Below are 115,343 nucleotides of genomic sequence, written 5' to 3'. Positions count from 1 at the left end.
TCGGCCGCGCACAACGATGCCCACGCCTGCTGTCGGAGCGGCGCCGGCGCCTTCGTCAGGATCTCCAGGGTGGCGCGTTTTTCCGGCAGATAGGTCTTCGCAAAGCCTAGGTTGTGCTTCGATATCGTCGACGTGTTGCTGATCAGATCCGCGCACTTGATGCCCTGGGTCTCAGGTCCGGCGAGCTCGAGTCGAATCCGGTCGGCGCGCTTCCGCCGCTCACGGTTCATGCCCGGTGTTGGTGGGGTATCGGTCAGGTCGAGCACCATCAAGGCGACGGCGGAGCCGAACTTCGCGCAGACCTCAGGTAGAATGGCGTCGGTGTCCTCGACGGTGTCATGCAGCCAAGCTGCCGCGATCGCGGTCTCCGAAAGGCCGGCGCGTTCCACGATGCCGGCGACTTCCTCGAGGTGAACGAAATGCGGTTCGCCGGTATAGTTCTGTTTCTGCTGCGCGTGCTTCTCCCGCGCGGATGCGCGGGCCTTTTAGATCAAGTTCATTTTCCCTGCGATGCCCGTGCAGCCAGATATTCGCGGGCCCAAGACCTGGACGCTTCGTCGCCAGGCAACTCTCCCATGTCAATCATACGGTTTCGCCAGCCGTGCCAATGAGCGGCCGCGGTTCGCGACGGTGCCGACCGGCGGGAACTTCATCTGAGGCCGCCGCACGATTGCGCAACCGCATGGAGCGCTTTCGTGCGTTCTCCGCGGCGCGGGTGGCGTGCCTGAAACCGGCCGCAAGCATCCGCACGCGGAAGGTGCGGGGCGTTGGCGGAAGGATGGCCCTGAGTAGGAGCGCCTCACCATCATGGCGTCGTTCCCGGAACGATCCAGACGCAATCCGACGGCCCAATTTGATCAGGCTCGAATCGGAACACATCGCGTGGCACGTAAACCGTGCCACGCCAATAGTATTGAACCATGCACGGCCATCGCTCCCGCGGTGTGAGCTCGAGGATCAGCGTCGGTACGGCGACGGCGCGCGCAACGCGTCGGCGATTGCCTTTGGGTCGATATCGCGCAGCGACGTGATGTCCTTCATGGCGCGCTCATGGCACGTCACCGACGTCCACACAATCACTACGGCGAATGCCGGCGGAATGATCAACCAGACCAGCGTGTAGAAAAGCCAATTCGGCAGCGGTTTAGTGGTGGGGCGATGCAAGAAATATCCCGGCGTGACGTTGATGCCGCGTTTAGTCGTGGTCCTGGTCCCCCTTCATCTCGAAAATGGTCGTGAAGGCGTACCCGACAGCGCCGCCCAATGCCGGAATGCCAACCGTCAGGACCACGATGACGATGAGCACCGCGCCGACGGTCGCCAAGATGCCAGCTGGCTGCAACCACGTCTTGGCGAGGCAGAATGCGGCGATGACTAGAAGGGCGACGCCGGCCCAGAGGAGCGGATTGTTCATGTGCCCGGCTCCTGCATGAGTTCTTCGCAGATCCACGCCATCGCGGCTATCACGCTGCGGAAGTTCATCTCACAAGGCTGAGGCCGGTTCGGATTCCAGCGCTCGTCGCAGACAACGACATTCCCGGGCGCGCCGCGGATGCTGAATGCCCGTTCGCGATCGCCGTCGTTGGCGCTGGTAGACCCTTCGGGATGCGCGGCTTGCCATGCCGACGCGTAGCCGGGGCACTGCTTCGCGTCGATGTCCCAATGGCCGGGGTTGCGGTAACCGATCGAGAATCCGAGCGGGAAGAACGGCGGGGCTTGGTCGAAGAAGTGCTTCTCCGCCGTCTGCTGCCGCGCCCGCGTCTCGGCGCCGTTCATTTTCTCCTCAAGCGTGAGCGTCATGTCGAACCTTTCTGTTGGCGATGGCCTTGAAGAGCGCGATCGCGATCCGACCGCGTTCCGTGATTTCGAAGCGAAGGGGTTTGCGGCCGCACTGCGCCACGGCGCCGGCGATCAGGAGCGGCCGGATCAGTGACGAGCCGAGCTCGGCCGATGTCCGCGAATTGCCGTTGGGGTAAAGGCCGGAGTCGCGGCCGATCTCGAGCGCCGTCACCTCGCGGTCGGCGGCCAGGAGCCCGGCCAGTACCGCGGCCTCCCGCGGGTTCAGCGTCTGTCCGGCCGCCTCACCGCCCCAACTCCTCCGGCGACCGGCCGACCCCGGACCCGGATCCAGTCCCGGCGCAGCGCCGCGACCGGCTGGACGAACGGGTGGCGCTCAAGCCGGGGCGATCCTCGCAGAGCGAAAACGCATCAAGCGCGACAGCATCGCAAACCGCCGCTTGCAGCATCAACTGCAGGCTGCTCAAACTCTACCCCCTGATGAGCCAGAGCCTCCCTTCTCGAAACGCGTGATCAGTTTCAAATCATCTGACGACGGACAATACGACATGCCGGTCACGAGCAATCCGGAAGACTCAGAAGATTGTCGGGAAGAAAATGATTACTCTCGGTCTTTAGGTACTCGCGACCATCGTGTTTTTTGACGATCACCTTGACTGTCTTGCCCTGCTCAGTAGCATCGTAAGCGCTTTTGTCGTGTTTGACGTTTGCAATGGCTGTTTCTTCCGAATCTCGCCATGCTGAACCACCGACTGCTTGAATACGCCGATGGCGGTCTTGATGGTTAGGCAGCTTGGTAATGCAGGTGATACGGCGCGTCATGGCTCACTCCTATTTCGTGAGCCAAGGCTTTGACCGTTAGCAGAACGGACTCATTATCCGGTTGCTTGGAAACGTTCAGAGCCCCGCCTCACGGGTTGAAAATTTGAATAAGTGGTCAGTGCGGGCGGGGTGCATTCACCCGGGCTTCCTCAGCTCGTATCTGCATCGTTGATTATGCCAGCGCGGATACACCAACTGGCCAGCCTTGCCGCACGACGTGCGTCATTATTGTCCAGACCAGCAGGACGGCGCTTAGACCGCAATGCCAATACAGATGCGAGCTGCGGTTGAATAGGAACGGAAGGGTGGTTGTCTGAACATGCGGCTTCTTCTCTTGTCCCTTGACGCGAGCGGCGTACCCCTAATTCCATCGCGCGAGTTCTTTCTTTAGGCGTGCAAGCTTGGCGAACCGGTTCCGGATCGCGGCCTCACACTGCGCTTTAGCTCTCTCACGATTTCTCTCGTAGCTCGCCCGGCCTCGAGCTATCGCCAAATTTTGGTGACGGCGCGGCCGGTCAGGCGGCGGCGGTTATGGGCTGACGGTCAGTCGGTTTGGCGATGACCTCGATCCCATCGTTGAATGTCACACCGAGAACGAGTTTTGGCAACTGGTTGTGGCCATCGAGACGACGCCAGCTTTTCTGCGCGGCCTCAAGCAGTTTGAAGACCATCGCGAGCGCCGTTCTGTTGGACAGGCAGCCCTTCGATCGGATCGTGCGGTGGCGCACGGTAGCGAAGGTGCTTTCAATGGGATTGGTGGTCCGCAGGTGTTTCCAGTGTTCGGCCGGGAAGTCGTAGAACGCCAGTAGCGTGTCCCGATCCTTGCTCAGGCAGTCGGCCGCCTTCTCGTATTTGGGCGTGTAGCTCTCGATGAAGGCGTCGAACGCCAGCTCGGCGGCGGCCTTGGTTTCGGCCATCCAGATCTCCTGCAACGCGCGTTTGGCTTTAGGCTGCTGGCTCTTCGGCAACTTGGCGATCACGTTGGCGGTCTTGTGTACCCAGCAGCGCTGCTCGCGCGTTTTCGGCCAGACCTCGCCGGCGGCCTTCCAGAACCCGAGCGCGCCGTCGGCGATGGTGAGCCGCGGTGGCACGCCGAGCCCGCGCCGCTTCAGGTCGAGCAGCAGATCGCGCCAGTCCTGCGCGCTCTCGCGGGCGCCATCGGTGAAGCCGACCAGTTCCTTGCGGCCTTCCGGCGTCGCGCCGATCAGCACCAGGATGCACTGCTTTTCGTCTTCGAGGCGTGCTTGGAGATGGATGCCATCGGCCCAGATGTAGACGTAGCGCTTCGCCGACAGATCGCGCCTCTGCCACGCGGTGTGTTCGTCAAGCCAACCGTCCTTCAGACGGCCGATGGCGGATGCCGACAACCCGGCAGCATCCTTGCCGAGCAGCGCCGCCAGAGCCTCGGAGAAGTCGCCGGTGGAGATACCCTTCAGGTAAAGGATCGGCAGCAGCGTCTCGATCGATTTCGAGCGGCGCATGTAGGGCGGCAGGATCGACGGAGAGAACCGGATGCGGTCGGGATCGGTAGCCTCCGCCTCGCGATCGCGTACACGCGGCTGGCGGACGCCGACCGGACCGATACCGGTCATAACCTCGCGTTCCGGCAGGTGACCGTGGCGCACGACGCGCTGGTGGCCGTCCGCAGTCTTCAAATCGGCATGCTTGCCGAGAAAGTCCGCGACCTCGGCCTCGACCGCCTGGGCCAACAGAGCACGCGCCCCATTGCGCAAGATTTCGGTGAGTTGATCGTCGACGTTTCCTGGCTGAATCAACTTGATGATGTTATCTTTGGCCACGGCATATCGCTCCTTCGGTGGAGAAGTGGAGGCGTCAAGCACCCCCACGATATGCCGCCTTCCCGATTCCCGCCGTCACCAACTTTCAGCGATAGCTCCCCGGCTTCCCCAGTTCGGCGTCGGCGCTTTGCGTGCAGGCTCGCGAACTCTTACGCGACAAGGTCTCGTCTGAGAATGCTGACCCGTTTGTTCAGTGCTCGGCGCAACGCATTGCGCTCACATGTCGTCATCCTGCCAGCAGACCGCTCGGACACACAATCCATCATGACCCGTTGAATCTGGACTAGTGTCATACTTTCGATCTGGGCAATGCGTTTCTTAACTTCGGCGCGCAAGTTGGCAGTCTTTCAGACATCGTCAGATCCTGATGCTCCACGGAGTCCAGCCCGAAAGGCTACCGACGTTTGACGGTACAGCATCAACATTGGATCGGGCTCCTACCTACTCTGGGGGGCGACCGGATCAAGTCAGAGGGACAGGCAAGAGCTCTATCGCGCCGAGCAGGATGAAACCGACGCGACGGCTTACGCCATTCAAGGCTGCCGACCTCCAAGAGATAAATCGAAAGCACGACCTTCTGTTAGCCCGGCATTCAGGGCGCCGCATCCCACGCGGCCCACGACGGAACGATCATGACAAGTCGCTCTAATGAGCGTTGGTGCGTAACGGAGAATCCAAGGGGCGCTGCCAATTCAGAGACTGGCATTAACTCGACATTGCGTTTACAGCGGTAGCCTTGGTTTTCTCAAAAGTCTCACTCCCAAGGCGGCAAGAGTAACCGACAAGCAGCGCTCGTTTTCCAGCCGAACCTGTATGCCCATTAGGCGGAGTGCCGGACTTCTTCCATACTTCACTTGATCTGCTTTCCGGTTTCGTCGGCCACTTTGAGCGACAGGTCGGCGATCCGACGGCTACCTTCCAGAGCAATTTCCACAGACTTCCGCACAATATCACTTTGTGCGGCTACAAATTCCTGAGGGGTCCGGCAGGTCCACAGCTCGCTGATGTAGTCCATGTTCTTCCCGACTTGATGCCGAACCATCTGGCTGTACTCTTGAGAAATTCCATTCATCACTTTGGCAGCAGCATTACTGGTGTGAAGGATCTTTTGCACGTTGCGCGCCGACCGTTCCGTTGCGTCTTTTGCCTGTTGCACCCCTTCTCCTGAGACCCCGAGCGTGCGACCAAGTTGCTCGGTAGAGCGTCCCACGGCTAAGGTCGTCGCTTCCAGGCCGATCCGCCATGCGTTCTGCACCGTCTCAACGTTCTGCTTAAGAAAGTTGGAAGTTGATCGGGCCGTTTCTTCTCCGGCTTGAGCGGCACCTTGCCCGACATGCGCAGTCTGATCAGCTGCAGCTTGTCCGGTACGGCTGGTCTGCTCGGCAGCCCGCTCGCCGGCACGGCGAGCTGCATCATCTGTCCCTGGTGTAGACTTGTCGTCCTGGCGTAAGTTTGCCATGCTTGTTCTCCATTTTCTGCGAGTTCCTGACTTGCGTAGCACCGTCAATTGCACTTTTCAGGTCCTTCTGGCCTTATGTTCAGGACAGGTTTCTTCCAAAACGGCTCTACTTACTTAGCTGAGAACTGAGAACAGCGAACCTACTAATTCTAGCACACAGTGATTATGGCTTTGGAAGTGGGCGGATAGACGCGGCCCTGACCCCGGTCGCGGCCACCAGCACGAGATCGTCGCCGGGATGCAACCCGTCGATTTGGACCACCAGAAGGTCGAGCGCGGACAGATCCGCAGCCATGAAGTCCCAGCATCAGTTCATCGCCCAGCGACCGAGCCGTTCCTCATGCGCGGCCGTTTCCCAGCTCGGGATCGTGACCTCGCGGCCCTTCGCCCCTGACCCGCGGGCGCGCGCGCGAGAAGTTGCCGAAGATCGAGGCTCTTTTCGCGGGTGCCGAAAGGGCCGGAGAGCGGGCTCGCGGCGGAAGCGGCGCTGAGACGTGTGAAGGAGCGTTTTGACGCAACTTGGTCGGCAAGATCCCTCAAATTGAGATGCGGTTCTTAATGCCGGATCAATGGTCGCGCCATCTGTTTCTCCTTGTGCCGGCGTTATGGCATGAAGCCCTATCGCTATTATCGACAGCGGCGCAACACGGTCATGGTTCGCGCACGCAACCGGATCCTCGATCAAGTTCTGTGGCCGGAGTTCTCCGAGCTTGACCAGGCCCTGCAGGCCTATCTTCATCAAGTGACGTTGCGCGTGATCCGCGATGAGGTCTTTGCCGACGCGAGTGAGGCGCAGTAGATTCCGGAGGCGCTACCACCGAACTGATGGATGCGGTTAGGGCGGAAGGCTTGCTTTGCTTTTATCCAAGCCCGCGATTCGTCGATCGTCGCCATCAGCCGAGCTGAGGCCGTTCAAGCTTTGAAGTTCCACTGCATGAGCTGGTCGATGACGACATTGCCGATGCAATAGGCGTCTCAAGATTAATACTGAATTGTAAGGCACCAAAAGTTAGTTGCGTTTCGATTTTGACTCGCGCGTTCAGCGCATCCTGTCAAGATGTTGGCTGGAGATAGTCCTCGCCGCGAAAGCCGGCCGTACGCCTCACCGATGAGAAGCAGTATTTTGTCTCTGAATCTTCGGTCTATCGGCTGTTGACGGCGAAGCGCGCAGGCACATGCACCATGCTGTCTTGGCCCTCTTTATTCCCAGGATGCTCCCCTTGTTTTGGGGCTTGAGAAGGCCCTCATCAAGGGCGGGGCCGCCGAAGGCACCGCCAAGGACTATGTACGTACTCTTCTCAGCTTTGGCCACTGGCTCTTCGCAAATAACAAAAAGGCCATTTTTGCTCGGCTTGACGACGAAGAGCCACTGACTGAAGATGCGCGCGAGTTCATCGGAAAGGGTAATCCCTGGAAACTTCTTACGGCAATAGTTCATCTCCGAACCTCGCAGTCGACGGGCGGAGTCGTTCCGATCGCAGGCCGCGCTGAGCTAAATCCTCATCCCCAGGACGCGGCACTCATCAAAGAGTACAAAAACGAAGTAGCGGCAGATACCGGCACGAGGGATGCAACTGCTCTTCGCAGTTTCAGTGACTACCTGCATGAAAACAACAAGAAGGGCATTGCTGGTCGGCTTTCAGGCAAGGCGTTGGATGGAGATGTCAAGAGCTATAAGAAGGACGCCGGTGGTAACCGGGGGATCGGTGCCGCACTGGCTCATCTCCGGAAATCGTCGGCCGGCGCTAAGGCGATGGAACTCGAGCGCCATATTGATCCCGAAGACGCGGCCCTGAAGGAGTCGAGGCAGGTCGGCGACGCCGCTGCGCAGCACAGTGCGACCCAGAAAGCTGGCAGTTGGCCAGAGGAGTTGCTTCCAGCGGAAGGCCATGATCAGGATTTGCTTTTGGGGCTGATGGACGAACCCGGCCCGTCGTCCTCGGCGCCGCAACCGGCTCAGTCAACTGGGATTGCGATACGGCACGACAAGCGGCGTCTTCATTCCGAGGATGCTCCCATTATTTTGGGGCTTGAGAAGGCCCTCATCAAGGGCGGGTTCACCAAACCCGTCGCCAAGCAGTACGTAAGTTCTCCTCTTAGCTTTAGCCGTTGGCTTTTCGCAAAAGAAAAACCGAGCATTCTTGCTCGGTTCGACAATAAGTCGCTGGCCGATGGCGGTGAGGTGCTCGAGTTCACCGGACAGGGTAATCCAAAGAGACTCCTTCAGGCAATCGACCATCTCCGGACCTTCCGGTCGACGGGCGGAGTGCCGATCTCACGACGCGCTAAGCTGAATCCTCACCCCCAGAACGTGGCCCCATCAATCCCGAAGACGCGGTACTGATGGATCCGAGGCGCGTCGACGCCGCCGCTGCGCAGCACAGCGCGTCGCAGGAAACTGGCAGTCGGCCAGAGGAGCTTCCCGCGGAAGGCCGCGATCAGGATTTGCTTTTGGGACTGATGGACGAACCCGGCCCGTCGTCATCTCTCGAGCCAGCCGCGCGCCACGACCAGGCACCGGATCCCGGAGAGCCCGACCGCCAGCACTCCTCGGACAAGTTGAGGGGTGCACTTGCGAGGAGCAACTTCCTGCCAAGCGAGGAGGTCCTCATCAACGATGAGCATGACACAGCTGAGTTGAGGCCAGCGAAGAGGCCGAGGACTTTAGACAATCTGCACGGCCTTCCAGCGAGCGGCAGCTGAGCGAGATCGCCAATTCAGGCGGTCGCCTGCTGACGTCGGTGGCCCCCACCCATCAACAGGGTGCATCGCCATGGCAGGCGCAGCCGATGATGCAGGCGAGCGGCTACGAAGATGCCACGGCGCCGCATGCGGTCGCGACGTACGCCGAGGACGCCGCTGCGCAGCACAGCGCGCCGCAGGGAGCTGTCAGTCGGCCATTGGTCCTCCCGGAAGGTTACGATCACGATCTGCGTTTGATGGTGGGAGATGTCCCACCGTGGCCCGGGGTGTAACCAGCAAGCCCAACGGAGGCTAGCCCGTCCTATTCGTGAGAGTGCGTTTTTTTAGTCCGATTGATGTGGCCGCACATCTGCTCTGACGAGGCGCGCGGGATTGCCTTCGGCTTTTCACCGCCTGACGACCCGTACTTTGCAACGCGCTTGAGGGATGGGTTGGGCGAACGGGGGGCGGACGCCCCGCCGGTCAAGGACCGAGCGGCAGCAGCGCGCCTGGCAAGCCGCGGATCAGGTCGGCTTCGGGACATGCCGCGGCAAACGCAAGGCGAATGCGGCTCGTGGTCACGACGACACGGGCAGCGAGTTTCAAGAGACGAAGACGCAGCGTCGCGAACTCGGCTGTGGCCAATTCCCGGGCTTTGGGAATCGCGTCGCGCACGGTCAGCATCAGCCAATAAGCGGCGGTGTGGAGAACGAGGCGGACTTGATTGGCGAGCGCCGAACGGCAGCTGGTGCGATCGGAGGCGAGCTGTGTCTTATGCAGCTTGATCAGATTCTCGGCTTGGCCGCGCGCGCAATACAGGCTGTCGTAGATCCACTCGGCCGAGCCGACATCGAGGCTGGTGACGACGAAACGGATGTCGAGGCCGAGCATCGTCGCCTCAATACGGGCGACGGTACGCCGTTCGCGATCCCAGGACTTGGCCTTGTGGCGCGTCTCGGTATAGCCACGCAGAACCGGCAGGTTCTCGATGGCGCGTCGCGTGCGGATGTCGTCGGCGGCCTCGTCGACTTTTCTGGCGAGCGGCTTGGTGCCGGACAGACCGAAGATGTAGTCGATGCCGTTGGTCTCGCACCACGTCATGGCCTCCGGCCGGGCATAGTGCCCGTCGCCACGGAACGTAATTCGCGTGTTGTGCCACCGCGTCCGGATATGCCGTATCAGGCGGCGCAGATGGGCACGCACCTCGACGCCGCCCGGCGTCTTGCCGGGCCGCAGCACGACCGCCACGGGCCGGCTCTTCTCCGTGTCGTAGACGTGGATCGGCAGGAAGCAGCGTTCGTCATAATGAGCGTTGAACAGCGAGAGCTGCTGATGGCCGTGGACGACATCGCAGGTATCATCGATGTCGAGCGTGACGGATGCCGGCTCGCGCGGGTAGCTATCCATCCATGCGTCGACCAAAGTGTAGGTCAGTCGGATCACGTCGCGCAGGCGCGGAGCATTCTCCAGCCGCGACAGCGTCGGTTGGGAACACAGATCGCGACCCGTGTCCGGCAGCCGTCCGCAGGCCAGCTTGAATGCGGGATCGGACCGCAGATGATCGAGGTCGTCGGCGTCCTCGTAGCCGCAGCAGATCGCGAACATGCGCGCGCGGAACATATCGACAAGGCTGTGCACGACCCGCGTCGGATCGCGCCGATCCGGGAACACCCGGGCCAAATTGTCGGCCAAGCCGAGACGCCGCTCGGCCATCGCCAGAAGCATCACGCCCCCGTTCGAGGTCAGCCGACCGCCATCGAAGGCAGCTGTGACTTTCTTGGCGTGAACGGCTGGAAACGAGAAGGGCAGAATCGTATCATCGGTCATGGCGGGCCTGGTGTTCGCGGCTGAAGGTGATGGGGTTGGCTTTGCAACCGAATCCTACGCCGCATCAGCGCTTTACACCACGCTCGCCAGCCTCTCAGGCGCACTCTGACGAATAAGACGGGCTAGCCATGTTTGCGATGGACGTAATGAAACTTCAGTATGTGTGGTCGACGAAGTGGGTCAGATCTTGTTCGAAGGAAAGGCAAAGTCCGACCCAGGGGCACTCGCGGCATTGCTTCGCAAGCGGGCGCCACAAGCGGAGCGCATCGGATTTGAGACTGGGGCGATGGCGAGCTGGCTATGGCACGAACTTCGTAGGATCGATTTCCCGGTGGTTTGCATCGACGCGCGGCATGCCCACGCGGCTTTGTCCGTACGCATGAACAAAAGCGATCAGAATGATGCTCGAGGTCTGGCCGAACTGGTTCGGGTTGGCTGGTATCGAGAAGTCAAAGTCAAGAGCGAGGAAAGTCAGAAGATCCGCGCGATACTCGTCGCGAGATCCCGGCTCGTCGCCATCCGTCGTGATATCGAGAACCAGGTCCGCAGTCTGATCAAAGAATACGGCTTGCTGTTCCCACGCGCGATCGGACTGCAGTTCCGCAATCAGGTCCGTGAGCTATTGCGCGAAGATCATCAGCTCCTCGGTGTGATCGCGCCGCTTCTGTCGATCCATGAGCAGATCTGTAAGCAACAAAGCAAGTTCGACAACGAGGTCCGCGAGTTGGCGAAGTCGGATGAGACGACGCTTCGTCTGATGACGGTTCCTGGTGTCGGCGTGGTGACGGCTTTGACGTTCCGCCATACGATCGATGACCCGTCCCGCTTCCGATCGGCATCGACTGTTGGCGCCTATCTGGGTCTTACACCTCGGCGCAACCAGTCTGGCGAAACGGACATCAATGGCAAGATATCTCGATGGGGCGACCGGCTCCTCCGAACCTACTTGTTCGAGGCCGCTACCGTACTTCTTTATCGGACAAAGAAGTGGTCTTCCCTCAAGGCCTGGGGCATGAAGCTCGCCAAGCGGATCGGCATGAGGAAGGCAAAGGTCGCCATCGCCCGAAAGATCGCAGTCATCCTTCACTGCATCTGGGTCGATGGCACATCCTTCGACTGGGGGCAGCCGCAGCCGGTCTGATATTTGCTCAAAAGTTCCTGGTCCGGTCTGCCGGACTGGCGATGTCCCGCTGGGACGGTGTTGAGGCGACCTCGTTCATTCGGCTGGTGGCGGCTCGATCGTACTCCGCTGCAAACGTTGAGGCGTCCGACCCGGACATCATCATGAGGCGCTACGCGACCTCGGAAAGGACCATGACCCCAGCGAAGACATCAACCAGTCAGGGCGATCCAATGCCTGGCCGGCAAAGTACGTATCAGCCGCGCTCGCGCCGTCTCCGCAACCCTGACCTCCGACGGCGCGAGCACTACCACCGTGCGATGGACGAATTCAGAAATGTAAAGCGTGACAACAATCCGCAATTAAAGGGCCGAATGACAATCGGGACAGGCGTGACGTGGACGATCTCCAGGCTCAGCTCTGGGAACGAGCACGAAGCATCATCATGGTTGCCGCAGAGATCGTACTGTCTGTTGGGCTGATAACACTGCTGCTTGCCCGGGCGGCCCATGGCTCGAAGTTGCTTGCCCATCTTCTGCCTCACCGCGTGAGCTTGGCACGTCTTTATCTCCGTGGACAAACAACCTTGAACGATCGCTTTCTTGGGACGTCTAGAGCCCAGCGGCGATCGCTATCCGCATCAGTTCCGACATGCTGCGCACATTGGTCTTGGCCATCAGGTTAGCCCGGTAAACCTCGACTGTTCGCGGGCTGATGCCAAGGTCGTGGGCGATCACCTTGTTGATCTTGCCCGCCACGAGCCCCCGCAGGACGTCGCGCTCGCGCGGCGAGAGGTCCACCAGGCGAGCTTCGGCGTCGCGCTTGACCGTTCCGTCGGCCGGAGCTGCCGACTGTGCTCGCAGGGCTTCGCGGATCGCACGCAACAGAGCTTCGTCCACAAACGGCTTCTCGATGAAGTCAACTGCGCCGGCCTTCATCGCCTCGACGGCGAGTGCGACGTCACCATGGCCGGTCATCAGAATGACGGGGCATGCCGCTGCGTCAGCCTTGAGTTTGCGGACGAGCTCGAGGCCGCTCATGCCGGGCATGCGTATGTCGGATACGATGCAGTCGACCGTGCTATTGGCGAAATGATCGAGAAATTCGGTTGCCGTCTCATAGGTTGTGACGGCAAAGCCGTTGACATCGAGCAGGAAGGCCAGTGAGTCCCGCATCGCCGGATCGTCGTCGATGACAAGAATTGTACGCCGCGTCGTCATGCTTCTTCTCCGTCCTCCGCGAACGGGAGGATGAACTGAAAAACCGTGCCGCCTCCAGAGTTTGGCATCACATCCATGCGCCCACCATGGGATTCGATGATGGTCCGGCAGATCGAGAGGCCGACGCCCATGCCATGCTCCTTTGTCGTGATAAAGGGCTGAAACAGGCGGTCGGCGATGTCAGGGCTGATGCCTGGACCGGTATCGGCGATGGTGAACGTCGCAACACCGTTAGTCTTGGTGACGCCGACGGTCAATTCGCGGCGCTGGCTGGAGGCCATCGCCTCGATCGCATTACGAACCAGGTTGAGCACGACCTGTTGAATCTGGATCTTGTCGACGATGATCGAGGGCATGTCCCGGTCGCTGCGGATCGCCACCCGGACGCCCTGCTCCTTGGCGCCGAGCAGCGCGAGCGCGACGGCCTCTTCGAGCAGGGTGGCGGGGCTCTCCAGGGAGTGTTGCGTTTCGCCCTTGGCAACAAATTCACGCAGGCGCTTGATGATGTCGCCGGCCCGCAACGCTTGTTGCGCGGCCCGCTCGAGTGCGTCGCGAATTCGCGTAGTGTCCGGTGCCTCCGACGCCAGCAGCGCTCTTGCGCCGCGCATGTAGTTTGTGATGGCTGATAGTGGCTGATTGATTTCATGAGCGATCGAGGACGCCATTTCGCCCATTGCGGTCAACCGAGACACGTGTACCAGCTCGGACTGCAGCTCCTGAAGCCGTCGCTCCTGAGCGCGACGCTCGGTGAGATCCCGGATAAAGCCCGTAAAGAAGCGCTCGCCGCGGACCTTGGCCTCGCCGACGGCAAGCTCCATCGGAAAGGTTGAACCGTCACTCCGCTCTCCGACCACGATCCGGCCGATCCCGATGATACGCCGTTCGCCGGTCGTAAGGTAACGGTCGAGGTACCAATCGTGCTCGCCGCGATACGGCTGGGGCATCAGGCTCGAAACGTTCTTTCCGACGACCTCGTCGGTTTTTCGGGCAAACAGGCGCTCGGCGGCCGCGCTGAAGGAGCGAATGATGCCATGATCATCGATCACGATCATGGCGTCAGGGACCGTGTCCAGGATGGATTGCAGATGGGCTTGGCGATTTCGCGCCTGATCGCTTTCCCTAAGTAGCCGGTCGCCCATGAAGCCAAGGATGGGGCCGAGGACCGCAAAACATGCAAGATCGATCAGATTCGCAGGTTCGGTGACCAGACTTTTGCCGAGGAATTTAGCGCTGACGGCGAGGCAGAGTAGGGTAGTGAGAATCGCCGGACCACGGCCGCCGGCGAAGGCGGCGAACAGCACCGCCGGAACGTATATGATCGTGAAGGTCCGGTCTTCGAAATAGTTATCGAGTCCCGCGCGCACCGCGAAAACGAGCGCGGTCGCTGCCGCGGCAGTGCCATAGCGGTACCAGATGCGGTCGGACATATTCCCCCAGGCAATGCCCTCAGACCGTGAGATATTACACCGTTCGGACGCCTGAAGCCACTGGCTGCTCTATCCAGGGCAGGGCTCGCGACCTGGCAGGTTTCTGAGTTGCCTCGTCGGCACCGCCCGTCTGCCGAGCAAATAAGTTCAGCTCGATGGTGCCCAACGAACGCGCGGTCTCGATCGCGTACGTCGCGTCTTCTGCGCTTCGCGCAGCTCTGGATGGCGTCGGCAATGGAACGGGAATCGCTAAGATCTGTCATGTTCAACATCCTTCGTTGAGGGAAGTTGCTATTTCCCCATGTCGGCGCGGGCGTGTTGATATGTGTCAACCGGACCGCTACTGGCCTCCTCCGGAGCACGATCTGCTCAAGCCGGCCTGGGACCGATGACTTTCCCTGTCCTCAGGTTGAAGAAATGGATGCCGTCGCACGCGGCGCAGGAGATTGAGTGCAGATCGTCAGCCGCTGGCTCGGACGTGTCGTCGGGAAGCAGGCCTTCGCCGGTAGTTGGACACGAAAAGATAATGGGGCGCCAAGCCCTTCTGTCTGCCATTTGCACGATCCTGACGGACGGACAATCTGAAGCGGCGGCACTCGCTCCGCATTGATGAAGGTCAAATTTCGGACAGGCGGGTTAGGACAGGTGAGAGCGCTCTAGAACGGCCGCCGGGACGAAGCGTTTGGAGCGTCTTTGACCTGGCCAGCTGCTCTTGCGGGGGGGGGGGCGCCTTGCCTGGAAGGTCATCCGGGCAAAAGTCACGATAATGATCGCGAGTACTCCGATTGAAGCAAGCAGGTTCTGCAGCATGATCTTCTTCTCCTGACAACGTGACATGTATGTCCGATCAAGTCGCTACGCCTTGATCCCCGTCAAACGAGGCCGTTGAGGGAGATCAACACAGACAAGCCGATTTGATGCGAACGTGTCTGGCGAGAAAGGGAAACTGGCAATGCGCGCACATCAGATCATGGCAAGACATGTCATCACCGTCGGAACCGAGACGTCCATTATGGACGCCGCCAAACTGATGATGGATCACCATGTCAGCGGCCTCCCGGTGGTCGATGCGGCCGGACGATTGGTTGGCATCCTGTCGGAAGGTGACTTTCTGCGGCGGAGCGAGATCGGGACGCAACGCCGGCGCGCCCGCTGGCTTCAGTTCCTTCTCGGCTCCGGCCATGCGGCCACGGACTTTGCCCATGAACGCGGGCGTAAGGTCGGAGAGATCATGTCCTATGATCCGGTCACCGTCACGGAAGAAACGCCTCTGCCGGATTTAGTCGAGCTCATGGAGAAGAAGGGAGTCAAGCGGCTGCCGGTGATGCGCGACGGGCGTCTCGTCGGCATCGTCACACGCGCCGATCTGCTACGGGCAGTTGCGTCTATCGCTCACCAGATTCCGGACCCCACGGCGGATGACAAGCATATCCACGACCGCATCGTGCGGGCGCTCGTCGCCGCAAACTGGTGTCCGCTTGGTCTGCAGGTTTCGGTGCGCAATGGCGTGGTGCACCTCCGAGGGATCATCATGGACGAGCAGGCGAGGCAAGCGGCTATCGTTGCCGTGGAAAATACCTCCGGCGTCAGGGAATTGCACGATCATCTGTGCTATGTCCACACCTATTCCGGCTTCTACATCCAATCCGCGGAAGACGAACGAGCGGCTGCCGCCAAAATTGCGCAGGAGACGGCAGGGTGATCGCTCGCCTCGCAATCCTGCTGATCCCGTTGATCGTGACCGCTGTGGTCAGCGCAGATGTCCTGGGATTCGCGGCAACGCTGCTTACGATCTGCGCGATCGTTGGCTTCGCGATCGCCGCCTCCGGATGGACCGTCAGCAGCAAGACGACGTCAATACCGGCAGTCCGGCCGTCATCCTCAGACTGGAAATCTCACCACGAATAGTACCTCGTCCGATCGCAGTTGCGGATCATGCGAGCCGCACGTCGCGAAAAGCGTGCCGCTCGTGGTCCTCGTGGTCGCTCAAAGCTCTGCTCGGTTTCTATATCCTCCGCAATACGACGGCTGCACCTCAGAGCATTCAATTGCGACAGATCAATACGGGCCTCTTGCATCAATGGCAACGTGGACATCAAGGAATCAACCCACGTGAGGGTGCTATGCCATCATTTGACGTTCGTTTCATCAAGACCGTTTGCGACGACACCGGCCATGAACATCGCGCCTGTCAGGCCGCATTCAAGGTCGATGCCGCTTCGCTGTCCGTGGCCGCACAGCTCGCGGAAGCCGACTTCTGCAGACAGAAGGGCATTCGCGATTGGACGATCTTTGCCGATTCGATGGAGCTTCGAATGCCGTCGTCTTTGCCGTCCGCATGGGGTAGCTAGTGGCCTTGAGTGGCGATCACATTTGATCGCCGCGACATTGCGCATTTGACGAAGATCAAATCGGCAATCGCGACCGTCCGCTAGAGGTTACGGAAAGCAAAAAGGGGTGTGGGCGATGACCGATCGATCAGCTGGCAATAACTCGCCGCAATTCGAGAACCTTCTCGCCCGCCTCCGAGCATTTCTTGCTCGCCGGCACGAATTCGATCTGATGACTCCTCGGGAGGTCGATGAGATCGCCCACGAGCTCAATCTTTCCACATCGGACCTTCGAACGCTGGCTCGCGGCCGGGGTTCGCCTGAATTGCTGAGTAAGCGTCTCAAACATGCAGGTTTGTCGGCAGAGGCGCTCGCTACGTCTCACAGTGATGTGCTGCGTGATCTGCGGCGGGTGTGTGGCCTGTGCCAAGAGAAGAAGCGCTGCACTACCGACCTCGCGCGGGATAAGCGAGCCAGTCCGGCCAGGTACTGTCCGAACGAATTGACACTCACCGCGCTGAGCCGCGGTGCCAGGGGCGCGCGACCTGGCGCAGGAATTGATGCCGATCAAGCGGCTGTCAGCGAGATCGTGGTTTCCATGACGTCATCGCATCCAGGGAAAGCTTCCACATGACAAGTCCATCCTCCGTTTCAAAGTCGATGACGATGGGCGAAGCCGGCCTGGCGTCCGCGCTCGCGGTATTTGCCTTCGTTTGCTTTCTCGGCGCAGCGATGGGGCACGATCCGGCATTCAGTTTTCACGCGGCGCTTGCTTGCGCGGCCAGCCTGATCTCCGTGGTCGTGATCGGCAATCGCTATCTGGACCGCCCGGCTGCATTGCCTCCGGCAGAGATCGGTGGGCGCCCCAATTACAATCTCGGCCCGATCAAGTTCGCTTCGGCGATGGCAATGTTCTGGGGTATTGCGGGCTTCACCGTGGGTCTGATCATCGCCATGCAGCTGGCCTGGCCCGCGCTCAACTTCGATCTGCCCTGGACGACATTCGGCCGTCTGCGGCCGCTGCATACGTCTGCGGTAATTTTTGCATTCGGCGGCAATGTCCTGATCGCGACCTCGTTCTATGTCGTGCAGAAGACCTGCCGCACGCGCCTTGCGGGCGACCTCGCGCCCTGGTTCGTCGTGGTCGGCTACAACTTCTTCATTCTGATCGCCGGCACCGGCTATCTGTTGGGCGTCACCCAGTCGAAGGAATACGCCGAACCGGAGTGGTATGCCGACTTCTGGCTGACGATTGTCTGGGTGACGTATCTGCTCGTGTTCCTGATGACGCTGGTGAAGCGCAAGGAGCCGCACATCTTCGTCGCCAACTGGTTCTATCTGGCGTTCATCGTCACGATCGCGGTGCTCCATCTCGGCAATAACGCCGCGCTTCCGGTCTCCTTCCTCGGCTCGAAGTCCTACGTTGCCTGGGGCGGTGTGCAGGATGCCATGTTCCAGTGGTGGTATGGCCACAACGCTGTCGGCTTCTTCCTGACTGCCGGCTTCCTAGCGATCATGTACTACTTCATTCCGAAGCGGGCGGAGCGTCCGGTCTATTCTTACCGGCTTTCGATCATCCATTTCTGGGCGCTGATCTTCCTCTACATCTGGGCTGGCCCGCATCACTTGCACTACACGGCGCTGCCGGACTGGGCGCAAACCCTTGGTATGACATTCTCGATCATGCTCTGGATGCCTTCCTGGGGAGGCATGATCAACGGCCTGATGACGCTGTCGGGAGCCTGGGACAAGCTGCGCACCGATCCCGTGCTGCGCATGATGGTGGTGTCGGTCGCCTTCTACGGCATGTCGACCTTCGAAGGCCCGATGATGTCGATCAAGGTGGTCAATTCGCTGAGCCACTACACTGACTGGACCATCGGTCACGTGCATTCCGGAGCGCTGGGATGGGTCGGCTTCGTCTCCTTCGGCGCGCTTTACTGCCTCGTCCCGTGGCTCTGGAATCGCCAGCTCTATAGCCTGAAGCTCGTCAACTGGCACTTCTGGATATCGACTATCGGCATTGTGCTCTACATTTCCGCAATGTGGGTGTCGGGGATCCTGCAAGGCTTGATGTGGCGTGCCTACACTTCGCTCGGCTTCTTCGAATACTCCTTCATCGAGTCGGTCGAGGCCATGCATCCCTTCTACATCATCCGCGCGGCTGGCGGCGCGCTGTTTCTGGTCGGCGCCCTGATCATGGCCTTCAATCTCTGGATGACGGTCAATGCTGGCCGAGCCAGCGAAACCGAGGGCGCCGGTGCTCTCCAGCCTGCCGAATAGGTTGAGATATGTCTCTCTGGAATCGACACAAGATCGTTGAGAAGAACTCGATCATCCTGATCGCCGGCATTCTCGTGGTCATTGCCATCGGCGGACTGGTCGAGATCACGCCGCTGTTCTACCTGAAGAGCACGATCGAGGCGGTCGACGGCGTGCGGCCTTATACGCCGCTCGAGCTCGCCGGCCGCAACATCTATGTCCGCGAGGGCTGTTACCTCTGCCACTCGCAGATGATCCGGCCGCTGCGCGACGAGGTTGAGCGCTACGGCCACTATTCGCTGGCCGCCGAGAGCATGTATGACCACCCGTTCCAGTGGGGTTCCAAGCGCACCGGACCGGACCTAGCGCGCGTCGGCGGCAAGTACTCCGACGACTGGCACGTCACGCACCTGATCAATCCACGCTCAATCGTCCCGCAATCGGTGATGCCCGGATACCCGGCGCTCGCCAGGACGGAGCTCGATCCGTCCGACGCCATGGCTCATCTGCGGACCAACCGCGCGGTCGGCGTGCCCTATACCGACGAGCAGATCGCCAACGCGGCCGCCGATCTGAAAGCACAGGTCGACCCCGACAGCCCCGGCTCCGACGCGCTCCAGAAGCGCTATCCGAAGGCGGTGGTCCGTAACTTCGACAGCAAGGCCGGTAATCCGACCGAGCTCGACGCGCTGATCGCCTACCTGCAGATGCTCGGCACGCTCGTCGACTTCAAGCTCTACAACGAAAAAGCCAATCTGCGCTGAGGGCACGAGCATGAAAGCGATCATTCAAGTCGAGAATTTCGCGTCGAGCCTGGTCGGCTCACTCTGGACGCCCATCTTCGTCGGAATATTCGTTGCCATCGTGGTCTACGCGCTGTGGCCCCGCAACAAATCTCTCTTCGATGCTGCAGCCCGAATGCCGCTGCGGGAGGACTGACCGATCATGAGCGACCACAACGAAATCGACCGCGTTTCCGGCCGCAGCACGACTGGTCACGAGTGGGACGGCATCAAGGAGCTGAATACGCCGCTGCCGCGGTGGTGGGTCCTGACATTCTACGCAACGATTATCTGGGCGATCGGTTACTGGGTCGTCTACCCGGCCTGGCCGCTGGTCTCCGGCTACACCACCGGTCTGTTCCAGTATTCCACCCGCGCCGGTGTCGCGACCGACCTTGCGGATATCGAGAAGCTGCGCGGCGAGAAGATGGCGGTGCTCGGCAACGCGTTGCTTTCCGACATCGAGAAAGATCCGGCCCTGCTGGCGCTAGCTCGTGCTCGTGGCAAGACCGTATTCGCCGACAATTGCGCGCCGTGCCACGGCAGCGGCGGCGCGGGTGCAAAGGGCTATCCGAACCTGAACGACGACGACTGGCTGTGGGGCGGTTCGCTTGACCAGATCATGCAGACAATCCAGTTCGGTGCACGTTCCGGACACGCAAAGACTCACGAAGGGCAGATGCTGGCATTCGGCCGCGACGGCGTCCTCAAGAAGGACGAGATCGTGACCGTCGCCAACTATGTGCGCTCGCTTTCCGGCCTTTCCACCGCGCCGAGGTTCGACGCCGTCGCAGGGAAGAAGCTGTTCACCGAAAACTGCGCCAGCTGCCATGGCGACAACGCCAAGGGCAACCCTGAGCTCGGCGCGCCGAACCTGACCGACCAGATCTGGCTTTATGGCTCCGACGAGGAGACGCTGGTCGAGACCATCACCAATGGCCGCGCCGGCGTCATGCCGGCCTGGGTCGGCCGCCTCGACCCGGTCACAGTCAAGGCGTTGGCGGTCTATGTGCACTCGCTCGGCGGCGGCAAGTAGCCGCCACCGCGAGGGGACCGGGATCATTGACCGAGGTCAAACCCGGACATGTTGCGGGGATGTAGGTTTCAACCGAGCCTCACTTGAGCAACCCATGAACAAGCCCGTGTCGCCTGATGAACTCATAACCGACGAAGACGGGCCGCTCTACGCGCCCCGCAAGAAGGTATATCCGCAGAGCGTCTCAGGCCGATTCCGCTCGATCAAATGGCGGTTGATGGCCGTCTGTCTCGGCGTCTACTATCTGCTGCCGTTCGTGCGCTGGCATCGGGGCCTCGGCGCGCCTGACCAGGCGGTCCTGATCGATTTTCCAAACCGACGCTTCTATTTCTTCTTCATCGAGCTGTGGCCGCAAGAAATCTACTATTTCACTGGCCTTTTGGTGCTGGCGGCGCTCGCCTTGTTCCTGATGAACGCGCTGGGTGGGCGGATCTGGTGCGGCTATCTCTGCCCGCAGACGGTCTGGACGGATCTGTTCTATGCGGTCGAGCGGCTAGTCGAAGGTGATCGCCGCGCGCAAATGAAGGCCGACGCTGGCCCAATGACCGTAAAGCGAGCCGGTCGCCGTGCGTTGAAGCACGCGATCTGGCTCATGATCGCGTGGTGGACTGGTGGCGCCTGGGTGCTCTACTTCGCCGATGCGCCGACGCTGGTGCGCGACCTTGCGACTTTTCAGGCCCCAGTGATCGCCTATGTCTGGATCGCGATGCTGACCGCGTCGACCTATCTGCTGGCCGGCTATATGCGCGAGCAGGTCTGCGTCTATATGTGCCCGTGGCCGCGGATACAGGCCGCGCTGACCGACGAGTGGGCCCTCATCGTCACATACAAATACGATCGCGGCGAACCGCGTTGCTCGGTCAAGAAGGCGTTCGACATTCGGTCGCTCGGCGAGAAGGCCGGCGATTGCATCGATTGCAACCAGTGCGTTGCCGTGTGCCCGACTGGGATCGACATTCGCGATGGCGCGCAGCTTGGCTGCATCCAGTGCGGCCTGTGCATTGATGCCTGTGATGCTGTCATGACCAAGATCAGTCGCAAGACGGGTCTGATCGGATACGACAACGATATCAACGTTCGGCGCCGCGTTGCCGGCAAGCAGGAGATTTTCAAGCCTGTTCGCGCCCGTACCGTTGTCTACGCCAGCCTGATCACCGTCGTCTGTGCTGTGATGCTTTACGCGTTGATGTCGCGAACCCTGCTCGACGTCAACGTGCTGCACGACCGCAATCCGATTGCGGTGCGTCTTAGTGACGGCGCGATCCGCAATGGATACACACTGCGTTTCCTCAACAAGCGCGGCTTTGATCGCGTGATCGCGATCGATGTCGAAGGGCCAGCCAACGCGAAGCTGCACGTCATCGGTGCGGACTCCGTGACGCCAGACCGGCCGATGATCGTCCTTGGCCGCGACACCACCACCGAGCTTCGCGTGCTGGTGACGGCGGCGTTCGATGAAAAGGCGGAAAAGTCGGTGCCGGTCACGTTCCGCGTCACTGATATCGGTCTCGGAGAGGTCGCCTCCGCGACCGACCACTTCGTCCTTCCCTAACCACGGACATCCCGCCATGCCAGCCTCTCGTCCAGCCGCGCGACCCGTCACCGGACGTTTCGTCTTGGTCACGACGATCGCATTCTTCGCCGTCGTCATCAGCGTGACTATGGTCATGATGCGCCTTGCCATTTCGACTCTTCCGGGCACAGAGGTCGACAGCGCCTACAGTGCCAGTCTCGCTTATCAACGCGAGATCGATTCGGCCAGGCAGCAGAACGAGCGCGACTGGCGGGTCCAGGCCCATATCGATCGGCGGCCTGACGGCAGCGCTGCAATTGCACTCGAGGCGCGCGACCACGCCGGCGCGCCGCTCACGGGGATGAGTTTCCTCGCCCGGCTCGAACGGCCGATCGATCGTCGCGCCGACCGGGCAATCGAGATTGGCGAGGCCGGGGGTGGGAGCTATAGCGGCCGCGCCGAAGGCGTCGCGGCAGGGCAGTGGGACCTCGTAATCGAGGCCGACGCCGATGGCCGGCGCATGTTCCTGTCGAAGAACCGAATCCTGCTGAACTGAAGGTGCATCCTATGCAGGCGGATATCGATTTCTCTCACTATCTGAAGAGCGCGGGCACCGGGCTCATCCATCTCGATCTCGCAGTCGAGGGCATCAATTGCGCGGGCTGCATGGCCAAGATCGAGCGCAATCTGTCAGCCATACCGGACGTCACCTCGGCCCGCGTGAACTTGACGGACAGTCGCCTTGCGCTGGAATGGAAGGCGGGTGCTCTTGAACCGGCGCTGTTCGTAAGTCGGCTCGCGGAGCTCGGCTACAAGGCCTATCCCTTCGAGCGCGATGATGCCGAAACCCTGGAGGCTCGACGTGCGCAAGGCCTGTTGCGCCGGCTGGGCGTCGCGGCCTTTGCCGCCATGAACGTCATGATGCTGTCGGTCCCGGTATGGTCCGGCAACGTCTCCGACATGCTGCCGGAGCAGCGTGATTTCTTCCACTGGCTGTCGGCGCTGATCGTGCTGCCGGCCGCAGCCTATTCGGCGCAGCCTTTCTTCTCGTCGGCGTTGTCAGCCCTGCGAGCGCGCGGCGTCAACATGGACGTTCCGATCAGTATCGGCATCATCCTGGCGCTTGCAACCTCGGTTATCGAGACCGTAAACCACGCCGAACATGCCTATTTCGATGCCGCGATCATGCTGATCGCTTTCCTGCTCGCTGGCCGCTACCTCGACCAGAACATGCGGCGGCGTACCCGTGCCTTTGCCGGCAACCTGTACGCCCTCAAGGCGGAGACCGCGACGAAGTTCATCAGTCCGACCGAGATCAGAACGGTCCCGGTAGCTGCGATCCGGCCCGGCGACATCGTGCTGCTGCGGCCCGGCGAGCGCTGTTCGGTCGATGGCGAAGTGATCGAGGGCCGCTCGGAGGTCGACCAGAGCCTGATCACGGGCGAAACCTTGCCGGCGATGGTGACGCCTGGCAGCGCTATATTCGCGGGCACACTGATCCGTTCCGGAACATTGCGCGTCCGTGTGTCGGCCGCCTCGGGTGGTACGCTGCTGGATGAGATATCTCAGCTGCTCGATCGCGCGCTCCAGGCGCGCTCGCGCTATCTTCGACTTGCGGAGCGTGCATCAAGGCTCTATGCCCCGGTGGTGCACGCGACCGCGTTGACCACGATGCTGGGCTGGCTGGCATATGGCGCGAGCTTTCATGATTCGATCGTGACAGCGATTGCAGTCCTGATCATCACCTGTCCCTGCGCATTGGGGCTTGCCATTCCTGCCGTGCAGACGATTGCATCCGGTGCGCTGTTTGGCTCTGGCGTGCTGCTCAACGCTGGCGACGCGATCGAGCGTATCGCCGAGATCGACCGGGTGATCTTCGACAAGACGGGCACGTTGACGCTACCCGAGCTTGATGTCGTCAATCTCGCGGAAATCCCGGACGATGTCGTGAAGCTGGCAGGCCGTTTGGCACTCTCGAGCCGTCATCCGGTCGCTGCCGCGGTCGCGCGCAAGGCGGGTGCGGCCGCACCCCTGCCGGACATCCAGGAAGAACCAGGCCAGGGCGTCCACGGTTTTCACGAAGGTCGTCCGATCCGGCTGGGCCGGCCGTCATTCTGCGGCGCGAACGACCTCGCCAACGAGCTTCTGTGCCGCGATCCCGAGGCGTCCGTCGTCGCATTCAGGTCTGGCGAGTGCAGATATGCCTTCGCGGTTCGGCAGCGGTTGCGGCCGGACGCGGCTGAGGTGGTGGCAGCGCTGGCGCGCCTGGGCATCGTCGTCGAGATCGTGTCTGGGGATCGCGAACCTGCGGTCCGGCTGGCAGCCGAGGTGCTCGGCGTGCACGAATGGCGCGCCGAGGTGTCTCCGGTCGACAAGATCGACCGGATCGACGAACTGGTGCGCCAGGGCTGCAAGGTACTGATGGTCGGCGACGGCCTGAACGATGCGCCAGCGCTGGCTGCCGCGCACGCCTCGATGTCGCCCGTTACGGCGACCCACATGAGCCAGGCTGTCGCCGATGCGGTCTTTCTCGGCGAACGTCTCGCGCCAGTGCTGACAGCTGTCAAGGTGTCCCGCAAGGCGCTGCGGTTGATGCGCCAAAATCTCTGGCTCGCCGTGATCTACAACGTGCTGGCCGTGCCGATCGCGATCGTCGGTCTGGTCACGCCACTGATTGCCGCGGCGGCGATGTCGGGCTCCTCGGTGATCGTGATGCTGAACGCGCTGAGGGCACGAACGACGGAGACGGTCTGATGGAAATTCTGGTCTTTCTGGTGCCGCTGGCTCTCGCACTTGGCTTTGCCGGCCTGCTCGGCTTCCTCTGGTCACTCAAAAGCGGCCAGTACGACGATCTCGACGGTGCAGCCTGGCGCGCCATCGCCGACGATGAGCCCGCGAACGGTCAAGGCCGATCCAAATAATGAAAAATATACAAATGAAACCCCCGCGGCGATGGTCATTGCCGTTGAGGCTAGGGCCTGTTTGGATTCATCTTGAATTTATCACAGCGGCGGTGAGATTGATCATGGCTTCGAAGCTGATATCTGTTTTGTCGGCTCGCATGGCGATCCGCTTGAATTCCTTGAGCTTGCAGAAGAAATTTTCGATCAGATGTCGCCATTTGTAGATTTCCGCGTCGATGGCGAGAGGTTTTGCGCGCCGCGGGTGCTGGGAGATGACGACCTTGGCGCCGCGTGCGTCGAGGTCGGCAATGATGGCGTTGCTGTCGAACGCCTTGTCGGCGATCATCGCATCGAAGGTCAGCCCTTCGATCAACGGCGGGACGCCGACCGTGTCGAAGCGCTGTCCTGGCAGCAGCACGAAACGCAGGAGATTGCCGAGCGCGTCGGTCAGTGCCAGGATTTTGGTGGTCATTCCGCCTTTCGAGCGGCCGATCGCCTGGTTTTGCGTCCCCCTTTTGCGCCCTGTCCGTGGCGGTGGACTTTGACGATGGTGGCATCAACCATGACGTACTCCATGTCCGGCTCGTCCGAGACCGCATCAAACATGCGCTTCCAGACGCCCGCCTTGGCCCAGTCGCGGAAGCGCGTGTACACGGTTATCCAGTTGCCGAAGGCGCGCGGCAGATCGCGCCACGGACTGCCCGTGCGCGCAATCCACAGCACGGCTTCGACAAACAGCCGGTTGTTATTGCCGCTCCGGCCGGGATCACCCGGCTTGCCAAGACAAAGCGGCTCCATCTTCGCCCATTGGGCATCAGTCAAAACGAATCGGTCCATCCCAAGCTTGAATCACAACCAAGCCAGGATGAGAATCCGGAATCCAAACAGGCCCTAGCCCGTCCTATTCGTGAGAGTGCTTTTTTTAGTCCGATTGATGTGGCCGCACATCTGCTCTGACGAGGCGCGCGGGATTGCCTTCGGCTTTTCACCGCCTGACGACCGGTACTTTGCAACGCGCTTGAGGTGTAGGTTGGGCGAACGGGGGGCGGACGCCCCGCCGGTCAAGGACCGAGCGGCAGCAGCGCGCCTGGCAAGCCGCGGATCAGGTCGGCTTCGGGACAGGCCGCGGCAAACGCAAGGCGAATGCGGCTCGTGGTCTCGACGACACGGGCAGCGAGTTTCAAGAGACGAAGACGCAGCGTCGCGAACTCGGCTGTGGCCAATTCCCGGGCTTTGGGAATCGCGTCGCGCACGGTCAGCATCAGCCAATAAGCGGCGGTGTGGAGAACGAGGCGGACTTGATTGGCGAGCGCCGAACGGCAGCTGGTGCGATCGGAGGCGAGCTGTGTCTTATGCAGCTTGATCAGATTCTCGGCTTGGCCGCGCGCGCAATACAGGCTGTCGTAGATCCACTCGGCCGAGCCGACATCGAGGCTGGTGACGACGAAACGGATGTCGAGGCCGAGCATCGTCGCCTCAATACGGCGACGGTACGCCGTTCGCGATCCCAGGACTTGGCCTTGTGGCGCGTCTCGGTATAGCCACGCAGAACCGGCAGGTTCTCGATGGCGCGTCGCGTGCGGATGTCGTCGGCGGCCTCGTCGAGTTTTCTGGCGAGCGGCTTGGTGCCGGACAGACCGAAGATGTAGTCGATGCCGTTGGTCTCGCACCACGCCATTGCCTCCGGCCGGGCATAGTGCCCGTCGCCACGGAACGTGATTCGCGTGTTGTGCCACCGCGTCCGGATATGCCGTATCAGGCGGCGCAGATGGGCACGCACCTCGACGCCGCCCGGCGTCTTGCCGGGCCGCAGCACGACCGCCACGGGCCGGCTCTTCTCCGTGTCGTAGACGTGGATCGGCAGGAAGCAGCGTTCGTCATAATGAGCGTTGAACAGCGAGAGCTGCTGATGGCCGTGGACGACATCGCAGGTATCATCGATGTCGAGCGTGACGGATGCCGGCTCGCGCGGGTAGCTATCCATCCATGCGTCGACCAAAGTGTAGGTCAGTCGGATCACGTCGCGCAGGCGCGGAGCATTCTCCAGCCGCGACAGCGTCGGTTGGGAACACAGATCGCGACCCGTGTCCGGCAGCCGTCCGCAGGCCAGCTTGAATGCGGGATCGGACCGCAGATGATCGAGGTCGTCGGCGTCCTCGTAGCCGCAGCAGATCGCGAACATGCGCGCGCGGAACATATCGACAAGGCTGTGCACGACCCGCGTCGGATCGCGCCGATCCGGGAACACCCGGGCCAGATTGTCGGCCAAGCCGAGACGCCGCTCGGCCATCGCCAGAAGCATCACGCCCCCGTTCGAGGTCAGCCGACCGCCATCGAAGGCAGCTGTGACTTTCTTGGCGTGAACGGCTGGAAACGAGAAGGGCAGAATCGTATCGTCGGTCATGGCGGGCGTGGCGTTCGCGGTTGAGGTGATGGGGTTGGCTTTGCAACCGAATCCTACGCCGCATCAGCGCTTTACACCACGCTCGCCAGCCTCTCAGGCGCACTCTGACGAATAAGACGGGCTAGGTAGCGCCAGCACCAATGTCCAGTCCGGCCGCCGCGATTGCGGCACCCGAGACCGCAGGAGCAGGACCGAGACCAGCCGGTTGATAGCACCAAACCGCGCCATCGTCAGCAGCAGCACATCGGTGGCACGTCGGGCCGCAAATAGCGCCAATGTGTCGGCAACGCCGTGACGGGTTGCATCGTGATGGCGTCGAGCCATCCGTGGGCGAGCCTGACGCAGGGGAAGCCTAGCGGATGTTGCTGGTCATCGATCACGGCGAACTCGACCGCGCAGCCGAACGGCGCTGACGCGATGGGTGAACCGGCGAAACCATGAGGTGAATGCTCGGCGCATGCGATGCGGATCGTTCGGTTAGCGATGGCCTGATCGTCCCACATTGTGAAATCGGCACATTGATGTCGCTCAAACTTGCGGCCGCCATCGCATACCATTGGCTGGTAGCCGGGACCGTGGGTTCCACTTGCTGAACTGAACAGCAGCCTGTCCATCAGGTTGACTGACACTCTCTCCGCCACTCAAATTAGATAAGCCTTTGATATCAATTAGTATATTTTCTGCCGTGTCTCTACGGTCCCCAGTTGGGTCCCCAAAGCTGCACGAGAATGACTTAGCATCGGATTGAACGGGGCTTCGATGAAATGAGAGACGCCGATCCCGAGGTGCTCAAGGCCGCCTACCTTGCCCTCGTCAAAAAGTACCACCCCGACCGCACCGGAAATGATCCGACGCGGACAAAAAGGTTTCTCGAAATAAGGGCCGCTTGGGAACTGCTGACGGACCAACAGGGACGCGCGTTCTACGATCAACAGTCTGCTGCCGAGGCCGCTGCGACCAAATCACAATCCTCAAACTCTGACTTGAATCGTAACGAGCCGAGGCAAACAGCTGGTAGTTTCACTAAATCAAAACCTTCTATTTTCGAAAGGCTGCAGTATGGAGCTGCAGCCTCCCTAGTTTTTGGAGTCGGCGGATTTGTAGGCGTGCTTATCCTCTTGCTTGTCGGCATTTTCGCAGTCGATGGCTTCAGGCAGTCTTCAAGTGGTAACGGCTTGACCAAGGAGACGAACGATTTTCTTCGCGAGCTGGCCAAAAAGCCGACGAGCAGATAGACCTCTAATTACCAACAAGCTTGGTTCTTTAACCCGTTGATAAAAATCAGATTGTTCGTCTTTTGACGCGCTTCCCTTTGGACGGGTTAATGCGCGGACACGGGTTCAAGAAAGCTAAACAGATCGGGAGCGGTGATGGGTTCAATTTCAATTTGGCACTGGGTGCTTGTGATTGTGGTGTTTGCTAGCCCGGTCATGGGAATCCTGCGAGGCGTGCAAAATGGCGCGCCGCTCCATGCAGTTCTTTCAGCTTTCATACCGATCTACGGCCTGGTCTATTTTTTCGCGGCCAACAAGCAATCTGTCGGCGCGCCGACGAAATTGCCCACCAGCCGTTCTCTTGAGCCGTCTGCTCTTTGAAGCGAACTGGCCGGGCGCATTATGTGCCAAGTAGCGTTGTGCGGAGGCGATTTGCGAGCTTTCGAGAGACTGGATCGTGACCTCGGAGCACGTTTGCGAGGTGCCCTTGCGAACAGCCGATAAGGTTGGCGAGGCGCTCTTGTGAGAGGCCACGTCGCCGAAACTCTATCTCGGACGACACGGCCGGAGGCACTAAGCCTCCTCCGAAAAGGCGCAATCGCGCAACGGGCCGGGAGAATTCGGGGAAAAGAAGCATTTGGCCGGACGGCATAGGGGCTCTTTTGCTTGCAAGGCGCTGCTGCCGGCGCGGCTTGCGCTCACTCGCTCGCTTTGCGTTCGTGCGACGCCAGGGCAAGATCAGACCAGCGGCGATAGCATCCCGCTCGAGGTCGCGAGAAATGCGGACGCGATCGCCACCGCCCTCAATGCGGTGCGAGCCGCGGAGACGCCCGCCAAGGTCAGAGCGGCGGTACCCGCCTGCGGCGTCCGCTCCTTTGCGAGGTATTTTTTCGTAAGTCCGTCGGCGTCCGTCACCCTAGCAATGTGGCAACCGCGGCAGACGGCTGAACGGTTCAGATCGGCGGCGACGCTCGAATTTCCTACGAAGATCGCATGGACATGAAATGCGGGCCGCGTCTCGAAAACCGAGGTCGCATACTTAGGCAAGCCTTGATCGCTTTGTAGTCGGGATATTCGTTTCAGAACCGCAGCGATTCCGTCGCGAGTCGATCCTTTGGGAGCGGATACCCACCAAAGCTCGCCACCGGTCTTCCTCATCTGGTGGACTGCGCCACTCAGGCGTCGCAGCTCTGCTCCGGTGATGCCGTGCGGTGCGACCGTGCGTTTCAATCGGCCGGCTTCGAGTTTATCAACAGTACTAGCCCGTCTTATTCGTCAGAGTGCGCCTGAGAGGCTGGCGAGCGTGGTGTAAAGCGCTGATGCGGCGTAGGATTCGGTTGCAAAGCCAACCCCATCACCTCAACCGCGAACGCCAGCCCGCCATGACCGATGATACGATTCTGCCCTTCTCGTTTCCAGCCGTTCACGCCAAGAAAGTCACAGCTGCCTTCGATGGCGGTCGGCTGACCTCGAACGGGGGCGTGATGCTTCTGGCGATGGCCGAGCGGCGTCTCGGCTTGGCCGACAATTTGGCCCGGGTGTTCCCGGATCGGCGCGATCCGACGCGGGTCGTGCACAGCCTTGTCGATATGTTCCGCGCGCGCATGTTCGCGATCTGCTGCGGCTACGAGGACGCCGACGACCTCGATCATCTGCGGTCCGATCCCGCATTCAAGCTGGCCTGCGGACGGCTGCCGGACACGGGTCGCGATCTGTGTTCCCAACCGACGCTGTCGCGGCTGGAGAATGCTCCGCGCCTGCGCGACGTGATCCGACTGACCTACACTTTGGTCGACGCATGGATGGATAGCTACCCGCGCGAGCCGGCATCCGTCACGCTCGACATCGATGATACCTGCGATGTCGTCCACGGCCATCAGCAGCTCTCGCTGTTCAACGCTCATTATGACGAACGCTGCTTCCTGCCGATCCACGTCTACGACACGGAGAAGAGCCGGCCCGTGGCGGTCGTGTTGCGGCCCGGCAAGACGCCGGGCGGCGTCGAGGTGCGTGCCCATCTGCGCCGCCTGATACGGCATATCCGGACGCGGTGGCACAACACGCGAATTACGTTCCGTGGCGACGGGCACTATGCCCGGCCGGAGGCAATGGCGTGGTGCGAGACCAACGGCATCGACTACATCTTCGGTCTGTCCGGCACCAAGCCGCTCGCCAGAAAACTCGACGAGGCCGCCGACGACATCCGCACGCGACGCGCCATCGAGAACCTGCCGGTTCTGCGTGGCTATACCGAGACGCGCCACAAGGCCAAGTCCTGGGATCGCGAACGGCGTACCGTCGCCCGTATTGAGGCGACGATGCTCGGCCTCGACATCCGTTTCGTCGTCACCAGCCTCGATGTCGGCTCGGCCGAGTGGATCTACGACAGCCTGTATTGCGCGCGCGGCCAAGCCGAGAATCTGATCAAGCTGCATAAGACACAGCTCGCCTCCGATCGCACCAGCTGCCGTTCGGCGCTCGCCAATCAAGTCCGCCTCGTTCTCCACACCGCCGCTTATTGGCTGATGCTGACCGTGCGCGACGCGATTCCCAAAGCCCGGGAATTGGCCACAGCCGAGTTCGCGACGCTGCGTCTTCGTCTCTTGAAACTCGCTGCCCGTGTCGTCGAGACCACGAGCCGCATTCGCCTTGCGTTTGCCGCGGCATGTCCCGAAGCCGACCTGATCCGCGGCTTGCCAGGCGCGCTGCTGCCTCTCGGTCCTTGACCGGCGGGGCGTCCGCCCCCCGTTCGCCCAACCTACACCTCAAGCGCGTTGCAAAGTACGGGTCGGTCAGGCGGTGAAAAGCCGAAGGCAATCCCGCGCGCCTCGTCAGAGCAGATGTGCGGCCACATCAATCGGACTAAAAAAAGCACTCTCACGAATAGGACGGGCTAGAGCGGTGCGATATCACAACGTTGGTCCTTTGCATTCAAGCTGTTGAAGGCACGTCCAAATCCAGCTCTTGCCCGGTTGCCTGTTCAGAACCATAATTCTTTGCCGGCAGGTCTCACGCGATGGCCGTTTGGGGGGCGCCGACCTTTTTTTTGAGGATTAAATAGAGGGCAAGGATTCGAGAAATGCTGCTAGGTCGCCGCGCAGGACGATCGTTCGCCGACCGATCTTTTTTGCCTTCAGCTGGCCCACCGCAATCGCCTGATAAAGTTTTGTGCGGCCGAGGCCGACCACCTTCCCGACTTCATCGATCGACAGTGCTTCGCGGCGTAATTCTTCGTGGGATTCGCTCATCCGCCATTCTCCATCGACATCCGCCCAGTTGCGGGGACGTTCAGGAGTATTCAGACTCTGAAGAGAAATAACAGTCGGGGACAGGTTTCTTCCCGACTAATAGTACCCGGAATCAGAGCTGAGTGATACGGCGGCCTTTGAAGCGTCGTTGTCGGACCTTTTTCTTGGTCCAGACGAAGGGCTCAGCTTTGTCATTGTACGCGTTGACGTAGGCATTGATGTGTTCCTGCAGCTGCTTGAGGCTTGTGAAGGAAGCACTGCTGATTCCGCTCGATGTCGCCCACCGTTCCGGAATGATCTCGCCCACCGTTCCGATTTGATGTCGCCCACCATTCCGAGATGATCTCGCCCACCATTCCGGGATGATGTCGCCCGGGGTGACGAGGCCTCTTCTGGCTCCGATACGGTCCCGCCTTTCGGCTTTGCGAAGGGGGACCTGGATGCCGACGGAGAGGCTTGCGATGCGCCATGTGCGCGAAGTGATCAGATTGAAGTCGGCTGGGATGCCGACCCGCGAGATTGCGCGGCGGTTGGGGACGGCGCCTTCGACGGTGCGGTTGACGATCCGCCGTTTTGAGGCGGCGGGGCTGAGCTGGCCGTTGTCTGACGACATCACCGACACTGATCTGGAGGCCCGGCTGTTCGCCAGCGCCGGTGCGGGTTCCGGCACGCGGCGGGGCCATCGCCGGCAGGCGGAGCCGGACTGGGCGGCGGTGCACCGCGAACTCCGGCGCGAGCATGTGACGCTGTCGATCCTGTGGGAGGAGTACATCGCAAGCGAGCCCGGCGGGTATCGCTATTCGCGTTTCTGCGAGCTCTACCGCGCCTGGGAAGGCCGGCTGTCGGTGACGATGCGCCAGTCGCATGCGGCCGGCGACAAGCTGTTCGTCGATTATGCCGGTGACGGCGTGCCGGTCGTGATCGACCGGCTCAGCGGCGAGCGGCGCGCCGCGCAGATCTTCGTCGCGGTGCTCGGCGCTTCCAGCTTCACCTACGCGCAGGCGACCTGGACGCAGGGGGTCGCCGATTGGATCAACGGCCACGTCGGCGCCTTCGAGGCGATCAACGGCGTGCCGGCGCTGCTGGTGCCGGACAACACCAAAGTCGCGGTGATCAAGGCCTGCCTCTACGATCCACAGATCAACCGCAGCTACGCCGACATGGCGGCGCATTACGGCTCGGCCATTCTGCCGGCCAGGCCGCGACGACCACGAGACAAGGCGAAGGTCGAGCAGGCGGTCCTCATGGTCGAGCGCTGGCTGCTCGGGCGGCTGCGCCACCGCACCTTCCACAGCCTCGCCGAGGTCAATGCGGCGATCGCCGAGTTGCTCACCCGGCTCAACGAGGAGCGGCCGATCCGGCGGCTCGGCGTCACCCGCCGCAAGCTATTGGAGGAGATCGACCGGCCGGCGCTCAAGGCCTTGCCGGAGAACCCTTACGTGTTCGCCGAGTGGCGGATCTGCCGGGTCAGCATCGATTATCACGTCGAGGTCGAGGCGCATTATTACAGCGTTCCGCATCGCTTCGTCCGCGCCGAGGTGGAGGTGCGCTTCACGGCTCGCACCGTCGAGATCTTCCACAAGGGTGAGCGGATCGCCGCGCATCAGCGCATGAGCGGCAACCACAAGCACACGACCGTGCCGGAGCACATGGCGTCCAGTCATCGGCGCTACGCTGGCTGGACCATCGAGCGCATCCGTAAGGACGCAGCCTCGATCGGGCCGGCCACCGCGGCGCTGTGTGACCTGATCCTCGACGAGCGCGCGCATCCAGAACAGGGCTTCCGCGCCTGTCTCGGCATCATCCGGCTCGCCCGATCCTACGGGCACGAGCGGCTCGATGCCGCCGCCATGCGGGCGATCGATATCGGCGCGCGCACCTACGGCTCGGTCAAGTCGATTCTCGCCAACAATCTCGATCGGCGTCCTTCACCCAAGCGCTCCGCGGACGACGCGCCGATCCTTCATCCCAACATCCGCGGGCCGCGCTACTACAATTAGGAGATCACGTCTTGCTCACGCATCCGACCCTCGATCAACTCTACGCGCTCGGCCTTCACGGCATGGCCAAGGCCTTCGCCGACATCGAAGCCGGCGGCGAGGCCGCAAGCCTCGGCCACGCCGAATGGCTTGCGCTGCGGCTCGAACGCGAAGCGTCATTGCGACGCGACAAGCGGCTGTCGAAGCGGCTGCAATACGCCAAGCTGCGCCAGGAGGCCTGCGTCGAAGACATCGACTACCGCACCCCACGCGGCCTCGACCGCAGCCTGCTGACGATGCTGGTCGAAGGCCGCTGGATCGATGACCACGCCAACCTGCTGATCTGCGGGCCCTCCGGCGTCGGCAAAAGCTGGCTCGCCTCAGCGCTCGGCAACAAGGCCTGCCGCGACAATCGCTCCGTGCTCTACCAGCGCGTCCCGCGGCTGTTCACCGATCTCGCTTTGGCGCGCGGCGACGGCCGCCACTCCCGCCTGCTGCGCGCGCTTGGCCGCGTCGATCTCCTCATCTTCGACGACTGGGGCCTCGAGCCGCTTGACGCCGCGGCCCGCCACGACCTCCTGGAGATCCTCGAGGACCGCTACGGCCGCCGCTCCACCATCGTCACCAGCCAGCTCCCGGTCGATCAATGGCACGCGCTGATCGGCGAGCCGATGACTTCATGATGCCTCCTTCTTCGAATGCTTGGTGCGTCGTACCCGATTGCGCAGCTGACTGATTTGTTCGTCTGAGAGCTCGATCTGCCATGGCTGACCTTTGGCTAACTGACGACCTGCCAGCAATCCGCGCGCAAGATAATCGAAAACTGTTTGCGGGGTTAATCCAAGCTCAGCCGCTGCCCCCTGAATCGAGAAGCTGCCGTCGGGCCAGCGCCTGGGATTCTTGTCCACGCCGTTGATCTTGACGGTGGGAATGCCCCAGCGGGTGCGCAACAGCCAGACATTCTCGCCTTTGAAGGCGCAGCCTCGGGCCGCGACGAAGCCTTCTTGATTGAGTATTGCCGCGATCTCGGCATCCATTTTTTGTTCAGCATTCAGCTCGACGATCCGTTGCCGCAACCGATCAATGTCGATGTAATTGCGGTAGGTGTGAACGCGCCGTTGCACGTGATGCTCGCTGGTTGCACCGGTCTGCCAGACGATCTTGAGCCACACCTGACCTCGGGTCCGCTTCTGATCAAGAACGACTTCGCGGATCACAAATCGCAGAATGCGCTTGCGATCGGCTGCCGACGTGGTGGCCGCGTTCCAAATCCGCGGCAGGTTCTCGCCGAGCGCTTGTAGCCCTGCGCATTCCGCCGGGCCAATCAGAAGCGGCTCTTGCCCGCGCCAACGCGCATGCTCCTGCTCGACCGCCTCTGCGACACGCAGCCTCTCTTCCCAAGCCCGCTCAAGTGAGCGCGCCACAAGACGGTTCTCGGGCTCTACGGCGTCATACTGGCGCCGAGCGCGCTCGGCCTCGTAGCGGGCGCGCTCCACGCGAAGCGCCCACTGGCGCTCGAGCTGACGGCTCTCCTGCTCCAGTTGGCCCGCGGCTGCGAGTGCGATCTCAATCTGATCCGGCACCAGGGCGTCGAGGACTACCCGTTGGACCAAGGCATCAACCGCTAAGGCCCGGACTTCCTGGCACAGTGCACTGCCTTCCTGATCCCGATCCGACCGGCAGCAATAGACCGGATAGTCGGCATTCGGGCCCGTGTAGCGCATGCTCATGCGCCGTCCACAACGACCGCAGACCGCAATTCCTTGTAACAGGGCTGCCCCCTTGCGTGGCACGCCAGCGTGTCCTGCCTCAAAGTGGGCGACGTTATCTGCCAGTCGCCGCTGGTTGGCCATGAACTCCTCCCAGCTGATATAACCCGGGTGAGCAGAGCGGAGGCAAACCGCCCAGTCGGCGATCGCCACCTTGACCGTTCCCGTCAGCGATCCCGGCCGGCATCGGCTCGGATCCTTTTGCCGTCGGCCATAAACGTACGCCCCAGCATAGGCCGGATTTTGAAGGACGCTAAGGACGCGTGCACTATCTGGCGCCCGCCAGACGATCTCATGTGGAGATGGTCCAAGCAGCGGTCGAACCGGCAAGGACAGTCCGTTCCTGTCCAAGTAACGCATCACACGGCGGGCGCTTTGCAATTCCTGGAATTTGGCAAAAACGAGATGAAGACGGGCCTGCACCTCCTCATCAGGATTGAGAATAATTGTGCCGGCGCGATCATAGGCGAGCCCGGCTGGCAGGGGCAGCCGCAGTTCGCCCCGCGCCGCCTTCTGGCGTTCCCCTTGGTGAAGGCGCATCCGAAGCTGATGCAACTCCGCCTCGCTCATGATGCCGGACAAGCCCAACAGCAGGCGGTCGTGGTAGGCGCGCGGATCGTAAAGCCGCTCGCCATCCGCAATGAGCACACCGAACACCGAGCACAGTTCGAGCAACTGATGCCAGTCCCGGTTGTTGCGGGCCAAGCGCGAAGCGTCGAGGCTCACCACAAGACCGGCGTTGCCAAGGCCGATCTCGGCAATGAGCTTCTGGAAGCCATGACGATCCACACCGCCAGCACCGGATTTGCCCAGATCCTCGTCAATGACCTGGACGCGCTCCGGCGGCCAGCCCAGACCGATGGCGCGATCGACGAGGCGGTACTGCAGCTCCGTGCTCTCCTGATGCTGGCGCACCTGGTTCACGGATGACTGCCGTACGTAGACATAGGCCAACTTGGCTCGGTGCGCAGTCGTGAGCCGCTCGTCAGCGACGTTCAAGCTGATCAGCACGACCCAGTCCCCTTCCGGGCGTGCCGGGAACCGCTTGCATCCGCCGGAGCAGCGTGGCGAGGATTTGAGCGATCTGGGTTTGCGTCGCGGTCGACAGATTCGGCCACAGGCGCGGAATGTCGTCCGTCGGACGGCCGGGTGGATTTGCCAACGTCGGCATGGGTCGATACGCAACGCGACCTGGAAGCGGTCGGTGGGTCATCGCGAATCACCTTCTCGTCAAGAAGGCTCAGACTCGCGCTCAAATGTTGCATCAATGGGATCAGCGTACGTGCGCTGATGCGCGGCAGATCGGCGGCGTTCGGACCAGAAGTTATTGTCTCGGCAAGATCGGTCGACGCGATGCGAACCGCCCGCGGCCGGCCGTCCGGCAGCGCGACAACGACATAGGCGGGACCGCGCCCCGACCGCTCCTTCAGCACCTCAACCCGGTGCCCAAAAAGAAAATGATGCGGGTCAGTGATCGTAACGTGAGACACGACCCGCTCGAGAATAGGGGTACTTCGACGTGTGTCAATCGGCCTGCAAATTTGACCCCTCGTATTGCCTCAGGAAGTAATGTTACCCGGGATGAAGGTCTACGAACTGCCCCAGACCGGTCTCGAGCCGCGGCCAGCTCGGTGGAGAGGCTGTGGGCGGGGCGGAGTGCTCATCACACGCAGCGCCGTCCACAGCCTCGGGCCGTATTTCATCCACGGGCATGGATACGATGGCTGTCTCCGCCACCTTCCGCCGGAGGGACCGAAGCAGGCGCTGAACGATCGAATGCTGCTTGTCGCTGAACATCGAAGGATCGATCGTGGCGAGCCTGCCCACGATGGCCAGTGCAGTGAGCTGTGGCTCGACGGCGAGCCAGTTCTCGATGATCGCGAGATGGGGATCGAGCTTCGAGGGCATGCGAATACGCTTTTTGTATCGCCGTTTCGGCCGGCGGTGCGTGGCCCGCACTTCGGCGGTGTTTGCCGCCGTGCCGAGCGATCGGGCAAACGAGAGCGGATCAGCCGGCGATACGGTGGGAACCTTCGCAAGACCGCGCTTGCCGATCCGTTCGCCGAGCTCTTCCTGCGCCGTGCGGATCGTGGCAAGCAATTGTATGGGATCGAGAGTCCGATACGTCTGGCGCAGACGGCGCTTGACCGCTGATGGGAGTTTCGGGTGCCCCAGTGCACGTTCGTATGGTGTGGCAGGCGGATGATAGCGTTTGATGATCTTGGCACCCTCGCGGCGCTTCTCTTTGAGCTTGAATGACGGCTGGAAGAAGTTCACCAGCAGGCGCGCCGCCGCGTAGAGACGTGCCATCACGCGGGCCGTCTCGACCCCGTCGAAGCGCCCGTATCCGACGAGCCGCCGGACCACCGCACCGTTCTTCTGCTCCACGAAAGCCTGATCGTTCTTTTTGTAGGCACGTGACCGCGTTACCTCGATCTTCTGTGCTCGGCACCATGGAACGACGACGTCGTTCATGAACGCGCTGTCGTTATCGAAGTCGGCGCCACAGATCACCCACGGGAACAGGCCCTGTGCTCGCGTCATCGCTTCCACGACGAGGCTGCCATCGCGTGTCACCAGGGGCAGGCATTCCGTCCATCCTGTTGCGATGTCCACCATGGTCAAAGTCTGGATAAACGAGCCGGCGACGCTGGTCCCACCGTGCGCGACCATGTCGATCTCGCAAAAGCCTGGCGGCGGGTTTGCCCAGTCATTGAAAGTGCGGATCGGCACCTCGCGTCGAATCGCCGAGTAGAATCCGACTCGCCGCCGGCGCCCCCCAGCAGCCGCAATTTTAACGTCGATCAACATCCGATCGATCGTCGCCGCGCTCAGAGTTGTCAGCAGCGCACGCTCTGCGCTCGTTGGCTTCAGCCGGCCATGCCGCTCGAGTGCGGGCAACAGCACTGGGATCATCGATACGAGGCGCTTACCGCAGACGCGATCGGAGGCTTCCCACAGCGCGATCAGCGCGTCGCGCACGCTGGCGTATTTGCGTCGCCGACTTGTCGCTGGTTCGGTTGGGCTCGTTGCCCCTTCGTCCAGTGGTGGTCTGGGCCTGTCCCTTCCGGCAACCGACAGTGCTCGCACCGCGTGCTTGCGGTGCCAACCCGTCGTTGCTGTCAACTCGTCAAGGATCCGTCCCTTCTCAACTCGTCCAGCCGCACGGTAGCGCCTCGCCACCACGGCCAACACCTCGCGCCTTGCGCCCATGCTGATCCCGCTCGCCATTGGCGCCACCGACCTGATTCGGTAACGCCGCCCCAGTCATCAGCGGAATTGTTCGGTAACATTTTCGATGAGGCAATGCGCCCCTCATCGGCGTCCAATTTTGACCCCTTCGTGCGGCGGGCTTTGCTGGTAGCGCTCGTCTCGTCGGAGCTGGCCGGGATAGCGGAGGCGAGACGAGCGCGGGTGGCGTGATCGTCGTCTCGGCTCTTGAACCGCCAGCTATCGTTGCCGGTCTCGACAATGTCGCAGTGATGGGTCAATCGGTCGAGCAGCGCTGTGGTCATTTTGGCGTCGCCGAACACGCTCGGCCATTCGCCGAAGGCGAGATTGGTCGTCACGATGACGGAGGCGCGCTCATAGAGCCGGCTGACGAGGTGGAAGAGGAGCTGGCCACCGGACTGGGCGAAGGGCAAATAGCCGAGTTCATCCAGCACGATGAAGTCCATCCGGGTCAGATGCTCGGCGAGCCGTCCTTGCCGTCCGTTGCGGGTCTCGGTCTCGAGGCGATTGACGAGGTCGACTACGTTGAAGAAGCGGCCGCGGGCACCGGATCGGATGCAGCTTCTGGCGATGGCAATGGCCAGGTGGGTCTTGCCTGTGCCGGTGCCGCCAACCAGCACGACATTGCGTTGCTGGGCGATGAAGCCGCCGCTGGCGAGATCATTGACGAGAGTCTGATTGATCGGCGTGCCGTCGAACTGGAAGTCGGCGATGTCCTTGGCAAGCGGCAGCTTGGCAATGGTCAGCTGGTATTTGATCGAGCGGGCCTGCTTCTCGTTGATCTCGGCGTTAAGCAGGTCGCCGACAATGCGCTGAGGTTCGTGCTGGCGCTTGACGGCAGTTGCCATGATCTCGTCGAAGGCAGCCTTCATGCCGTAGAGCTTGAGCTCGCCCATGAGGTCGAAGATTTGGGTTCGTTCCATCAGATGGTCCTCCGGAGGTTGTCGTAGCGGGCACAATCGGCGATCGGTGCATGACGGAGCGTCAGTGCGGCCGGCGTCATGATGTTGGCCGGTGGGGCGGGTTCACGTTGACGGGCCAGGATGTTGAGCACGACATCGGCGGAATGGACGCCATGACCGAGCGCTTCGGCACAGGCCGCTTCCACCGCGGACAGACCGTCAGTCAGCACCGCGGTGAGGATGTCGACCATCTGCCGATTGCCATCGTCGGTGCTGGCAAGCTTGCGCCGGATCCGCTCGATCGCGGCCGGCAGCACCCAGTCTTTGAAGGGAGCGCCGTTGCGCAAGGCACCGGGTTTGCGAGCCAGCACCGGCACATAGTGCCAGGGATCATAGGTCGTCTCGCCGCGGCCAAAGGATCGCGGGTGCTCGGCAACGATGCGTCCATCCTGACGGATCACGATGCGGTCGGCATAAGCCTGGACTTCGACCGGCCGTCCGACTGCGCTGGCTGCGACCGAGTACTTGTTGTTGTCGAAGCGCACCAGGCAGGTCTTCGAGACCGATGCCGTCACCGCATGGAAGCCGTCGAAGCGGCCGGCATAGGGAACGAGCTTGGGACGCTCGGCTTCGAACACTTCCCAGATCGTCTGATCGACCAGCTCCGGGTGGCGATGAGCCTTGGCGTAGGCGATGCATTTGTCGAGCAGCCAGGCGTTTAACTCGTCGAGGTTTTTGAACCGCAGCCGCGGCGTGAAGAAGCGCTCCCGGACCAGCCCGACCTGGTTCTCGACCTGCCCCTTCTCCCAGCCCGACGCCGGCGTGCAGGCGACCGGATCGACCAGATAGTGGCTGCACATCTGCAGGAAGCGGCGATTGTAGAGACGCCCTTTACCGACGAAGATCGTCTCTACGGCGGTCTTCATGTTGTCGTAGATGCCGCGGGTGCAGGTGCCTTTGAACAGAGCGAACGCCCGGTCGTGGGCGTCGAACACCATCTCCTGCGTCTCCCGCGGATAGGCCCGCACGAACAGCATGCGGCTGTGACAGAGCCGGACATGGGCGGCCTTCACCATCACCGTGGTCCCGCTCAGCAAGACCACCTCGTGGCTCCAGTCGAACTGGTAGGCTTCGCCTGGGGCAAAGCTCAGCGGGACATAAGCCGCCGCGGTCGATTGCCCGCGTTCTTTGCTCCACCGCCTGGCGTAACGCCGCACGGCATCGTAACCGCCGTCGTAGCCGCGGCCGCGCAGCTCTTCGAAGATCCGGATCAACGTCAGCTGTTCACGAGCCGATTTGGCCGCGTTCGCCGCCAGCAATCCGTCAAGCTCTACTGCCCATCGTCCCAGCTTTGGCCGCGGCTGCACCTGCCGCTCGTACTCGAAGGAGGTCTCTCCCGACCTCAGCACCTTCCGGACCGTGTTCCGCGACACCTTCAGGTCACGGGCGATCTCCTTGATCGTCTTGCCCTTGATGAAGTGCTCGCGCCGGATCCGGGCAATTGTCTCCACGATCAGCATCCCCCACCACCTGCTTCGTTCCAAAGCAGGCAGCGCAACAGATCAATCTGTAGGGGGTCAATTTTGGACGCCGATCCCCCGGCTTAGGGGGTCAATATTGCAGGCCGAATGACAGACGTGTTCGGTGATCCCACCTACGCCGACGCCGTCCTCGACCGCCTGGTCCATAACGCCCACCGGATCGATCTGAACGGCGAAAGCATGCGGCGAACCCGCAAACCCGACCGAAAGGCCTGAGCCTGTGGCGCTGTGGACATGCCGCTACGCTTGGACAACGCAAGAGCGTTGCCCACATGCCCACAGGAGGAGCAACAGAAAAAACCAACCCGTCGAACCGCGATTCAAGATTGACCACGCGGCTTCGCCGATGCCAGAAACCAGACAGCCAGAACGCCTCGCGCCCCGGGCGACATCAAATCGGAATGGTGGGCGAGATCATCTCGGAATCCTGGGCGAGATCAAATCGGTACACCCGGGCGAGATCATCGGAATCCGCAATGCACCGCTGAGCGACTGCCCCTGCAAGATCGAGAACCATATCTCGACCTGATTGAGCCAGGACGCGCTTGTCGGCGTGAAATGAAATTGCACATTGGGGTGGGCCTTGAGCCAGGGCTCGTTCTTCTTGTGGGTGTTGAGGTTGTCGAGGATGACGTGAAGCTGGCGGTCCGGGAAAAGCAGCGGTGACGCTGTCCATGAAGTCGAGGAACTCGACACGCCGCCGCCGTTTTGAATGCGTCGCGATGATCTTTCCGGTGGCAACCTCGAGTGCCGCAAACAGCGTTGTCGTGCCATGCCGCTTGTAGTCGTGGCTCTGACCGGTCAAGGCGCGGCCATTGGGCAACTTCAGATAGCCCTGCGCTCGCTCCAAAGCCTGGATCGAAGGCTTTTCGTCCACATCGAGGTCCTCGTTGATCCGAAACTCCTGCCGGAGCTAATCTGACCGCCGAACCCAACCTGTCGAAATCACTGTGCAGAGCCACTAGGAGGGGGACTGAAGATCACAATGCTCCGATGCGAGCGGCCAGAAGTGCCGCGAGGCGTTCCTCGATCTCTGGAGTCCAAGGGGCGCCCGCCTCCTCATATCGCCGTTTCATGCGTGGCTCTATGGTCCGTAGGAGGTCTCTAATTGTCCCGTTATGCTTGGGTGAACGAGCCTTCTGAAGCGCCTTTTTGAGACCGTCCCTGCCTGCCTTGTTGAAATAAGCTCGGTTGGATTTCTTCGCGACGAATGCACAAGCTTCTTCGTCTCCGCTGATATCCTGTCTTTTTTTTGCGTCATGCACTTCTTTGAGTAGCTCGCAATATCGTTTGGAGTTCCACTCTGCCGGGCGGCCTCCGCGATCGACATGCGGGAACAAAACGTACGCCATTTGAGAGGCAAGCTCACGCCACTGGCGGGGATCCTCCGGGTTCAGTTTCAATTCTGTGAAAGCCCTTTGCAGGTGAGGGTCCGAGCTTATCGAATTCGCGCGAAGCGCCGACTGAGCGTAAGCGACCCAAGTGTTAGAATCCGGTGGACTGCTGGCCGCTGAAAGCGCCCCAACTTTCGCTGGAAAAAAGAAGTCGACCGTGGGACTCGAACCGAGCTGCTTCCCAAGCTGCTTCAGGAGTCGGAATCTCTTTGAGAAAGTGTCCTGTTTCACGCGATGCACTCCGCGCTGCACCTAAGGAAGCGCGGAAACCAGTGTGCTGCTGGCTTGTCGGATGGCCGTCCTATCCGCGCGCGTTCTGTACTTACGACGCCCGGTCTAAATGTCCAGCCCGCTAGCTAGGTGGCGCGAGGTCGCGACATAGAACGCACTACGCGCACCTACACGGCAAATCGAGGCCACGGTACTGAATCACGGAAGGCTATCACAGTTAGTAGGCTCTTTGTTTGCGCTTGTCAGGTATCTGCGGCCGGTTTGGAAGTTTAGTGACGGGAGGCCATACGCCGCCATCCCCTTTCGGGGCGCTGCGGCGCGCCTTGTGGCATTGAGTGGAAACGTCACGGGGGGACAGTATGGACTTCGCAGTCGCACTCGCCTCAGCATCGCAGGCGCTCACCATCGTCAAGCAGCTTCGCGAAATCGAGAAGGGAGTTAGCGAGGGCGAACTCAAGTCCGCTATGGCGGACCTCTACGGCAAGGTCGCCGAGCTCAGGATGGCGCTCACCGATGCCCGCGAAGAAATCCATGAGAAGGACAAGCAGATCAAGGCGTTGAAGGACCAAATCGCTGCCCACACGTCAGGTCACGCTTGCCCGATCTGCGGCGAAGGCCGAATGAAAGTGATCGCGTCAACGAAGGATCCGGTATTTGGGCGCGTGGCCGGCGTTCAGCTCCGCACATTAAAGTGCGATAAATGCGGTCACAGTGAGCAGCATCAGCATGACCCCCAAGCTAACTAGCCCGTCTTATTCGTCAGAGTGCGCCTGAGAGGCTGGCGAGCGTGGTGTAAAGCGCTGATGCGGCGTAGGATTCGGTTGCAAAGCCAACCCCATCACCTCAACCGCGAACGCCACGCCCGCCATGACCGACGATACGATTCTGCCCTTCTCGTTTCCAGCCGTTCACGCCAAGAAAGTCACAGCTGCCTTCGATGGCGGTCGGCTGACCTCGAACGGGGGCGTGATGCTTCTGGCGATGGCCGAGCGGCGTCTCGGCTTGGCCGACAATCTGGCCCGGGTGTTCCCGGATCGGCGCGATCCGACGCGGGTCGTGCACAGCCTTGTCGATATGTTCCGCGCGCGCATGTTCGCGATCTGCTGCGGCTACGAGGACGCCGACGACCTCGATCATCTGCGGTCCGATCCCGCATTCAAGCTGGCCTGCGGACGGCTGCCGGACACGGGTCGCGATCTGTGTTCCCAACCGACGCTGTCGCGGCTGGAGAATGCTCCGCGCCTGCGCGACGTGATCCGACTGACCTACACTTTGGTCGACGCATGGATGGATAGCTACCCGCGCGAGCCGGCATCCGTCACGCTCGACATCGATGATACCTGCGATGTCGTCCACGGCCATCAGCAGCTCTCGCTGTTCAACGCTCATTATGACGAACGCTGCTTCCTGCCGATCCACGTCTACGACACGGAGAAGAGCCGGCCCGTGGCGGTCGTGTTGCGGCCCGGCAAGACGCCGGGCGGCGTCGAGGTGCGTGCCCATCTGCGCCGCCTGATACGGCATATCCGGACGCGGTGGCACAACACGCGAATTACGTTCCGTGGCGACGGGCACTATGCCCGGCCGGAGGCAATGGCGTGGTGCGAGACCAACGGCATCGACTACATCTTCGGTCTGTCCGGCACCAAGCCGCTCGCCAGAAAACTCGACGAGGCCGCCGACGACATCCGCACGCGACGCGCCATCGAGAACCTGCCGGTTCTGCGCGGCTATACCGAGACGCGCCACAAGGCCAAGTCCTGGGATCGCGAACGGCGTACCGTCGCCCGTATTGAGGCGACGATGCTCGGCCTCGACATCCGTTTCGTCGTCACCAGCCTCGATGTCGGCTCGGCCGAGTGGATCTACGACAGCCTGTATTGCGCACGCGGCCAAGCCGAGAATCTGATCAAGCTGCATAAGACACAGCTCGCCTCCGATCGCACCAGCTGCCGTTCGGCGCTCGCCAATCAAGTCCGCCTCGTTCTCCACACCGCCGCTTATTGGCTGATGCTGACCGTGCGCGACGCGATTCCCAAAGCCCGGGAATTGGCCACAGCCGAGTTCGCGACGCTGCGTCTTCGTCTCTTGAAACTCGCTGCCCGTGTCGTCGAGACCACGAGCCGCATTCGCCTTGCGTTTGCCGCGGCATGTCCCGAAGCCGACCTGATCCGCGGCTTGCCAGGCGCGCTGCTGCCGCTCGGTCCTTGACCGGCGGGGCGTCCGCCCCCCCGTTCGCCCAACCCATCCCTCAAGCGCGTTGCAAAGTACCGGTCGTCAGGCGGTGAAAAGCCGAAGGCAATCCTGTGCGCCTCGTCAGAGCAGATGTGCGGCCACATCAATCGGACTAAAAAAAAGCACTCTCACGAATAGGACGGGCTAGCGCCGAGTCGGCCGAGTTCGGCCACAAGTCCTCGGTGCGGAAGGCTACGTCGTAGGTCGGCTCGTCCGCGGCTTCTACCCCGTGGGCGTGCGCATCGGGGAACGGATATCGCGGAGATTCGCTGACCACGATGCCGGGCTTTCCTCGGATATAGCCAGGCATCCGGACATGTCCGGCGAAAAAGTCGTTCTTGACGCGGACGCGGTCGCCCCGCTGAAAGGTCTCGCGGTCGGGCAGGTTGGTGCGGCCGGGTGCGCTGGGCTCGGAAAGAGGCACAGCTCCCTGAGCCAGGTGCTCCAGCTCCTCGCGGCTTACGATGCCCTTCTCGACGCATAGGGTCAGCAGGCTGGTCAGCGATCGCTCATAGTAGCTGGCCGAAAGATAATAGCGCGCCGGCATGCGCTCGATCGCATGACGGTACTCGTCCATGTTGAAGATACCGCGCCGGACGGCCATGCCGTACAGCGCGTTAACTCGCTTTTCCCACGCGGCGTGGAACGCCGGGGCGCCGGGCGCGTAGCGTATCGTTCCGAAACCCTGGCGGCCGCCGAGATCGTGAATGCCGTCCATCGTTCACCTCATTTCGCAGGGGACATTACAGCCGCGCGACGCCAATCATGGATTCCTTCGTCACGATCTCGATCAGCTTGTCTTCCGGCCAGCCGATCGTCTCCGGCGGTTGGACCGGAATGACCATGTAGCGGGTATCGGCCGTCGTATCCCAGACGCGAATCTCGATTTCGGGCGGCAAGTCGAGCCCCATTTCACGCAGCACCGTGCGTGACTCGCGGACTGCGCGGGCGCGGTAGTCGAGATCCTTGTACCAGTCCGGCGGCAGGCCAATGATGGTGAAGGCCGTGCAAGAACACAGCGTGCAGACGATGACGTTGTGGACGGTGTCAGAGTTCTCAAGCGCGACCAGATGCCGATGGTGCGCCGGCATGCTCAGACCCAGTTCGGCGACGGCATCCTTGCCGTTGGCAAACAGACGCTGACGGAAGGCGGGATCCGTCCACGCTTTGGCGACGACCCGGCCGCCATTTCGCGGTACCCATTCTTCTTCGGCCGCATGGGTCATGGTCTCAATGAAAGGCTTGGGCTCCATGCCCCGCTGTTCGAAGACGGCTTCGATTGCGGCGCCCCGGTTCTCGACGGGGGCAACTTGCGACGGGCGGGACTGGGTATTCATGGGGCTTGCCTCCGACTAACGTCCGAAACGACGACCAAGATTGACACAATGGACACGCCCTTACCAGCCTCGGGACAGGGAAGCCGGCGGGCAAACTAACGCGGGTTTCCGCAATCGCGTAGAAGTGTTCGCAACTCGCGTATCGGTGGAAAGACCTCCTGATTCCAGTCGGCACCTTGTTCGTCGAACGCGGCCTGCTCCATTTCGACGATCTCGCAATCCTCGGCGAAGACGCGATCGGTGAACCAGGCGAGGACCGGCCACGCCAGATCGAGCACTCCGGGAATTTTGGGCTTACGCACCGACAGCACGATAAAGGTCCGGTTGCGGCGCTGTTTGGCATCGACGGGCGTGTACCCCAGCCACACGCTCAAAACTGGCTTGTCATCGCGGGTCCACATGCGGAGCGTTTGGTAGGGATAGTCCGTCCGCACCGTCATGAGGTCACGCGCTGTGCGGGCGCTGCCGCGCAGGCTCCCGACAATCACGGTCTCGCCGAGCGGCGGCTTCTGATCCGGACGAGCGAAGCTGTAGTCGACCTCCATCCAACCGTCGCCCTTACGGCTGGCAAGATAGCGAGGCGTCACCTTTCCCGTGGTGCGGCGGTGCAGGAACTGATGGTTCATATCCATCAGGTTCTCGTGCATGAAGGTGTAGTGGCAGCGGACGATCTTGCCGAACCGACGGCTCCTGTATCCCGGCTCGGCAGCGTGCCCGATTTGTGCGAGCGGATCGGCCGCCGGCGCGGTGCCCGGCCAGACAAAAATGATGCCATTGCTCTCGAAGCAAGGATAGGACCTAACGCCATTTGGCAGCTTGCCCTTGCCGAGATAGGGCACGTCGACGCATTGGCCCGAGCCGTCGTAGCGCCAGCCGTGATAGCAGCAGCGCACGGTGCAGCCATCAACGGTACCTTTCGAGAGCGGAACCTGGCGATGTGCGCATCGGTCTTCCAGCGCAAACACATCGCCTTTGACGGGGCGAACCAGCACGATGGGCTCGCCTGCAAAATGCCCCGCGAAAGTCTTGCCGGGCTTTAGTTCATGCGACCACGCGATCGGGTACCAATAATCCGGATGGGATCCGACCTTTCGGAGGTCGGAATGCGAGCCGGTTGCCTCAACGTTGAGATTTCCAACTGTCATTGCCTGATCAAGCGGCTCCTGTCGGTCCCAGATGCATGGTCATGATCTGTTCGGGTGTCTCGGTGACTTCGACACGCTCGGCATCGCCGCCGACGAAGGCGAGGATGGTTCGCTCGCCGTCGCGCCACATGCTGCCGACCAGGGCGATGTTGATGTGGACGGGGTTGTTCGTTTTGTGCCGCGTACATTCGATCCAGAAGCGCATCGGTGACCTCAATGAGATGATGGAGCGCGCGATGTATCCGCGCGCTCCGGGAGCATGCCTCAGGAGGCGTGCCGCATTTCACGCGCGGCCGCCACCATGTTGACGAGGGCAGGGCGCACCTCTTCCCATTTGCGGGTCTTCAGGCCGCAATCCGGATTGATCCAGAGCTGGGAGTCGGTCAGCCGCTTGCGCGCGAGCGCGAGCAGTTCGGCCATTTCGCGGACCTCCGGAACGCGCGGCGAGTGGATGTCGTAGACACCCGGACCGATCTCGTTCGGGTATTTGTAGGTCTTGAAGGCGTCCAGCAATTCCATCTTGGAGCGCGACGTTTCTATCGAGATCACGTCCGCATCCATGGCACCGATCGCGTCAATGATGTCATTGACCTCCGAGTAGCACATGTGTGTGTGGATCTGGGTCTCGTCGGTCACGCCGGTTGAGCAGATTCGGAAGCTTTCGACGGCCCAGTCGAGATAGGTCTTCCATTCCGACTTCCGCAGCGGCAGGCCCTCGCGCAGGGCCGCTTCGTCGATCTGGATCATTTTGGCGCCGGCCTTTTCGAGGTCGGTCACTTCGTCCCGGATCGCGAGCGCGATCTGACGGCACGCCTCGCTGCGCGGGACGTCGTCGCGGACGAACGACCAGTTCAGGATGGTGACCGGTCCGGTGAGCATCGCCTTCATCGGCTTCTGGGTCAGTGACTGCGCGTAACGCCACCATTCGACCGTCATCGGCTTGGGGCGAGAAACATCCCCGAACAGGATCGGCGGGCGGACATAGCGCGAGCCGTACGACTGGACCCAGCCGTGCTTGGTGAAGGTGAAGCCCGAAAGCTGCTCACCGAAGTATTGCACCATGTCATTGCGCTCGAATTCGCCATGCACCAGCACGTCGAGGCCGATTTCCTCCTGCCAGCGAACGGCGCGGGCGGTTTCTTCCTTGAGGAATTGCTCATACTGCGCGTCGCTCATCGCACCCTTGCCATGGGCGGCCCGCGCATTGCGGACTTCCGTGGTCTGCGGGAACGAGCCGATCGTCGTGGTCGGGAACGCTGGCAGCCCGAACCGTGCGCGCTGCAAACCGGCGCGCTTCGTGAAGACGTTCTGGCGCCGGCGCATGGCATCGTCGATCGCCGCCATCCGCTTCGCCACGTCGGCATTGTGAATTTTCGACGACGTCTCGCGCGAGCGAGCCGCGGCGTCCGATGTTGCCAGCGCATCGGCGACCTTGTCACGGCCACCGGCGAGCGCCGTGCCCAGGGTGGCCAGTTCGGCGATCTTCTGCACCGAGAAGGCAAGCCAGCTCTTCACGTCCGGGTCGAGGCTGGTTTCCTGTCCGAGGTCGATCGGGACATGCAGCAGCGAACAGGAGGGGGCGATCTGCACCCGGTCCTGGCCGAGCTTGGCGACCGCCGGTTCCAGCCGCTTCAGCAAGGCGGAAAGATTGGAGCGCCAGATATTGCGACCGTCGATCGCACCGAGCGACAGGGTCATTACCTTCGGTGCGGCGCTGACGATCTTGTCGAGTTGCTCCGGCGCGCGCACAAGGTCGATGTGAAGTCCGGCGACCGGCAGCGATAGCGCGGTATCGGCGTTGTCGCCCAGGCTGCCGAAATAGCTGGCGAGCATGATCTTCAGGCCCGGCACCATTTCCGCCAAGAGCGCGTAAGTCATTTGAAGCGCGCCTTGGGTTTCGCGGTCTGCGTCTAGCACCAGGCACGGTTCGTCGATCTGCACCCATTCGCAGCCTTCGGCGACGAGTTGCTGCAAAAGCTTGACGTAAACCGGCAGCAGGACTGGCAGCAGAGACAGCGGGTTGAGTGCCGCATCCTTGCTCTTGCCAAGCCTAAGGAACGTCACCGGTCCGAGCAGGACGGGCCGGGTCTTGTAACCCAGCGCCTTGGCTTCCCGATATTCGTCGACCGCCTTGGAGGAGGACACCTTGAAGATCTGGCCGGCGCTGAATTCGGGCACCATGTAGTGGTAGTTGGTGTCGAACCACTTCGTCATTTCCTGCGCTGGCACGCCATGCGACGCGCCGTGCGCGTGATGCGAGTGGCCGCAACTGGCATCGTGATCGGAGCCTTGCGCGCCGCGGGCCATCGCAAAATAGGTTGCCAGCGACACATCGCCGCCTTTCCAACCGTACACTTCCGGAATGGCGCCGACCATCACGCTGGTGTCGAGCACCTGATCGTAGAACGAGAAATCGTTTGAGGGGATGACGCTGACGCCGAGCGACTTTTGGCGGGCCCAGTTGGCGGCGCGCAGGCCGACCGCCGTTTCACGCAGGGCTTGTTCGCTGGATTTGCCGGACCAGAAGCTTTCCAGCGCCATCTTGAGTTCGCGGCGCGGTCCGATACGCGGCGTTCCGAGTGTTGCGACGGGAAGTGAAGAAATAGACATGGCTTACCCCGATGTTGGGGGCGCAGGCCACGTGACACGCCTGGACTCCGGGCGAAAGGTGGCGCGAGGAGTCGCAATCGCACCACCGAGACACCCCGCCCGAGTACGTTCTGTTGTCGAGGCAGGTCTCCTGGCTCACGGGTCAGTGCTGTTGTCCGGCCTTCCCGAAGCCCTTTCGGGCCTCAGTGGTTTTGTTGGACAACAACTCGCCGCTTACAGTTGCGGGGGCAGCGCCGGCATTGAACCGGCTTCCCTCTTAGCTCCGGGCCAAACGAGCCCGCAGAACCACGACAGCACAGGAGTTAAGGTCAAGTCCGACCGCAGTCAATGACCGTGATCAAAAACACCCTGGTATTGCTCAATCACCCGTTACCGGCGGCTTGTCCTCAAACTCGTAGAATTGGGTACCGATTTCGATCGGTTCGCGGCCTTGGCGGCGGCGGTGTTGGTTGGTGTCCCGGAGCGAATAGACGCACCCGCAATATTCCTGCTGGTAGAACGCCTCGCGCTTGCTGATCTCGATCATACGGCTGGAGCCGCCGCCCTTGCGCCAGGTATTGTCCCTGACGACAATCCCTCGTAAGGCACGACGGCCCGTTGGCCGCTGTCGCTGATCTTCGCCATGTTCTTCCAGCGCGAGATACCAAGCGAACTCGTCATGACACTAAAGCCGTGTTCTTGCGCATATAGCGCGGTGCGCTCGAAACGCTTGTCAAAGCACATGGAGCACCTGCGCCCGCGCTCCGGATCCCACTCCATGCCCTTGGCGCGGGCGAACCAGTTGTCCTTGTCGTAGTCAGCATCGACGAACAGCACGCCGTGTTTCTCCGCAAAGCGCACGTTCTCATCTTTGCGCAGCAGATACTCGCGTTCGGGATGGATGTTCGGGTTGTAGAAGAAAATCGTGTAGTCGATCCCCGAGGCCAGCATCGCCTCCATGACTTCGCCAGAGCAGGGTGCGCAGCACGAATGCAGCAACACTTTCTTGTGCCCATGCGGCGGCGTGAGGACCGCTCTGACGAAATCGTTCATGGCTTCCGGCTACGCCCGTATAGCGTCTCAGAAACAAGGTCTATTTCGAGCCCATAGCCCGCTGCGGCATCCCTTCGGGAATGATGGTCTGTACGATCGACGCATCCAATGCCTCGTAGTCGTACAATCCAATGGTGGCATACAGCTCAGCGCGAGTTTGCATGTGGTCGACCACCTTATGGGTGCCGCCATCGCGTGCGATCGCTGCGTAAAGCTGCTGTTGCGCCTTGTTGGCAACCCGCAGCGACGAGACCGGCCAGATCACCATCGAATAACCCATCTCCTCGAACTCGGACGCGGTGAAAAAGGGCGTCTTGCCGAACTCAGTCATGTTCGCGAGCAGGGGAACGCCGGGCATCCGCTCGGCGAACGCGCGGAACATCTCGGCGGTGTTGAGCGCTTCCGGGAAAATCGCGTCCGCGCCGGCCTCGATATAGAGCTTGGCTCGCGCGACGGCACCATCGAGCCCTTCGCTGGCGGCGGCGTCGGTTCGGGCAACAATGACGAGATCACGGCGCGCCTTCGCGGCCGCGGCCACCTTGGCCGCCATGTCGTGAGCGTCGGCCAGCTTCTTGTCGTTGAGGTGACCGCATTTCTTCGGGAGAAGCTGATCCTCGATATGAACGGCGCCAGCGCCGGCTTCCTCGAAGGTCCGCACCATGTGCATGACGTTGAGGGCCTCGCCATAGCCAGTATCACCGTCTACCAGAAGCGGCAGCCCCGAGGCGCGGACGATCTGGCGGACGAAGAATGCGACCTCGTCAACGGTAATGATGCCAAGATCGGGCAAGCCCATCGACGCCGTCATGGCGGCTCCGGAGAGGTAAAGACCAGTAAAGCCCGCTTCGCGTGCCTGGATCGCCGACATGCCGTTATGGGCGCCGGGCAGGCGCAGAATGCCCGGACGCTGCAACAACGCGCGAAAGCGATGACCGGCCGTTTCCCTCGGCAGCTCCGATGCGACGAGATATGGCACTGGCGTCTCCTTATGCCGCCCGCACGGTCGAAGCCGGTGCATCCCGAGCTTCAAGCGCTACGTAGGTGCGGTTCTCTGGGCCGACATAATTAGCAGCCGGCCGGATGATCTTGTTGTCGAGCCGCTGCTCGATCACATGTGCGGCCCAACCCGATGTTCTGGAAATCACGAAAAGCGGCGTGAACATCGCGGTCGGAACGCCCATCGCATGGTAGGACACGGCGCTGAACCAGTCCAGATTGGCGAACATGCGCTTCGTGTCGGCCATCACGGCCTCAATGCGATCGGCAATCTCGAACATGCGCATGCTGCCGGCCTCGGTACTGAGCTCGCGCGCCACCTGCTTGATCACCTTGTTGCGAGGATCGGAGATCGTATAGACGGGATGGCCGAACCCGATCACGACTTCCTTGGCCTCGATCCGGCGGCGGATATCCGCCTCGGCTTCGTCGGGGGTCGCGTAGCGCTTCTGAACCTCGAAGGCGACTTCGTTGGCGCCGCCATGCTTAGGACCGCGTAGCGCACCGATCGCGCCGGTCACCGCCGAATACAAGTCAGCACCGGTGCCGGCGATCGAGCGCGCCGTGAAGGTAGAAGCGTTGAACTCATGCTCGGCATAGAGGTTGAGCGAGGTATGCATCGCGCGTTCATGAGAAGCCGAGGGCCGCTTTCCATGCAGCAGATGCAGGAAATGGGCACCAATCGAGTCGTCGTCGGTCTCGACTTCGATCCGGCGGCCGTTGTGGGCGTAGTGGTGCCAGTACAGCAGCATCGATCCGAGCGAGGCCATCAGGCGGTCGGCGATGTCGCGTGCGCCGGGCATGTTGTGGTCATGGCTCTCCGGGAGCACGCAACCAAGCGCCGAGACGCCGGAGCGCATGACGTCCATCGGATGGGCTGCGGCTGGCAATTGCTCCAGCGTGTTGAGCACCGCGCGCGGCAGGCCGCGCAGTGCTTTCAGCTTGGCCTTGTAATTGGCAAGTTCTGCGCGGGTCGGCAGGCTGCTGTGCACCAGCAGATGGGCGATCTCCTCGAATTCACAGACGCCGGCGACATCCAGGATGTCGTAGCCGCGATAATGCAGGTCATTACCGCTGCGGCCGACGCTGCAAAGCGCCGTATTGCCGGCGACGACGCCGGAGAGGGCAACGGATTTCTTGGGTGCGGGTTTCACTTCAGTCATGGTGTCCTCCTATGATCCTGCCGCGCGTCGCGCCGCGGTCTGTGTGTCCGGTTTCCAGTCGAAGATTCCGTGGCTGGCAGGCGCGCCGAGCCGTGAGGCGTCGACGGAGAATGTCAGTTCCGACAATTCACCGGCGCGCAGCGACGGCAGCCGTTCCACGGCGGCGAGGAAGCGATCCTGTTCGGCGGTTGCGATCACGCCTTCGGCGAGGGTGCGGAACTTGCGGATATAGTCCGGCCGCTTAAACGGACGCGCGCCCAGCGGATGCGCGTCAGCAACCGCGAGTTCGTCGCTGATGGTCGAGCCGCCCTTCAGCTTGATGATAACGCGCCCGCCGAAAGCCTTCTCCTTGGGATCGTGGCTGTGATAGCGCCGGGTCCACTCGGGATCCTCGACGGTCGAAATCTTGTGCCAGAGTTCGACGGTCGACGGACGGGCCGCGCGTTCGGGCGCGTAGGATTTTTCGTGGTGCCAGCCGCCGTCTTCGAGCGCGACCGCGAAGATGTACATGATGGAATGGTCGAGGGTTTCGCGGCTGGCTTTCGGGTCCATCTTCTGCGGATCGTTCGCGCCGGTGCCGATCACGTAATGGGTGTGATGGCTGGTGTGGATGACGATGCTTTCGATGGCGGCGAGATCGCCGATCTTGGGGCCCATCCGCCGAGCCAGATCGATCAGCGCCTGGCTCTGATACTCCGCCGAATACTCTTTGGTGTAGGTGTCGAGGATAGCGCGCTTCAGTTCGCCCTGCTGCGGTAGCGGCACGATGTATTCGGCCTTCGGGCCTGAGAGCAGCCAGGCAATGAAGCCGTCTTCGCCTTCCCATGCCGCCGAGGGGGCGCCTTCGCCGCGCATGACGCGGTCGACCGCCTCGATCGCCATCTTTCCGGCGAACGCTGGGGCAAAGGCTTTCCAGCTCGAAATCTCACCCTTGCGCGACTGACGGGTGGTGGTGGTGACGTGCAGCGCCTGCTGCACGGCCTGATAGATTGTCTCGGTCGGCAGCCCGAGCAGCGCGCCGATACCGACGGCTGCCGACGGACCGAGATGGGCGATATGATCGATCTTGTGCTCGTGCAGGCAGATGCCCTTCACCAGATCGACCTGGGTTTCATAACCCGCAGCCAACCCGCGCAGCAGGTCCTCGCCTGAAGCGTCGCAATGCTGGCCGACGGCGAGTACCGGCGGGATATTGTCGCCGGGATGCGAATAGTCGGCCGCGAGAAACGTGTCGTGGAAATCCAGTTCGCGGACGGCGACGCCGTTTGCCCACGCTGCCCATTCCGGCGAATACTTCTGGCTGCTCGGCAAGCCAAAGATGGTTGTGCCCGGCTGTCGCGGGTGCGCTTCGGCCTGGGCGCGGGCGCTGACGACCGGGTGCCGCGCGATCGAAGCGGCCGCGACGGCGGCGTTGTCGATAATGCGGTTGCCGATCATGTCGACGACGGGGTCTTCGATTCGGACCGGATCGGAGGCAACGGACGCGATTTTCCACGCCAGTTGATCGGCGCGGTCGAGATGTTCTGCGGACTTGTAGGTACGGACCTTGTGGTGCTTCACGAAACGGCTTCCTTTGGCGTGCGGTGGCTTATTGGTTCGATAGCGGCGGGACGCCCGTCGGCGTCAACGGCAACCATCTCGAACGTTCCTCGAATGACGGATTGGCGCTGACCGCTCATCAGGTTCTCGCGCACCATCTCGACGGCAACCGTCATCGAACTTCTGCCGACGCGGTCGACGCGGGCAATCAGCTCAATCAATTCGCCAACCCGGATCGGCTCGTGGAATTCGATCTTGTCAGATGTGGCCATGACGACGTTCCGGCGGGCGCGACGGGTGGCGGCAACAAAGGCGGCCTTGCCCATCAGGCTCAACGCATTGCCGCCGAACAGCGTGTTGTAGTGATTGGCGAGGTCGGGAAACACGATTTCGACAAATCGTGTTTCACCGGAGGGACTGGTCTTGAGAGCATGTGCCGGCATGGGAATGTCCAAAGGGCTTGCTATTCAGCAGAGACTTCGCAATATCTGCAAAGTCCATCGCTCGAAAGGGCTGAAAAAGCGTAGTTTTGCGTAAGGTTTCTCCTCGATTTGCAAAGTTTGCAAAGGCGCCGGCATGAAAAAGACCTTCATGGGTGTACGGCTGAAGCGCCTCCGGGAGGAGCGCCGGCTCACCCAGGCTGCCCTCGCAGACAAGCTCGGCATCTCGCTAAGCTACCTGAACCAGATGGAGAATAATCAGCGGCCGCTGACGCTGCCGGTCTTGCTTGCGCTGAACTCGGCCTTCGGTCTCGATCTACAGATGTTTGCCGAAGGCGACGAGGCGCGGTTGATGTCCGACCTCAAGGAAGTGCTCTCCGACCCATCCCTCGGAGAGACCATCGCCACCGCCGAAGTGCGGGAAATAGCGCTCAACATGCCAGCGGTCGGTCGCGCGCTGGTGGGGCTGCATCGCAGGTCGCGACAGGCGGTAGAGCAGGCTGCCGTGCTGGCGACGCGACTTGGGGAAGACAGGCAAGCGGATGCGGCCATGCTGCCCTCGACGGCATTTGAGGAGGTCCGCGACTTCTTCTACGCCAATCACAACTACATCGCCGAACTGGACGAGGCCGCCGAGCAGATTGCCCTCAAGATCAATCTGAAAGCAGGGCAGGCGGCATCGACGCTCGCTTCCCATCTCGAAACTGACTTCGGTGTGCGCATCGTGATCGATGGCGTCGACGATATCGCTGCGGGGCCCCAGAGACGGTTCGACGCTGAAGCAAGGACGCTGCATCTGTCGTCACGTCTGCGGCCCGGACAACGCGCGTTCCAACTGGGCACACAGATCGCTATGCTGTCGTTCGATCGCGAGCTGCAGGCACTGGTCGATAAGGCCGGTCTTACCAGCAAGGAGGCGCGGGGCCTTGCCCGCATCGGCCTCGCCAACTATTTCGCCGGCGCGCTGGTGCTCCCGTATGCGTTTTTTCTCGAACAGGCCGAGCGAAGGCGCTACGACGTCGAACTTCTGACTCAACAATTTGACGTCGGATTTGAGACCATCTGTCACCGGTTGAGCACCTTGCAGCGTCCAAACGAGCGCGGCGTTCCGTTTTTCTTCATTCGGGTCGATCGCGCCGGTAACATCTCAAAGCGTCAGTCTGCGACCGATTTCCACTTCTCCCGCGTGGGTGGAACGTGCCCGCTCTGGAATGTCTACGAAGCGTTTGCCAACCCAGGCAGAATACTTACCCAACTCGCGCGAATGCCGGACGAGCGAACATACCTCTGGATCGCGCGAACCGTTTCGCATGGTCGAGGCGGATATCTGGCGCCCGCGAAAACATTCGCCGTGGCCCTAGTACCTACTGTTCTTAAAGCGTGAGTCGTGATTCAAGGTCGGGATGATACCCGAAGCAAGAGAAGTCCACCTTTCGAGGAAAGATCGCAAGGTGCTTGAGGCGTGTTGCCGCTCCCCGGTGACGTTGCAGCGCGATTTGAAGCGGGCGCGGATAGTTCTGTTGGCGGCGGATGGACGCAGCACTCGGTCGATCGCCAAGGAAGTTGGGGTCCAGCCGCGGATTGTCAGCCTTTGGCGGCATCGCTATGCCGACCAAGGCCTTGAAGGGCTGCAAGACAAGCCGCGACCGGGCAAGCAGCCAATCTATACGAAGGCCACCGACAAGCGGATTCTGAAGCTGCTGGACAAGCCGCCGCCGGACGGGTTCGCACGCTGGACCGGGCCCCTGCTGGCCGGGGCGCTGGGCGATGTTGACGTCCAATATGTCTGGCGGTTCCTGCGCAGCCACAAGATTGACCTCGCGGCTCGTAAGTCCTGGTGTGAGAGCAACGACCCGAACTTTACGGCCAAAGCCGCCGATGTTGTCGGCCTCTATGTCGCCCCGCCCGCGAAGGCCATTGTGCTGTGCGTGGACGAGAAGCCCTCGATCCAGGCTTTGGAGCGAGCGCAGGGTTATCTGAAGTTGCCCAATGGCCGCGCCTTGACCGGCCAGAGCCACGATTACAAGCGGCATGGCACCACAACATTGTTTGCGGCGCTCGAAGTCGCCACCGGAAAGATCATCGCGGCGCATTCAAAACGCCGACGCCGCGTCGAGTTTCTCGACTTCATGAACAGCGTCACCGCGGCTTTTCCGAACCGGAAGCTTCACGTCATCCTCGACAACCTCAACACCCACAAGAAGAACGAGCATTGGCTCAAGGCCCACCCCAACGTGCAATTTCATTTCACGCCGACAAGTGCGTCTTGGCTCAATCAGGTCGAGGTATGGTTTTCGATCTTGCAGGGGCAGTCGCTCAGCGGCACCTCCTTCACAAGCCTCACGCAGCTTCAGGAGCACATCGATGCCTACGTCAACGCATACAACGACAGAGCCGAGCCCTTCGTCTGGACCAAGAAAAAGGTCCGTCAACGCCGTTTCAAAGGCCGCCGTATCACTCAGCTCTGATTCTGGGTACTAGGATGCGACATCCGCCACGCGGGAAGCGTCGTCTATTCGCAGGGGCTCGACCTGACTGATCCATCGGTGCCGACGCCGATCGGGATGGGCTGCAAGGTCTGCGAACGTCCGGAATGCGCGCAGCGGGCATTTCCCCCGATTGGCCGCGCACTTCAGATCGATGAAACACGGTCTCGTTTCGCGCCGTACGCGACGTCGTGAACCGCGGTCTTGTTTGGACTTGAGGCGGGGTACGTCGCTGGGCGAAGTGAAGCGGATTACCGGGTCGATCGCAGTCATGAGTTCTCGCTACACGAGGAAGCGATGTCGCTAGTGACAGATTCGATATCAAATGAGCCAAGAGTTTGCTAACCCGTCTTATTCGTCAGAGTGCGCCTGAGAGGCTGGCGAGCGTGGTGTAAAGCGCTGATGCGGCGTAGGATTCGGTTGCAAAGCCAACCCCATCACCTTCAGCCGCGAACACCAGGCCCGCCATGACCGATGATACGATTCTGCCCTTCTCGTTTCCAGCCGCTCACGCCAAGAAAGTCACAGCTGCCTTCGATGGCGGTCGGCTGACCTCGAACGGGGGCGTGATGCTTCTGGCGATGGCCGAGCGGCGTCTCGGCTTGGCCGACAATTTGGCCCGGGTGTTCCCGGATCGGCGCGATCCGACGCGGGTCGTGCACAGCCTTGTCGATATGTTCCGCGCGCGCATGTTCGCGATCTGCTGCGGCTACGAGGACGCCGACGACCTCGATCATCTGCGGTCCGATCCGGCATTCAAGCTGGCCTGCGGACGGCTGCCGGACACGGGTCGCGATCTGTGTTCCCAACCGACGCTGTCGCGGCTGGAGAATGCTCCGCGCCTGCGCGACGTGATCCGACTGACCTACACTTTGGTCGACGCATGGATGGATAGCTACCCGCGCGAGCCGGCATCCGTCACGCTCGACATCGATGATACCTGCGATGTCGTCCACGGCCATCAGCAGCTCTCGCTGTTCAACGCTCATTATGACGAACGCTGCTTCCTGCCGATCCACGTCTACGACACGGAGAAGAGCCGGCCCGTGGCGGTCGTGCTGCGGCCCGGCAAGACGCCGGGCGGCGTCGAGGTGCGTGCCCACCTGCGCCGCCTGATACGGCATATCCGGACGCGGTGGCACAACACGCGAATTACGTTCCGTGGCGACGGGCACTATGCCCGGCCGGAGGCAATGGCGTGGTGCGAGACCAACGGCATCGACTACATCTTCGGTCTGTCCGGCACCAAGCCGCTCGCCAGAAAACTCGACGAGGCCGCCGACGACATCCGCACGCGACGCGCCATCGAGAACCTGCCGGTTCTGCGCGGCTATACCGAGACGCGCCACAAGGCAAAGTCCTGGGATCGCGAACGGCGTACCGTCGCCCGTATTGAGGCGACGATGCTCGGCCTCGACATCCGTTTCGTCGTCACCAGCCTCGATGTCGGCTCGGCCGAGTGGATCTACGACAGCCTGTATTGCGCACGCGGCCAAGCCGAGAATCTGATCAAGCTGCATAAGACACAGCTCGCCTCCGATCGCACCAGCTGCCGTTCGGCGCTCGCCAATCAAGTCCGCCTCGTTCTCCACACCGCCGCTTATTGGCTGATGCTGACCGTGCGCGACGCGATTCCCAAAGCCCGGGAATTGGCCACAGCCGAGTTCGCGACGCTGCGTCTTCGTCTCTTGAAACTCGCTGCCCGTGTCGTCGAGACCACGAGCCGCATTCGCCTTGCGTTTGCCGCGGCATGTCCCGAAGCCGACCTGATCCGCGGCTTGCCAGGCGCGCTGCTGCCGCTCGGTCCTTGACCGGCGGGGCGTCCGCCCCCCGTTCGCCCAACCCATCCCTCAAGCGCGTTGCAAAGTACCGGTCGTCAGGCGGCGAAAAGCCGAAGGCGATCCTGTGCGCCTCGTCAGACAAAATGTGCGGCCGCATCAATCGGGCCCAAAAGCCGCACTCTCACGAATAGGGCGGGCACTAAAGCTCAAAGGATCACACCGGCCCCACGCAGAAGTAGCCCGATGATCGCCCGCCCCGTGTGGCCTCCGATTGGCTGTCTTGCGCATACGCCGTATTTTATCGGGATTACATTAGGCGTGGAAAACTCTAGGTTGGGTTCGCCGGGGCTGACATTTCAGTACGAGTAAGATTGCAACCGGCAAGGGGTCGCAGAGATGCGGCCCCTTTTCTTCAAGCCCGCCCCGCAAGGCTTTGTGGGCGGAGCCAAGACAGCGCGTCGCATCTCTGGGTGCCGCGCAAATTTCGCTGACGCCTCTGACCCCGCGACTGGAAGCAGCGCCAGCGCGACTCAGCGTCGACGAATTGCTGTAAATTCGCTTGCAATAATGACCCCCTGAGGGGCGGTTTTCGCGTCCAATAAAGACCCCCCTTTGACGTTGTGTGTCAGCGTCCTTCCCTTTGGCCTCAGTCAGCCGGGAAGGGCTGATGGGGATGATTGGCGTGGACAAGATCGGCGAGATACGGCGCGCCTATTTCGAGCAGGACCGCTCCATCAAGGAGATAGTGCGCACGCTTTTGGTATCGCGCGCGACGGTGCGCAAGGTCATTCGGGGCCACAAGACCGAGTTCAAATACGCGCGGGGCGTTCAGCCGACGCCTAAGCTTGGCGACTGGGTCGAGGCTCTGACGGAGATCCTTGGAACCGAAGCTAATCTGCCGAAGCGGGAACGCCGCTCGACGCAGCGGCTGTTTGAGGAATTACGTGGGCGCGGATATGACGGCGCGCACGACAGCGTGCATCGCTTCGTCAAGTCCTGGCGCGACGAACGCGCCCGGGTTCCGGCTCATGCCTATGTGCCGATGAGCTTTGCGCCTGGGGAAGCCTACCAGTTTGACTGGAGCCACGAGACGATCACGCTCCAGGGCTTGCCGCTGACGGTCAAGGCGGCGCACATGAAGCTGTCGCACAGCCGCATGCCGTTTGTGCGCGTCTACTTCCGCGAGACTCAGGAGTTGGTGTTCGACGCGCATGACAAGGCGTTCCGGTTCTATGGCGGGGTTTGCCGGCGCGGCATCTACGACAACATGAAGACGGCGGTCGAGGCGATCTTCGTTGGCAAGGCGCGCCGGTATAACCGCCGTTTTTTTTGCAAATGTGCTCGCACCATCTGATCGACCCGGTGGCCTGCACACCCGCCTCGGGATGGGAGAAAGGTCAGGTCGAGAACCAGGTTGGCAACTTGCGTGACCAGATGTTCCGGCCGAAGCCTCGGGTCAAGAGTCTCGCCGAGCTGAATGCGTGGCTGGAAGATCAGTGCATCGCCTACGCCAAACGAACCAGGCATCCGGAGTTCAAGGATCGGCCGATCTGGGACGTGTTCCAGGAAGAACGCGCGAGCCTGATGGAGCTTCGCGGCCCCTTCGACGGGTTCGTCGAGAAGGCCGTTAGGGCCAGCACCACTTGCCTGATCATGGCCGATCACAATCGCTACAGCGTCGATGCGCGCGCCGCCGGCCGGATGGTTCTGGTGCGCTCCCATGCCGAACGGATTGTCGTCTTGCTGGGCGACGAGGTGGTCGCCGACCATCCGCGCCACTTCCGGCGTGACCAGATCATCTACGATCCCTGGCATTATCTGCCGGTACTAACTAGTACGCGCGACACTTCGATGCGCGACCGGCAGAGAGCATGAAGCCCACGGCGAGGATGCTTACTTCTGCGCAAAGGTCCGAGAAGCACATCCGGCCGAATTCGCTGAACTTTGCACAGCGTGGCAACGTCAGTTCGTTTGATGACAGATACGGCTAATCGCCCGCGAATAACGGCTGCACTGCCGTCGTAAGCTGACAATAGAGACGCGCCTGATCATGTCGGCTCAGGGCCCAGGCCGTGTGAAAACTCCGTCTCTGCTATTATTCTCCAATGAATCGGTGGGGACGGGCGATGGCGGGATTCGTGGAGGGGGTTGATCGCGGGCAGAGCACGTTGTTTCCCGCACTGCTCGACGACTACGTGGCCGAGGACAATCCGGTGCGTGCGGTTGATGTGTTCGTCGAGGGGCTCGATCTGGATAAGCTCGGCTTCGTTGGCGTCCAGCCACTCGACATGGGGCGACCCGGCTACCATCCCGGCATGATGCTCAAGCTCTACATCTACGGCTACCTCAATCGCGTGCCGTCGAGCCGACGCCTGGAGCGGGAATGCCAGCGCAATATCGAGATGATCTGGCTGACCGGGCAGTTGGCGCCGGACTTCAAGACTATCGCGGATTTCCGCAAGGACAATGGCAAGGCCATTCGTGAGGTCTGCCGCGAGTTCGTCGCGCTGTGCCGCAAGCTTGATCTGCTTGTTGGAGCGAGCGTCGCCATCGATGGATCGAAGTTCAAGGCTGTCAATGCGCGAGACAAGAACTTCACCGAGGCGAAGATGAAGCGGCGCCTCGAGCGGATCGACGAGAGCATCGCCCGCTATCTCTCGCAGCTCGAGACCGCCGATCGGCATGGCGATACAGTGCCAGAGGCGAAAGTTGCGAGGTTGAAGGGCAAGATCGAGAAGCTCAAGGAGGAGACCGGTCGGCTCAATGCGATCAATGCGGAGATGATGAAGAAAGAGGACAAGCAGATCTCGCTGACCGATCCTGACGCGCGCTCGATGGCGACCAGTGGCAAGGACACCGGGATTGTTGGCTATAACGTGCAGATTGCAGTTGATACGCAACATCATCTCATCGTGGCTCACGAGGTGACCAACGTGGGCACCGATCGCCACCAACTCGCCAAAATGGCCGGGCAGGCACGCGACGAGATGGCTGTCGAAACCCTCGAAGTCGTGGCAGACCGCGGCTATTACGATGGAGAGGAGATCAGGGCCTGCGAGGAAGCCGACATAACGGTGACGTTGCCGAAGCCGATGACTTCGGGCGCCAAAGCTGCTGGCCGCTTCGGCAAACAGGACTTCGTCTATGTCGCCGCCGAAGATGTTTATCGCTGTCCCGCCGGCGAGCAACTAACTTATCACTATACGAACGTAGAGGATGGAAAGACACTGCGTCGCTATTGGACAAGCACCTGCAAAACCTGCGCGCTAAAAGCTCAGTGCACGACAGGGCCCGAGCGCCGCATCTCACGCTGGGAGCACGAGGCCGTTCTGGAGAAAGTTCAGGATCGGCTCGACCACAGCGCCAATGCAATGGGTGTCCGCCGCCGGACAGTGGAGCATCCGTTCGGCACGTTGAAGTGTTGGATGGGAGCAACGCACTTTCTCACGAAAAAGCTGCCAAAGGTGGCCGCCGAGATGGCGCTCAACGTGCTCGCCTACAACATGAAACGCGTGATGATGATCCTGGGCGTAGGCGGATTGCTGGAGGCGATGCGGGCGTGAGGCCGACCTCCGCGCGACCAAGTCCGCGCCTACATGAAGTTCCTGGTTGCCACTGGGCTCGCTTCCACCGAATTAGAAGCTCGGCGGCCGCGAAATGCACCAGTGCGCCGCAAGTTACACGATTTTCACACGGCCTGGGCCACCAGCGGCCACATTGAACAGAATTGTGCAAATCTCATTTTTCAGTCGAACTTATGGGTGTCTGGAGGGATAGATAGGACACGGAGCATATTTGTGAACGTCGGCGCCAATTTTCGCCTAAGGTATCGTCCAGAGAGCCCCCAATGACCTTGTACCATTACACCACCGCCGCTGGCCTGCAGGGCATAATAGCGAGCAAATCGCTTTGGACCTCCAACTACCAGTTTCTGAATGACACTTCGGAGTTCCGGTACGGTTGGAAAATCGTGGTGGATGCGTTCGACCGTCGCGAAGCGGAAATCAAGGACCGCTCATCATTCGCCTGGCAGACGTATGAGCTTTTTATGCGAAATCGCGACAAGGCGTACGTGTTTGTCGGTTCACTGACGTCGCAGGGGGATCTTCTTTCGCAATGGCGCGGCTACAATCGCGGACAAGGCTTTGCGATTGGCTTTAACGAGGACTGGCTCGAACAAAACGCCGTTGTACAAAAATTCGACATAAGTCGTGTACTCTACGACGCTGACGAGCAGCGAGCGGCCGCTGACACAACGGTAGACCTCCTCATCCAGCAGTTGGTTGAACCAACAACTGTTCTTGAAAGAATCAACACATGGCAGGTACAGGCAGTGAAGACCGCTCTCCGCTTGAAGGATCGTCACTTTTCGGAAGAGAAAGAATTCCGCCTTGTCTGGGCTGGTCACAGTTGGCCGGTGCGCCTGAAAACGCGAATTTCATCGACTGGACTTATTCCATACCAAGCGTTTCAGTTTGACTTGGCAACAACGAAAAGTGCACTTCCTCATCCCAATAACTTTGGCGTCGAAGAGATAATCGTAGGTCCTGCACTCGGACAACAGCAGGTCATCGCCGTTGAAGCGTTACTGGCTTCCCAAAGCATGCGACTGGCAATCCGTCGATCCTCGATTCCCTATGTCGCGGATTAGCCCGTCTTATTCGTCAGAGTGCGCCTGAGAGGCTGGCGAGCGTGGTGTAAAGCGCTGATGCGGCGTAGGATTCGGTTGCAAAGCCAACCCCATCACCTTCAGCCGCGAACACCAGGCCCGCCATGACCGATGATACGATTCTGCCCTTCTCGTTTCCAGCCGTTCACGCCAAGAAAGTCACAGCTGCCTTCGATGGCGGTCGGCTGACCTCGAACGGGGGCGTGATGCTTCTGGCGATGGCCGAGCGGCGTCTCGGCTTGGCCGACAATTTGGCCCGGGTGTTCCCGGATCGGCGCGATCCGACGCGGGTCGCGCACAGCCTTGTCGATATGTTCCGCGCGCGCATGTTCGCGATCTGCTGCGGCTACGAGGACGCCGACGACCTCGATCATCTGCGGTCCGATCCGGCATTCAAGCTGGCCTGCGGACGGCTGCCGGACACGGGTCGCGATCTGTGTTCCCAACCGACGCTGTCGCGGCTGGAGAATGCTCCGCGCCTGCGCGACGTGATCCGACTGACCTACACTTTGGTCGACGCATGGATGGATAGCTACCCGCGCGAGCCGGCATCCGTCACGCTCGACATCGATGATACCTGCGATGTCGTCCACGGCCATCAGCAGCTCTCGCTGTTCAACGCTCATTATGACGAACGCTGCTTCCTGCCGATCCACGTCTACGACACGGAGAAGAGCCGGCCCGTGGCGGTCGTGCTGCGGCCCGGCAAGACGCCGGGCGGCGTCGAGGTGCGTGCCCATCTGCGCCGCCTAATACGGCATATCCGGACGCGGTGGCACAACACGCGAATTACGTTCCGTGGCGACGGGCACTATGCTCGGCCGGAGGCCATGACGTGGTGCGAGACCAACGGCATCGACTACATCTTCGGTCTGTCCGGCACCAAGCCGCTCGCCAGAAAAGTCGACGAGGCCGCCGACGACATCCGCACGCGACGCGCCATCGAGAACCTGCCGGTTCTGCGTGGCTATACCGAGACGCGCCACAAGGCCAAGTCCTGGGATCGCGAACGGCGTACCGTCGCCCGTATTGAGGCGACGATGCTCGGCCTCGACATCCGTTTCGTCGTCACCAGCCTCGATGTCGGCTCGGCCGAGTGGATCTACGACAGCCTGTATTGCGCGCGCGGCCAAGCCGAGAATCTGATCAAGCTGCATAAGACACAGCTCGCCTCCGATCGCACCAGCTGCCGTTCGGCGCTCGCCAATCAAGTCCGCCTCGTTCTCCACACCGCCGCTTATTGGCTGATGCTGACCGTGCGCGACGCGATTCCCAAAGCCCGGGAATTGGCCACAGCCGAGTTCGCGACGCTGCGTCTTCGTCTCTTGAAACTCGCTGCCCGTGTCGTCGAGACCACGAGCCGCATTCGCCTTGCGTTTGCCGCGGCATGTCCCGAAGCCGACCTGATCCGCGGCTTGCCAGGCGCGCTGCTGCCGCTCGGTCCTTGACCGGCGGGGCGTCCGCCCCCCGTTCGCCCAACCCATCCCTCAAGCGCGTTGCAAAGTACGGGTCGTCAGGCGGTGAAAAGCCGAAGGCAATCCCGCGCGCCTCGTCAGAGCAGATGTGCGGCCACATCAATCGGACTAAAAAAAGCACTCTCACGAATAGGACGGGCTAGCTAGATCAAGTGTTTCGGACCTTTCGTGGCTACTTTCGAAGAAGAAATTACAGCCCCGGAGACAAAGATGGCCATTAGAGACGTTTTGCTCACGCTCACCAGCTATCCGGATCCGACACCAGTTTCAGTGATTGATAGCGCCGTGTCGCTGGCCTCAGCTCTCGGCGCCCACATCGCGGCGATCTCATATGAAGCTCACGTGCAGATACCGGGCAGCTTCCTGGGCGGCGCTGGCAATATCGGGTCGATCGTGGCCAGCGAGGCGCACAGAAGCAGAAAGAACGCGCAGGACCTGCTGGCCGCGTTTGAGGCGGCCGCTCAGAAATCCGACGTGCTGCATGAGATTATTCTCGAGCGTTGTCTGACGTCTGAAGTACCGGACCTGCTGGTGGAATATGCGCGGTTGCGCGACCTCACCATCGTGCCGGTGCCAGAATCCTACGATCAATGGTATGCCGAAGCCATCATCTTCGGCTCCGGGCGACCAACCCTGGTGGTCCCGGAAGCCCCGTCGTCCAAGGCGGTCGCCCTGAATAGGGTGCTCGTCGCGTGGGACTTCAGCCGCGCTGCTGCTCGCGCGGTCTCCGATGCCATCCCGATCCTGGAGAAGGCGCGTGAGGTGTGCATTCTTACGGTGACCAACGAGAAAGCGATTTCAAGCCGCCGCTCATCATCCGAGCTCGCCAAGAACCTGTCGAGGCATGGAATCGATGTGATCGTCGAGGAGGTGAATGCCGCCAAACGGACCATCGGCGACGTCCTCGCAGCACAGATCGAGTCCAGCAGAGCGGATCTCCTCGTCATGGGCGCCTATGGCCACTCGCGTTTCCGTGAGTTCATATTGGGAGGCGCAACCCGAAGCATCCTGACGAAACCACCGATTCCCGTGCTGTTTTCCCACTGAACGGCAGGAGACTGACAACCGGCTAGGCCGGATGCGCCGCGTCAAAGGTTGTCCTTAAGCCCATGGGCGTCAATTCATCGAAAGTGGCTCCTATGAAAGCTCCGGTGTTCCATGCAGGGGCCTTTCCAAAACCTATTGTATGAGAGACATCGACGTGCAGGTGCGCGAGCGACGTCTAGATGCGGGGACGAACGACTTGAACAAGGATCCTCGCACGAATGCGATCCCGTCGCTTATCTTGATGGCGATCGTCGTGACTTGCGTCTCGACGCCTGTCGCGGGCTCGCACTCTGGTTCATTTTCATCGACCACATTCCCGGCAACGGGTTCGACTGGTTGACCATTCGCAACTACGGATTGTCCGACACTTCAGAGAGATTTTTGTCTTCATCTCTGGCTATACTTGCATGCTTGCCTACGGCGGCGCATTGCGTTGGCAGGGATGGCCAACCGTCATCGTCCGCAGCCTGCGGCGAAGCTTGGAAATCTGGGCTGCATTTCTGCTGCTGGTGATCGCCTATCTCGCCCTGGTCTGGGTCGCGGGAAGTAGCGTCTATCGCGACGAGACCAACACCAGCGTCTTTTTTGACAATCCGGGAATTGCCCTCATCCATCTCTTGGCGCTGCAATACACGCCTGTGAATACAGACATCTTGCCGCTGTTCGTCATGCTGCATTTCGGGTTTCCGCTCGTGCTATGGCTTATGATTCGCAATGCAGCGATCGCGCTCACCGCGTCCTTTCTGCTCTACATGATGGTGCAGCTCTATAGCTGGAATTTGCCGGCGTGGCCGGCCCGTGAAGCATACTTCAATCCGTTGGCTTGGCAGATATTGTTTGTGATCGGCGCTTACTCCGCAGCTCCGGGGGCCGCCCTGCTCGCAGCTATCTCGCGGTCGCCAGTCACGGTTCCGCTTGCCACGAGTCTCGTCTTATTCAGCCTTGTCGTCACCCTTGATCGTCATGCGATCGTGGTGAGCTTGAAGGGCCGCACGCAGAACCGACAATTGCTTATGCGCCTTCAATCGTCGAAAGCCCTTGTTGGCCTCGATCATGCCGGCCGCGACCCATCGCAAGGCCATACCGGCATTCCGGCAGCGTTTGACGTTGCGCGTGACGCGGCGAATGGTGCCCATCATGTTCTCGGCGATGTTGGTACAGGCGAGCGATCGACGAAGCTCCTTCGGCAGCTTCAACCGGACGACAGTCAGGATTTCGTCGAGGCCTTCGAGGATGCTCGCCGCTACGCGGGCCACTCGCCGATCTTCCGGACTGCGTGCGGAAAAGTCGGCTGGGTCAATACTCGGCTCGACCGGGGCGAGGTCATTAATTTCACCAAGGAGATTGGCTGAACCTTGCGTTCGCTCTTGGGTTGTGGTCTGATGCGGACTCTTGGAGCTTTTTTCATGACGTCTGGGAAAGATGAAGAGTTCTACAAGCGCGTCGGGGGTGACCGAATTGGCTCCAGGCAGATCGACGAGTTGATCGGCATTGCGCGCGGCCTCGTGGCAGACGACCAGATCAACGTCGCGGAAGTGGAATTTCTGCAGAAGTGGCTTGCTGCCAACCTCCACATTAGCGATCAGCCGGTTGTGCGGGTGCTCTACAAGCGCATCACTGAAATGCTCGGTGACGGAGTAGTCGATGACAACGAGAAGGCGGAGTTGCTCGACACTTTAAATCAATTTTCAGATCGCGACATCGGCGGCCTAGGAGAGATCCTCAAATCGACCTCGCTACCTTTGAACGATCCTGTGCCGGCGCTGACGTTCCCCGGCCGGCGATATTGCTTCACAGGGACCTTCAATTTTGGTCGCCGGAAAGAATGTGAGCACGCGGTCGAAAGCCTGGGTGCGGAGGTCGGCATCCTGACGCAAAAGACAAACGTTCTTGTAGTCGGCATCTATGCGACCGACTCCTGGAAGCACTCATCCTTCGGGAACAAGATAATGAAGGCTTGCGAATGGCGCGACAGCGGATTGCCGATTAGCATCGTCTCAGAGGCTCACTGGAAGGGTTACCTTCCGCGGACATGATCGCGCCACTTTTTGTAGTTGCGAAGGAGACGCTTATGTGGATGCATCGTCATCCGAGAGCGCTCTGCAAGACCACATGGCGCTGCTTGCGCGCGTGGTCGCCAGATTTGTGTCGAGCGGCTTGATAACACGCAATATCGATACTCGGCTTGTCGAGGTCGATCGCAAGCAGCCAGGAATAGTTCTTGTCTGAACTTCATCGCGAAAGCCGCCCCATGATTTTGTACCACTACACCTCCGCCGCGGGTCTCTACGGCATCGTTGCCAGCAAATCCCTGTGGACGTCGCACTACCGTTTTCTCAACGACACGTCCGAGTTTCGGCACGGCTGGGATATTGTGCTCGCGGCCATCGAGCGCCGCGGCACGAAGATCAAGCAGATATCGTCGCTCGCCTGGGAAAGGATAACGCGGTTTCGGGAACACAGCGAAAGCGTCCATGCGTTCGTCGGGTCCCTCACCTCGAACGGCGATCTGCTGTCGCAATGGCGCGGCTACAATCGCGGACAGGGTTTCTCGATCGGCTTCGACGCCGACTGGCTGCGGCAGAACGCCGAGGAGCAACGCTTCGACATCACGCCCGTGATCTACGACACCGAACAGCAGCACGCGGCCGCCGACGAGGCTGTCGCCCAGCTCGTCGCACGTCTGTTGGAAGGCACCGACGAGCCGGAAGGCGCCCGCGCCCAGGTTAAGAGATGGTGGCCGCATGCGCTGAAAACAGCGCTCGCGCTCAAGAACGAGCATTTCCGTGAAGAGTGCGAATCCCGTTTGGTCTGGGCCGATGTATCCTGGCCGCCCGGGCTGAAAACGCGCGTCGCGCCTGCCGGGCTTGTTCCCTACCGGTCATGTCAGTTCGGTCAGTTCAATAAAATCATCATCCCCAATTCGACCTCGCATCCCAACAACTGTGGCATCGAGGAAATCATCCTCGGTCCGGCCCTCGCGCCGCAGCAGGTCTGGGCGGTGGAGGCACTCCTGGCCACCCATCAGATGCGCCTTGCAATCAAACAATCGGCGATACCGTATGTCGCGGACTGAAGGCCGTTGCGCCTGATATGCTTGCCTGTCGAGTGACCGGCTATCTTTAAGAGCTCGGCACCATGGCAAAACACCGGATCTACACAACGAGCTTCGCCAGCGTTTACCCGCTCTACGTTGCCAAGGCCGAGAAAAAGGGGCGGACAAAGGCCGAGGTCGATCAGATCATCGCGTGGCTGACGGGCTATGGTCAAAAGGACTTTGAGGCTCAGCTCGAACGGAAAACCGATTTCGAGACGTTCTTTGCAGAGGCGCCTCGGCTCAATCCGTCGCGCGCGCAGATCAAGGGCGTGATTTGCGGCGTGCGCGTCGAAGACATCAAAGAGCCGACGATGCAAGAGAGCCGCTACCTGGACAAGTTGATCGACGAACTGGCGCGTGGAAAGGCCATGGAGAAAATTCTCAGACAATGACGTTGTCTTGGGGCCAAGCATTGTCGTCACTGGCCTGAACTCGTTTCCTTGCCCAATCAATTATTTTGCCCCAATCATTCGTTGGATAGCTCGATGTTATCCTCCACACGCGCTGTAGCACAATCGTCCTATGCGGCTGTGGAGCGCGCTCGGATGTGGCTCGGCGCGTGCTAGGATTGCTGCTCCTTCCACCGACGATGCTTCTCACGAAGCGCGGCCTCAGTTGCGGCAAGCTGGCGATCGTAACCCAGTCCGCCGAGGCGTTTGGCGGCCACTTGTGCAGAAAGGATAAGGATCCGCCACGCCGCGTACTCGTGAAATGGGTTGATCTCAGCCTCAACATTGAACAGACTTGTAGCAGCGGACCGCGAAAACCCTTGCAGGCCGGGATTTGTCAACAAATTTTGCGGCGCTGATACAACCAAGCTGAGAAAGCCCACGACAAAAAAAACAGATGTGACGCAAACGACGGAACCTAAGTCATGAAGTGCGCAGTCATCACGGCCGTTTTAGCTTCCACACTCGTCGCCACACCGGCGCGCGCCAGCGCTGATACCGAGTTCGCCTCCAAGTTGGCTTTTGCAGTCGTTATCAAGACGCTCTGCAGCGGCTACGAGCTGGCAGAGGGGTCCGGCGCCAACCACCCCAAGGTGGTGAGAGCGGTGCGAGAAGCCATCAAAGAACAGTTCGGCGCCTCGTATCGCGCGGGTGACCTTATCCCAGAGATTTCTAAGGTGACTAAGGTCGCCGCGGAACTGACGATAATGAAGGTGGCCCAGGACAAGGACGGCACCTGTAAGGACCTCGGCGCCGAACTGGTTCGCGCTGGCCTTCTGGAGAGGAAGTGACTTCGACATGGCAAAGCCGAGGCTAAAGCCTCGCCAGCCCACCACCCTTGAGACCCCGGCTGCCACCTCGGCGCCGGAGCGCAACGTTACTGGCGCCGAACTCGCGGCGTACTTGGACCTTACGCCGGCACGTATCAGCCAGCTAACCTCGGAAGGCGAGGTAGCTAAAGGTGCGATCCTTAGTCGTCGGTTAAGAAGCCGATTTGAGTGGTGTGCGGTTGCTGGTGACTGAGAAGAAGGCAGCCAGGAAGAGGTACCAAAGAGCCCTTAGCCAGGCGAGGATGCGGCGGAAGTTGTAACCGACGGCGGAGAGGATGACGTTGGCGGCATCGCCGGCGCGGCCTTTGAGGTAGCAGCGGCCGAGGTGTCCGTCAGCCTTCAAATGGCCGATCACGGGCTCGATAGCGGAGCGGCGCCGCAGCTGGCGCTTGATAGTGCCGAAGACGCCGCGCTTCTGGCCGGAGATGAAGACGCGGCGCGGGTTCTGTGCGTCATGGCCGCGGTATCCCTTGTCGACAAAGGCGCGCTCGATCGCGCAGCCGGTGAGTGTCTCGGTTCGGTCGATGACGTCCCGCAGGGTGTGACCGTCGTAAGGGTTATCGGGCAGCGCCTTGGCGTGCAGCACGAACTGGCCGCCGGGAGCAGGCCGGTTGTTGGTGACGATGGAAGCCTTCACGCCGAACTCGTAAGGCGCGCCGGCCTTGCCCTTGCCGATGCACTCCACCTCGGGGGCATCGAAGGAATACAGCTTCCAGCCGCGCTGGCGCTGCTGCTGCGAGCGGATCTGCGTGGCCCGGCTCAACGGGAGTGCGAACGCCTCTTCGAGCGCATCCTGGCCTTCGATCTTGCGGCGGATGTCGCGGATGATCCGGCCCAGGCGGCTGCGCAGGATGCGCAACTGCCGCTGGTGCCGCTTGAACTGTTTGGCATGGGCGTAGCGTCCCGCCATCATCGCGGTGGCCTTGGCGATCCGAGAATAGGATTGCCTGTCAATCGGCCTGCAAATTTGACCCCTCATCGGCGTCCAATTTTGACCCCTTCGTGCGGCGGGCTTTGCTGGTAGCGCTCGTCTCGTCGGAGCTGGCCGGGATAGCGGAGGCGAGACGAGCGCGGGTGGCGTGATCGTCGTCTCGGCTCTTGAACCGCCAGCTATCGTTGCCGGTCTCGACAATGTCGCAGTGATGGGTCAATCGGTCGAGCAGCGCTGTGGTCATTTTGGCGTCGCCGAACACGCTCGGCCATTCGCCGAAGGCGAGATTGGTCGTCACGATGACGGAGGCGCGCTCATAGAGCCGGCTGACGAGGTGGAAGAGGAGCTGGCCACCGGACTGGGCGAAGGGCAAATAGCCGAGTTCATCCAGCACGATGAAGTCCATCCGGGTCAGATGCTCGGCGAGCCGTCCTTGCCGTCCGTTGCGGGTCTCGGTCTCGAGGCGATTGACGAGGTCGACTACGTTGAAGAAGCGGCCGCGGGCACCGGATCGGATGCAGCTTCTGGCGATGGCAATGGCCAGGTGGGTCTTGCCTGTGCCGGTGCCGCCAACCAGCACGACATTGCGTTGCTGGGCGATGAAGCCGCCGCTGGCGAGATCATTGACGAGAGTCTGATTGATCGGCGTGCCGTCGAACTGGAAGTCGGCGATGTCCTTGGCAAGCGGCAGCTTGGCAATGGTCAGCTGGTATTTGATCGAGCGGGCCTGCTTCTCGTTGATCTCGGCGTTAAGCAGGTCGCCGACAATGCGCTGAGGTTCGTGCTGGCGCTTGACGGCAGTTGCCATGATCTCGTCGAAGGCAGCCTTCATGCCGTAGAGCTTGAGCTCGCCCATGAGGTCGAAGATTTGGGTTCGTTCCATCAGATGGTCCTCCGGAGGTTGTCGTAGCGGGCACAATCGGCGATCGGTGCATGACGGAGCGTCAGTGCGGCCGGCGTCATGATGTTGGCCGGTGGGGCGGGTTCACGTTGACGGGCCAGGATGTTGAGCACGACATCGGCGGAATGGACGCCATGACCGAGCGCTTCGGCACAGGCCGCTTCCACCGCGGACAGACCGTCAGTCAGCACCGCGGTGAGGATGTCGACCATCTGCCGATTGCCATCGTCGGTGCTGGCAAGCTTGCGCCGGATCCGCTCGATCGCGGCCGGCAGCACCCAGTCTTTGAAGGGAGCGCCGTTGCGCAAGGCACCGGGTTTGCGAGCCAGCACCGGCACATAGTGCCAGGGATCATAGGTCGTCTCGCCGCGGCCAAAGGATCGCGGGTGCTCGGCAACGATGCGTCCATCCTGACGGATCACGATGCGGTCGGCATAAGCCTGGACTTCGACCGGCCGTCCGACTGCGCTGGCTGCGACCGAGTACTTGTTGTTGTCGAAGCGCACCAGGCAGGTCTTCGAGACCGATGCCGTCACCGCATGGAAGCCGTCGAAGCGGCCGGCATAGGGAACGAGCTTGGGACGCTCGGCTTCGAACACTTCCCAGATCGTCTGATCGACCAGCTCCGGGTGGCGATGAGCCTTGGCGTAGGCGATGCATTTGTCGAGCAGCCAGGCGTTTAACTCGTCGAGGTTTTTGAACCGCAGCCGCGGCGTGAAGAAGCGCTCCCGGACCAGCCCGACCTGGTTCTCGACCTGCCCCTTCTCCCAGCCCGACGCCGGCGTGCAGGCGACCGGATCGACCAGATAGTGGCTGCACATCTGCAGGAAGCGGCGATTGTAGAGACGCCCTTTACCGACGAAGATCGTCTCTACGGCGGTCTTCATGTTGTCGTAGATGCCGCGGGTGCAGGTGCCTTTGAACAGAGCGAACGCCCGGTCGTGGGCGTCGAACACCATCTCCTGCGTCTCCCGCGGATAGGCCCGCACGAACAGCATGCGGCTGTGACAGAGCCGGACATGGGCGGCCTTCACCATCACCGTGGTCCCGCTCAGCAAGACCACCTCGTGGCTCCAGTCGAACTGGTAGGCTTCGCCTGGGGCAAAGCTCAGCGGGACATAAGCCGCCGCGGTCGATTGCCCGCGTTCTTTGCTCCACCGCCTGGCGTAACGCCGCACGGCATCGTAACCGCCGTCGTAGCCGCGGCCGCGCAGCTCTTCGAAGATCCGGATCAACGTCAGCTGTTCACGAGCCGATTTGGCCGCGTTCGCCGCCAGCAATCCGTCAAGCTCTACTGCCCATCGTCCCAGCTTTGGCCGCGGCTGCACCTGCCGCTCGTACTCGAAGGAGGTCTCTCCCGACCTCAGCACCTTCCGGACCGTGTTCCGCGACACCTTCAGGTCACGGGCGATCTCCTTGATCGTCTTGCCCTTGATGAAGTGCTCGCGCCGGATCCGGGCAATTGTCTCCACGATCAGCATCCCCCACCACCTGCTTCGTTCCAAAGCAGGCAGCGCAACAGATCAATCTGTAGGGGGTCAATTTTGGACGCCGATCCCCCGGCTTAGGGGGTCAATATTGCAGGCCGAATGACACACAGCGAGAGGCGTTCGACAAACTGAAGGCTGAATTGGAGGGCACATCCGCAGCCTACGCAGCGCAGATGCAACTTCAAGCTCCGGTGAAATATTGGGAGGAAAGATCCGAAAAGTACCAAAAAAAATATCGCAACGCCGGCTGGATTCTTGGCGGCTATTCGCTCGCCTCGGCCGGCGCTCTCTTTTGTTTGTACTCGGTGGCCGCGTCCCATTTACCTGTAGAGGGCGGCGCAATTCCGTATGCTGCGCTGTTCAAATCAACCGCCTTTGCGCTTTTGATGACGACGGCTGTCTTCTGGGCTGGCCGCATTCTACTGCGCATCTACTTGGGGTCGTACCATCTCGCGTCCGACGCAGACGAGCGACGCACAATGATCATGACTTTTTTAGCCATGTTGAAAGGCCAGTCCGTCGAGGAAAAAGATCGCGCGGTAGTTCTGGGTGCACTTTTCAGGCCCGGCTCCGACGGGATAGTGAAGGACGACGCGGCACCGGAGTTTGGCGCCTTGATCCAAAACCTTCTCCGGAGGCCGTAGCCTCACTTCTTGGTCTTTAGTCCCAGCTCCACCAGCCTCCGGATGGCCTCGGGCCGGCCGGGCAGGTCGTCCTGCTTCCGGCGCCGGTCGTCCAATTCCCTAGCCATTTCAGGCTGTATTCGCCGCATCAGCGCTTTACACCACGCTCGCCAGCCCCTCAGACGCACTCTTGCGAATAAGACGGGCTAACGACGCGTTAATTTCTTTCGCGTGTGAGCCTTTTTGACCACCGCTGGAAGTCCTAACCCCTTCGCTCGCCGATCGACACAACGTTAGTTGCGGCCCTGCGCTCGCAATAGGCTGCCCACGCTTCCATCAGTTTGCGTCGCTTTTCCAGAGCGTCGCTTCGCCGATACGCTTGCTCAGCCTTGTCACCGATTACATGCGCTAGCCCGTCTTATTCGTCAGAGTGCGCCTGAGAGGCTGGCGAGCGTGGTGTAAAGCGCTGATGCGGCGTAGGATTCGGTTGCAAAGCCAACCCCATCACCTTCAGCCGCGAACACCAGGCCCGCCATGACCGATGATACGATTCTGCCCTTCTCGTTTCCAGCCGTTCACGCCAAGAAAGTCACAGCTGCCTTCGATGGCGGTCGGCTGACCTCGAACGGGGGCGTGATGCTTCTGGCGATGGCCGAGCGGCGTCTCGGCTTGGCCGACAATTTGGCCCGGGTGTTCCCGGATCGGCGCGATCCGACGCGGGTCGTGCACAGCCTTGTCGATATGTTCCGCGCGCGCATGTTCGCGATCTGCTGCGGCTACGAGGACGCCGACGACCTCGATCATCTGCGGTCCGATCCCGCATTCAAGCTGGCCTGCGGACGGCTGCCGGACACGGGTCGCGATCTGTGTTCCCAACCGACGCTGTCGCGGCTGGAGAATGCTCCGCGCCTGCGCGACGTGATCCGACTGACCTACACTTTGGTCGACGCATGGATGGATAGCTACCCGCGCGAGCCGGCATCCGTCACGCTCGACATCGATGATACCTGCGATGTCGTCCACGGCCATCAGCAGCTCTCGCTGTTCAACGCTCATTATGACGAACGCTGCTTCCTGCCGATCCACGTCTACGACACGGAGAAGAGCCGGCCCGTGGCGGTCGTGCTGCGGCCCGGCAAGACGCCGGGCGGCGTCGAGGTGCGTGCCCATCTGCGCCGCCTGATACGGCATATCCGGACGCGGTGGCACAACACGCGAATTACGTTCCGTGGCGACGGGCACTATGCTCGGCCGGAGGCCATGACGTGGTGCGAGACCAACGGCATCGACTACATCTTCGGTCTGTCCGGCACCAAGCCGCTCGCCAGAAAAGTCGACGAGGCCGCCGACGACATCCGCACGCGACGCGCCATCGAGAACCTGCCGGTTCTGCGTGGCTATACCGAGACGCGCCACAAGGCCAAGTCCTGGGATCGCGAACGGCGTACCGTCGCCCGTATTGAGGCGACGATGCTCGGCCTCGACATCCGTTTCGTCGTCACCAGCCTCGATGTCGGCTCGGCCGAGTGGATCTACGACAGCCTGTATTGCGCGCGCGGCCAAGCCGAGAATCTGATCAAGCTGCATAAGACACAGCTCGCCTCCGATCGCACCAGCTGCCGTTCGGCGCTCGCCAATCAAGTCCGCCTCGTTCTCCACACCGCCGCTTATTGGCTGATGCTGACCGTGCGCGACGCGATTCCCAAAGCCCGGGAATTGGCCACAGCCGAGTTCGCGACGCTGCGTCTTCGTCTCTTGAAACTCGCTGCCCGTGTCGTCGAGACCACGAGCCGCATTCGCCTTGCGTTTGCCGCGGCATGTCCCGAAGCCGACCTGATCCGCGGCTTGCCAGGCGCGCTGCTGCCGCTCGGTCCTTGACCGGCGGGGCGTCCGCCCCCCGTTCGCCCAACCCATCCCTCAAGCGCGTTGCAAAGTACGGGTCGTCAGGCGGTGAAAAGCCGAAGGCAATCCCGCGCGCCTCGTCAGAGCAGATGTGCGGCCACATCAATCGGACTAAAAAAACGCACTCTCACGAATAGGACGGGCTAGGGCGGTCTCGACAACCTCCCGCGCAAAGCCTGTGACATTTCCCGCCCAGTCCCGAAAGCTGGAACGGAAGCCGTGAACGGTCGCGTCCTCGACCTTCATCCGCCGCAATACCATTTCCATCGCCATGTTGGACATCGGCTTATTGCGGACCAGCCCGGGTAAAACAAATTCGCCGGTCTTGAGCTTCTCGATCTGGCGCAGGATTGCGATGGCTCGCGAGGACAGGGGGACGCGATGCTCCCGGCCTGCCTTCATACGGTCCGCCGGCACCGTCCAGGTTTTCGTGTCGAAGTTGATTTCCGACCACTGCATTCCTAAAACTTCGCCCGAACGAGCGGCGGTGAGAATGCAAAACTCCAGTGCGAGCGCTGCCTTTGCCTCCCGCTGCCGCAGATCGGCGATGAAGGTGGCGACCTCCTCGTAAGGCATTGCCGCATGGTGGCCGCGCGCCAGTTTGGACGGTCTCGGCAACAAGTGGTCCAAACAAAGCACGAATACCTCGCGGCGAGTAGTGCTCAACTTCAGGAACTGCCGGGCGCAACCGAAGCGCTTCCAGCCGCAGAACCCTCGTGCTCGCCGGACCGTATCGGATGGATACTGGCCAAATGCGGACCGGTACGACGCCGCAAAGCGGCCCATGTGGGTAAAGCCCCACTTCAGTGCAACTTCGCTGATCGGAAGCAGGGTCTCCGGTCGCGACAGCTCATCATGGATCGCTTCAAGTCGAAGTGGCCTCATCGGCGGCGTCATCGCGGCCGGTGCAGCCAACGCCGCCGCGCAGCAGGAAGCCGCTGCGGCCCAGCAGCACGCGGCGTCTTGCGCGCAACGCTATCGCTCGTACGATCCAGCGTCGAACACGTTCGCGGCAAAGGAAGGCCGGCGGTATCCTGCCAGCAAGTGTTTCGGATATAGCCGCGGCTGTATCCGCTGTGGGGCTGCGGTGTGACAACCGCAACCCTTTTGATTGCCAGGGTGATTGCCGGGGCTCGCGCGCACTTTACGTTGGCCGATCGGCCCTTGCCATGGGCGTCAATCCCCGTCGGACAAGTCACGAAACCAACCAGACACTGACAGTCACGCCGAGTTCGCCTGCGGGGTCGCCCTAGATGTAAAGATCGTAATGAATCGAACCGCTCGCGTGCCGATGCCAACACACCTGCATCGGCAACTGCTCCGAGCGTACGACAATGACAAACTACAACTTCTACAAGATCGATATTCCCGGCGGGTACGGCAGCAACGGCTTTGTCTATATCAGCGTCGATGGTGTCGATGCCTCAGGGCTTGCGGTCGGTAACGTCGGCGATATGGACGGCGATTGGCACGGCATTACCGCCGCCCATAACGGTTCGGTCACCCTCTACGATCCCCCGGCATCAAGCAACCAGACGGATGTTGTCGGTGTCACGTCGTCCGGCGAGCTTTATGGCGATTTCACCGACTGGTCGAACATACAACACGGCTTTATCGAGAGTGGCGGCGTCACGACGACGATCGACTTTCCCTTTGCCGCCACCACCGTTATCTCGGGCATCACCGCAGCCGGCGAGCTATTCGGCAGCTATGTCGGCACGTTCACCGGCGTTCACGGATTCCTCGACGACAACGGCTCGTTCGAGACGATCGACGATCCCCTGGCAACGTCAACGTCGGTCTTCGGCGTCAATGCATCAGGCGTCATCGTCGGAGCGATCACCGATGCCAGCGGGACGCATGCCTTCTTCAACAACAACGGCACCTTCACCGCGCTCTATCCGCCCGGATCCTATTCGAGCAGCGCAGTCGGCGTCACCGCCTCCGGCGAGGTGGTGGGCACCTATGAGACCAGCTCCAACGCCCAATACGGGTTCGTCTACAATAACGGTGCTTACACAACGATAGCCGGTCCCGGCTCGACCTACACTTCCATTTCCTATGTCGGCGACAACGGCGAGATCGCCGGCTATTACGCCCAAGCAAGCGGCCATCTGGATGGTTTCCTGGATCAGGGCGGGGTATTCACGACCGTCGATGTCCCGGGCGCCACCGACACCGAAATCCTCGGGGTCAACGCCGCCGGCGAGATCTATGGCGACTACAATGATTCCACCGGTCAGCACGGCTTCGTCGGCATTCCAGGACCGCAAGTCGTCGCCTCCAATGTGACCGCGACCCACGGCGAGACGTTTGCGATGTCGAGCCTGTTCAGCGCCAGCGATCCGACCGGCGCAGGGATCACGGAATATGTAGTGTACGACACTGGCAGCGGCGGCGCGCAGATTCTCGTGAACGGAATTGCGCAGCCGAGCCAGACCGATCTCTATCTGACGCCGGCGCAGCTCGCGCAGACCACGTACCGATCCGGCTCCGGCCTCGATGTGATCTGGGTCGAGGCTTCTAATGGCTCGGAGTGGAGCCCTTGGACGATCTTTCAGGTCTCGGCTCCGGTCGATGCCGGGCCGGTGGTGACGGTCTCGAACCTGGCCTGGACGTCCGGCGAAACCTTCGCCGCAACATCACTGTTCTCTTACAGCGATCCGTTCGGCAGCCCGGCCACCGAATACGAAGTTTGGAATGCAGCGACCAATGACGGTGAGTTCGAGCTCAATGGTACACCACTGCCTGCAAACCAGGACAACACCGTCACGCCAGCGCAGCTTTCGCAGCTGAGCTATGTCGCGGATTCAGCCAGCGACATCGTGTGGGTGCGCGCCAATGACGGCACCGTCTGGGGGCCGTGGACGCAGGCCGGTGGCAACGCCAACGACGTCTTCTATGCAGGATCGGCCAGCGACCTCATCGAGGCCGGCAACGGCAACGACACCTTCTATGGCGGCTCCGGCAATTCGACGATGTATGGCGGCACGGGCAACGACGTCTATGTCGGCGGCAGCGGCTAGAGCCTCGAGGTCGGCCGCGGGACCGCAACATCGCTGGACTATTTCTATCTTTCCAGCGCCGCGGGTTCGGAGGCCTTCGGCGGGCCTGCCGGCGAAGACGTCTTCGTCGCGGGCCCGAACGGCTCGGTGATGATCGGCGAAGGCGCCACCAACTTCATGTACGGCGCCGCGGGCGGCAACAACTACTTCTACGGCGGTTCCGGTGATAGCGAGTTCTTCGGCGGCAGCGGCGTCGACGTCATGATCGGCGATTCCGGCAGGGACTATTTCGATGGTGGCACCGGCGTGAACTATTACTTCGGCGGCGCCGGCGGTGGTCCGGGCAGTGGCACCGGCGTCGACACGTTCAACATCAGCCAGGGCGGCATCGACGTCGTGCAGGACTGGACCGAAGGCAAGGACACCGTGCAGTTGAACGGCTCGGGCTTTCACTCCTTCTCCGACGTCCTGTCGCATTCGTATCAGAACGGCGCCTATTTCGTGGTTCAGGTCGATGCCGACACGGCGGTGTGGCTGAACGGAGCGACCGCCGCGACCGTGACGGCAAGCGATTTCAGGATCGGGAGCTAGCGCGTTTCCGAGCGACGTGGGTATCGTCAATCCGCCGAGAAGCCGAACGGGACGCTCGAGGTCCTGAAATCGTCGGGAAGGATCTCGCGTCCGATCGGCGGCGCCGACCGTGCCGCGCATCGCGGCCGATGGCAGACACGGCATGCGACGCCGATCGGCGTCGGCTCATCCGCGTTCGGCCCCTGTCCGTCGCGGGTGTAGATCAGCTGGCCCGCATATTCGGCCGCGCAGCCGATCGCGATGGCGCGCTCGACGCGGATTGCGCCGAACGCGCCGCCGCCGGCGGTCACCGTGCGGGCGATCGAAAAGAACCGCTGTCCATCGGGCAATTCCAGCCATTGCGTGACGATCTGGCGTGGCGTCTTGAAGATGCCGTGGACCGACCACAGCGGACACGCGCCGCCGTGCTTCGCGAACGGGAAGCCGGCGCCATCGAGCAGCTTGGAAATGTTGCCGGCGGGATCGACGCGGATCAGGAAGAACGGAACCTTCTCGAGCCCCGGCCGCTGCAAGGTCGTGATGCGGTGCGCGGTCTGCTCGAAGCTGGTGCCGAATTGACGCGCCAGCGCCTCCAGATCGTAGCGGCGCGTTTCGACCGCCTTCGCAAACACCGAGTAGGGCATGATGAGCGCGGCGGCAGCGTAGGCTCCAAGCGCGCGGCGGGCCAGCAGCTCGGCGCTTTTGGAGGTAAACTTGCCGGCTTCCACCGCGGCGCTGATCTCGTCTTCCAGTTCGAGATAGGCTAGTTGCTTGGCCAACTGAAAATTGAGGCCGGCGGTATCGAGCGAGTCCTCGATCAGCAATTGCCGGCGATGAAGGTCCAGCCGCCTGACCGAGCCGAGCATGACGTTGGGCGGCAGATAGCGAACCTGGAGGTTATGGCGCTGGCGAAGCCGTTCGATAAATCCGGCAGGTCCGGCCGGTTCATGGACGAGGCGCTCGGCTGCGTCGTCGAGGCTGGCGAAATTGTTGCGGCGTGCGGCGAGAAAGCGCCTGACCTCCGCGACCGGATCGTTGGCGTCAAAATTCTCCTGACCCGGAAATGATGCGGCGCCTGCCAGGTCCGGCGCGCTGCGCTCCGCCAACGCCAGCTGCTCCTCGCGGTAAGCGGTGTAGAGACGCAGGAACGCTTCCGTCATTCCGGGATAACTGACCGCGAGGTCGCTCACTTCGAGCGTGGGGATGTCGATGTCGGCAAACATCGGTTCCTTCAGGACGGACTGCATGCGCGCGGTGTGGTCGGCGCCGCCATCGCCGGCGAGATCGGCCAGATCGATCTTGTAGGTGCGGGCCAGGCGAAGCAGCATGTCCGCCGTCACCGGCCGCTGATTGCGCTCCAAAAGCGCAACATAGGGGGCGGAGATTTCGAGATCGGCCGCCATGTCGGCCTGGGTCAGCCCCAGGTCGCGCCGGAGCCGACGCAATCGTGGTCCCATGAAGACGGAACGGGCGCTCGACGTTGCCATCGCCTAATCCATTGTAATATTCTTACAACGATACATCGGTTTCTTGTAAGTTATGACAAGTTTTCCGCGCCAGGTCTAGCTCCCGGTGAGGCCGGGCTTACAAAGAGACCAGTTATTTCGTCACCGAAGGGATCACGGACATGAACTTCCAACCGCGCGGGATCAGCGACCGGGCCATCCAGGGACCGGCTTCGTATCAGAGCGAGATCGAGGCGGCCGAAGCGCTGCTCAAGGACAAGGACACCTGGAACGGCGTGACCGCCGAAGCCGTGGCGCGCATGCGCTTGCAGAACCGCTTCAAGACTGGTCTGGACGTCGCCCGCTACACGGCTGCGCTGATGCGCGCCGACATGGCCGCCTATGACGCCGACAGCACCAAGTACACCCAGTCGCTCGGCTGCTGGCACGGCTTCATCGCCCAGCAGAAGCTGATCTCGGTCAAGAAGCACTTCGGCAATACCGATCGCCGCTATCTGTACCTCTCCGGCTGGATGATCGCGGCGCTGCGCTCCGAGTTCGGACCGCTGCCCGACCAGTCGATGCACGAGAAGACCTCGGTGCCGGCCCTGATCGAGGAGCTCTACACCTTCCTGCGCCAGGCGGATTCCCGTGAGCTGAACGACATCTTCCGCGCGCTCGATGCCGCCCGCAAGGAAGGCGACAAGGCGAAGGAAAAGGCGCTGATCGAGAGGATCGACAACTTCCAGACCCACGTCGTGCCTGTGATCGCCGACATCGACGCCGGCTTCGGCAATGCCGAGGCGACCTATCTGCTCGCCAAGAAGATGATCGAGGCGGGTGCCTGCGCCCTGCAGATCGAGAACCAGGTTTCCGACGAGAAGCAGTGCGGTCACCAGGACGGCAAGGTGACCGTGCCGCACGAGGTGTTCATCGCGAAGATCCGCGCCTGCCGCCACGCGTTCCTCGAACTCGGCGTCGAGGATGGCGTCATCGTGACCCGCACCGACTCGCTCGGCGCCGGCCTGACGCAGCAGATCGCCGTGAGCCACAAGCCCGGCGACCTCGGCGACCAGTACAACAGCTTCCTTGATTGCGAGGAAGTGACGGCGGCCAATGCGCGCAATGGCGACGTCATCATCAACCAGAACGGCAAGATGATGCGTCCGAAGCGGTTGCCCAGCAATCTCTACCAGTTCCGTCCCGGTACTGGTGCGGATCGCTGCGTGCTCGACAGCATCACCTCGCTGCAGAACGGCGCCGATCTGCTGTGGATCGAGACCGAGAAGCCGCATATCGAGCAGATCGCCAGCATGGTCGATCGCATTCGCAAGGTCATTCCGAACGCGAAGCTGGCGTACAACAACTCGCCGTCCTTCAACTGGACCCTCAACTTCCGCTGGCAGGTTTACGATGCGATGAAGGAAGCCGGCAAGGATGTCAGCAAGTACAATCGCGCCGAACTGATGAAGGCGGAATACGACGGCACGCCGCTGGGGATCGAAGCGGACGAACGTATCCGCACCTTCCAGGCCGATTCAGCCAAGCGCGCCGGCATTTTCCACCATCTGATCACACTGCCGACCTATCACACGGCTGCGCTGTCGACCGACAATCTCGCGAGGGAGTATTTCGGCGAGCAGGGCATGCTTGGATACGTCAAGAACGTGCAGCGTGCGGAAATCCGTCAGGGCATCGCCTGCGCGAAGCATCAGAACATGGCGGGCTCCGACATCGGCGACGATCACAAGGAGTACTTCGCCGGTGAGGCTGCCCTCAAGGCGGGCGGCGCCCACAACACGATGAACCAGTTCAGCTAACGGCTCGACCGGATCATTCTCGAATATCGGCCGGACGGGCTGGCTTGCGAGCAGCCCTCCCTGTCCGCCGACGACGGGGCGATTTTCGACCACGGTGACGCGGTCGAGATCGCCCCGCAACGCTTTGCAAAGGCGTATCCCTCCAGGCTTCCTCCCTTGGCTGAGGCTCTCGCATTCCGCGCGAGCGTGGTATTTGCATTGCCGCGATCTCGAGGGCATGCCACGCGATGAGTGTCGGGCACTACGCATCCGCCGTCACCAACTCTGCCGTGATGGAACTGCTCAGGCCGTTCGATCCGCGCATCGTCGGAACGCTGCCGCTCGGCCTTGCCGTGGCGGGAAGCGACATCGATATCGTCTGCCATGCGCCCGATCCGAACGCTTTCGCGGAAATCGTCTGGACCCATTATCAATCGGCCGATGTTTTCGTCCTTTACCGATGGACTTCGGGACCGCGGCCAGTGATTGCTCGCTTTGTGTGGGATGGCTGGCCGTTCGAACTGTTCGGTGATCAGCGTCCGGTGGATCTGCAGCCGGGCTGGATCCATTTCGAGGTCGAGCGGCGGCTGCTCGCGCTCGATGACGGACGGCTGCGGCGCGCCGTCGGCAGGTTGAGGGCACATGGCCTCAAGACTGAGCCTGCCTTTGCCGCCGTGCTCGGGATCTCGGGCGATCCCTATCGCGGATTGCTCGAGCTCGCGGCCGAGACGGACGCCGAATTGCGCGTCCGGCTCCCGACGTGCGGCCTCGGCTGATCGCGGTTCATTCGCCCGGAACGAGGTGACCGACCGGCTGCCGCGCGAGGCGGCGGTGTCTGCGACGCGACAGATAGAGCAGGAGACCGGTCACGGTGAATAGCGGCATCATGGTGGCGGCCAGCATGAAGGCGAGCTTGCCGGGCCATCCCAGGATGGCGCCGCGGTGGATGTCGAGCACGCTGGCGAGGATGCGCTCGCCGAACGTCTTGTCGGCGTAGCGATCCGACGAGATCATGCGTCCGGTGACGGCATCGATGCGGAATTCGTCACGCACGCTCTCGAGCGACGAATCCTGCGGCCATGACCGCACGCGCACCGCCGTACCCGCACCGGCCGGCATCGTGAGTAGGGCCTTTGCGTATTGACCACCTTCCTGCTCCAGGAATGCTGTCCAGACTCGGTCGAAGGCAAGCGCCTTGACCTCGCCGTTCGGATCGGAGGCCCGCTTGTCATTCCCTGGGTTTGGCCTGGTATCGGCCTTGCCGTCGGCTGCAGCACCGCGCGGCGGCTTGGGCTGCATCGCGGCCGTCGCCGTTGCGGGTCGCGCCAGCAGCCAGTTGGCGCCGGCCTTGTACCATTCGAACGAGTACCACAGGCCGGTCAGCGTCATCACCAGATAGACCGGCAGCACCCAGGTGCCGATCACGGCGTGCAGCGAGCGGTGCAGGCCGCGTCCGCGCAGTCCGAGGTTTGGCTTCAGCCACATCTTCACGCTGCGCGCACGATGCGGCCAGCGCAGCACGAGGCCTGATATCAGCATCACGATCAGGCAGATCGCGGCGGACCCGGTGATCTTGCGGCCGATGCCATTGCCGTCGCCGGGCAGCAGCAGCCAGCGATGCAGCTTGCGGACGGTGGCGAAAAAGTCCTCGCCGCGCGGCGACCCGAGCAGATGTCCGTCATAGGGGTCGACATAGACCGAGGACGGCCGCGACCCGCCTTCGCTGCCCGCGAAGCGGATGCGTGCGGCGGCTGACGGGTCGCTCGCCATCGTCACGGCGGAGGCCCTGCCGAAGTCGCCGACCGACTGCAGCCGTGCGACCAGCTCATCCGGCGTCAGCCGCCGCGTCGTGCTGGCGTCGACGCGCATGATGTGGCTGTTCAGGCTGGCCTGGATCTCATCCTCAAAAGCCATCGTCGCCCCGGTGATGCCGACCACGGCCCAGATCAGCGCTAGTACCTACTGTTCTTAAAGCGTGAGTCGTGATTCAAGGTCGGGATGATACCCGAAGCAAGAGAAGTCCACCTTTCGAGGAAAGATCGCAAGGTGCTTGAGGCGTGTTGCCGCTCCCCGGTGACGTTGCAGCGCGATTTGAAGCGGGCGCGGATAGTTCTGTTGGCGGCGGATGGACGCAGCACTCGGTCGATCGCCAAGGAAGTTGGGGTCCAGCCGCGGATTGTCAGCCTTTGGCGGCATCGCTATGCCGACCAAGGCCTTGAAGGGCTGCAAGACAAGCCGCGACCGGGCAAGCAGCCAATCTATACGAAGGCCACCGACAAGCGGATTCTGAAGCTGCTGGACAAGCCGCCGCCGGACGGGTTCGCACGCTGGACCGGGCCCCTGCTGGCCGGGGCGCTGGGCGATGTTGACGTCCAATATGTCTGGCGGTTCCTGCGCAGCCACAAGATTGACCTCGCGGCTCGTAAGTCCTGGTGTGAGAGCAACGACCCGAACTTTACGGCCAAAGCCGCCGATGTTGTTGGCCTCTACGTCGTCCCGCCCGCGAAGGCCATTGTGCTATGCGTGGACGAGAAGCCCTCGATCCAAGCTTTAGAGCGAGCGCAGGGTTATCTGAAGTTGCCCAATGGCCGCGCCTTGACCGGCCAGAGCCACGATTACAAGCGGCATGGCACTACGACATTGTTTGCGGCGCTCGAAGTCGCCACCGGAAAGATCATCGCGGCTCATTCAAAACGCCGTCGCCGCGTCAAGTTCCTCGACTTCATGAACGGCGTTATCGCGGCCTTTCCGGGCCGAAAGCTTCACGTCATCCTCGACAACCTCAACACCCACAAGAAAAACGAGCACTGGCTCAAGGCCCACCCCAACGTGCAATTTCATTTCACGCCGACAAGCGCGTCCTGGCTCAATCAGGTTGAGGTCTGGTTCTCGATCTTGCAGGGGCAGTCACTTAGCGGCACCTCCTTCACAAGCCTCAAGCAGCTGCAGGAACACATCGATGCCTACGTCAACGCCTACAACGACAGAGCCGAGCCCTTCGTCTGGACCAAGAAAAAGGTCCGTCAACGCCGTTTCAAAGGCCGCCGTATCACTCAGCTCTGATTCTGGGTACTAGCACAAGGCTGACCACGGAATGGACCTGCAACAGCGCGGCCTTGATCGGGCGTCGGACATCACTCATCAGAACTTCACCGTCGCCGAGAGCGAGAAGCGCCGCGCGTCGCCCATCGCCACCGTGAGAATGCTGTTGGCGGAGGGATAATAGACGGTGTCGAACAGGTTCTTGACGTTGAACTGGTAGATCACCGGGAACGTGTCGACCTCGGTCTCGTAGGTCGCAAAGATGTCCGCCACCGTGTAGGCCGGCAGCACGAAGCTGTTGGCGGCGTCGCCCGGCCGGTCGCCGACATAACGCGCACCGCCGCCGAGACGAAGCCGGCCGGGCAGCGCCGTGCCGAAATCGTAGACGAGGTAGAGCGAGGCGGTGTTGAGCGCAACGTTCTGCAGAGCCTTGCCGGCGAGTGTCGGATCTTCGGTCACGCGCGCATCGGTGTAGCCGTAGCTGCCGATCATGCTCCAGTTGTCGGTGAGCCGGCCGGTGACGTCGAGCTCGACGCCGCGCGAGCGGACCTTGCCGGCCGTGCGGTACTCGACGATGCCAGTCGCGGGATTGAGCTGCGACACCAGCACGTTCTTCTTGTCGATGTCGTAGAGCGCGAGCGTGCCGGAGATCCGCTTGTTGTAGTCGAACTTGACGCCGGTCTCCCACTGGGTGCCCTCTTCGGGGGCGTTGCTGGAGCCGATCACGACGCCTCCGGTGAGCGGCGCGATGGTCGAGGTCGGCTTCAGCGATTGGGTGTAGCTCGCGTAGAGCGAGACCTCGTCGGTGAGTTTGAGAATGGCGCCGCCGAGCGGCAGTGCCTTGTCCTGCGAGACGTTGGTGTTGGTGATGAAGGGCCGGCCCTTGCCCGCGAGCTGGTCGTAATCCATGTAGCGCACGCCGCCGACCAGCGCGAAGCGCTCTGTCAGGTGCAGCGTGTCCTGGAAGAACAGCGACCACTGGCCGAGCTTGTCGGTTTGCGCGCTGTCGACGGCGGACACCGCGGTGCCCGGCGTGATCAGCCCGTAGACAGGATTGTAGAAGTTGAAGCTCGGCGTCGCCTGCCGGATCAGATTGTCGCGGTAGATTGTGCGGTACTGGCCGTCGCCGCCGAACAATATCTCGTTGCGGAAATTGCCGAGCCAGACATTGCCCTGCAAATAGGAGGTGCCGTAGCTCAGCATTGCTGAGCGAGCCCTGCGTGCCGTCATTGCTGCGGGTCTCGACGCCGGTCGTGGCATTGACGCCGGTGATGCGGAGCTGGTTGGCGCTGAAGGTCTCGGTGTTGTAGCTGTAGGCGGCGAACAGCTTCCAGTCCCGGTTCAGGCGGTGCTCGACCGACGCCTGCATCAGGTCGGAGGTTCCCCACATGTTGTTGAAGGGCTCGTCGAGCCGGCGCGTCGCGGGGATCGCCAGCGGTGCATTGTTGACGAACGCCGTGCCTCGGTCGAACGGCGTGATGAACTCACGGTGCTCGTAGTTGAGCTGGACCGTGGTGTTCTCGCCGTACCAGGCAAGCGACGGTGCGACCAGCATCTCGCGGTGGCGGCCGAAATTGCGCCAATAGTCCTCGCTCACGCCGTAGCCGATGAAGCGATAGGCGAGGCCGCCATTACCGATCGGGCCGGTGACGTCGATGGTGCCGTCGGCGCCGGTCTTCGAGTTGGCGTAGGTCGAGCCGAGCAGGGTCACCGAGCCATGCTGATAGAGCTCGGGGCGCTTGCTGATCGTGTTGACGATGCCGCCGGGATCCATGATGCCGTAAAGCAGCGACGCCGGGCCCTTCAGCACCTCGACGCTCTCGACCGACGCGTTGAGGCTGCGGCCCTGCACCAGCGGCATGCCGTTGCGCATGATCGAGCCGTCGCGATTGTCGCCGAAGCCGCGGCGCATCACCGCGTCCTGGGTGCCGGCCAGTGTGTTGGCCTGGGTGACGCCGATGACATTGGCGAGGGCGTCATCGAGGTTCCGCGGCAACTGGTCCTTCAGCACCTGCTCCGGCACGACGTTGACGGTTTGCGAGGTGTCGAGCGGCGAGGCGCCGCTGCGCAGCGTGGTCGCACTCGGCATCGCGCGATAGTGCAGCTTGGCTTCGTTGAGCACTGCGGCCGCAGCCGCGGCGCGCTCCGACGGCGTCGGTGGCGCCGGCTGGGCATTCCGCATGCGCTGCCGTGCCGCGGCGGCTGCCTGTGTCCGCTGCACCGATCTCGCCGAATTGGCCGCAGGCTTGCGCTTCTGCGTCGGCTGGTCGACCGTGACAGGCGGCAACGGGACGCTCGATTGTGCGTTTGCCGGCGTCACCGCGGCGGAGATATCAGTGAGCAGGAATGCTGCACCGATCAACAGGTGGGTGCGGCCCTTGTCGGCGGCATTTCGACGGTCGCCGACAACGCGGCCATCAGCATTCACAGGCACTCTGGTACTTCCGATTCACGCGAGCATATTCACGCCGCGCCTCTAGCAGCCGCCGCGCGCGAAAAGAACCGGAGCAGACTTGAATCTCTCTAACTGGATTGGATTTGAATCGTTCTAAGAAACAGCAAGGCTCGCGTGTCTGCGCGAGCCTTGCACCTCATGGATCGATTGTTGCGTCATTGCGTCAAACGCTGCGCGATTATGACAAGAGGCTCCGACCCGCCGTAGCTTCAGCCTCAAGCGTTCTGCCAGCCGCGCCTCGCGCGAAGCCTCACGACATCGCCAGGCTGACGGGCGCCGAGCCGACCACTCCCGTGCTCACGCCGTCGCGCGCCATCGATTCGATTGCGCTCCAATTCTCGCGAAAGATCCGCGCGGCCTCGTTGGCACTTTCCGCCTGGATTGTCAGGCTGCACGCGCGTCTCGCGCCGTTGCTCGCAAGCTGGAAGTAGAGGACATATCCAGACGAATCCGCACTCCGTGCGCCCGACGGTGCCTGCTGCATGTCAGTTTTCCCCGATAGTGTTTTTGTTGCGCCACCCGCAGGCAGGATTTGACAGAGATGCGGCACAGTCGTGATGCAAGACGCGCAATCTGCACGATCGCGCATTTTGTTTGCGTGTGTTGCCGGGATTCAACAGGCGATGGAACCGATGACGCGCGGCGGCTGCAACCCGGCCGCGATCACGGCGCGCGCTTAACTGTCCCGGCGTGACCTACGCATCGCCGTCCGGATGCACCATCAGGGTTTCCTGGATCGAGGTCGCAAGCATCGATCCATCGCGGTCATGGACGCGGGCGATCGACAGTCCACGGCCGCAATCGGCGCAGGGGCTCTCGGTTTCGACATGCATCCAGGCGTCGGGCGAAAATGCGCGATGAAACCAGATGCAATGGTTGAGGCTCGACAGATAGAGCGGCGCGCGCGACTGCAGGCCGCGGAGATGACCGCCGACGCTGGAGAAGTTGAGCCACCAGTCCGAGAGATAGGCGAACACCGCGGCCTGGGCGCGGGAACCTGCCGTGAGTGGCTGCCTGCATCTGATCCAGAAGCGCAGGCGCGGCTCAGCCGTCGCAGCCGAGAGCTGCCGTTCGATCTTTGGGATCCGGAAATCCATGCTGGGCTTGATGTGCGGGGAGTCGGGACCGAGCGGCCGCAGCTGCGCCATCAGCGCGTCGGGGATCATGGTCAGATCGGGCAGGCCTTCGGGATCCTCCGATGGTGCGAACGGCGCTGCGTGCCGCGGACCCGGCTGCGGCGCGCAGAACGTGGCCTGCGCGCTCAATACCGTGCGCCCGCCGCCCTGGCTGCCGACGATATGGCGGGAGGAGAACCGCTTGCCGTCCTGCAGGGCCTCGGCGTCAAAGGTGATGCGCCTGCCAGGATCGGCGCCGCGCAGGAACAAAAGCTGCAGCATCGCCGCCGGGCGATCCTCGGGCGCGCTGAGGGTCGCGGCCATCATCGCCTGGCCAAGGATCTGGCCGCCATAGGAACGGCCGTTGAGATTGCCGTCGCCGAACCGGCTGCGATAGCGCAGCGGTGCGATGGTCTCGAGCGAGACCAGCGCCTCGGCTGCCTTGTCGTCCCACGGATCGCACGCGGCTTCACTCTCCTCCGCGGCGCGGATGCCTCGTTCGTCCATCACATCGCCGGGAATTTCTGCGGTGCCGGATAGAGCGGATAGCCGGCGGCAACGCCGTATTCGCTGATGCCAAATCCGATCTCGTTGCCGCTTTCGAGCCGGACGACATGGTCCGACAGCGTACGCGCGACGGCGCGGGTTGCGGCATCGTCGAGATTCCAGACATCGTGCGCGGCATGGTTCTCGCCGCGGTCGTCGCCATGGGTCCACCCCTGCAGGCCGCCATACATGCCGGCCTTGAGATAAAATCGCGTCGGCAGTCCATGCATCCTGACGCGGCGCGGCTCGCCGCGCTCGAAGGCGAAGGTAAAGTCGGCTACCGCGATGGTCTGGCCAAGCGGATCGTCGGCCCATTCGATCCTGTGCTCGACCGAGGTGACCTCGCGATGCGACACCGATCCGTCGGTCTCGCGGCGGAACTCGGTGCCCGAGAGGTAATGCGGCTTGCCCGGTGTGCGCTCCTTGATGAAGATCGACAGCGCCGACTGCTCGAACTGGAACATCGACCAGGTCCAGAAGAAATTGCGATGGGTCGCAACCGGTGGCCTGGTCTCGTCGGTGCGCATCTCGGAGCGCAGACCCCAGGAGCGGTCGCGCTGTCCCCACCACAGCTCGGGTTCGATGTTGGTGCGCTTGCCGTCGACCACGATCCAGCCGCGCCAGCGGCCGAATTGCGAGACGCGTGCGAGATCCTCTTCGACCACGCCGTTGCGCTCGCGGAAATTCTGCTTCTCCTGCGCCGCCGGGAAGCTCGCCTTGAACTCGAGCTGAAAGCTGATCCCGGACGGGTTGTCGGCGAGTGAGACCCGGTGCAGGCCCATGCCTTCCACGATCTCGATTCTGAGCCCGCCGACCTCCGTCTCCAGCGGGCGCGTCCCGAGCCGGCGCGAGGCGCGGAAATTGTGCTGGCGGCGGCCGACGGTGATGCCGGCAAAACCGTCCATCACGTTGCGGTTCGGATAATAGCCGAGCCCGATATCGATCAGCAGCTCGGAGCCGTCGATCGGATGCGCGGTGTACCAGTAACGCTCGGTAAACCTGGCATCGCCGCCGCCTGCCTTGGCAAACGGTTCGGGCGTCTGGTGGCCGATGAGATCGTCCTGGGTTGTCAGCATTGTTCTTGTCCTTGGTGTTTGAGCCGGTTCGGTCGGCCGGATGAGTAGCGCAGGTCAGTCCTTGGCCGCGCCCGCACCCACGATGTCGCCGAACAGCACCCAGGTCTTGCCGTCGAAGCGGGCGAAGCGGCGTTCGGTGATCGCGGCGTAATCCTGCGGCGTGGTCTGGATGGTGATGCCCGGGAGCAGCATCGGCAGCTCGATGCCGCTCAGATTGGTGGCCTGCTTCAACACATTCTCCCGCGTGAGATTGTCGCCGCAGCGCTGCAGGATGATCGCGCCGAGTTGCGCCGTGGTGTAGCCGGTCACCGCGATCACGTCGTTGGGGTCCATGCCCGGCATGTATTTCGCGGCGAAGGCGAGATAGTCGACCATGCCCTTGTCGCTGGCCCAGGCCGGATCGTTCGGCGTCTTGTAGGAGGTCGTGGTTAGGATGCCGGTCGAGGCCTCGATCCCTGCCGGCACCAGCACGCCGGCGATCGAATTCGCGGTCGAGCCGAGGAAGATCAGCGGCTTCCATCCGAGCTCGTGGATCTTGCGGATCGCCATCGAGGCAAACTTGTTCTGCGCGGCGATCAGGATGGTATCGGCGCCCGACGCCTTCAGGTTCACGATCTGGGAGTCGATCGTTGGCTCGGTCGACTGATACATCGCCTCCTTGACGATCATGGTTTCAGCTTTCGCGCCGAGCCCTTCCTTGAGGCCGAGCACAAAGTCCTTGCCGATGTCGTCGGCCTGCAAGAGCACGCCGATTTTGGCGTTCGGCTTCTCGCGCAGCACATAGCGCGCGATGATCCGGGACTCGTTGACGTAGGTCGGCGAGTAGGGTGTCGTCCACGGAAACTGCTTCGGATCGTTCCAGCGGGTGCCGCCGCTCTGCACCAGCAGATGCGGGACGCCGTTGCTGTTGAGATATTTCTGGATCGCGGCGTTGGTCGGCGTGCCGAACGGCGCCATGATCGCGAGCACCTTGTCGTTCTCGACCAGCGCGCGCGTCACCTCGACGGTCTTGGGCGGGCTATAGGCGTCGTCGCGGGTGACGAAATTGATGCGGCGGCCGTTGATGCCGCCTTTCTCGTTCAGCATCGTGAAATAGGCGAGCATGGTCTTCGGGAAGCTCGCATAGATCGACGCCGGGCCGCTGTAGGGCGCATTGGCGCCGAGCAAGATCTCGGTGTCGCTGACTCCCGGCCCATAGGCCTTCTGGGCGTCAGCCGTTCCGAGCGCACCGGTGAGCGCGAACGCCCACACTGCAAGCGTGACCACTGGCTTTCGCATCTTCCCCTCCCATGACGCCCTCTTTTGCGGGGCTGGTTGATCCGGCGGTGGAAGCCTTCAAAGGCTTTACCCGTCGCGTCGGCTATGCAATAATAGACCGTCTGTCCGGATTATCAACTTAAATCTCCGGGCGGCATATCGGCTTCACGTGCGACGGAAACATCCGCGCGTGCGCGGCCGCATGACGGTGTGGAGGAAACATGAAGCTGACGCAGGCGCTGATCTCGGCGGTGCAATTGCGCAAGGATGCGCCCGGCACCATCCATGCCGCACGGTCGCGGAGCTGGAAGGAGATCGGCCGGCGCGTCGCCTGTGCCGCGGGCGGGCTGCGGCGGCTCGGCATCGAGGCCGGCGACCGCGTCGCGATCCTCGCGCACAACAGCGATCTCTATATCGAGGCGCTCTATGCCATCGCCTGGGCCGGCGCGGTCGCGGTGCCACTCAACACGCGCTGGGCGGTCGCCGAGAATGCCTATGCGATCGATGATTCCACGCCGAAACTGCTGCTGGTCGACAGGGCCTTCGCCGAAATCGCGTCTGGGCTGCGAGGTGCAAAATCACTCACTGTGATGGTCTATCTGGACGAGGGACAAGTTCCTGACGGCATGCAAAGCTATGACGAGCTCGTCGCGCACGCGCCGATCGAGGATGCCTCCGGCGCCTACAACGATCTCGCAGGGATCTTCTACACCGGCGGCACCACGGGTTTTCCCAAGGGCGTGATGCTGTCGCACGCCAATATCATCTATGAATCGCTGGTCTGGATCTATGCCCTCCGCTTCCGCGAAGACACCAGATACCTGCATTCGGCCGGCATGTTCCATCTCGCCGGCACCTCGCCGATGATCGCGCTGACCCTGGTCGGCGGCACCCATGTCACCATCCCGAAATTCGAGCCCGAGCTGGCGATGAAGACCATCGCCGAGCACAAGGTCGATTACTGCCTGTTCGTGCCGACAATGCTCAACATGATGCTCAATCATCCGTCGTTCGGCAGCTATGATCTGAGCAGCGTTAGGGATTGCGAATATGGCGCCTCGCCGATGCCCGATGCTCTGCTGGTCAAGCTGATGCGGGTGCTGCCGAGCTGGCGCTTCCACCAGGGCTACGGCATGACCGAGAGCGCGGCGCTGGCGACGATCCTGCCATGGGAATATCACGCGCTGGAAGGCCCGCTGGCGGCAAAGCGCAAATCCGCCGGCCGGGCGGCGCCAGGCGTCGAAATCCGCATCGTCGATGCCGCGGGCAACGAGGTGCCGCGCGGCACGGTCGGCGAGATCGCGATCCGCGGCGCCGGCGTGATGCTCGGCTATTGGCGCAAGCCCGAGGAGAGCGCGCGCGTGCTGCGCAACGGCTGGCTGCACACCGGCGACGGCGCCTGGATGGACGAAGACGGTTTTGTCTATATCGTCGACCGCCTGAAGGACATGATCGTCTCCGGCGGCGAGAACGTCTATTCCGGCGAGGTGGAGAACGCGATCTTCCAGCATGAGCATGTCAGGGAATGCGCGGTGATCGCGGTGCCCGATCCGCAATGGGGCGAGGCGGTGCACGCCATCGTGGTGCCGAAGGACGGCGCCCGGCTCGATTCGGAAATGGTGATTGCGCATTGCCGCACCCTGATCGCGGGCTACAAATGCCCGCGCTCGGTCGACATCCGTCTTGAGCCATTGCCATTGACCGGCTCCGGCAAGATCATGAAGTCGGCGCTGCGCGAGGAAAAGTGGCAGGGCTACACGAGGTCGGTGAATTGAAGCAGGAGGCGACCAAACGATTCGACGATGTGCCGGGTGCCGGACCGGAGCCGGTTCGTCCGGTCGTGGTGAATGACGATGCGGTGCGGTCGGCGCTTGCGCAGCATCTGTCGCGGATATCCGGACAGCAGACGGAGATCACGAGCTTCGGGCGAAAATCGTCGGGCTTCTCCTGGATCACATATGCTTTCATGGCTCGTTCCTCTGCTGAAGGAGACCGCAAGCTGATCCTGCGCGTCGGTCCGCCGAACGGGCTGTTTGCTCCTTACTCGGTGCTGCCGCAGGTTACTGCGCTGCAGTCGCTGGCCGGCACCAGCGTTCCGGTTCCGGCGCTGGTGTCCTCAGCGCAGGATGGCGCCGAGATCGGCTTTCCCTTCTTCATTTGCACGCATGTCGAGGGCGACGTTCCCGCGCCCTGGGCGGCGAGCAAGCTCGATCCCGACCACAAACGCGCGATCGCCCGGCAGTTCGTCGAGATCCTCGCCTCGCTGCACCGGATCGACGCAAGCACAACGCCCTTCGCGTCGCTGCAGCAGAGCGGGGAACGCGCGGAGTTGCGCGCGATCGCCGGTTGGCGTGCCTCGCTCGCGCGTCCGACCGCGCGCTATTATCCGCTGCTCGATTGGGGCGGACGCTGGCTGCAGGACAACTGTCCGCAGCCGCCGCGCCGCACCATCGTGCATGGCGACTACCGGATCGGGAATTTCATCGAGGATAATGGACGGATCACCGCCATTCTCGATTGGGAGCTGACCCATCTCGGCGATCCCCACGAGGATCTGGCCTGGGCGATGATGCCGACCTTCAACGCCAGGAGCCGGAACCTCTATGGCGTGCTCGAGCGCGCCGAGGTGATCGACCTCTATCAGCGCGCCTCCGGCATTCCGGTCTCGGAGAAGAGCCTGGCATTCTACGAGGCCTATGCGCTGTATCAGGCGGCGGCGATCCAGATGTGTGCGGTGCGCGCCTTCGAGGTCGATCGCTTCAACGACATGCGGCTTGCGGTGATGGCAAGCCAGATGCCCTCGATCGTGCGTGCGCTCGAGCGCGCATTGGAGGCCGCGGCATGAGCGCATCCTTCGAACGGCTGATCGACGGCATCATCGATGCCCTGCAAAGCCATGTCGTGCCGAACAGCAGCGACGATTTCGTCCGTGGGCAGGTGTTCTCCGCGATCTACGCCCTGAACGGCATCAAGCTCGCCGCCGACTGGCAGGCCGGACCGCTGCTGCAGCAGGTGCGGCTGCAGGACGATACTTTCGCGGCGGTCAGCCGATTGGCCGACGGCATGATGCATCCGGAGATTCCGGCGACGCCCCGCATCCAGGGCGAGATGTCCGACCCTGCCGCGATCGAGGCGTTGCGCGACGATGGCGACCGGCGGCTCGGGCGGCTTCTGCTCTGGGCCAGCGGCGAGGACGCGCGCGCGGCGGACCGCGACATCGCGACGGAAATCGAACGCCTGCTGCGGCGGGCGATCTGCGACCAGCTCAAGATCGAACTCGCGACGACGCCGAAGTCGATGCTGCAACAGATCGCAGGCGGCGAACGCGACGGCGGCGCGGCGCAGGGCTGACGCTGCCGCACAGCTGGCTACCGGGAATTGCTCTTTGTGTGCCGCCCCGGGGATAAGCGGCAGCGTTCGCAAAGACGCTTGCCGGCCCGCGGCGACCGTGTTATTAATTGACCGAACGGTCGTTCGGGTTATTATTGACGGCCGGCGAAGGCATCCGCGGCAAGCGGCCGGCGAGGGAGACGGAGCGATGAACATGATGACCGGCGTCCCGCCGTGGGAACGGCTGATCCGGCCCGACCGGGTCCATGGATCGCTCTACACCGATCCCGAGATCTTCGAGGCCGAACTCAAGAGCATCTGGTACCGGACCTGGGTCTATGTCGGCCACGAGAGCGAGGTCCCGAACGCCAACGACTACGTCGTCAAGTCGATCGGCCCGCAATCGGTGATCATGACGCGCGACGAGCAGGGCAAGGTCAATCTGCTGCTCAATCGCTGCTCGCATCGCGGCAACCAGGTTTGTTCCTTTGAGCGCGGCAATGCGCGCTCGTTCACCTGTCCGTTCCATTCCTGGACCTTCGCCAATGACGGCCGCTTGGTAGGCTATGCCTTCCCTGATGGTTACGAGGGACAGGACAAGTCGCAACTCGCGCTCGGGCGGGTGACGCGGGTCGAGTCCTATCGCGGCTTTGTGTTCGGCTCGTTCGCGGCCGATGGGCCGACTTTGAAGGAGCATCTCGGCGCCGCCGCCGAGACCATCGACCGCCTGGTGCGCACCTCGCCGGAGGGCGAGGTCGAGATCACCGCGGGCTTCCTCAAGCATCGCGTCAAGGCGAACTGGAAGTTCATCCTGGAGAACGAGTGCGACGGCTATCACCCGGCCTTCGTGCACACCTCGATCTTCGGCGTTGCCGACAGCATGATCGGCAAGCTCTATGGCGGCGCCTCGACCGCGCTGACGCGCGACTACGGCAATGGCCACACCGAGATCGACCTGCGGCCCGAGTTTCGCAAGCGCGACGCGCCGATGAGCTGGTTCGGCACCAGCGAGGAGCGGTTGCCCGACTACACCGCGCGCATGAAGGCCGCCTACGGCGACACCGCGGCGCGCGAGATCATGATCGACGGCACGCCGCATGTAATGATCTTCCCGAACCTGTTCATCGCGGAGATCCAGATGTTCGTGATCCAGCCGCTCGGCGTCGACGACAGTGTGCAGCATGTCACCGCGCTGCAATTCAAGGGCGCGCCCGATCTGAACCGAAGGCTGCGCCAGCAGACCATGGGCTCGGTCGGCCCGGCCGGGTTCCTGCTCGCGGATGACTCTGAGATGTACGAGCGCTGTCACCGCGGCGTGCTGGCGCGCAATCCGGAATGGATCTTCCTCGGCCGCGGCGAGAAGCGCCAGCGGCAGGACGAGCTCGGCTTCACGGTCGGCCACGTCACCGACGAGGTGCCGTCGCGCGGCATCTGGACCCACTATCGCAAGCTGATGGAGCCTGCCTGATGCTGTCGCGCGAGAGCAGCGCCACCTTGATGAGCGCCATCACCGCCTTCCTCTATCGCGAGGCGCGGCTGCAGGACGAGCATCAATACGAGGCCTGGGAAAAGCTCTGGACCGACGACGGCGTCTATTGGGTGCCGGCCAACGGCGCCGACATCGATCCCGAGCGGCAGATGTCGATCATCTACGACAACCGCTCGCGGATCGCGCTGCGGGTCCGCCAGCTGATGACCGGCAAGCATTTCACCCAGACGCCGCAGTCGAACCTGCGCCGGCTGATCTCCAACATCGAACTGATGGACGAGCAGCCGGACGACGGCGACATCGCGGTCGCCAGCAACAGCCTGATCTTCGAATCGAGCCTGCGCGACGACACGCTATGGGCGGCGCGCAATGAATACCGCTTGCGCCATGTCGATGGCGAATTGCGGATGGCCGCCAAGAAGGTCATCCTCGTCAACAACGACAAGGCGATCTACACGCTCTCGTTCCTGGTCTAGGGCAAGATGGGATTGGATCGAATTAAGCCGCACGCTCCGCTCCACCTCGCCCCGCGTGCGGGGAGAGGTCGGAACGTATCGTTAGATGCGTTCCGGGTGAGGGGGAGTCTCCGCGGGCGCGTCTATCGCCGCATATGCGGAGACGGCCCCTCACCCCAACCCTCTCCCCGTAAGAACGGGGAGAGGGAGCACACCAGCGCAATTCGCCTCAATCTGACCTCGCTCTAGCCCGTCTTATTTGAACCTCCTCCGAATTGATGGACACCTGTAGTAGGCTCGAAGAGCCAGGAGAGGTGTTGGATGGAAGGACGTCAGCGTAGGTCGTTTACGGACGACTATAAGCGGCAAGCGGTCGATCTGGTCGCTTCGAGTGGCCGCTCGATCGGATCGGTGGCCAAGGAACTTGGCCTGCGCGATTCAGTTTTGCGGCGCTGGGTGGAACTACGTGGAACTGGGCGAGAGCCGACGGCTGCGGCGCGGCGCCCCACAACGCAAGCGACGCTGCCGTCGGCGGACCACGCGGCGGAGATCGCTCGTCTGCAGCGAGAGAACGAGCGGCTGCGCATGGAGCGCGACATTTTAAAAAAGTCGATCGCGATCTTTGCTGGGGGGCCGAAATGAGATTCCGCTTCATCGAAGATCGCCGCGCCGACGATCCTGTGACGATCCTGTGCGACGTGCTCGGTGTCTCGCCGGCCGGCTATTATGCTTGGCGCTCCCGGCCGGAGAGCCAGCGATCGGTCGCCAACCGTGAGCTTGTCGACGACATCAAGCGCGTCCATCGCGAGACAAACGGACGCTACGGCAGCCCGCGTATCCATGTCGAATTGAAGGCCCAGGGCCGCGGGGCGAGCCGTGGCCGCATCGAGCGGCTGATGCGCCATCACGGTATCAGGGCCATCATGGCACGGCCTCGCCGGGTGCGGACGACCGATAGCCGTCACGACCTCCCGATCGCGGCGAACCTGCTCGAGCGCAACTTCACCGCCACTGCGCCGAACCGGATCTGGCTCGCCGATATCACCTACATCGAGACCGATCAGGGTTGGCTCTATCTGGCCACCGTCATGGATTTGTACAGCCGCAGGATCGTCGGCTGGGCGATGGCGGATCATTTGCGTGCCGAGCTGCCGCTGGCAGCCTTGCGGATGGCCGTCTCAGCGCAGCGGCCTGGCGCCGGTCTGATCCATCATTCCGATCGCGGCGTCCAATACGCATCGGCGGAATACCGCAAGGTCGTGCAATCTGCCGGCTTGAGGGCATCGATGAGCCGCAAGGCCGACTGCTATGACAATGCTCCAATGGAGAGCTTCTTTCACACGCTCAAAATCGAGCTCGTCTACCACACTCACTATGCAACACGCGCAGAGGCCACACGTGATATCTTTGCTTACATTGAAGGCTTCTACAATCGAACTCGTCGTCACTCCGCCATCGGCTATGTCAGTCCGATCGAGATGGAGCTAAAAGCAGCTTAACCTTGTCCATTTTTTCGGGGGAAGATCAATTCGTCAGAGTGCGCCTGAGAGGCTGGCGAGCGTGGTGTAAAGCGCTGATGCGGCGTAGGATTCGGTTGCAAAGCCTGAGCTGCTGCCGGTTTGATGGACACCCGCTTAAGCTAATCCCACCTTGCGCTCGAACTCAACCGGGCTGAGATAGCCGATGGTCGAGTGCCTGCGGGTCGTGTTGTAAAATCGTTCGATGTAGTCGAACACATCGGCGCGTGCCTCATCTCTGGTTTGATAAATCTTGTTGGCCGTACGCTCGGTCTTGAGCGAGGAGAAGAAGCTCTCCATCGCCGCGTTGTCCCAGACGTTGCCGGAGCGGCTCATGCTGCAAACGATGCCGTGGTCGGCCATCAGGCGCTGGAACTGCTCGCTGGTGTACTGGCTGCCCTGGTCGGAGTGATGCAACAGCGCATCCGGCTTGCCGCGCCGCCAGACGGCCATCAACAATGCGTCCGTCACGAGCTGTGCCGTCATGGAGGCACTCATCGACCAGCCCACCACGCGGCGTGAGAACAGGTCGATCACCGCTGCGACATAGAGCCAGCCTTCGGCCGTCCAGAGATAGGTGAAGTCGGCGATCCACTTCTGGTTCGGCCGCTCGGCGGCGAACTGCCGGTCAAGGAGGTTCGCCGGTACGGTCTCGAGCTGTCGATCGCCGCTGTCCTTCGGTAAGCGCCGACGTCGCGGCCGCGCCCGCAAGCCTTGCAGGCGCATCAGCCGCTCAATCCGGTGCAGGCCGCAATCCGCCCCGTCGGCGAGCAGGTCACGCCACACCCGGCGTGCGCCATAGGTGCGGTCGCTGGCGGCGAAGCTGGCCTTGACCTTGCCGCCGAGCTCCTCGTCGCTGCGGGATCTGGCGCTGGGAGAGCGGTTCAGCCAGGCATGGAAGCCCGACCGCGACACTCCCAGCGCATCGCATAGCCATGCCACCGGCCAGATCGTCCGGTGCTTCGCGACGAAGGCGAACTTCATGTCGCTTCCTTCGCGAAGTAGGCTGCGGCCTTTTTTAGGATATCCCGCTCGGCCTTCAGCTTGGCGACCTCACGGCGCAGCCGCTCGATCTCCTGCTGCTCCGGCTTCATCTGCCCGTGGCCGGGAAAGGCTTGCGCCGGGTCGGAGCCCAACTCCTTCACCCATTTGCGGAGAACATTCTCATGAACATCCAGGTCACGGCCAGCTTGCGCCACCGACACCCCACGTTCCCGCACCAGCTTGACCGCCTCGACCTTGAACTCGCGGCTGAACTTCCGTCTTTTCATCGCCACCTCCGGCTTCATGAAACACCTAATCTCGGTGTCCATCAAACCGGCAGCAGCTCAGCCAACCCCATCACCTCAACCGCGAACGCCAGGCCCGCCATGACCGATGATACGATTCTGCCCTTCTCGTTTCCAGCCGTTCACGCCAAGAAAGTCACAGCTGCCTTCGATGGCGGTCGGCTGACCTCGAACGGGGGCGTGATGCTTCTGGCGATGGCCGAGCGGCGTCTCGGCTTGGCCGACAATTTGGCCCGGGTGTTCCCGGATCGGCGCGATCCGACGCGGGTCGTGCACAGCCTTGTCGATATGTTCCGCGCGCGCATGTTCGCGATCTGCTGCGGCTACGAGGACGCCGACGACCTCGATCATCTGCGGTCCGATCCCGCATTCAAGCTGGCCTGCGGACGGCTGCCGGACACGGGTCGCGATCTGTGTTCCCAACCGACGCTGTCGCGGCTGGAGAATGCTCCGCGCCTGCGCGACGTGATCCGACTGACCTACACTTTGGTCGACGCATGGATGGATAGCTACCCGCGCGAGCCGGCATCCGTCACGCTCGACATCGATGATACCTGCGATGTCGTCCACGGCCATCAGCAGCTCTCGCTGTTCAACGCTCATTATGACGAACGCTGCTTCCTGCCGATCCACGTCTACGACACGGAGAAGAGCCGGCCCGTGGCGGTCGTGTTGCGGCCCGGCAAGACGCCGGGCGGCGTCGAGGTGCGTGCCCATCTGCGCCGCCTGATACGGCATATCCGGACGCGGTGGCACAACACGCGAATTACGTTCCGTGGCGACGGGCACTATGCCCGGCCGGAGGCAATGGCGTGGTGCGAGACCAACGGCATCGACTACATCTTCGGTCTGTCCGGCACCAAGCCGCTCGCCAGAAAACTCGACGAGGCCGCCGACGACATCCGCACGCGACGCGCCATCGAGAACCTGCCGGTTCTGCGTGGCTATACCGAGACGCGCCACAAGGCCAAGTCCTGGGATCGCGAACGGCGTACCGTCGCCCGTATTGAGGCGACGATGCTCGGCCTCGACATCCGTTTCGTCGTCACCAGCCTCGATGTCGGCTCGGCCGAGTGGATCTACGACAGCCTGTATTGCGCGCGCGGCCAAGCCGAGAATCTGATCAAGCTGCATAAGACACAGCTCGCCTCCGATCGCACCAGCTGCCGTTCGGCGCTCGCCAATCAAGTCCGCCTCGTTCTCCACACCGCCGCTTATTGGCTGATGCTGACCGTGCGCGACGCGATTCCCAAAGCCCGGGAATTGGCCACAGCCGAGTTCGCGACGCTGCGTCTTCGTCTCTTGAAACTCGCTGCCCGTGTCGTCGAGACCACGAGCCGCATTCGCCTTGCGTTTGCCGCGGCATGTCCCGAAGCCGACCTGATCCGCGGCTTGCCAGGCGCGCTGCTGCCGCTCGGTCCTTGACCGGCGGGGCGTCCGCCCCCCGTTCGCCCAACCCATCCCTCAAGCGCGTTGCAAAGTACGGGTCGTCAGGCGGTGAAAAGCCGAAGGCAATCCCGCGCGCCTCGTCAGAGCAGATGTGCGGCCACATCAATCGGACTAAAAAAAGCACTCTCACGAATAGGACGGGCTAGGGAAGGTCTCGCCATGATCGACAAGGGCCCTGTTCTGCTCGACATCACCGACGGCATCGCGCGGTTGCGGCTCAACCGTCCTGATGCGGCCAACGGCATGAGCGCCGAGCTGTTGAGCGCGCTGTGCGACGCCATCATGGTCTGCCACGGCCATCCGGATCTGCGCGTCGTGCTGCTGAGCGGCGAGGGCACGAACTTTTGCGCGGGCGGCGATGTCCGCGCCTTTGCGTCCAAGGGCGAGAAGCTGCCGGACTATATCCGCCAGGCCACCGCGTATCTGCAGAACGCGGTGACCGGCCTGCTGCGGCTGGAGGCGCCCGTCATCGCCTCGGTGCAGGGCTTTGCCGCGGGCGGCGGCGGCTTTGGCCTGGTCTGTGCGTCTGACATCGTGATCGCGGCGGAATCGGCAAAATTCCTCGCCGGCGCCACGCGGGTGGCGATGGCGCCGGATGCGGGCGTCTCCGTGACGCTGTCGCGGCTGGTCGGCCTGCGGCGGGCGATGTCGATCCTGCTGACCAACCCTGTGATCCCGGCGGCGGAAGCGTTGCAGATGGGCATCGTCACCAAGGTCGTGCCCGATGCCGAGCTTGCCGACGCATCGCTGGCGCTGGCGGCGACCAAGCGGCTGGTCTGGGCCGGCACCGGCACCAGCATCGAGCAGTGCCTGTCGGAAGAGGCGCGCACGGTTGCCGAGCTCTCGGGAATGGCCGATGCCCGCGAAGGGCTCGCCGCCGTGATCGAGCGGCGCAAGCCTGTCTTCACGGGGCGCTGAGGTGGCGACCTTGCCATTCGGACGTCTCGATGGCCGCCGCGCCTTCGTCTCCGGCGGCGCGCGTGGCATTGGCGCGGCGATTGTCCGCAGTTTTGCCGGGGCCGGCGCCAGGGTCGTGATCGCCGATCTCGACGTCGCTGCGGCCTCGGAGCTCGCGCGCGAGACCGGCGCTGACGTTGCAGGACTTGACGTCAGCGATGCCACGAAGGTGCAGGCCGTGATGGCGCAGGACGGTCCGTTCGACATTGTCGTCAACAACGCCGGCATCGATCAGCACGCTTTCTTCACCGACACCACGGCGGAGGATTGGGCGCGGCTGATCGCGGTCAATCTCACCTCGGTGCTGGCCTGCACCCACGCCGCGTTGCCGGCGATGCAGGCGGCGAGATTCGGCCGCATCATCAATGTCACCTCGGAGGCGGCAAGGCTCGGCTCCAAGGGCGGCGCGGTCTATTCTGCGGCCAAGGGCGGCGTGATCTCGTTTACCCGGAGCATTGCGCGGGAGAATGCGCGCTTTGGCATCACCGCGAACGCGATCGCGCCGGGGCCGATCCGGACGCCGATGCTGGAGCAGGCGGTGGCGAAGGGCGGCGACAAGATCCTGCAGGCGATGACCGGCGCGACGCTGCTCGGCCGGCTCGGCGAGCCGGAGGAGGTTGCGGCTGCGGCGCTGTTCCTGGCCTCCGACCAGGCCGCCTATATCACCGGCGAGACGCTCGGCGTGTCGGGCGGCATGGGTATCGGCGGCTGAGATGAGTAGTGCGGGCGACGATATTGCAATCACGCCGGTCGATTGTGCGATCGAGCGCCTGCACGCGATCTATCGCAACTGGACCCGCGAGACGTCAGTGGCGCAGATGCGCAGCGATTGGGACGTGGCCTTCGCAGGCTGCTCGGTGCCGGTGATCTGCCGGCAGGTCTCCGCCGGCGGCGTCGATGGCGAATGGATCGTGCCGGCGGATGCGCCGCGCGACAAGGCGATGCTCTATTTTCACGGCGGCGGCTTCCGGATCGGTTCGGTCGCCTCGCATCGCGATCTCGCCGCGCGGATCGCCGATGCATCCGGCTGCCGTGTACTTACCATCAACTATCGTCTTGCGCCGGAGCATCGCTTTCCCGCCGCGCTGGATGATGCGCTGATCGCCTATCAATATCTGCGCGATCAGGGTTTGCGTCCGGCGGACATTGCCTTCGCCGGGGACTCGGCCGGCGGCAACCTCGTGCTCTCCGCGATGCTGGCGGCGCGCGGCCGAGGTTTTCCGCTGCCAGCCGCCGGCGCATTGATGTCGCCCTGGACCGATCTCGCTGCGACCGGCACGAGCTATGAGAGCAGGGCCGAGGCCGATCCGATCCATCAGCGCGCGATGATCATGGCGCTAGCGAAGAACTATCTGGGCAAGGACGGCGATCCCTGTGATCCGCGGGCCTCGCCGCTTTACGCCGATCTCGCCGGCCTCCCGCCGCTGCTGGTGCAAGTTGGCGACCGCGAGACCGTGCGCGATGATGCAACCGAACTGGCCGCAAAAGCGATGGCCGCCGGCGTCGACGTCGAGCTGCAGATCTGGGACGGCATGATCCACGTCTTCCAGATGTTCCCGGAGATTCCGCAGGCGGGAGAGGCGATCGCATCCCTCGCGAAATTTCTGCGCAAGCATCTTCACATCGGCCATCAGAGGGCGCCACAATGAACGTCATGACCTCGGACCCGCGCCAGCTCACCGAAGCCGAGTTCCATTTCTCGGAGCAGCCCAATCTGCCCGAGGAGCTGCGCATGCTGCGCGAGCAGGTTCGTCGCTTTGTCGAGAAGGAGGTGGTGCCGCATGCCGAGGCGTGGGAGCGCGACGGCAAGATCCCGCGCGAGATCTATCGCCGCATGGGCGCGCTCGGCTTTCTCGGCATGCGCCACGCCGCCGAATATGGCGGCACCGACATGGGGCCGCTGGCCTCGATGGTGTTCGCCGAGGAGCTGGGACGCTCGAGCTTTGGCGGCTTCACCTCCTCGATCCTGGTGCACACCGACATGTCGGCGGTGCACATCTCCTTGCGCGGCACGCCGGAGCAGAAGCAGAAGTATTTGCCGGCGATCATCCGCGGCGAGACGGTTTGTTCGATCGCGGTGACCGAACCGGATGCGGGCTCCGACGTCGCAGGCCTGAAGACGCGCGCGCGGCGCGATGGCGATAGCTGGGTGATCAACGGCGCCAAGATGTTCATCACCAACGCGGTCTATGGCGACATCCTGATCGTCGCCGCGCGGACCGATCCGCATGCCAAGGGCAGCCGCGGCATCTCGCTGTTCATCGTCGAGCGCAACACGCCGGGCATCACGGCAACCAAGCTCGACAAGCATGGCTGGCTCTGCTCGGACACCGCCGAAATCGCATTTCAGGACGTGCGCGTGCCGGCGGAAAACCTGCTCGGCGAGGAGAACAAGGGCTTCTATGGCATCATGGAGACCTTCCAGAACGAGCGCATTTGCATCGGCGGCATCTGCGCCGGCGAATCCGCCAAGGCGATCGAGCTGACGGCGAACTACGTAAAGACGCGGCAGGCGTTCGGCGGTCCGCTCTGGAATCAGCAGGCGGTGCGATTGAAGCTCGCCCAGCTTGCCGCGAAGGCAGCGGCGGCGCGGGCGCTGGCCTATCAGGCCGCCGAACTCGCTGCGGCCGGACAGGAGTGTCTGCGCGAAGTGTCGATGGTCAAGGCGCTGTCGCCGGAGGTGCTGCACGAGGTCGTGCATGGCTGCCTGCAACTGCACGGCGGCTCAGGCTTCATGCGCGGCACTCCGATCGAGCGCATGGTGCGCGACGCCCGCGTGCTGACCATCGGCGGCGGCGCCACCGAGGTGATGCTGGAGGAAGTCGCGAAGCGGATGTGAATGGGCGCGCGCAGGCGTACCTAAAATGCGTGCACGGCAGTGTGACGCGCTATCCTTGCGAAGCGTGGATAGCACGAGTCTCAAGGCACATCGCTGGCAGCCGTTACCTGCGGTCCGGCATTTTGTTGTACTACGGCTTTTTCGAGCCGCTCGATATTTTCCAGCAGGCGCCGGCTGGTCAGGATGAGGAAATAATAGCCGAATTGCGGATTCTGAAAGTAGAGTTCAAGCAGCCTGTCATAGGTGATAGTGAGAACTTGTCCGTCGTCTATGCATTCGACCGTCCCGGTCCGTCGGTTATTGGGCGTAAGGAAGCCAAGTTCTCCCATGAGACGTCCCGGCGGAAGCTCGACGTTGATCTCCTTGACCAGAAACCTCCCCGTGACGGTGAGAAACATTTCGGTCGCCGCATCACCCTTCTTGAATAATCTGTCGCCCCGCCGGTATTTGCGTTCGGTCATGAACGGTTTGAGCCATTCCATCGACATGTCACCCTGCGCCGCGTCACGTGCCTTTCTGACGAGCCTGAGCATTTGACGGAGGCGAACGGCATTGATCGGCACCATCAGCAGGTACAGGAGAAAAGTGCCGACGTTTCCGGAGAGCGCGCCAAAGGTCGCGAAGAATGAACAGCCTGCCATATTCGCGATGCGCAGCGGGACCATTGTCTGCATCAGCAAGGTGGCGACAAAGAAGATGGCGCCGACCAGTGCAAACATGTTGGCAAGCGTTATGTTGGCCAGCACAATTTCGAGCAGCCGATTGAACAACGCATCATAGGTGATGTTGTTGGGATCGAGACCCAGTTGAACCAAGATCTTTGCGACCCTGAGATTGTCCGCGGCCGTATCCAGCAGGCGGTTCAGGATTGTCGAAAGATCTGCGCTGTTGAGCTCCATTGGATCATCTCTTTGCGAAGCTGATGTTAGATTTCTCAATTCGGCAGGAACGCGTAGGCGGCGATCAGGGCCACCATGGCTGCGAAAATCAGCAGGGCCGGTACGGATATCCGGGCGGCCGGTCTATCGGAAGCGCCGGCGGTCAGCCGAGCCGCCGGAGGCCTACGCGGTCTCTGGGACTGCACGGTGTCGTTATCCCCGGATTTGGCGGGGGCATCCAGTTCTGGCGCCGCGCCACAGCCCCCCATCTCGCCATAATAACTGACGTAGACTTCTTGAAGTGCCACTCCTTTCGACTCGGCCTCGCTCATCCGCTCGAGCCTGGCTCGATAGCTGAGCAAGAACCCCTGCGCATTTGGCGGCAAGTCATCGAAACTGCCGAGCTTGGCCATCATAAGCCAGGTGGCAAAATCCACCTCAGCTTTGGAGCGGGCTTTTCGAGCGATCCGGGTGCCCGAGCGTGAGGCCATGACTATCTGACCGATTTGCAATGCAAAATCAAAATCGCGGGCATTGAAGGCGTCGTTGGTCCGCCTGGGTGTGCGGGTTATCCAAGCGGACGTCAAGCACCTCGCGTCGACTTGCTTCCTGCCTGAGCTCAGGTCAACGCTCCCGACGCCTATTACTTTCCTATAATAATGCCGTAACGCCCGTCTCGAAAGCATATATGTGACGCACCGCCAGCCAGCGGGCCCTCTCTGGATGGCTGCAATATGCTGCTGTTGGGTGGAAAGAGGAGGTCGCAGCGCTTTTGCGCGTCACAGATTTGGGAATACACGCTTAGCTGGCAGGCCTGCCCTGGCCGACCGCCTTCGCCATCACGCCCGGCTTGAGGCGCCAATTCGGGCCAAAGTCCTGTAGCGGATGGAAGAACAGCGGCTCGGTGGCCTCGAGCTGCCGCAGCCGCGCGGCGTACTCATCGAGATAGCGGTACCGCGTCGCCTCGTCGACAAAATTCACTGAATACGACACGAAGGGCGGCAGCACCTTGCAGCCGGCATAGGCCAGTGTGCCGTTCTGGATCGGCCATAGCACCACATCGAGTGCGCCGACCAGTCCGTCCGGCGCGCACATGCCGGGGTAGGCGGCGGTCGAGGTCACGACCATGGCGCGGCGGCCGGCCAGGCCGCCGGTGTCGTAGCGGCGGCCGGCGCCATAGATCGCGCCGTTGACGAACACACGGTCGATCCAGCCCTTCATGATGGCGGGGACGGAGAACCACCACAGCGGAAACTGCAGGATCAGGAGGTCGCACCATAGCAGCTTCTCGATCTCGGCCGTGATATCGCCGCTGAGTGACTCCTGTTGCAGATTATACTTCTGCTCGCGGTCATATTGCAGCCGGTCGGGAAACCGCCGTTCGCCAAAATCGTCGGCGGTTGCCACCGGGTTGAACCGCATGGCGTAGAGATCGGAGATCCTGACCGTGTGCCCGAGCGCGGTCAGTTCGGAGACTGACCGCGCCAGCAGCGCGGCGTTGAAGGACTGCGCTTCCTGATGGGCAAAGACGATCAGGACCTTCATCGCGGCCTAGTCCACCGGCTTGAAGCTGAGCGTCGCGGCATCGGCCTGCATGATCTGCAGCTTCTGGTTGGAGAAGCGGACGCCGGGGCCGAAGCTGATCGGCGCCATCACGCCGGTCTCGACATTCTTGGTCTTCTCCAGCTCGGAGATGGTGCAGGCCCAGGTCGGCTGCTTGCCGCAGCGCTCGATCGCCGCGATCAGGACCTTCGCCGCGGCATAGCCGGTCATGGTGTAGCGGTTGATGCCCTTGAACTCGGCTTCCGACACCAGCGGCTTGGCCTTCTCCAGGAACGCCTTGCCGGCCGCGCCCGCGAACGGCTCGACATAGTCGACCGCGTAGAAGCCGTCGCCCGCCGGGCCCATCAGCTTCAGCACCGGTTCGATGCGGCCGGGCCAGAAGATGCCGGTCACCGGCTTGATGCTGAGCTTCTCCAGCTCCTTCATCATCGCGATGTTCTCGGCGATGATGCCGCCGGCCAGAAACACCTCGGCACCGGAATCCTTCAGCTGCAGCATGTCGGACGAGAAGTCCTGCTGACCCTTCTTGTAATTGCCGCTGTAGACGACGTTCAGCTTCTTGGCCTTGACCACGGAATCGAAGCCGTCGCGCACGGTGATGCCGTAATCGTCGTCCTGGGTGATCAGGCCCCATTTCTTGCCGGGGTTCTTGTCGGCGAGGAAGTTGACGAGATGGATGATGCCTTCCTCGTAGGATTGGCCGACCACGAACACGTTCTTGCGCGGCGGCTCCCAGAGGAATTTCACCGGCGCGACGTCGATCACGGTCGGGATACCGGATTTCTCCAGCTCCGGCATCACCGCGATCGACTGGCCCGAGCCTGAGATGCCGAGCATCGCGAACACCTTGTCGACATCGATCACCTTCTTGACGCCCTGGATGGTGCGCGCGGTGACGTAGCCGTCGTCCTCCAGCACATATTTGATCTTGCGGCCGTTGATGCCGCCGGCGGCATTAGCCTCGGCGATCGCTATTCTGTGGCCGATCGAGGCCGCGACGCCGAGCAGCGCCGGCGGGCCGGTCAGCGGCTCGACGTCGCCGATCAGGATCTCGGTGTCGGTGATGCCGGGGTCCGCGGCGCATGCCGGGCCGATAGCAAGACAGGCGGTGGAAAGCAGCAGCGCAGCCGCCGCCAGATGCTTGATCATTGTCTCCTCCTCAGGTGTTGCGTCTTTTTTTTGATTAGTAGCGCAGCGGCCAGTGCACCCAGGTCCGCCTGATGTCGTGCCAGGCGCCGAACAGCCCGCGAGGCTGGAAGCGCAGGAACAGGATGATGACGAGGCCGTAGAGCATGCTCTTCAGCTCCTGCGCGCCGGTCGTGAAGCTCGCGTCCAACTGTGCGCTGAACAGGCTAAAGACGAGCCTTGTCGCCTCCGGCAGCAGCACGATCAGGATGGTGCCGAGCACCGCGCCGAGCGCGGAGCCGAGCCCGCCGACGATCAGGATCGCCAGCGCCTCGATCGAGAGCAGGAACGGAAAGCCCTCGACGCTGACGAAGGAGAGATAAATGCCGTAGAGCGCGCCGGCGATGCCGGTGATGAAGGCCGAGGTGACGAAGGCGAACAGCTTGTAGGCATGTAGATTGATGCCCATGACGCGGGCCGCGGTGTCGTTGTCCCGGATCGCGACGAAGGCGCGGCCGACCCGGCTGCGGCGGATGTTGAGGGTCGCGAGCAGAGTCAGAACGGCGATGCCGAGGCAGAGATAAGTAAAGGCCGCATCGCTGTCGAAGCTGATGCCGAAGATTTCCGGCCGCTGCACCTGGATGCCGCGGGCGCCGTTGGTGAGCCAGCGCATCTCCAGGATCACGGTGTTGATGATGAAGGAGAAGGCGAGCGTGGTGATCGCGAGATAGAGCCCCTTGAGCCGCAGCGACGGCGCGCCGACGATCAGGCTGGCCAGCGCCGGCACCACGCCAGCCCCGAGGAAGCCGACCAGCGGCGGCATGTGGTACCTCGAGACCAGCACCGCATAGGCATAGGCGCCGGTGACCAGGAACCCGACATGGCCGAGCGAGATCAGGCCGGTATAGCCGGTCAGGATGTTGAGGCCGAGCGCGCCGGTCACTGTGATCAGGATGATCATCAGGAACGAGAGCGCATACGAATTCAGCGCGAAGGGCGCCGCGATCAGCGCCAGCAGCAGCACGGCCGACCACAGCCATACCGGCGGGGAATCGATCAGCGCGACCAGCTCGCCATAGCTCTGCTTGTAATCGCCGGTGCGCATCACACCCTCTCGATGTCGCGTTCGCCGAAGATGCCGAACGGGCGGACCATCAGCACCACGATGATCATGGCAAAGCCCGCTACCTCCTTCATGCCGGAGCCGACATAGCCGCCGGCGAGGTTTTCGGTGATGCCGATCAAGAGGCCGCCGAGGCCGGAGCCGAGCACGGCGTCGAGGCCGCCCAGGATCGTGGCCGGAAACGCCTTCAGCCCGAGCTGAAACATCGCCGGCGACAGATCGTAGGACAGTGCGAAGAACACACCACCGATCCCGGCGATCACCGAGGACGCGGCCCAGGCCAGCGCATGCACCCGCGTGGCGCTGATACCCATCAACAGCGCGGTGCGGTCGTCGGCCGCGACCGCGCGCATCGCCACCCCGACCTTGCTGTAGCGGAAGAACGCCCAGATCGCGGCCAGCAGCAAAAGCAGCGTCGCAATGACGGCCAGCTGGCCGGTGCGTGCGCCGATGCCGCCGAGATGCACGATGCCGCGGCCAATGCCGATATCGAGCCCGTGCGGATAGGCGTCCCAGATGAAGTTGATCGCCGAGCGCAGGATCACCGCGAGCCCGATCGTCACCATCACGGTCGCGAACACTGGCTCGCCCAGCATCGGCCGCATCACGAAGCGCTCGATGATGAGGCCGAGCACGATCGCGGCGAGGATCGCTCCTAATGCGACGACGAACACATTGCCGCTGACCGTGGTCGAGATGGTCCAGGCGATATAGGCCGTGATCATGGTCATCTCGCCCTGCGCGAAATTGACCAGCCCGGTCGACTTGTAGATCACCGCAAAACCCATCGCGATCAGGCCGTAGATCGCGCCGATCGCGAGCCCCGAAATCAGCAGCTGGATGAGATACTGCATTCAGCCCTCCGCCCGGTAGATGATGGCGAGCTCGCGCGCGAACTTCTTCTCGATCATGGCGCGGCGCACTTTCTGCGTGGCGGTCAGCTCGCCGTCGTCGTGGTCGAGCTCCTTTTCGAGGATGGCGAAGCGCCTGATGTTCTCGACCCGGGCGAAGCGCTTGTTGGTCTCGTTGACGATACGCTCGACCAGCTCGTGCACCTCCGGCAGTTGCGACAGCGACTTGTAGTTGGTGTAGGCCAGCGCGCGGTCGCGCGCCCAGCGGCCGACATTGTCGTAGTCGACCTGGACGATGGCGCCGAGATACTTCCTGGCCTCGCCGACCACGATCGCTTCCTTGATGAATTCGGAATCCTTCAGCGAGTTCTCGATCTCCGAGGGCGCAATGTTCTTGCCGCCGGCGGTGATGATGATCGCCTTCTTGCGGTCGACCACGGCGATCTCGCCATTGTCGAGGACGTCAATGATGTCGCCGGTGCGCAGCCAGCCGCCTTGTTCCAGCGAAGCCATCGAGGCCTTCTCGTCGAGGAAGTAGCCCTTGAAGACGCCGGGATTGCGCAACAGGATCTCGCCGTCGGCATCACACTTCCATTCGGTCTGCGGCAAGGGCACGCCGCAGCCGCCGATCCGGTGGTGGCTTCCGGTCTGGATGAAGGCAACGCCGCCGCTTTCGGTGAGGCCATAGCCCTGTGACACCGGCCGGCCGATGATGTCGAAGAAGCGCAGCGTCTCCGGCGAGATCGAGGCGCCGGCACAGAGCCGATGCCGGCTGGTGGCGAAGCCGAGATGGCGCTGAAGGTTGCGGAACATCAGGAGATAGAGCAGGCCGTAAGCGATGTGATCGAGCCAGTTGTCCTTGCCGGTCTGCCGGCGATCCGACAGTGTGCGGCCCCAGGCGAGGCAGGCCCTGGTAAAGCCCTGCCGCAGCCGGCCGCTCTCGCCGAGCCGGAACAGGAAGCCCTGCTGCAGTTTTTCGTAGATGCGGGGCACGCCGACGAAGAAGGTCGGCGCGATCTCGCGGATGTTGATCGCTACGGTGTCGATCGATTCGGCAAAGGAGACGGTGCCGCCGAGCACGAGATGCGTCACCGTGCCGTAGCAGCGCTCTGCGACATGGCACAGCGGCAGATAGCTGACCGCCTCGAACGGCTTGTCGGCAATGCCGACGGTCGTCGCGTAGGCATAGGCCGCATAGACCAGATTGCGGTGGGTCAGCATCGCGCCCTTGGGCGGACCCGTCGTGCCCGAGGTGTAGACCAGGATGCAGACATCGTCGGGCGCGCCTTGGCTGATCAGCCGGTCGAGCGTGGCGTTGGCCTCCGGGTTCGCCTCGGCGTAGGCCTTGCCGCGCTCGCAGAGTGCCGCGAACGACATCAGTTCCGACTGCCGGTAGTGCCGCAGGCCCTTCATGTCGATGCAGACGATGGCCTCGAGATCCGGCAGGCCGCCATTGTTGGCCATCGCGTCGAGCACCTTGTCGGTCTGTTCCTGATCGCCGGTGACGACGATCCGCGCGCCCGAATGCTTGACGATATACTGCAGCTCGACCCAGGGGTTGGTCGGATAGATGCCGACTGCGACCGCGCCGATCATCTGGACGCCGAGATCGGCATAAAACCACTCCGGTGTGTTTTCGCCGGCGATGGCGACGCGGTCGCCCGGCTTGATGCCGAGCGAGAGCAGGCCAAGCGCGACCGCGCGCGCGGTCTCGTAGTAATGCCGCCAGGAATAGGGATTCCAGATCCCAAAATCCTTCTCGCGCAGCGCCAGCGCCTCGCCATGCATGGCGGCACGCTGCCGCAGCAATTGCGGGATGGTGATGGCGGCGTCCGTAAGCGCCGCCTGGAACGGATCGGCGCTCGTTGCCGGCGGGTTGCGAGTGGCGCTCGCCTGCATCGGCGGGTGAGCGGTGCGCAGGCTGTCCATCGTCGACATCACGCGCCCACCTTCATCGCCTCAGTGCGCTGGCCGCCAAGATAGGCCTCCGCGACCGCAGGATCACGCCTGACCTCGTCGGGCGTGCCTTCGGCGATCTTGCGGCCGAAATTTAGCACATGGATGCGGTCAGAGATGTCCATCACGATGCGCATCTCATGCTCGATCATCACGACGGTGATGCCGAGCTCGTCGCGGATGTCGAGCACGAAGCGAGCGATGTCCTCGGTCTCTTCCTGGTTCATGCCGGAGACCATCTCGTCGAGCAGCAGCAGTTTCGGCTCGCAGGCGAGTGCGCGGGCGAGCTCGACGCGCTTCTGCTGGCCATAGGACAGCGTGCCGACCACGGCGTCCCTGATATGCTCGATCTCGAGGAATTCGATGATGTGCTCGACCCGCTGCCGCGCCGCGATCTCCTCCTTGCGGGTGCGGCCGAAGAACACCACGGCATCGAGTACGGTCGAGCGGAGATGGGTGTGGCGGCCGGTCAGGATGTTCTCGACCACGGTGCCGAGCTTGAACAGCGCAAGGTTCTGGAAGGTGCGGCCGATGCCGACGGCCGCAAATTTCCACGGCGAAATGGTCGAGAGGTCAATGCGATCGAAGGTGATGCGGCCGCCGCTCGGCCGCAATACGCCCGAGAGTAGTGCTTGACATCGCGCAGGCTCTTGCGGCCGGCGGAGGAGACCCCGAGATAGAACTCCTGGACGTCCTCGTTGGCACTGAGCTTTTTTGCCGTACCGTCGAGCACGACGCGGCCGGTCTCCAGGATGTAGCCGTAGTCGGCGATATCGAGCGCGCGCTGTGCGTTCTGCTCGACCAGCAGCACCGTCATCTTCAGCTCGTCGCGCAGCCGAACGATCACCTCATAGATGCGGTCGATGATCAAGGGCGCGAGGCCGAGCGACGGCTCGTCGAGCGCCAGCAGCACAGGATCGGTCATCAGCGCGCGGCCGATCGCGAGCATCTGCTGTTCACCGCCGGACATGTAGCCCGCGATCTGGTCGCGCCGTTCATGCAGCCGCGGAAACAGCTCAAACACCTTGTCGCGCCGCTCGCGGGCCTCGGCGCCGGTCCTGGTATAGCCGCCCATCTGCAGATTTTCGTCGATTGTCAGCGCCGCGAACACGCGGCGGCCCTCCGGCACCTGCACGATGCCG

At 62.2% G+C, this 115,343-nt stretch carries 93 protein-coding genes, 19 pseudogenes and 1 riboswitch (2 of these 113 only partly in view); of the genes and pseudogenes, 56 read left to right on the top strand and 56 right to left on the bottom strand.

From position 1 onward, the window contains the following. The 9 genes and pseudogenes from HAP54_RS48845 to HAP54_RS48805 all read right to left on the bottom strand — a co-directional run. Window positions 1-470: pseudogene (locus tag HAP54_RS48845) on the bottom strand (HD domain-containing protein); its annotated part reaches 124 nt to the left of the window's first position; the annotation flags it as partial. A 487-nt stretch (window positions 471-957) separates the two neighbouring features. Continuing rightward, complete coding sequence (locus HAP54_RS48840; RefSeq protein WP_166298304.1) at window positions 958-1,164, bottom strand: hypothetical protein; 207 nt, start codon at window positions 1,162-1,164, stop codon at window positions 958-960. A gap of 31 nt (window positions 1,165-1,195) precedes the next feature. Then, complete coding sequence (locus HAP54_RS48835; protein WP_029084918.1) at window positions 1,196-1,414, bottom strand: hypothetical protein; 219 nt, start codon at window positions 1,412-1,414, stop codon at window positions 1,196-1,198. Then, window positions 1,411-1,776 (bottom strand): hypothetical protein, encoded by a 366-nt coding sequence (locus tag HAP54_RS48830; protein ID WP_166298303.1) that lies wholly within the window; start codon window positions 1,774-1,776, stop codon window positions 1,411-1,413. The genes HAP54_RS48835 and HAP54_RS48830 overlap by 4 nt, the downstream gene beginning before the upstream one ends. Before the next feature lie 7 nt (window positions 1,777-1,783). Further along, on the bottom strand, window positions 1,784-2,011 hold the full coding sequence (locus HAP54_RS48825; protein WP_029084920.1) for a hypothetical protein: 228 nt from the start codon (window positions 2,009-2,011) through the stop codon (window positions 1,784-1,786). Between the two features lie 341 nt (window positions 2,012-2,352). Next, window positions 2,353-2,619 (bottom strand): DUF3892 domain-containing protein, encoded by a 267-nt coding sequence (locus HAP54_RS48820; RefSeq protein ID WP_084518808.1) that lies wholly within the window; start codon window positions 2,617-2,619, stop codon window positions 2,353-2,355. Between the two features lie 515 nt (window positions 2,620-3,134). Then, window positions 3,135-4,418 carry an IS256 family transposase gene (locus HAP54_RS48815; protein WP_166298302.1) on the bottom strand — a complete coding sequence of 428 codons (1,284 nt, stop codon included), beginning with the start codon at window positions 4,416-4,418 and terminating at the stop codon, window positions 3,135-3,137. Between the two features lie 850 nt (window positions 4,419-5,268). Beyond that, window positions 5,269-5,877 carry a phasin family protein gene (locus HAP54_RS48810; RefSeq protein ID WP_165128261.1) on the bottom strand — a complete coding sequence of 203 codons (609 nt, stop codon included), beginning with the start codon at window positions 5,875-5,877 and terminating at the stop codon, window positions 5,269-5,271. Window positions 5,878-6,076: 199 nt separating this feature from the next. After that, a pseudogene (locus HAP54_RS48805) lies at window positions 6,077-6,283 on the bottom strand (IS256 family transposase); the annotation flags it as partial. 204 nt (window positions 6,284-6,487) lie between these two features. Between HAP54_RS48805 and HAP54_RS48800 the strand changes: the two are divergent. Together HAP54_RS48800 and HAP54_RS48795 are read left to right on the top strand one after the other, a co-directional pair. Further along, window positions 6,488-6,676 (top strand): hypothetical protein, encoded by a 189-nt coding sequence (locus HAP54_RS48800; protein WP_224497163.1) that lies wholly within the window; start codon window positions 6,488-6,490, stop codon window positions 6,674-6,676. A 426-nt stretch (window positions 6,677-7,102) separates the two neighbouring features. Then, entirely contained in the window at window positions 7,103-8,221 is a 1,119-nt protein-coding gene (locus tag HAP54_RS48795) for a hypothetical protein (RefSeq protein ID WP_175619334.1), read from the top strand. 821 nt (window positions 8,222-9,042) lie between these two features. On the opposite strand, the gene HAP54_RS48790 is transcribed toward HAP54_RS48795, so the two are convergent. Continuing rightward, on the bottom strand, window positions 9,043-10,386 hold the full coding sequence (locus HAP54_RS48790; protein ID WP_166298301.1) for an IS1380-like element ISBdi2 family transposase: 1,344 nt from the start codon (window positions 10,384-10,386) through the stop codon (window positions 9,043-9,045). Between the two features lie 112 nt (window positions 10,387-10,498). Here HAP54_RS48790 and HAP54_RS48785 point away from each other — a divergent pair, with 112 nt between their 5' ends. Then, entirely contained in the window at window positions 10,499-11,527 is a 1,029-nt protein-coding gene (locus HAP54_RS48785) for an IS110 family transposase (RefSeq protein ID WP_166307216.1), read from the top strand. Between the two features lie 590 nt (window positions 11,528-12,117). On the opposite strand, the gene fixJ is transcribed toward HAP54_RS48785, so the two are convergent. Together fixJ and HAP54_RS48775 are read right to left on the bottom strand one after the other, a co-directional pair. After that, window positions 12,118-12,726, bottom strand: a complete 609-nt coding sequence (gene fixJ, locus HAP54_RS48780; protein ID WP_166298300.1) for a response regulator FixJ — start codon at window positions 12,724-12,726, stop codon at window positions 12,118-12,120. Continuing rightward, window positions 12,723-14,153, bottom strand: coding sequence for a PAS domain S-box protein (locus HAP54_RS48775; RefSeq protein WP_029081505.1), 1,431 nt, complete (start codon window positions 14,151-14,153; stop codon window positions 12,723-12,725). The genes fixJ and HAP54_RS48775 overlap by 4 nt, the downstream gene beginning before the upstream one ends. A 952-nt stretch (window positions 14,154-15,105) precedes the next feature. On the opposite strand from HAP54_RS48775, the gene HAP54_RS48770 reads away from it, so the two are divergent. From HAP54_RS48770 to ccoS, 11 genes are all read left to right on the top strand, one after another. After that, window positions 15,106-15,855, top strand: coding sequence for a CBS domain-containing protein (locus HAP54_RS48770; RefSeq protein WP_166298299.1), 750 nt, complete (start codon window positions 15,106-15,108; stop codon window positions 15,853-15,855). A gap of 127 nt (window positions 15,856-15,982) precedes the next feature. After that, on the top strand, window positions 15,983-16,504 hold the full coding sequence (locus HAP54_RS48765; protein WP_224741471.1) for a hypothetical protein: 522 nt from the start codon (window positions 15,983-15,985) through the stop codon (window positions 16,502-16,504). 115 nt (window positions 16,505-16,619) lie between these two features. After that, window positions 16,620-17,117: a hypothetical protein gene (locus HAP54_RS48760; RefSeq protein WP_156928632.1), complete on the top strand. Its 498-nt coding sequence runs from the start codon at window positions 16,620-16,622 to the stop codon at window positions 17,115-17,117. 26 nt (window positions 17,118-17,143) lie between these two features. Beyond that, entirely contained in the window at window positions 17,144-18,766 is a 1,623-nt protein-coding gene (gene ccoN, locus HAP54_RS48755; protein WP_029081501.1) for a cytochrome-c oxidase, cbb3-type subunit I, read from the top strand. 8 nt (window positions 18,767-18,774) lie between these two features. Continuing rightward, window positions 18,775-19,509, top strand: a complete 735-nt coding sequence (gene ccoO / locus HAP54_RS48750; RefSeq protein WP_029081500.1) for a cytochrome-c oxidase, cbb3-type subunit II — start codon at window positions 18,775-18,777, stop codon at window positions 19,507-19,509. Window positions 19,510-19,519: 10 nt separating this feature from the next. Then, a complete protein-coding gene (locus HAP54_RS48745; protein WP_029081499.1) occupies window positions 19,520-19,684 on the top strand; it encodes a cbb3-type cytochrome c oxidase subunit 3 in 165 nt (54 codons plus the stop codon). 6 nt (window positions 19,685-19,690) lie between these two features. Beyond that, window positions 19,691-20,563 (top strand): cytochrome-c oxidase, cbb3-type subunit III, encoded by an 873-nt coding sequence (gene ccoP / locus HAP54_RS48740; protein WP_029081498.1) that lies wholly within the window; start codon window positions 19,691-19,693, stop codon window positions 20,561-20,563. Between the two features lie 94 nt (window positions 20,564-20,657). Beyond that, on the top strand, window positions 20,658-22,115 hold the full coding sequence (ccoG, locus tag HAP54_RS48735; protein ID WP_166307213.1) for a cytochrome c oxidase accessory protein CcoG: 1,458 nt from the start codon (window positions 20,658-20,660) through the stop codon (window positions 22,113-22,115). A 16-nt stretch (window positions 22,116-22,131) separates the two neighbouring features. After that, window positions 22,132-22,632, top strand: a complete 501-nt coding sequence (locus HAP54_RS48730) for a FixH family protein (RefSeq protein ID WP_166298298.1) — start codon at window positions 22,132-22,134, stop codon at window positions 22,630-22,632. An 11-nt stretch (window positions 22,633-22,643) separates the two neighbouring features. After that, on the top strand, window positions 22,644-24,830 hold the full coding sequence (locus tag HAP54_RS48725; RefSeq protein WP_029081495.1) for a heavy metal translocating P-type ATPase: 2,187 nt from the start codon (window positions 22,644-22,646) through the stop codon (window positions 24,828-24,830). Then, entirely contained in the window at window positions 24,830-24,997 is a 168-nt protein-coding gene (gene ccoS / locus HAP54_RS48720; protein WP_165128271.1) for a cbb3-type cytochrome oxidase assembly protein CcoS, read from the top strand. The genes HAP54_RS48725 and ccoS overlap by 1 nt, the downstream gene beginning before the upstream one ends. A gap of 67 nt (window positions 24,998-25,064) precedes the next feature. On the opposite strand, the pseudogene HAP54_RS48715 reads toward ccoS, so the two are convergent. From HAP54_RS48715 to HAP54_RS48705, 3 genes and pseudogenes are all read right to left on the bottom strand, one after another. Then, a pseudogene (locus tag HAP54_RS48715) lies at window positions 25,065-25,777 on the bottom strand (IS5 family transposase). A gap of 263 nt (window positions 25,778-26,040) precedes the next feature. After that, a pseudogene (locus HAP54_RS48710) lies at window positions 26,041-27,383 on the bottom strand (IS1380-like element ISBdi2 family transposase). 230 nt (window positions 27,384-27,613) lie between these two features. Further along, entirely contained in the window at window positions 27,614-27,997 is a 384-nt protein-coding gene (locus HAP54_RS48705) for a hypothetical protein (protein WP_175619333.1), read from the bottom strand. A 150-nt stretch (window positions 27,998-28,147) separates the two neighbouring features. Here HAP54_RS48705 and HAP54_RS48700 point away from each other — a divergent pair, with 150 nt between their 5' ends. Together HAP54_RS48700 and HAP54_RS48695 are read left to right on the top strand one after the other, a co-directional pair. Then, window positions 28,148-28,618 carry a J domain-containing protein gene (locus tag HAP54_RS48700; protein ID WP_166298297.1) on the top strand — a complete coding sequence of 157 codons (471 nt, stop codon included), beginning with the start codon at window positions 28,148-28,150 and terminating at the stop codon, window positions 28,616-28,618. A 135-nt stretch (window positions 28,619-28,753) separates the two neighbouring features. After that, entirely contained in the window at window positions 28,754-28,978 is a 225-nt protein-coding gene (locus HAP54_RS48695; protein WP_166298296.1) for a hypothetical protein, read from the top strand. 357 nt (window positions 28,979-29,335) lie between these two features. Here the strand turns inward: HAP54_RS48695 and HAP54_RS48690 are convergent, their stop codons facing one another. Next, complete coding sequence (locus HAP54_RS48690; RefSeq protein WP_166298295.1) at window positions 29,336-29,827, bottom strand: hypothetical protein; 492 nt, start codon at window positions 29,825-29,827, stop codon at window positions 29,336-29,338. 152 nt (window positions 29,828-29,979) lie between these two features. Here HAP54_RS48690 and HAP54_RS48685 point away from each other — a divergent pair, with 152 nt between their 5' ends. After that, window positions 29,980-31,323, top strand: a complete 1,344-nt coding sequence (locus HAP54_RS48685) for an IS1380-like element ISBdi2 family transposase (protein ID WP_166204320.1) — start codon at window positions 29,980-29,982, stop codon at window positions 31,321-31,323. Window positions 31,324-31,650: 327 nt separating this feature from the next. On the opposite strand, the gene HAP54_RS48680 is transcribed toward HAP54_RS48685, so the two are convergent. Together HAP54_RS48680 and HAP54_RS48675 are read right to left on the bottom strand one after the other, a co-directional pair. Beyond that, on the bottom strand, window positions 31,651-31,845 hold the full coding sequence (locus tag HAP54_RS48680; protein ID WP_166298294.1) for a helix-turn-helix domain-containing protein: 195 nt from the start codon (window positions 31,843-31,845) through the stop codon (window positions 31,651-31,653). A gap of 112 nt (window positions 31,846-31,957) precedes the next feature. Then, a pseudogene (locus HAP54_RS48675) lies at window positions 31,958-32,110 on the bottom strand (IS630 family transposase); the annotation flags it as partial. Window positions 32,111-32,306: 196 nt separating this feature from the next. Here HAP54_RS48675 and istA (HAP54_RS48670) point away from each other — a divergent pair. Further along, window positions 32,307-33,845, top strand: coding sequence for an IS21 family transposase (istA, locus tag HAP54_RS48670; protein WP_166307210.1), 1,539 nt, complete (start codon window positions 32,307-32,309; stop codon window positions 33,843-33,845). Between the two features lie 11 nt (window positions 33,846-33,856). Beyond that, window positions 33,857-34,495, top strand: a pseudogene (istB, locus tag HAP54_RS48665) (IS21-like element helper ATPase IstB); the annotation flags it as partial. 6 nt (window positions 34,496-34,501) lie between these two features. Here istB (HAP54_RS48665) and HAP54_RS48660 read toward each other — a convergent pair. From HAP54_RS48660 to istA (HAP54_RS48645), 4 genes and pseudogenes are all read right to left on the bottom strand, one after another. Further along, complete coding sequence (locus HAP54_RS48660; protein WP_166298292.1) at window positions 34,502-36,604, bottom strand: recombinase family protein; 2,103 nt, start codon at window positions 36,602-36,604, stop codon at window positions 34,502-34,504. A gap of 561 nt (window positions 36,605-37,165) precedes the next feature. Beyond that, the gene (locus tag HAP54_RS48655) at window positions 37,166-38,575 is read right to left on the bottom strand and encodes an integrase catalytic domain-containing protein (protein WP_166293515.1); all 1,410 of its coding nucleotides are present in this window, start codon (window positions 38,573-38,575) and stop codon (window positions 37,166-37,168) included. A 329-nt stretch (window positions 38,576-38,904) separates the two neighbouring features. Then, window positions 38,905-39,747: pseudogene (istB, locus tag HAP54_RS48650) on the bottom strand (IS21-like element helper ATPase IstB); the annotation flags it as partial. Between the two features lie 8 nt (window positions 39,748-39,755). Beyond that, a pseudogene (gene istA / locus HAP54_RS48645) lies at window positions 39,756-41,246 on the bottom strand (IS21 family transposase); the annotation flags it as partial. 114 nt (window positions 41,247-41,360) lie between these two features. Here istA (HAP54_RS48645) and HAP54_RS48640 point away from each other — a divergent pair. Further along, a pseudogene (locus tag HAP54_RS48640) lies at window positions 41,361-41,483 on the top strand (ATP-binding protein); the annotation flags it as partial. A 264-nt stretch (window positions 41,484-41,747) separates the two neighbouring features. Here the strand turns inward: HAP54_RS48640 and HAP54_RS48635 are convergent. Together HAP54_RS48635 and HAP54_RS48630 are read right to left on the bottom strand one after the other, a co-directional pair. Then, window positions 41,748-42,150, bottom strand: a pseudogene (locus HAP54_RS48635) (IS630 family transposase); the annotation flags it as partial. Window positions 42,151-42,247: 97 nt separating this feature from the next. Continuing rightward, entirely contained in the window at window positions 42,248-42,892 is a 645-nt protein-coding gene (locus HAP54_RS48630; protein WP_166298291.1) for a hypothetical protein, read from the bottom strand. A gap of 359 nt (window positions 42,893-43,251) precedes the next feature. Here HAP54_RS48630 and HAP54_RS48625 point away from each other — a divergent pair, with 359 nt between their 5' ends. Beyond that, on the top strand, window positions 43,252-43,638 hold the full coding sequence (locus HAP54_RS48625) for a hypothetical protein (protein ID WP_166298290.1): 387 nt from the start codon (window positions 43,252-43,254) through the stop codon (window positions 43,636-43,638). 121 nt (window positions 43,639-43,759) lie between these two features. Further along, window positions 43,760-45,103 carry an IS1380-like element ISBdi2 family transposase gene (locus HAP54_RS48620; RefSeq protein ID WP_166204320.1) on the top strand — a complete coding sequence of 448 codons (1,344 nt, stop codon included), beginning with the start codon at window positions 43,760-43,762 and terminating at the stop codon, window positions 45,101-45,103. Between the two features lie 136 nt (window positions 45,104-45,239). On the opposite strand, the gene HAP54_RS48615 is transcribed toward HAP54_RS48620, so the two are convergent. From HAP54_RS48615 to HAP54_RS48570, 10 genes and pseudogenes are all read right to left on the bottom strand, one after another. After that, complete coding sequence (locus tag HAP54_RS48615) at window positions 45,240-45,845, bottom strand: SH3-like domain-containing protein (RefSeq protein WP_166298289.1); 606 nt, start codon at window positions 45,843-45,845, stop codon at window positions 45,240-45,242. Window positions 45,846-45,870: 25 nt separating this feature from the next. Continuing rightward, entirely contained in the window at window positions 45,871-46,464 is a 594-nt protein-coding gene (locus tag HAP54_RS48610; RefSeq protein WP_166298288.1) for a nitrile hydratase subunit alpha, read from the bottom strand. 95 nt (window positions 46,465-46,559) lie between these two features. Further along, window positions 46,560-47,609 (bottom strand): aromatic ring-hydroxylating oxygenase subunit alpha, encoded by a 1,050-nt coding sequence (locus HAP54_RS48605; RefSeq protein ID WP_166298287.1) that lies wholly within the window; start codon window positions 47,607-47,609, stop codon window positions 46,560-46,562. A gap of 7 nt (window positions 47,610-47,616) precedes the next feature. Then, window positions 47,617-47,814 (bottom strand): hypothetical protein, encoded by a 198-nt coding sequence (locus HAP54_RS48600; protein ID WP_166298286.1) that lies wholly within the window; start codon window positions 47,812-47,814, stop codon window positions 47,617-47,619. Between the two features lie 59 nt (window positions 47,815-47,873). Next, on the bottom strand, window positions 47,874-50,219 hold the full coding sequence (gene metE, locus HAP54_RS48595) for a 5-methyltetrahydropteroyltriglutamate--homocysteine S-methyltransferase (RefSeq protein WP_166298285.1): 2,346 nt from the start codon (window positions 50,217-50,219) through the stop codon (window positions 47,874-47,876). A gap of 103 nt (window positions 50,220-50,322) precedes the next feature. After that, window positions 50,323-50,524, bottom strand: a riboswitch (cobalamin riboswitch). Between the two features lie 53 nt (window positions 50,525-50,577). After that, window positions 50,578-51,251, bottom strand: a pseudogene (locus tag HAP54_RS48590) (epoxyqueuosine reductase QueH). A 40-nt stretch (window positions 51,252-51,291) separates the two neighbouring features. Then, complete coding sequence (gene prpB / locus HAP54_RS48585) at window positions 51,292-52,227, bottom strand: methylisocitrate lyase (RefSeq protein WP_166298284.1); 936 nt, start codon at window positions 52,225-52,227, stop codon at window positions 51,292-51,294. A 10-nt stretch (window positions 52,228-52,237) separates the two neighbouring features. Continuing rightward, complete coding sequence (prpC, locus tag HAP54_RS48580; RefSeq protein WP_166298283.1) at window positions 52,238-53,410, bottom strand: bifunctional 2-methylcitrate synthase/citrate synthase; 1,173 nt, start codon at window positions 53,408-53,410, stop codon at window positions 52,238-52,240. Window positions 53,411-53,419: 9 nt separating this feature from the next. Beyond that, window positions 53,420-54,970 (bottom strand): MmgE/PrpD family protein, encoded by a 1,551-nt coding sequence (locus tag HAP54_RS48575; RefSeq protein WP_166298282.1) that lies wholly within the window; start codon window positions 54,968-54,970, stop codon window positions 53,420-53,422. Continuing rightward, window positions 54,967-55,392, bottom strand: coding sequence for an acyl-CoA thioesterase (locus HAP54_RS48570; protein WP_166298281.1), 426 nt, complete (start codon window positions 55,390-55,392; stop codon window positions 54,967-54,969). The genes HAP54_RS48575 and HAP54_RS48570 overlap by 4 nt, the downstream gene beginning before the upstream one ends. A gap of 133 nt (window positions 55,393-55,525) precedes the next feature. On the opposite strand from HAP54_RS48570, the gene HAP54_RS48565 reads away from it, so the two are divergent. The 11 genes and pseudogenes from HAP54_RS48565 to opgC (HAP54_RS48515) all read left to right on the top strand — a co-directional run. Then, window positions 55,526-56,773, top strand: coding sequence for a short-chain fatty acyl-CoA regulator family protein (locus tag HAP54_RS48565; RefSeq protein WP_166298280.1), 1,248 nt, complete (start codon window positions 55,526-55,528; stop codon window positions 56,771-56,773). Between the two features lie 19 nt (window positions 56,774-56,792). After that, complete coding sequence (locus HAP54_RS48560) at window positions 56,793-57,857, top strand: IS630 family transposase (RefSeq protein WP_166204319.1); 1,065 nt, start codon at window positions 56,793-56,795, stop codon at window positions 57,855-57,857. 9 nt (window positions 57,858-57,866) lie between these two features. Then, a pseudogene (locus HAP54_RS48555) lies at window positions 57,867-58,070 on the top strand (short-chain fatty acyl-CoA regulator family protein); the annotation flags it as partial. Between the two features lie 272 nt (window positions 58,071-58,342). Next, window positions 58,343-59,686 carry an IS1380-like element ISBdi2 family transposase gene (locus tag HAP54_RS48550; protein WP_166298279.1) on the top strand — a complete coding sequence of 448 codons (1,344 nt, stop codon included), beginning with the start codon at window positions 58,343-58,345 and terminating at the stop codon, window positions 59,684-59,686. Window positions 59,687-60,329: 643 nt separating this feature from the next. After that, a pseudogene (gene istA / locus HAP54_RS48545) lies at window positions 60,330-61,462 on the top strand (IS21 family transposase); the annotation flags it as partial. A 320-nt stretch (window positions 61,463-61,782) separates the two neighbouring features. Continuing rightward, the gene (locus HAP54_RS48540) at window positions 61,783-63,219 is read left to right on the top strand and encodes an IS1182 family transposase (RefSeq protein WP_166294431.1); all 1,437 of its coding nucleotides are present in this window, start codon (window positions 61,783-61,785) and stop codon (window positions 63,217-63,219) included. A 284-nt stretch (window positions 63,220-63,503) separates the two neighbouring features. Next, entirely contained in the window at window positions 63,504-64,307 is an 804-nt protein-coding gene (locus tag HAP54_RS48535) for a DUF2971 domain-containing protein (protein WP_166298278.1), read from the top strand. Between the two features lie 122 nt (window positions 64,308-64,429). Beyond that, entirely contained in the window at window positions 64,430-65,773 is a 1,344-nt protein-coding gene (locus HAP54_RS48530) for an IS1380-like element ISBdi2 family transposase (RefSeq protein ID WP_166298277.1), read from the top strand. A 237-nt stretch (window positions 65,774-66,010) separates the two neighbouring features. After that, complete coding sequence (locus HAP54_RS48525; protein ID WP_166298276.1) at window positions 66,011-66,847, top strand: universal stress protein; 837 nt, start codon at window positions 66,011-66,013, stop codon at window positions 66,845-66,847. 111 nt (window positions 66,848-66,958) lie between these two features. Beyond that, a complete protein-coding gene (gene opgC, locus HAP54_RS48520; RefSeq protein ID WP_312022763.1) occupies window positions 66,959-67,360 on the top strand; it encodes an OpgC domain-containing protein in 402 nt (133 codons plus the stop codon). Further along, window positions 67,255-67,752 (top strand): annotated as a pseudogene (gene opgC / locus HAP54_RS48515) (OpgC domain-containing protein); the annotation flags it as partial. The gene opgC (HAP54_RS48520) and the pseudogene opgC (HAP54_RS48515), both read left to right, overlap by 106 nt. Before the next feature lie 27 nt (window positions 67,753-67,779). Here opgC (HAP54_RS48515) and HAP54_RS48510 read toward each other — a convergent pair. Beyond that, window positions 67,780-68,097 (bottom strand): annotated as a pseudogene (locus HAP54_RS48510) (IS256 family transposase); the annotation flags it as partial. A gap of 156 nt (window positions 68,098-68,253) precedes the next feature. Between HAP54_RS48510 and HAP54_RS48505 the strand changes: the two are divergent. The 4 genes from HAP54_RS48505 (at window position 68,254) to HAP54_RS48490 (ending at window position 71,184) form a co-directional block, all read left to right on the top strand. Continuing rightward, window positions 68,254-68,883: a BRCT domain-containing protein gene (locus HAP54_RS48505; RefSeq protein WP_166298275.1), complete on the top strand. Its 630-nt coding sequence runs from the start codon at window positions 68,254-68,256 to the stop codon at window positions 68,881-68,883. Window positions 68,884-69,068: 185 nt separating this feature from the next. Further along, on the top strand, window positions 69,069-69,923 hold the full coding sequence (locus tag HAP54_RS48500) for a DUF2971 domain-containing protein (RefSeq protein ID WP_176422093.1): 855 nt from the start codon (window positions 69,069-69,071) through the stop codon (window positions 69,921-69,923). A 62-nt stretch (window positions 69,924-69,985) separates the two neighbouring features. Beyond that, window positions 69,986-70,336, top strand: a complete 351-nt coding sequence (locus tag HAP54_RS48495) for a DUF2200 domain-containing protein (protein WP_166298273.1) — start codon at window positions 69,986-69,988, stop codon at window positions 70,334-70,336. A gap of 482 nt (window positions 70,337-70,818) precedes the next feature. After that, complete coding sequence (locus HAP54_RS48490; protein ID WP_166298272.1) at window positions 70,819-71,184, top strand: hypothetical protein; 366 nt, start codon at window positions 70,819-70,821, stop codon at window positions 71,182-71,184. A gap of 190 nt (window positions 71,185-71,374) precedes the next feature. Here the strand turns inward: HAP54_RS48490 and HAP54_RS48485 are convergent. From HAP54_RS48485 to istA (HAP54_RS48475), 3 genes and pseudogenes are all read right to left on the bottom strand, one after another. Further along, window positions 71,375-72,172, bottom strand: a pseudogene (locus HAP54_RS48485) (transposase); the annotation flags it as partial. A 1-nt stretch (window position 72,173) separates the two neighbouring features. Then, complete coding sequence (gene istB, locus HAP54_RS48480; RefSeq protein ID WP_166294386.1) at window positions 72,174-73,037, bottom strand: IS21-like element helper ATPase IstB; 864 nt, start codon at window positions 73,035-73,037, stop codon at window positions 72,174-72,176. Between the two features lie 8 nt (window positions 73,038-73,045). Next, window positions 73,046-74,536 (bottom strand): annotated as a pseudogene (gene istA / locus HAP54_RS48475) (IS21 family transposase); the annotation flags it as partial. A gap of 122 nt (window positions 74,537-74,658) precedes the next feature. On the opposite strand from istA (HAP54_RS48475), the pseudogene HAP54_RS48470 reads away from it, so the two are divergent. Both HAP54_RS48470 and HAP54_RS48460 read left to right on the top strand, forming a co-directional pair. After that, window positions 74,659-75,189, top strand: a pseudogene (locus HAP54_RS48470) (DUF6161 domain-containing protein); the annotation flags it as partial. A 513-nt stretch (window positions 75,190-75,702) separates the two neighbouring features. Continuing rightward, on the top strand, window positions 75,703-77,046 hold the full coding sequence (locus tag HAP54_RS48460) for an IS1380-like element ISBdi2 family transposase (RefSeq protein ID WP_166296351.1): 1,344 nt from the start codon (window positions 75,703-75,705) through the stop codon (window positions 77,044-77,046). 135 nt (window positions 77,047-77,181) lie between these two features. On the opposite strand, the gene HAP54_RS48455 is transcribed toward HAP54_RS48460, so the two are convergent. Beyond that, a complete protein-coding gene (locus tag HAP54_RS48455; protein ID WP_312022764.1) occupies window positions 77,182-77,985 on the bottom strand; it encodes a tyrosine-type recombinase/integrase in 804 nt (267 codons plus the stop codon). Between HAP54_RS48455 and HAP54_RS48450 the strand changes: the two genes are divergently transcribed. From HAP54_RS48450 to HAP54_RS48440, 3 genes are all read left to right on the top strand, one after another. Continuing rightward, the gene (locus HAP54_RS48450) at window positions 77,888-78,163 is read left to right on the top strand and encodes a BA14K family protein (protein ID WP_249817866.1); all 276 of its coding nucleotides are present in this window, start codon (window positions 77,888-77,890) and stop codon (window positions 78,161-78,163) included. The genes HAP54_RS48455 and HAP54_RS48450 overlap by 98 nt on opposite strands. Before the next feature lie 241 nt (window positions 78,164-78,404). Beyond that, window positions 78,405-80,096, top strand: a complete 1,692-nt coding sequence (locus HAP54_RS48445) for a hypothetical protein (protein ID WP_166298269.1) — start codon at window positions 78,405-78,407, stop codon at window positions 80,094-80,096. A gap of 129 nt (window positions 80,097-80,225) precedes the next feature. After that, entirely contained in the window at window positions 80,226-80,666 is a 441-nt protein-coding gene (locus tag HAP54_RS48440) for a hypothetical protein (protein ID WP_166298268.1), read from the top strand. A gap of 26 nt (window positions 80,667-80,692) precedes the next feature. Here HAP54_RS48440 and HAP54_RS48435 read toward each other — a convergent pair whose 3' ends face one another. Then, window positions 80,693-82,132 carry a helix-turn-helix domain-containing protein gene (locus tag HAP54_RS48435; protein WP_166298267.1) on the bottom strand — a complete coding sequence of 480 codons (1,440 nt, stop codon included), beginning with the start codon at window positions 82,130-82,132 and terminating at the stop codon, window positions 80,693-80,695. A gap of 140 nt (window positions 82,133-82,272) precedes the next feature. Here HAP54_RS48435 and HAP54_RS48430 point away from each other — a divergent pair, with 140 nt between their 5' ends. Further along, window positions 82,273-83,910: an isocitrate lyase gene (locus tag HAP54_RS48430; protein WP_166298266.1), complete on the top strand. Its 1,638-nt coding sequence runs from the start codon at window positions 82,273-82,275 to the stop codon at window positions 83,908-83,910. A 227-nt stretch (window positions 83,911-84,137) separates the two neighbouring features. Next, entirely contained in the window at window positions 84,138-84,665 is a 528-nt protein-coding gene (locus HAP54_RS48425; RefSeq protein ID WP_166298265.1) for a DUF4269 domain-containing protein, read from the top strand. Between the two features lie 7 nt (window positions 84,666-84,672). On the opposite strand, the gene HAP54_RS48420 is transcribed toward HAP54_RS48425, so the two are convergent. Beyond that, the gene (locus HAP54_RS48420) at window positions 84,673-85,839 is read right to left on the bottom strand and encodes a PepSY-associated TM helix domain-containing protein (protein ID WP_414646240.1); all 1,167 of its coding nucleotides are present in this window, start codon (window positions 85,837-85,839) and stop codon (window positions 84,673-84,675) included. Window positions 85,840-85,887: 48 nt separating this feature from the next. Between HAP54_RS48420 and HAP54_RS48415 the strand changes: the two genes are divergently transcribed. Further along, window positions 85,888-86,952, top strand: a complete 1,065-nt coding sequence (locus HAP54_RS48415) for an IS630 family transposase (protein ID WP_166298263.1) — start codon at window positions 85,888-85,890, stop codon at window positions 86,950-86,952. Window positions 86,953-87,030: 78 nt separating this feature from the next. Here HAP54_RS48415 and HAP54_RS48410 read toward each other — a convergent pair. The 5 genes and pseudogenes from HAP54_RS48410 to HAP54_RS48390 all read right to left on the bottom strand — a co-directional run bounded on the left by HAP54_RS48410 (window position 87,031) and on the right by HAP54_RS48390 (window position 93,401). Continuing rightward, window positions 87,031-89,359, bottom strand: a pseudogene (locus HAP54_RS48410) (TonB-dependent siderophore receptor). A 277-nt stretch (window positions 89,360-89,636) separates the two neighbouring features. Then, window positions 89,637-89,870, bottom strand: coding sequence for a hypothetical protein (locus HAP54_RS48405; RefSeq protein ID WP_166208577.1), 234 nt, complete (start codon window positions 89,868-89,870; stop codon window positions 89,637-89,639). Between the two features lie 211 nt (window positions 89,871-90,081). Then, window positions 90,082-91,008: an acyl-CoA thioesterase gene (locus HAP54_RS48400; RefSeq protein ID WP_166298262.1), complete on the bottom strand. Its 927-nt coding sequence runs from the start codon at window positions 91,006-91,008 to the stop codon at window positions 90,082-90,084. Continuing rightward, window positions 91,008-92,123 (bottom strand): hypothetical protein, encoded by a 1,116-nt coding sequence (locus HAP54_RS48395; RefSeq protein WP_166298261.1) that lies wholly within the window; start codon window positions 92,121-92,123, stop codon window positions 91,008-91,010. Before HAP54_RS48395 ends, HAP54_RS48400 begins: the two co-directional genes overlap by 1 nt. 54 nt (window positions 92,124-92,177) lie before the next feature. Next, window positions 92,178-93,401 (bottom strand): ABC transporter substrate-binding protein, encoded by a 1,224-nt coding sequence (locus HAP54_RS48390; protein WP_166298260.1) that lies wholly within the window; start codon window positions 93,399-93,401, stop codon window positions 92,178-92,180. A 200-nt stretch (window positions 93,402-93,601) separates the two neighbouring features. Between HAP54_RS48390 and HAP54_RS48385 the strand changes: the two genes are divergently transcribed. The 6 genes from HAP54_RS48385 to HAP54_RS48360 all read left to right on the top strand — a co-directional run bounded on the left by HAP54_RS48385 (window position 93,602) and on the right by HAP54_RS48360 (window position 100,153). Further along, complete coding sequence (locus tag HAP54_RS48385; protein WP_166298259.1) at window positions 93,602-95,155, top strand: acyl-CoA synthetase; 1,554 nt, start codon at window positions 93,602-93,604, stop codon at window positions 95,153-95,155. After that, window positions 95,125-96,225 (top strand): phosphotransferase family protein, encoded by a 1,101-nt coding sequence (locus HAP54_RS48380; RefSeq protein WP_166298258.1) that lies wholly within the window; start codon window positions 95,125-95,127, stop codon window positions 96,223-96,225. Before HAP54_RS48385 ends, HAP54_RS48380 begins: the two co-directional genes overlap by 31 nt. After that, complete coding sequence (locus HAP54_RS48375) at window positions 96,222-96,731, top strand: hypothetical protein (RefSeq protein ID WP_166298257.1); 510 nt, start codon at window positions 96,222-96,224, stop codon at window positions 96,729-96,731. Before HAP54_RS48380 ends, HAP54_RS48375 begins: the two co-directional genes overlap by 4 nt. Before the next feature lie 187 nt (window positions 96,732-96,918). Next, the gene (locus tag HAP54_RS48370) at window positions 96,919-98,178 is read left to right on the top strand and encodes an aromatic ring-hydroxylating oxygenase subunit alpha (RefSeq protein WP_166298256.1); all 1,260 of its coding nucleotides are present in this window, start codon (window positions 96,919-96,921) and stop codon (window positions 98,176-98,178) included. Then, a complete protein-coding gene (locus HAP54_RS48365) occupies window positions 98,178-98,675 on the top strand; it encodes an aromatic-ring-hydroxylating dioxygenase subunit beta (RefSeq protein ID WP_038387409.1) in 498 nt (165 codons plus the stop codon). The genes HAP54_RS48370 and HAP54_RS48365 overlap by 1 nt, the downstream gene beginning before the upstream one ends. Before the next feature lie 300 nt (window positions 98,676-98,975). Beyond that, window positions 98,976-100,153, top strand: a protein-coding gene (locus tag HAP54_RS48360) for an IS3 family transposase (protein ID WP_414646173.1) whose coding sequence is annotated in 2 segments (ribosomal slippage) — window positions 98,976-99,267 and window positions 99,267-100,153 — 1,179 coding nt in all. Because the reading frame shifts where the segments join, the coding sequence is not laid out codon by codon here. Between the two features lie 135 nt (window positions 100,154-100,288). On the opposite strand, the gene HAP54_RS48355 is transcribed toward HAP54_RS48360, so the two are convergent. Then, window positions 100,289-101,442, bottom strand: a protein-coding gene (locus HAP54_RS48355; RefSeq protein ID WP_166295259.1) for an IS3 family transposase whose coding sequence is annotated in 2 segments (ribosomal slippage) — window positions 100,289-101,193 and window positions 101,193-101,442 — 1,155 coding nt in all. Because the reading frame shifts where the segments join, the coding sequence is not laid out codon by codon here. Between the two features lie 99 nt (window positions 101,443-101,541). Between HAP54_RS48355 and HAP54_RS48350 the strand changes: the two genes are divergently transcribed. The 5 genes from HAP54_RS48350 to HAP54_RS48330 all read left to right on the top strand — a co-directional run bounded on the left by HAP54_RS48350 (window position 101,542) and on the right by HAP54_RS48330 (window position 106,705). Continuing rightward, window positions 101,542-102,885 (top strand): IS1380-like element ISBdi2 family transposase, encoded by a 1,344-nt coding sequence (locus tag HAP54_RS48350; RefSeq protein WP_166204320.1) that lies wholly within the window; start codon window positions 101,542-101,544, stop codon window positions 102,883-102,885. A 183-nt stretch (window positions 102,886-103,068) separates the two neighbouring features. Beyond that, window positions 103,069-103,827 (top strand): enoyl-CoA hydratase/isomerase family protein, encoded by a 759-nt coding sequence (locus tag HAP54_RS48345; RefSeq protein WP_166298255.1) that lies wholly within the window; start codon window positions 103,069-103,071, stop codon window positions 103,825-103,827. Window position 103,828: 1 nt separating this feature from the next. Next, the gene (locus tag HAP54_RS48340) at window positions 103,829-104,578 is read left to right on the top strand and encodes an SDR family NAD(P)-dependent oxidoreductase (RefSeq protein WP_166298254.1); all 750 of its coding nucleotides are present in this window, start codon (window positions 103,829-103,831) and stop codon (window positions 104,576-104,578) included. Window position 104,579: 1 nt separating this feature from the next. Continuing rightward, on the top strand, window positions 104,580-105,515 hold the full coding sequence (locus HAP54_RS48335; protein ID WP_166298253.1) for an alpha/beta hydrolase: 936 nt from the start codon (window positions 104,580-104,582) through the stop codon (window positions 105,513-105,515). Window positions 105,516-105,520: 5 nt separating this feature from the next. After that, the gene (locus HAP54_RS48330; RefSeq protein ID WP_166298252.1) at window positions 105,521-106,705 is read left to right on the top strand and encodes an acyl-CoA dehydrogenase family protein; all 1,185 of its coding nucleotides are present in this window, start codon (window positions 105,521-105,523) and stop codon (window positions 106,703-106,705) included. 80 nt (window positions 106,706-106,785) lie between these two features. On the opposite strand, the gene HAP54_RS48325 is transcribed toward HAP54_RS48330, so the two are convergent. From HAP54_RS48325 to HAP54_RS48285, 9 genes are all read right to left on the bottom strand, one after another. Then, window positions 106,786-107,604, bottom strand: coding sequence for a Crp/Fnr family transcriptional regulator (locus HAP54_RS48325; protein ID WP_166298251.1), 819 nt, complete (start codon window positions 107,602-107,604; stop codon window positions 106,786-106,788). Between the two features lie 35 nt (window positions 107,605-107,639). Continuing rightward, window positions 107,640-108,074, bottom strand: a complete 435-nt coding sequence (locus HAP54_RS48320; protein WP_166307201.1) for a hypothetical protein — start codon at window positions 108,072-108,074, stop codon at window positions 107,640-107,642. A gap of 310 nt (window positions 108,075-108,384) precedes the next feature. After that, window positions 108,385-109,128: an NAD(P)H-dependent oxidoreductase gene (locus HAP54_RS48315; RefSeq protein ID WP_166298250.1), complete on the bottom strand. Its 744-nt coding sequence runs from the start codon at window positions 109,126-109,128 to the stop codon at window positions 108,385-108,387. A 6-nt stretch (window positions 109,129-109,134) separates the two neighbouring features. Beyond that, window positions 109,135-110,295 carry an ABC transporter substrate-binding protein gene (locus HAP54_RS48310; RefSeq protein WP_166298249.1) on the bottom strand — a complete coding sequence of 387 codons (1,161 nt, stop codon included), beginning with the start codon at window positions 110,293-110,295 and terminating at the stop codon, window positions 109,135-109,137. A 34-nt stretch (window positions 110,296-110,329) separates the two neighbouring features. Further along, entirely contained in the window at window positions 110,330-111,376 is a 1,047-nt protein-coding gene (locus HAP54_RS48305) for a branched-chain amino acid ABC transporter permease (protein ID WP_166298248.1), read from the bottom strand. Then, window positions 111,376-112,248 carry a branched-chain amino acid ABC transporter permease gene (locus tag HAP54_RS48300; RefSeq protein WP_166298247.1) on the bottom strand — a complete coding sequence of 291 codons (873 nt, stop codon included), beginning with the start codon at window positions 112,246-112,248 and terminating at the stop codon, window positions 111,376-111,378. The genes HAP54_RS48305 and HAP54_RS48300 overlap by 1 nt, the downstream gene beginning before the upstream one ends. Then, window positions 112,249-114,183 (bottom strand): AMP-dependent synthetase/ligase, encoded by a 1,935-nt coding sequence (locus HAP54_RS48295; protein ID WP_166298246.1) that lies wholly within the window; start codon window positions 114,181-114,183, stop codon window positions 112,249-112,251. It abuts the gene before it with no gap. Then, the gene (locus HAP54_RS48290) at window positions 114,183-114,779 is read right to left on the bottom strand and encodes an ABC transporter ATP-binding protein (RefSeq protein WP_224741989.1); all 597 of its coding nucleotides are present in this window, start codon (window positions 114,777-114,779) and stop codon (window positions 114,183-114,185) included. Before HAP54_RS48290 ends, HAP54_RS48295 begins: the two co-directional genes overlap by 1 nt. Further along, a protein-coding gene (locus tag HAP54_RS48285; protein ID WP_224741475.1) for an ABC transporter ATP-binding protein crosses the window boundary here: on the bottom strand, window positions 114,671-115,343 show its 3' portion. 311 nt of this gene lie beyond the right edge of the window; only the last 673 of its 984 coding nucleotides appear in the window; its start codon lies off the right edge, out of view; the stop codon is at window positions 114,671-114,673. The genes HAP54_RS48290 and HAP54_RS48285 overlap by 109 nt, the downstream gene beginning before the upstream one ends.

The sequence above is a fragment of the Bradyrhizobium sp. 2S1 genome (assembly GCF_011516625.5).
Lineage (GTDB): Bacteria > Pseudomonadota > Alphaproteobacteria > Rhizobiales > Xanthobacteraceae > Bradyrhizobium > Bradyrhizobium septentrionale.
This window is presented reverse-complemented; position numbering and strand designations above follow the sequence as displayed.

Excerpts from the sequence above, each read along its gene's own strand:
- HAP54_RS48835 (WP_029084918.1), bottom strand. The coding sequence starts at position 1,414 with ATGAACAATCCGCTCCTCTGGGCCGGCGTCGCCCTTCTAGTCATCGCC.
- HAP54_RS48830 (WP_166298303.1), bottom strand. The coding sequence starts at position 1,776 with ATGAACGGCGCCGAGACGCGGGCGCGGCAGCAGACGGCGGAGAAGCAC.
- HAP54_RS48820 (WP_084518808.1), bottom strand. The coding sequence starts at position 2,619 with ATGACGCGCCGTATCACCTGCATTACCAAGCTGCCTAACCATCAAGAC.
- HAP54_RS48810 (WP_165128261.1), bottom strand. The coding sequence starts at position 5,877 with ATGGCAAACTTACGCCAGGACGACAAGTCTACACCAGGGACAGATGAT.
- HAP54_RS48800 (WP_224497163.1), top strand. The coding sequence starts at position 6,488 with ATGAAGCCCTATCGCTATTATCGACAGCGGCGCAACACGGTCATGGTT.
- HAP54_RS48790 (WP_166298301.1), bottom strand. The coding sequence starts at position 10,386 with ATGACCGATGATACGATTCTGCCCTTCTCGTTTCCAGCCGTTCACGCC.
- fixJ (WP_166298300.1), bottom strand. The coding sequence starts at position 12,726 with ATGACGACGCGGCGTACAATTCTTGTCATCGACGACGATCCGGCGATG.
- HAP54_RS48775 (WP_029081505.1), bottom strand. The coding sequence starts at position 14,153 with ATGTCCGACCGCATCTGGTACCGCTATGGCACTGCCGCGGCAGCGACC.
- HAP54_RS48770 (WP_166298299.1), top strand. The coding sequence starts at position 15,106 with ATGCGCGCACATCAGATCATGGCAAGACATGTCATCACCGTCGGAACC.
- HAP54_RS48765 (WP_224741471.1), top strand. The coding sequence starts at position 15,983 with ATGGACCGTCAGCAGCAAGACGACGTCAATACCGGCAGTCCGGCCGTC.
- HAP54_RS48760 (WP_156928632.1), top strand. The coding sequence starts at position 16,620 with ATGACCGATCGATCAGCTGGCAATAACTCGCCGCAATTCGAGAACCTT.
- ccoN (WP_029081501.1), top strand. The coding sequence starts at position 17,144 with ATGACGATGGGCGAAGCCGGCCTGGCGTCCGCGCTCGCGGTATTTGCC.
- ccoO (WP_029081500.1), top strand. The coding sequence starts at position 18,775 with ATGTCTCTCTGGAATCGACACAAGATCGTTGAGAAGAACTCGATCATC.
- HAP54_RS48745 (WP_029081499.1), top strand. The coding sequence starts at position 19,520 with ATGAAAGCGATCATTCAAGTCGAGAATTTCGCGTCGAGCCTGGTCGGC.
- ccoP (WP_029081498.1), top strand. The coding sequence starts at position 19,691 with ATGAGCGACCACAACGAAATCGACCGCGTTTCCGGCCGCAGCACGACT.
- ccoG (WP_166307213.1), top strand. The coding sequence starts at position 20,658 with ATGAACAAGCCCGTGTCGCCTGATGAACTCATAACCGACGAAGACGGG.
- HAP54_RS48730 (WP_166298298.1), top strand. The coding sequence starts at position 22,132 with ATGCCAGCCTCTCGTCCAGCCGCGCGACCCGTCACCGGACGTTTCGTC.
- HAP54_RS48725 (WP_029081495.1), top strand. The coding sequence starts at position 22,644 with ATGCAGGCGGATATCGATTTCTCTCACTATCTGAAGAGCGCGGGCACC.
- ccoS (WP_165128271.1), top strand. The coding sequence starts at position 24,830 with ATGGAAATTCTGGTCTTTCTGGTGCCGCTGGCTCTCGCACTTGGCTTT.
- HAP54_RS48705 (WP_175619333.1), bottom strand. The coding sequence starts at position 27,997 with ATGGACAGGCTGCTGTTCAGTTCAGCAAGTGGAACCCACGGTCCCGGC.
- HAP54_RS48700 (WP_166298297.1), top strand. The coding sequence starts at position 28,148 with ATGAGAGACGCCGATCCCGAGGTGCTCAAGGCCGCCTACCTTGCCCTC.
- HAP54_RS48695 (WP_166298296.1), top strand. The coding sequence starts at position 28,754 with ATGGGTTCAATTTCAATTTGGCACTGGGTGCTTGTGATTGTGGTGTTT.
- HAP54_RS48685 (WP_166204320.1), top strand. The coding sequence starts at position 29,980 with ATGACCGATGATACGATTCTGCCCTTCTCGTTTCCAGCCGTTCACGCC.
- HAP54_RS48680 (WP_166298294.1), bottom strand. The coding sequence starts at position 31,845 with ATGAGCGAATCCCACGAAGAATTACGCCGCGAAGCACTGTCGATCGAT.
- istA (WP_166307210.1), top strand. The coding sequence starts at position 32,307 with ATGCGCCATGTGCGCGAAGTGATCAGATTGAAGTCGGCTGGGATGCCG.
- HAP54_RS48625 (WP_166298290.1), top strand. The coding sequence starts at position 43,252 with ATGGACTTCGCAGTCGCACTCGCCTCAGCATCGCAGGCGCTCACCATC.
- HAP54_RS48620 (WP_166204320.1), top strand. The coding sequence starts at position 43,760 with ATGACCGACGATACGATTCTGCCCTTCTCGTTTCCAGCCGTTCACGCC.
- HAP54_RS48615 (WP_166298289.1), bottom strand. The coding sequence starts at position 45,845 with ATGGACGGCATTCACGATCTCGGCGGCCGCCAGGGTTTCGGAACGATA.
- HAP54_RS48610 (WP_166298288.1), bottom strand. The coding sequence starts at position 46,464 with ATGAATACCCAGTCCCGCCCGTCGCAAGTTGCCCCCGTCGAGAACCGG.
- HAP54_RS48605 (WP_166298287.1), bottom strand. The coding sequence starts at position 47,609 with ATGACAGTTGGAAATCTCAACGTTGAGGCAACCGGCTCGCATTCCGAC.
- HAP54_RS48600 (WP_166298286.1), bottom strand. The coding sequence starts at position 47,814 with ATGCGCTTCTGGATCGAATGTACGCGGCACAAAACGAACAACCCCGTC.
- metE (WP_166298285.1), bottom strand. The coding sequence starts at position 50,219 with ATGTCTATTTCTTCACTTCCCGTCGCAACACTCGGAACGCCGCGTATC.
- prpC (WP_166298283.1), bottom strand. The coding sequence starts at position 53,410 with ATGACTGAAGTGAAACCCGCACCCAAGAAATCCGTTGCCCTCTCCGGC.
- HAP54_RS48570 (WP_166298281.1), bottom strand. The coding sequence starts at position 55,392 with ATGCCGGCACATGCTCTCAAGACCAGTCCCTCCGGTGAAACACGATTT.
- HAP54_RS48565 (WP_166298280.1), top strand. The coding sequence starts at position 55,526 with ATGAAAAAGACCTTCATGGGTGTACGGCTGAAGCGCCTCCGGGAGGAG.
- HAP54_RS48560 (WP_166204319.1), top strand. The coding sequence starts at position 56,793 with ATGATACCCGAAGCAAGAGAAGTCCACCTTTCGAGGAAAGATCGCAAG.
- HAP54_RS48550 (WP_166298279.1), top strand. The coding sequence starts at position 58,343 with ATGACCGATGATACGATTCTGCCCTTCTCGTTTCCAGCCGCTCACGCC.
- HAP54_RS48540 (WP_166294431.1), top strand. The coding sequence starts at position 61,783 with ATGGCGGGATTCGTGGAGGGGGTTGATCGCGGGCAGAGCACGTTGTTT.
- HAP54_RS48535 (WP_166298278.1), top strand. The coding sequence starts at position 63,504 with ATGACCTTGTACCATTACACCACCGCCGCTGGCCTGCAGGGCATAATA.
- HAP54_RS48530 (WP_166298277.1), top strand. The coding sequence starts at position 64,430 with ATGACCGATGATACGATTCTGCCCTTCTCGTTTCCAGCCGTTCACGCC.
- HAP54_RS48525 (WP_166298276.1), top strand. The coding sequence starts at position 66,011 with ATGGCCATTAGAGACGTTTTGCTCACGCTCACCAGCTATCCGGATCCG.
- opgC (WP_312022763.1), top strand. The coding sequence starts at position 66,959 with ATGCAGGGGCCTTTCCAAAACCTATTGTATGAGAGACATCGACGTGCA.
- HAP54_RS48505 (WP_166298275.1), top strand. The coding sequence starts at position 68,254 with ATGACGTCTGGGAAAGATGAAGAGTTCTACAAGCGCGTCGGGGGTGAC.
- HAP54_RS48495 (WP_166298273.1), top strand. The coding sequence starts at position 69,986 with ATGGCAAAACACCGGATCTACACAACGAGCTTCGCCAGCGTTTACCCG.
- HAP54_RS48490 (WP_166298272.1), top strand. The coding sequence starts at position 70,819 with ATGAAGTGCGCAGTCATCACGGCCGTTTTAGCTTCCACACTCGTCGCC.
- istB (WP_166294386.1), bottom strand. The coding sequence starts at position 73,037 with ATGGAACGAACCCAAATCTTCGACCTCATGGGCGAGCTCAAGCTCTAC.
- HAP54_RS48460 (WP_166296351.1), top strand. The coding sequence starts at position 75,703 with ATGACCGATGATACGATTCTGCCCTTCTCGTTTCCAGCCGTTCACGCC.
- HAP54_RS48445 (WP_166298269.1), top strand. The coding sequence starts at position 78,405 with ATGACAAACTACAACTTCTACAAGATCGATATTCCCGGCGGGTACGGC.
- HAP54_RS48440 (WP_166298268.1), top strand. The coding sequence starts at position 80,226 with ATGATCGGCGAAGGCGCCACCAACTTCATGTACGGCGCCGCGGGCGGC.
- HAP54_RS48435 (WP_166298267.1), bottom strand. The coding sequence starts at position 82,132 with ATGGCAACGTCGAGCGCCCGTTCCGTCTTCATGGGACCACGATTGCGT.
- HAP54_RS48430 (WP_166298266.1), top strand. The coding sequence starts at position 82,273 with ATGAACTTCCAACCGCGCGGGATCAGCGACCGGGCCATCCAGGGACCG.
- HAP54_RS48425 (WP_166298265.1), top strand. The coding sequence starts at position 84,138 with ATGAGTGTCGGGCACTACGCATCCGCCGTCACCAACTCTGCCGTGATG.
- HAP54_RS48415 (WP_166298263.1), top strand. The coding sequence starts at position 85,888 with ATGATACCCGAAGCAAGAGAAGTCCACCTTTCGAGGAAAGATCGCAAG.
- HAP54_RS48405 (WP_166208577.1), bottom strand. The coding sequence starts at position 89,870 with ATGCAGCAGGCACCGTCGGGCGCACGGAGTGCGGATTCGTCTGGATAT.
- HAP54_RS48400 (WP_166298262.1), bottom strand. The coding sequence starts at position 91,008 with ATGGACGAACGAGGCATCCGCGCCGCGGAGGAGAGTGAAGCCGCGTGC.
- HAP54_RS48395 (WP_166298261.1), bottom strand. The coding sequence starts at position 92,123 with ATGCTGACAACCCAGGACGATCTCATCGGCCACCAGACGCCCGAACCG.
- HAP54_RS48390 (WP_166298260.1), bottom strand. The coding sequence starts at position 93,401 with ATGCGAAAGCCAGTGGTCACGCTTGCAGTGTGGGCGTTCGCGCTCACC.
- HAP54_RS48385 (WP_166298259.1), top strand. The coding sequence starts at position 93,602 with ATGAAGCTGACGCAGGCGCTGATCTCGGCGGTGCAATTGCGCAAGGAT.
- HAP54_RS48375 (WP_166298257.1), top strand. The coding sequence starts at position 96,222 with ATGAGCGCATCCTTCGAACGGCTGATCGACGGCATCATCGATGCCCTG.
- HAP54_RS48370 (WP_166298256.1), top strand. The coding sequence starts at position 96,919 with ATGAACATGATGACCGGCGTCCCGCCGTGGGAACGGCTGATCCGGCCC.
- HAP54_RS48365 (WP_038387409.1), top strand. The coding sequence starts at position 98,178 with ATGCTGTCGCGCGAGAGCAGCGCCACCTTGATGAGCGCCATCACCGCC.
- HAP54_RS48350 (WP_166204320.1), top strand. The coding sequence starts at position 101,542 with ATGACCGATGATACGATTCTGCCCTTCTCGTTTCCAGCCGTTCACGCC.
- HAP54_RS48345 (WP_166298255.1), top strand. The coding sequence starts at position 103,069 with ATGATCGACAAGGGCCCTGTTCTGCTCGACATCACCGACGGCATCGCG.
- HAP54_RS48335 (WP_166298253.1), top strand. The coding sequence starts at position 104,580 with ATGAGTAGTGCGGGCGACGATATTGCAATCACGCCGGTCGATTGTGCG.
- HAP54_RS48330 (WP_166298252.1), top strand. The coding sequence starts at position 105,521 with ATGACCTCGGACCCGCGCCAGCTCACCGAAGCCGAGTTCCATTTCTCG.
- HAP54_RS48325 (WP_166298251.1), bottom strand. The coding sequence starts at position 107,604 with ATGGAGCTCAACAGCGCAGATCTTTCGACAATCCTGAACCGCCTGCTG.
- HAP54_RS48320 (WP_166307201.1), bottom strand. The coding sequence starts at position 108,074 with ATGGCCTCACGCTCGGGCACCCGGATCGCTCGAAAAGCCCGCTCCAAA.
- HAP54_RS48315 (WP_166298250.1), bottom strand. The coding sequence starts at position 109,128 with ATGAAGGTCCTGATCGTCTTTGCCCATCAGGAAGCGCAGTCCTTCAAC.
- HAP54_RS48310 (WP_166298249.1), bottom strand. The coding sequence starts at position 110,295 with ATGATCAAGCATCTGGCGGCGGCTGCGCTGCTGCTTTCCACCGCCTGT.
- HAP54_RS48305 (WP_166298248.1), bottom strand. The coding sequence starts at position 111,376 with ATGCGCACCGGCGATTACAAGCAGAGCTATGGCGAGCTGGTCGCGCTG.
- HAP54_RS48300 (WP_166298247.1), bottom strand. The coding sequence starts at position 112,248 with ATGCAGTATCTCATCCAGCTGCTGATTTCGGGGCTCGCGATCGGCGCG.
- HAP54_RS48295 (WP_166298246.1), bottom strand. The coding sequence starts at position 114,183 with ATGTCGACGATGGACAGCCTGCGCACCGCTCACCCGCCGATGCAGGCG.